Annotated in this window: 113 protein-coding genes, 1 pseudogene and 1 riboswitch (2 of these 115 cut by a window edge); of the genes and pseudogenes, 53 read left to right on the top strand and 61 right to left on the bottom strand. The window is 48.2% G+C overall.

Annotated features, from left to right (window positions below; all coding sequences use genetic code 11):
• The 19 genes and pseudogenes from rplN to ACNI29_RS01435 all read left to right on the top strand — a co-directional run.
• Positions 1 to 325, top strand: the 3' portion of a protein-coding gene (gene rplN / locus ACNI29_RS01525) for a 50S ribosomal protein L14 (RefSeq protein WP_419780436.1). Its footprint begins 44 nt before the window's first position; 325 of the gene's 369 nt are visible here — the last part of the coding sequence; its start codon lies off the left edge, out of view; its stop codon occupies positions 323 to 325.
• Positions 326 to 350: 25 nt separating this feature from the next.
• Positions 351 to 668, top strand: a complete 318-nt coding sequence (rplX, locus tag ACNI29_RS01520) for a 50S ribosomal protein L24 (protein ID WP_419780435.1) — start codon at positions 351 to 353, stop codon at positions 666 to 668.
• 9 nt (positions 669 to 677) lie between these two features.
• The gene (gene rplE / locus ACNI29_RS01515; RefSeq protein ID WP_419780434.1) at positions 678 to 1217 is read left to right on the top strand and encodes a 50S ribosomal protein L5; all 540 of its coding nucleotides are present in this window, start codon (positions 678 to 680) and stop codon (positions 1215 to 1217) included.
• A gap of 12 nt (positions 1218 to 1229) precedes the next feature.
• The gene (locus tag ACNI29_RS01510; protein ID WP_015337847.1) at positions 1230 to 1415 is read left to right on the top strand and encodes a type Z 30S ribosomal protein S14; all 186 of its coding nucleotides are present in this window, start codon (positions 1230 to 1232) and stop codon (positions 1413 to 1415) included.
• Between the two features lie 15 nt (positions 1416 to 1430).
• The gene (gene rpsH / locus ACNI29_RS01505; protein ID WP_419780433.1) at positions 1431 to 1814 is read left to right on the top strand and encodes a 30S ribosomal protein S8; all 384 of its coding nucleotides are present in this window, start codon (positions 1431 to 1433) and stop codon (positions 1812 to 1814) included.
• Positions 1815 to 1826: 12 nt separating this feature from the next.
• Positions 1827 to 2363, top strand: coding sequence for a 50S ribosomal protein L6 (rplF, locus tag ACNI29_RS01500; protein WP_419780432.1), 537 nt, complete (start codon positions 1827 to 1829; stop codon positions 2361 to 2363).
• A 12-nt stretch (positions 2364 to 2375) separates the two neighbouring features.
• Positions 2376 to 2735 (top strand): 50S ribosomal protein L18, encoded by a 360-nt coding sequence (gene rplR, locus ACNI29_RS01495; RefSeq protein WP_163352562.1) that lies wholly within the window; start codon positions 2376 to 2378, stop codon positions 2733 to 2735.
• A 16-nt stretch (positions 2736 to 2751) separates the two neighbouring features.
• Positions 2752 to 3243 carry a 30S ribosomal protein S5 gene (gene rpsE / locus ACNI29_RS01490; RefSeq protein ID WP_320009121.1) on the top strand — a complete coding sequence of 164 codons (492 nt, stop codon included), beginning with the start codon at positions 2752 to 2754 and terminating at the stop codon, positions 3241 to 3243.
• Between the two features lie 12 nt (positions 3244 to 3255).
• Entirely contained in the window at positions 3256 to 3429 is a 174-nt protein-coding gene (rpmD, locus tag ACNI29_RS01485) for a 50S ribosomal protein L30 (protein ID WP_419780431.1), read from the top strand.
• A complete protein-coding gene (gene rplO, locus ACNI29_RS01480) occupies positions 3426 to 3872 on the top strand; it encodes a 50S ribosomal protein L15 (RefSeq protein ID WP_419780430.1) in 447 nt (148 codons plus the stop codon). The genes rpmD and rplO overlap by 4 nt, the downstream gene beginning before the upstream one ends.
• Before the next feature lie 3 nt (positions 3873 to 3875).
• Positions 3876 to 5186, top strand: coding sequence for a preprotein translocase subunit SecY (secY, locus tag ACNI29_RS01475; RefSeq protein WP_419780428.1), 1311 nt, complete (start codon positions 3876 to 3878; stop codon positions 5184 to 5186).
• A gap of 5 nt (positions 5187 to 5191) precedes the next feature.
• On the top strand, positions 5192 to 5959 hold the full coding sequence (map, locus tag ACNI29_RS01470; protein WP_419780427.1) for a type I methionyl aminopeptidase: 768 nt from the start codon (positions 5192 to 5194) through the stop codon (positions 5957 to 5959).
• A 191-nt stretch (positions 5960 to 6150) separates the two neighbouring features.
• Positions 6151 to 6264, top strand: a complete 114-nt coding sequence (rpmJ, locus tag ACNI29_RS01465; RefSeq protein WP_005027799.1) for a 50S ribosomal protein L36 — start codon at positions 6151 to 6153, stop codon at positions 6262 to 6264.
• 12 nt (positions 6265 to 6276) lie between these two features.
• On the top strand, positions 6277 to 6648 hold the full coding sequence (rpsM, locus tag ACNI29_RS01460) for a 30S ribosomal protein S13 (RefSeq protein ID WP_015851089.1): 372 nt from the start codon (positions 6277 to 6279) through the stop codon (positions 6646 to 6648).
• Between the two features lie 73 nt (positions 6649 to 6721).
• Positions 6722 to 7110, top strand: a pseudogene (gene rpsK, locus ACNI29_RS01455) (30S ribosomal protein S11).
• Between the two features lie 18 nt (positions 7111 to 7128).
• Positions 7129 to 7755 carry a 30S ribosomal protein S4 gene (gene rpsD, locus ACNI29_RS01450; protein WP_419780426.1) on the top strand — a complete coding sequence of 209 codons (627 nt, stop codon included), beginning with the start codon at positions 7129 to 7131 and terminating at the stop codon, positions 7753 to 7755.
• Between the two features lie 13 nt (positions 7756 to 7768).
• Positions 7769 to 8809, top strand: a complete 1041-nt coding sequence (locus tag ACNI29_RS01445; RefSeq protein WP_419780425.1) for a DNA-directed RNA polymerase subunit alpha — start codon at positions 7769 to 7771, stop codon at positions 8807 to 8809.
• Positions 8799 to 9215: a 50S ribosomal protein L17 gene (gene rplQ, locus ACNI29_RS01440; RefSeq protein ID WP_419780424.1), complete on the top strand. Its 417-nt coding sequence runs from the start codon at positions 8799 to 8801 to the stop codon at positions 9213 to 9215. Before ACNI29_RS01445 ends, rplQ begins: the two co-directional genes overlap by 11 nt.
• A gap of 85 nt (positions 9216 to 9300) precedes the next feature.
• Positions 9301 to 10194: a selenium metabolism-associated LysR family transcriptional regulator gene (locus tag ACNI29_RS01435; RefSeq protein WP_419780423.1), complete on the top strand. Its 894-nt coding sequence runs from the start codon at positions 9301 to 9303 to the stop codon at positions 10192 to 10194.
• A 199-nt stretch (positions 10195 to 10393) separates the two neighbouring features.
• On the opposite strand, the gene ACNI29_RS01430 is transcribed toward ACNI29_RS01435, so the two are convergent.
• The 3 genes from ACNI29_RS01430 to mqnE are packed head-to-tail and all read right to left on the bottom strand — an operon-like array spanning position 10394 to position 13403.
• Positions 10394 to 11218: a menaquinone biosynthesis protein gene (locus tag ACNI29_RS01430; RefSeq protein ID WP_419780422.1), complete on the bottom strand. Its 825-nt coding sequence runs from the start codon at positions 11216 to 11218 to the stop codon at positions 10394 to 10396.
• Entirely contained in the window at positions 11211 to 12308 is a 1098-nt protein-coding gene (gene mqnC, locus ACNI29_RS01425; RefSeq protein ID WP_419780421.1) for a cyclic dehypoxanthinyl futalosine synthase, read from the bottom strand. Before mqnC ends, ACNI29_RS01430 begins: the two co-directional genes overlap by 8 nt.
• 6 nt (positions 12309 to 12314) lie before the next feature.
• Positions 12315 to 13403, bottom strand: a complete 1089-nt coding sequence (mqnE, locus tag ACNI29_RS01420) for an aminofutalosine synthase MqnE (protein ID WP_419780420.1) — start codon at positions 13401 to 13403, stop codon at positions 12315 to 12317.
• Positions 13404 to 13494: 91 nt separating this feature from the next.
• On the opposite strand from mqnE, the gene ACNI29_RS01415 reads away from it, so the two are divergent.
• Positions 13495 to 14343, top strand: coding sequence for a 1,4-dihydroxy-6-naphtoate synthase (locus tag ACNI29_RS01415; protein ID WP_419780419.1), 849 nt, complete (start codon positions 13495 to 13497; stop codon positions 14341 to 14343).
• 253 nt (positions 14344 to 14596) lie between these two features.
• On the opposite strand, the gene ACNI29_RS01410 is transcribed toward ACNI29_RS01415, so the two are convergent.
• The 4 genes from ACNI29_RS01410 to ACNI29_RS01395 all read right to left on the bottom strand — a co-directional run bounded on the left by ACNI29_RS01410 (position 14597) and on the right by ACNI29_RS01395 (position 17758).
• On the bottom strand, positions 14597 to 15484 hold the full coding sequence (locus ACNI29_RS01410; protein WP_419780418.1) for a DMT family transporter: 888 nt from the start codon (positions 15482 to 15484) through the stop codon (positions 14597 to 14599).
• 174 nt (positions 15485 to 15658) lie between these two features.
• Positions 15659 to 15916 carry a hypothetical protein gene (locus ACNI29_RS01405; protein ID WP_419780417.1) on the bottom strand — a complete coding sequence of 86 codons (258 nt, stop codon included), beginning with the start codon at positions 15914 to 15916 and terminating at the stop codon, positions 15659 to 15661.
• Positions 15917 to 16010: 94 nt separating this feature from the next.
• The gene (gene yjgA / locus ACNI29_RS01400) at positions 16011 to 16526 is read right to left on the bottom strand and encodes a ribosome biogenesis factor YjgA (RefSeq protein ID WP_419780416.1); all 516 of its coding nucleotides are present in this window, start codon (positions 16524 to 16526) and stop codon (positions 16011 to 16013) included.
• 350 nt (positions 16527 to 16876) lie between these two features.
• Positions 16877 to 17758, bottom strand: a complete 882-nt coding sequence (locus ACNI29_RS01395; protein ID WP_419780415.1) for a DMT family transporter — start codon at positions 17756 to 17758, stop codon at positions 16877 to 16879.
• 649 nt (positions 17759 to 18407) lie between these two features.
• On the opposite strand from ACNI29_RS01395, the gene ACNI29_RS01390 reads away from it, so the two are divergent.
• From ACNI29_RS01390 to ACNI29_RS01365, 6 genes are all read left to right on the top strand, one after another.
• The gene (locus tag ACNI29_RS01390; RefSeq protein ID WP_419780414.1) at positions 18408 to 18890 is read left to right on the top strand and encodes an Lrp/AsnC family transcriptional regulator; all 483 of its coding nucleotides are present in this window, start codon (positions 18408 to 18410) and stop codon (positions 18888 to 18890) included.
• Positions 18891 to 19026: 136 nt separating this feature from the next.
• Positions 19027 to 22047 (top strand): proline dehydrogenase family protein, encoded by a 3021-nt coding sequence (locus ACNI29_RS01385; protein ID WP_419780413.1) that lies wholly within the window; start codon positions 19027 to 19029, stop codon positions 22045 to 22047.
• Between the two features lie 135 nt (positions 22048 to 22182).
• Positions 22183 to 23298 carry an ABC transporter permease gene (locus ACNI29_RS01380; protein ID WP_419780412.1) on the top strand — a complete coding sequence of 372 codons (1116 nt, stop codon included), beginning with the start codon at positions 22183 to 22185 and terminating at the stop codon, positions 23296 to 23298.
• Entirely contained in the window at positions 23299 to 24096 is a 798-nt protein-coding gene (locus ACNI29_RS01375; RefSeq protein WP_419780411.1) for an ABC transporter ATP-binding protein, read from the top strand. It begins immediately after the preceding gene.
• Positions 24093 to 25241: an MlaD family protein gene (locus tag ACNI29_RS01370; protein WP_419780410.1), complete on the top strand. Its 1149-nt coding sequence runs from the start codon at positions 24093 to 24095 to the stop codon at positions 25239 to 25241. The genes ACNI29_RS01375 and ACNI29_RS01370 overlap by 4 nt, the downstream gene beginning before the upstream one ends.
• Before the next feature lies 1 nt (position 25242).
• Positions 25243 to 25899, top strand: coding sequence for an ABC-type transport auxiliary lipoprotein family protein (locus ACNI29_RS01365; protein ID WP_419780409.1), 657 nt, complete (start codon positions 25243 to 25245; stop codon positions 25897 to 25899).
• A gap of 2 nt (positions 25900 to 25901) precedes the next feature.
• Here ACNI29_RS01365 and ACNI29_RS01360 read toward each other — a convergent pair whose 3' ends face one another.
• Positions 25902 to 27056 (bottom strand): sensor domain-containing diguanylate cyclase, encoded by a 1155-nt coding sequence (locus ACNI29_RS01360; protein ID WP_419780408.1) that lies wholly within the window; start codon positions 27054 to 27056, stop codon positions 25902 to 25904.
• Between the two features lie 188 nt (positions 27057 to 27244).
• Between ACNI29_RS01360 and ACNI29_RS01355 the strand changes: the two genes are divergently transcribed.
• From ACNI29_RS01355 to ACNI29_RS01345, 3 genes are all read left to right on the top strand, one after another.
• Positions 27245 to 27847, top strand: a complete 603-nt coding sequence (locus tag ACNI29_RS01355; protein WP_419780407.1) for a DUF445 domain-containing protein — start codon at positions 27245 to 27247, stop codon at positions 27845 to 27847.
• 196 nt (positions 27848 to 28043) lie between these two features.
• Positions 28044 to 29015, top strand: coding sequence for a tetratricopeptide repeat protein (locus tag ACNI29_RS01350; protein ID WP_419780406.1), 972 nt, complete (start codon positions 28044 to 28046; stop codon positions 29013 to 29015).
• A complete protein-coding gene (locus ACNI29_RS01345; RefSeq protein WP_419780405.1) occupies positions 29012 to 29860 on the top strand; it encodes a hypothetical protein in 849 nt (282 codons plus the stop codon). The genes ACNI29_RS01350 and ACNI29_RS01345 overlap by 4 nt, the downstream gene beginning before the upstream one ends.
• Before the next feature lie 194 nt (positions 29861 to 30054).
• Here the strand turns inward: ACNI29_RS01345 and rpe are convergent, their stop codons facing one another.
• From rpe to ACNI29_RS01315, 6 genes are all read right to left on the bottom strand, one after another.
• Positions 30055 to 30726: a ribulose-phosphate 3-epimerase gene (gene rpe / locus ACNI29_RS01340; protein WP_419780404.1), complete on the bottom strand. Its 672-nt coding sequence runs from the start codon at positions 30724 to 30726 to the stop codon at positions 30055 to 30057.
• Entirely contained in the window at positions 30726 to 31190 is a 465-nt protein-coding gene (ahbA, locus tag ACNI29_RS01335) for a siroheme decarboxylase subunit alpha (protein WP_419780403.1), read from the bottom strand. The genes rpe and ahbA overlap by 1 nt, the downstream gene beginning before the upstream one ends.
• Positions 31191 to 31312: 122 nt before the next feature.
• Complete coding sequence (gene ahbD, locus ACNI29_RS01330) at positions 31313 to 32494, bottom strand: heme b synthase (RefSeq protein ID WP_419780402.1); 1182 nt, start codon at positions 32492 to 32494, stop codon at positions 31313 to 31315.
• Between the two features lies 1 nt (position 32495).
• A complete protein-coding gene (hemB, locus tag ACNI29_RS01325; protein WP_419780401.1) occupies positions 32496 to 33479 on the bottom strand; it encodes a porphobilinogen synthase in 984 nt (327 codons plus the stop codon).
• A gap of 254 nt (positions 33480 to 33733) precedes the next feature.
• Positions 33734 to 34918: a 12,18-didecarboxysiroheme deacetylase gene (ahbC, locus tag ACNI29_RS01320; protein WP_419780400.1), complete on the bottom strand. Its 1185-nt coding sequence runs from the start codon at positions 34916 to 34918 to the stop codon at positions 33734 to 33736.
• Positions 34919 to 35292: 374 nt separating this feature from the next.
• Complete coding sequence (locus tag ACNI29_RS01315; protein ID WP_419780399.1) at positions 35293 to 36447, bottom strand: OmpA family protein; 1155 nt, start codon at positions 36445 to 36447, stop codon at positions 35293 to 35295.
• A gap of 215 nt (positions 36448 to 36662) precedes the next feature.
• Between ACNI29_RS01315 and ACNI29_RS01310 the strand changes: the two genes are divergently transcribed.
• Positions 36663 to 37541 carry a substrate-binding periplasmic protein gene (locus ACNI29_RS01310; RefSeq protein WP_419780398.1) on the top strand — a complete coding sequence of 293 codons (879 nt, stop codon included), beginning with the start codon at positions 36663 to 36665 and terminating at the stop codon, positions 37539 to 37541.
• A gap of 36 nt (positions 37542 to 37577) precedes the next feature.
• Here the strand turns inward: ACNI29_RS01310 and ACNI29_RS01305 are convergent, their stop codons facing one another.
• The 11 genes from ACNI29_RS01305 to ACNI29_RS01255 all read right to left on the bottom strand — a co-directional run bounded on the left by ACNI29_RS01305 (position 37578) and on the right by ACNI29_RS01255 (position 49071).
• Entirely contained in the window at positions 37578 to 37913 is a 336-nt protein-coding gene (locus ACNI29_RS01305) for a hypothetical protein (protein ID WP_419780397.1), read from the bottom strand.
• 15 nt (positions 37914 to 37928) lie between these two features.
• Entirely contained in the window at positions 37929 to 38999 is a 1071-nt protein-coding gene (locus ACNI29_RS01300; RefSeq protein WP_419780396.1) for a zinc-ribbon domain-containing protein, read from the bottom strand.
• 87 nt (positions 39000 to 39086) lie between these two features.
• Positions 39087 to 40274: a glycosyltransferase gene (locus ACNI29_RS01295; RefSeq protein ID WP_419780395.1), complete on the bottom strand. Its 1188-nt coding sequence runs from the start codon at positions 40272 to 40274 to the stop codon at positions 39087 to 39089.
• A 4-nt stretch (positions 40275 to 40278) separates the two neighbouring features.
• Entirely contained in the window at positions 40279 to 41364 is a 1086-nt protein-coding gene (locus ACNI29_RS01290; RefSeq protein WP_419780394.1) for a glycosyltransferase family 4 protein, read from the bottom strand.
• A gap of 106 nt (positions 41365 to 41470) precedes the next feature.
• Positions 41471 to 42019 carry a flagellar export chaperone FliS gene (gene fliS / locus ACNI29_RS01285; protein WP_419780393.1) on the bottom strand — a complete coding sequence of 183 codons (549 nt, stop codon included), beginning with the start codon at positions 42017 to 42019 and terminating at the stop codon, positions 41471 to 41473.
• 80 nt (positions 42020 to 42099) lie between these two features.
• On the bottom strand, positions 42100 to 43836 hold the full coding sequence (gene fliD / locus ACNI29_RS01280; protein ID WP_419780392.1) for a flagellar filament capping protein FliD: 1737 nt from the start codon (positions 43834 to 43836) through the stop codon (positions 42100 to 42102).
• A gap of 210 nt (positions 43837 to 44046) precedes the next feature.
• Positions 44047 to 44928 (bottom strand): flagellin N-terminal helical domain-containing protein, encoded by an 882-nt coding sequence (locus ACNI29_RS01275; protein WP_419780391.1) that lies wholly within the window; start codon positions 44926 to 44928, stop codon positions 44047 to 44049.
• 214 nt (positions 44929 to 45142) lie between these two features.
• Positions 45143 to 45949 carry a tRNA (adenosine(37)-N6)-threonylcarbamoyltransferase complex dimerization subunit type 1 TsaB gene (gene tsaB / locus ACNI29_RS01270; RefSeq protein ID WP_419780390.1) on the bottom strand — a complete coding sequence of 269 codons (807 nt, stop codon included), beginning with the start codon at positions 45947 to 45949 and terminating at the stop codon, positions 45143 to 45145.
• A complete protein-coding gene (rseP, locus tag ACNI29_RS01265; protein WP_419780389.1) occupies positions 45946 to 47016 on the bottom strand; it encodes an RIP metalloprotease RseP in 1071 nt (356 codons plus the stop codon). The genes tsaB and rseP overlap by 4 nt, the downstream gene beginning before the upstream one ends.
• A gap of 9 nt (positions 47017 to 47025) precedes the next feature.
• Complete coding sequence (locus tag ACNI29_RS01260) at positions 47026 to 48228, bottom strand: 1-deoxy-D-xylulose-5-phosphate reductoisomerase (protein ID WP_419780388.1); 1203 nt, start codon at positions 48226 to 48228, stop codon at positions 47026 to 47028.
• A gap of 39 nt (positions 48229 to 48267) precedes the next feature.
• Positions 48268 to 49071: a phosphatidate cytidylyltransferase gene (locus ACNI29_RS01255; protein WP_419780387.1), complete on the bottom strand. Its 804-nt coding sequence runs from the start codon at positions 49069 to 49071 to the stop codon at positions 48268 to 48270.
• 455 nt (positions 49072 to 49526) lie between these two features.
• Here ACNI29_RS01255 and ACNI29_RS01250 point away from each other — a divergent pair, with 455 nt between their 5' ends.
• Positions 49527 to 51257: an HD domain-containing phosphohydrolase gene (locus ACNI29_RS01250; RefSeq protein ID WP_419780386.1), complete on the top strand. Its 1731-nt coding sequence runs from the start codon at positions 49527 to 49529 to the stop codon at positions 51255 to 51257.
• Positions 51258 to 51317: 60 nt separating this feature from the next.
• Here ACNI29_RS01250 and ACNI29_RS01245 read toward each other — a convergent pair whose 3' ends face one another.
• The 14 genes from ACNI29_RS01245 to fusA all read right to left on the bottom strand — a co-directional run bounded on the left by ACNI29_RS01245 (position 51318) and on the right by fusA (position 67404).
• On the bottom strand, positions 51318 to 51953 hold the full coding sequence (locus tag ACNI29_RS01245) for a hypothetical protein (protein WP_419780385.1): 636 nt from the start codon (positions 51951 to 51953) through the stop codon (positions 51318 to 51320).
• A 31-nt stretch (positions 51954 to 51984) separates the two neighbouring features.
• A complete protein-coding gene (locus tag ACNI29_RS01240; protein ID WP_419780384.1) occupies positions 51985 to 53100 on the bottom strand; it encodes a hypothetical protein in 1116 nt (371 codons plus the stop codon).
• A gap of 4 nt (positions 53101 to 53104) precedes the next feature.
• Complete coding sequence (locus ACNI29_RS01235; RefSeq protein ID WP_419780383.1) at positions 53105 to 53323, bottom strand: hypothetical protein; 219 nt, start codon at positions 53321 to 53323, stop codon at positions 53105 to 53107.
• 23 nt (positions 53324 to 53346) lie between these two features.
• Positions 53347 to 55089 carry an SH3 domain-containing protein gene (locus ACNI29_RS01230; protein ID WP_419780382.1) on the bottom strand — a complete coding sequence of 581 codons (1743 nt, stop codon included), beginning with the start codon at positions 55087 to 55089 and terminating at the stop codon, positions 53347 to 53349.
• 224 nt (positions 55090 to 55313) lie between these two features.
• Complete coding sequence (gene uppS, locus ACNI29_RS01225) at positions 55314 to 56009, bottom strand: undecaprenyl pyrophosphate synthase (RefSeq protein WP_419780381.1); 696 nt, start codon at positions 56007 to 56009, stop codon at positions 55314 to 55316.
• A gap of 4 nt (positions 56010 to 56013) precedes the next feature.
• The gene (frr, locus tag ACNI29_RS01220; RefSeq protein WP_419780380.1) at positions 56014 to 56571 is read right to left on the bottom strand and encodes a ribosome recycling factor; all 558 of its coding nucleotides are present in this window, start codon (positions 56569 to 56571) and stop codon (positions 56014 to 56016) included.
• 2 nt (positions 56572 to 56573) lie between these two features.
• Positions 56574 to 57293: a UMP kinase gene (gene pyrH, locus ACNI29_RS01215; RefSeq protein ID WP_419780379.1), complete on the bottom strand. Its 720-nt coding sequence runs from the start codon at positions 57291 to 57293 to the stop codon at positions 56574 to 56576.
• A gap of 418 nt (positions 57294 to 57711) precedes the next feature.
• Positions 57712 to 58332 (bottom strand): translation elongation factor Ts, encoded by a 621-nt coding sequence (gene tsf / locus ACNI29_RS01210; RefSeq protein WP_419780378.1) that lies wholly within the window; start codon positions 58330 to 58332, stop codon positions 57712 to 57714.
• Between the two features lie 2 nt (positions 58333 to 58334).
• The gene (rpsB, locus tag ACNI29_RS01205) at positions 58335 to 59117 is read right to left on the bottom strand and encodes a 30S ribosomal protein S2 (protein WP_419780377.1); all 783 of its coding nucleotides are present in this window, start codon (positions 59115 to 59117) and stop codon (positions 58335 to 58337) included.
• A gap of 307 nt (positions 59118 to 59424) precedes the next feature.
• On the bottom strand, positions 59425 to 60192 hold the full coding sequence (locus ACNI29_RS01200) for a fumarylacetoacetate hydrolase family protein (RefSeq protein WP_419780376.1): 768 nt from the start codon (positions 60190 to 60192) through the stop codon (positions 59425 to 59427).
• Positions 60193 to 60270: 78 nt separating this feature from the next.
• Positions 60271 to 61974: a ribonuclease J gene (locus ACNI29_RS01195; RefSeq protein ID WP_419780375.1), complete on the bottom strand. Its 1704-nt coding sequence runs from the start codon at positions 61972 to 61974 to the stop codon at positions 60271 to 60273.
• Positions 61967 to 62686 carry a lysophospholipid acyltransferase family protein gene (locus ACNI29_RS01190; protein WP_419780374.1) on the bottom strand — a complete coding sequence of 240 codons (720 nt, stop codon included), beginning with the start codon at positions 62684 to 62686 and terminating at the stop codon, positions 61967 to 61969. The genes ACNI29_RS01195 and ACNI29_RS01190 overlap by 8 nt, the downstream gene beginning before the upstream one ends.
• 286 nt (positions 62687 to 62972) lie before the next feature.
• Positions 62973 to 65165, bottom strand: coding sequence for a catalase/peroxidase HPI (gene katG, locus ACNI29_RS01185; protein ID WP_419780373.1), 2193 nt, complete (start codon positions 65163 to 65165; stop codon positions 62973 to 62975).
• 175 nt (positions 65166 to 65340) lie between these two features.
• The gene (gene fusA, locus ACNI29_RS01180) at positions 65341 to 67404 is read right to left on the bottom strand and encodes an elongation factor G (protein ID WP_419780372.1); all 2064 of its coding nucleotides are present in this window, start codon (positions 67402 to 67404) and stop codon (positions 65341 to 65343) included.
• A 202-nt stretch (positions 67405 to 67606) separates the two neighbouring features.
• On the opposite strand from fusA, the gene ACNI29_RS01175 reads away from it, so the two are divergent.
• The 6 genes from ACNI29_RS01175 to ACNI29_RS01150 all read left to right on the top strand — a co-directional run bounded on the left by ACNI29_RS01175 (position 67607) and on the right by ACNI29_RS01150 (position 72109).
• Positions 67607 to 68560 carry a ParB N-terminal domain-containing protein gene (locus ACNI29_RS01175; protein WP_419780371.1) on the top strand — a complete coding sequence of 318 codons (954 nt, stop codon included), beginning with the start codon at positions 67607 to 67609 and terminating at the stop codon, positions 68558 to 68560.
• A gap of 1 nt (position 68561) precedes the next feature.
• Entirely contained in the window at positions 68562 to 69662 is a 1101-nt protein-coding gene (locus ACNI29_RS01170; protein ID WP_419780370.1) for an SPL family radical SAM protein, read from the top strand.
• A 264-nt stretch (positions 69663 to 69926) separates the two neighbouring features.
• The gene (locus ACNI29_RS01165) at positions 69927 to 70169 is read left to right on the top strand and encodes a hypothetical protein (protein WP_419780369.1); all 243 of its coding nucleotides are present in this window, start codon (positions 69927 to 69929) and stop codon (positions 70167 to 70169) included.
• Positions 70170 to 70421: 252 nt separating this feature from the next.
• Positions 70422 to 70694, top strand: a complete 273-nt coding sequence (locus ACNI29_RS01160) for an SHOCT domain-containing protein (RefSeq protein ID WP_419780368.1) — start codon at positions 70422 to 70424, stop codon at positions 70692 to 70694.
• Between the two features lie 66 nt (positions 70695 to 70760).
• The gene (locus ACNI29_RS01155; RefSeq protein WP_419780367.1) at positions 70761 to 71231 is read left to right on the top strand and encodes a hypothetical protein; all 471 of its coding nucleotides are present in this window, start codon (positions 70761 to 70763) and stop codon (positions 71229 to 71231) included.
• A 131-nt stretch (positions 71232 to 71362) separates the two neighbouring features.
• Positions 71363 to 72109: a substrate-binding periplasmic protein gene (locus ACNI29_RS01150; RefSeq protein ID WP_419780366.1), complete on the top strand. Its 747-nt coding sequence runs from the start codon at positions 71363 to 71365 to the stop codon at positions 72107 to 72109.
• Positions 72110 to 72204: 95 nt separating this feature from the next.
• On the opposite strand, the gene ACNI29_RS01145 is transcribed toward ACNI29_RS01150, so the two are convergent.
• The 4 genes from ACNI29_RS01145 to ACNI29_RS01130 form a co-directional block, all read right to left on the bottom strand.
• On the bottom strand, positions 72205 to 72726 hold the full coding sequence (locus tag ACNI29_RS01145) for a hypothetical protein (protein WP_419780365.1): 522 nt from the start codon (positions 72724 to 72726) through the stop codon (positions 72205 to 72207).
• A 280-nt stretch (positions 72727 to 73006) separates the two neighbouring features.
• Positions 73007 to 74176: a methionine adenosyltransferase gene (gene metK, locus ACNI29_RS01140; RefSeq protein WP_419780364.1), complete on the bottom strand. Its 1170-nt coding sequence runs from the start codon at positions 74174 to 74176 to the stop codon at positions 73007 to 73009.
• A 126-nt stretch (positions 74177 to 74302) separates the two neighbouring features.
• Positions 74303 to 75151: a pantoate--beta-alanine ligase gene (panC, locus tag ACNI29_RS01135; protein WP_419780363.1), complete on the bottom strand. Its 849-nt coding sequence runs from the start codon at positions 75149 to 75151 to the stop codon at positions 74303 to 74305.
• Between the two features lie 114 nt (positions 75152 to 75265).
• Entirely contained in the window at positions 75266 to 77314 is a 2049-nt protein-coding gene (locus tag ACNI29_RS01130) for a cache domain-containing protein (RefSeq protein WP_419780362.1), read from the bottom strand.
• Between the two features lie 379 nt (positions 77315 to 77693).
• Between ACNI29_RS01130 and ACNI29_RS01125 the strand changes: the two genes are divergently transcribed.
• The 8 genes from ACNI29_RS01125 (at position 77694) to ACNI29_RS01090 (ending at position 89372) form a co-directional block, all read left to right on the top strand.
• A complete protein-coding gene (locus ACNI29_RS01125; RefSeq protein WP_419780361.1) occupies positions 77694 to 80108 on the top strand; it encodes a tetratricopeptide repeat-containing diguanylate cyclase in 2415 nt (804 codons plus the stop codon).
• Positions 80109 to 80122: 14 nt separating this feature from the next.
• The gene (locus tag ACNI29_RS01120) at positions 80123 to 80725 is read left to right on the top strand and encodes a lytic transglycosylase domain-containing protein (protein WP_419780360.1); all 603 of its coding nucleotides are present in this window, start codon (positions 80123 to 80125) and stop codon (positions 80723 to 80725) included.
• A gap of 6 nt (positions 80726 to 80731) precedes the next feature.
• Positions 80732 to 81211, top strand: a complete 480-nt coding sequence (locus tag ACNI29_RS01115) for a chemotaxis protein CheW (protein WP_419780359.1) — start codon at positions 80732 to 80734, stop codon at positions 81209 to 81211.
• Positions 81204 to 82736 (top strand): CheR family methyltransferase, encoded by a 1533-nt coding sequence (locus ACNI29_RS01110; RefSeq protein ID WP_419780358.1) that lies wholly within the window; start codon positions 81204 to 81206, stop codon positions 82734 to 82736. Before ACNI29_RS01115 ends, ACNI29_RS01110 begins: the two co-directional genes overlap by 8 nt.
• Positions 82737 to 82759: 23 nt before the next feature.
• Positions 82760 to 83326: a chemotaxis protein CheW gene (locus ACNI29_RS01105; protein ID WP_419780357.1), complete on the top strand. Its 567-nt coding sequence runs from the start codon at positions 82760 to 82762 to the stop codon at positions 83324 to 83326.
• A gap of 33 nt (positions 83327 to 83359) precedes the next feature.
• Positions 83360 to 85711 carry a hybrid sensor histidine kinase/response regulator gene (locus ACNI29_RS01100; protein WP_419780356.1) on the top strand — a complete coding sequence of 784 codons (2352 nt, stop codon included), beginning with the start codon at positions 83360 to 83362 and terminating at the stop codon, positions 85709 to 85711.
• A gap of 134 nt (positions 85712 to 85845) precedes the next feature.
• Positions 85846 to 86913, top strand: coding sequence for a chemotaxis-specific protein-glutamate methyltransferase CheB (gene cheB / locus ACNI29_RS01095; RefSeq protein ID WP_419780355.1), 1068 nt, complete (start codon positions 85846 to 85848; stop codon positions 86911 to 86913).
• Positions 86913 to 89372, top strand: a complete 2460-nt coding sequence (locus ACNI29_RS01090) for a response regulator (protein ID WP_419780354.1) — start codon at positions 86913 to 86915, stop codon at positions 89370 to 89372. The genes cheB and ACNI29_RS01090 overlap by 1 nt, the downstream gene beginning before the upstream one ends.
• A gap of 76 nt (positions 89373 to 89448) precedes the next feature.
• On the opposite strand, the gene pgm is transcribed toward ACNI29_RS01090, so the two are convergent.
• The 6 genes from pgm to ACNI29_RS01060 form a co-directional block, all read right to left on the bottom strand.
• Positions 89449 to 91098 carry a phosphoglucomutase (alpha-D-glucose-1,6-bisphosphate-dependent) gene (gene pgm / locus ACNI29_RS01085; protein ID WP_419780353.1) on the bottom strand — a complete coding sequence of 550 codons (1650 nt, stop codon included), beginning with the start codon at positions 91096 to 91098 and terminating at the stop codon, positions 89449 to 89451.
• Positions 91099 to 91324: 226 nt separating this feature from the next.
• Complete coding sequence (locus ACNI29_RS01080; RefSeq protein WP_419780352.1) at positions 91325 to 91771, bottom strand: hypothetical protein; 447 nt, start codon at positions 91769 to 91771, stop codon at positions 91325 to 91327.
• Between the two features lie 209 nt (positions 91772 to 91980).
• Positions 91981 to 92601, bottom strand: a complete 621-nt coding sequence (locus ACNI29_RS01075; RefSeq protein WP_419780351.1) for a tetratricopeptide repeat protein — start codon at positions 92599 to 92601, stop codon at positions 91981 to 91983.
• 65 nt (positions 92602 to 92666) lie between these two features.
• Positions 92667 to 93014: a hypothetical protein gene (locus ACNI29_RS01070; protein WP_419780350.1), complete on the bottom strand. Its 348-nt coding sequence runs from the start codon at positions 93012 to 93014 to the stop codon at positions 92667 to 92669.
• A gap of 18 nt (positions 93015 to 93032) precedes the next feature.
• The gene (locus ACNI29_RS01065) at positions 93033 to 93803 is read right to left on the bottom strand and encodes a YkgJ family cysteine cluster protein (protein WP_419780349.1); all 771 of its coding nucleotides are present in this window, start codon (positions 93801 to 93803) and stop codon (positions 93033 to 93035) included.
• Positions 93804 to 94144: 341 nt separating this feature from the next.
• The gene (locus ACNI29_RS01060; RefSeq protein WP_136675049.1) at positions 94145 to 94333 is read right to left on the bottom strand and encodes a ferredoxin; all 189 of its coding nucleotides are present in this window, start codon (positions 94331 to 94333) and stop codon (positions 94145 to 94147) included.
• Between the two features lie 346 nt (positions 94334 to 94679).
• Here ACNI29_RS01060 and ACNI29_RS01055 point away from each other — a divergent pair, with 346 nt between their 5' ends.
• From ACNI29_RS01055 to ACNI29_RS01045, 3 genes are all read left to right on the top strand, one after another.
• A complete protein-coding gene (locus ACNI29_RS01055) occupies positions 94680 to 95879 on the top strand; it encodes an aminopeptidase (protein WP_419780348.1) in 1200 nt (399 codons plus the stop codon).
• Positions 95880 to 96182: 303 nt separating this feature from the next.
• Positions 96183 to 96773 carry a VPLPA-CTERM sorting domain-containing protein gene (locus tag ACNI29_RS01050; protein ID WP_419780347.1) on the top strand — a complete coding sequence of 197 codons (591 nt, stop codon included), beginning with the start codon at positions 96183 to 96185 and terminating at the stop codon, positions 96771 to 96773.
• 145 nt (positions 96774 to 96918) lie between these two features.
• The gene (locus ACNI29_RS01045) at positions 96919 to 97509 is read left to right on the top strand and encodes a hypothetical protein (protein WP_419780346.1); all 591 of its coding nucleotides are present in this window, start codon (positions 96919 to 96921) and stop codon (positions 97507 to 97509) included.
• Between the two features lie 57 nt (positions 97510 to 97566).
• On the opposite strand, the gene ACNI29_RS01040 is transcribed toward ACNI29_RS01045, so the two are convergent.
• Positions 97567 to 98808: an APC family permease gene (locus ACNI29_RS01040; RefSeq protein WP_419780345.1), complete on the bottom strand. Its 1242-nt coding sequence runs from the start codon at positions 98806 to 98808 to the stop codon at positions 97567 to 97569.
• Positions 98809 to 98926: 118 nt separating this feature from the next.
• Here ACNI29_RS01040 and ACNI29_RS01035 point away from each other — a divergent pair, with 118 nt between their 5' ends.
• The 3 genes from ACNI29_RS01035 to glyA all read left to right on the top strand — a co-directional run bounded on the left by ACNI29_RS01035 (position 98927) and on the right by glyA (position 101794).
• Complete coding sequence (locus tag ACNI29_RS01035) at positions 98927 to 99802, top strand: LysR family transcriptional regulator (protein ID WP_419780344.1); 876 nt, start codon at positions 98927 to 98929, stop codon at positions 99800 to 99802.
• Positions 99803 to 99883: 81 nt separating this feature from the next.
• Positions 99884 to 100327 (top strand): alanyl-tRNA editing protein, encoded by a 444-nt coding sequence (locus tag ACNI29_RS01030; protein ID WP_419780343.1) that lies wholly within the window; start codon positions 99884 to 99886, stop codon positions 100325 to 100327.
• Between the two features lie 67 nt (positions 100328 to 100394).
• A riboswitch (ZMP/ZTP riboswitch) is annotated at positions 100395 to 100483 on the top strand.
• 54 nt (positions 100484 to 100537) lie between these two features.
• Entirely contained in the window at positions 100538 to 101794 is a 1257-nt protein-coding gene (gene glyA, locus ACNI29_RS01025) for a serine hydroxymethyltransferase (protein ID WP_419780342.1), read from the top strand.
• 290 nt (positions 101795 to 102084) lie between these two features.
• Here the strand turns inward: glyA and ACNI29_RS01020 are convergent, their stop codons facing one another.
• Positions 102085 to 102684, bottom strand: a complete 600-nt coding sequence (locus tag ACNI29_RS01020) for a phosphatase PAP2 family protein (protein WP_419780341.1) — start codon at positions 102682 to 102684, stop codon at positions 102085 to 102087.
• A 185-nt stretch (positions 102685 to 102869) separates the two neighbouring features.
• On the opposite strand from ACNI29_RS01020, the gene ACNI29_RS01015 reads away from it, so the two are divergent.
• A complete protein-coding gene (locus tag ACNI29_RS01015) occupies positions 102870 to 103982 on the top strand; it encodes a glycosyltransferase family 4 protein (protein ID WP_419780340.1) in 1113 nt (370 codons plus the stop codon).
• A 171-nt stretch (positions 103983 to 104153) separates the two neighbouring features.
• Here ACNI29_RS01015 and hisF read toward each other — a convergent pair whose 3' ends face one another.
• The 5 genes from hisF to ACNI29_RS00990 all read right to left on the bottom strand — a co-directional run bounded on the left by hisF (position 104154) and on the right by ACNI29_RS00990 (position 107471).
• Positions 104154 to 104933 carry an imidazole glycerol phosphate synthase subunit HisF gene (gene hisF / locus ACNI29_RS01010; protein WP_419780339.1) on the bottom strand — a complete coding sequence of 260 codons (780 nt, stop codon included), beginning with the start codon at positions 104931 to 104933 and terminating at the stop codon, positions 104154 to 104156.
• A complete protein-coding gene (gene hisH, locus ACNI29_RS01005; protein ID WP_419780338.1) occupies positions 104926 to 105564 on the bottom strand; it encodes an imidazole glycerol phosphate synthase subunit HisH in 639 nt (212 codons plus the stop codon). The genes hisF and hisH overlap by 8 nt, the downstream gene beginning before the upstream one ends.
• Before the next feature lie 235 nt (positions 105565 to 105799).
• The gene (locus ACNI29_RS01000) at positions 105800 to 106606 is read right to left on the bottom strand and encodes a DnaJ domain-containing protein (protein ID WP_419780337.1); all 807 of its coding nucleotides are present in this window, start codon (positions 106604 to 106606) and stop codon (positions 105800 to 105802) included.
• Positions 106607 to 106614: 8 nt separating this feature from the next.
• A complete protein-coding gene (locus ACNI29_RS00995) occupies positions 106615 to 107049 on the bottom strand; it encodes a YkgJ family cysteine cluster protein (RefSeq protein WP_419780336.1) in 435 nt (144 codons plus the stop codon).
• 2 nt (positions 107050 to 107051) lie between these two features.
• Complete coding sequence (locus ACNI29_RS00990; RefSeq protein ID WP_419780335.1) at positions 107052 to 107471, bottom strand: CoA-binding protein; 420 nt, start codon at positions 107469 to 107471, stop codon at positions 107052 to 107054.
• 108 nt (positions 107472 to 107579) lie between these two features.
• On the opposite strand from ACNI29_RS00990, the gene ACNI29_RS00985 reads away from it, so the two are divergent.
• Entirely contained in the window at positions 107580 to 108809 is a 1230-nt protein-coding gene (locus ACNI29_RS00985) for a M24 family metallopeptidase (protein WP_419780334.1), read from the top strand.
• A 66-nt stretch (positions 108810 to 108875) separates the two neighbouring features.
• On the opposite strand, the gene ACNI29_RS00980 is transcribed toward ACNI29_RS00985, so the two are convergent.
• From ACNI29_RS00980 to ACNI29_RS00960, 5 genes are all read right to left on the bottom strand, one after another.
• On the bottom strand, positions 108876 to 109787 hold the full coding sequence (locus ACNI29_RS00980; protein WP_419780333.1) for an AMIN domain-containing protein: 912 nt from the start codon (positions 109785 to 109787) through the stop codon (positions 108876 to 108878).
• Positions 109788 to 110014: 227 nt separating this feature from the next.
• A complete protein-coding gene (locus ACNI29_RS00975) occupies positions 110015 to 111202 on the bottom strand; it encodes an iron-containing alcohol dehydrogenase (RefSeq protein ID WP_419780332.1) in 1188 nt (395 codons plus the stop codon).
• A gap of 86 nt (positions 111203 to 111288) precedes the next feature.
• Positions 111289 to 111810, bottom strand: a complete 522-nt coding sequence (locus ACNI29_RS00970) for a P-loop nucleotide/nucleoside kinase family protein (RefSeq protein ID WP_419780331.1) — start codon at positions 111808 to 111810, stop codon at positions 111289 to 111291.
• A 19-nt stretch (positions 111811 to 111829) separates the two neighbouring features.
• Positions 111830 to 112222, bottom strand: coding sequence for a VOC family protein (locus ACNI29_RS00965; protein ID WP_419780330.1), 393 nt, complete (start codon positions 112220 to 112222; stop codon positions 111830 to 111832).
• Positions 112223 to 112231: 9 nt separating this feature from the next.
• A protein-coding gene (locus tag ACNI29_RS00960) for a protein-disulfide reductase DsbD family protein (RefSeq protein ID WP_419780329.1) crosses the window boundary here: on the bottom strand, positions 112232 to 113759 show its 3' portion. 410 nt of this gene lie beyond the right edge of the window; 1528 of the gene's 1938 nt are visible here — the last part of the coding sequence; the start codon falls outside the window, past its right edge; its stop codon occupies positions 112232 to 112234.

Below are 113759 nucleotides of genomic sequence, written 5' to 3'. Positions count from 1 at the left end.
TGCCAAGAAAGTATCTTGTATTAAGGTACTGGGCGGTTCCAAGAGACGCTACGCCAGTGTCGGAGACATTATTGTGGTTTCCGTTAAGGAAGCGATGCCCCATTCCAAAGTGAAGAAGGGCGCTGTGATGAAAGCTGTCGTTGTTCGGACCAAGAAAGAAATTGGTCGTCCTGACGGTTCTTACATCAAGTTCGACAATAACTCTGCCGTTCTTCTTAATAACTCAAGTGACCCGGTTGGGACCCGTATTTTCGGGCCCGTAGCTAGAGAACTCAGAAGCGCAGGCTTCATGAAGATTGTTTCTCTGGCTCCCGAGGTACTGTAATCCTTATCACAAGAAGGTAAACGGCATGAACAAAATACATGTTGATGACAAAGTAATGGTCATCGCCGGCAAGGATAAGGGGAAGATCGGCAAGGTCCTTAAGATCAACCGCAAAAAGGACATCGTCCTTGTAGAGCAGGTTAATATGGTTTCCAGGCACACCAAGCCTAATCCGTATGCAAACCAGCCCGGCGGAATTGTTGAGAAAGAAGCCCCTGTTCACATCTCCAACATTCAGGTTGTGTGCCCCGCTTGCACAAAAGCAACCCGTGTTGGCGTACGTGAGACCGAAGACGGAAAGAACATCCGTTTTTGTAAAAAATGTAACGAAATCATCGACTAGGGTTTTGCGATGACACGTCTCGAACAAATATATACGGACAAGGTCGCCCCGGCTCTCAACAAAGAGTTCGGGTACAAGAGTACGATGGAGATTCCCGGTATCAAGGCAATCTCTCTTAACATCGGACTCGGTGAAGCAAGCCAGAACGCTAAGCTCATCGACGGTGCTGTTGAAGAACTGACTGCAATTGCAGGTCAGCGCGCAGTGGTCACCAGAGCGAAAAAGTCAATTGCAGCTTTTAAGCTGCGCGAAGGAATGCCTGTAGGTTCCCGTGTTACTCTTCGTAGAGATCACATGTGGGACTTTCTGGACAAGCTGATTAGCTTTGCACTTCCTCGTGTACGCGACTTTCGCGGTATTCCTGACAAAGGCTTCGATGGACGCGGTAACTTCACCCTCGGAATCAAGGAACTGACTATCTTTCCTGAGATTCAGCTCGATAAAATCGAGATCACCAAAGGGATGAACGTGACTATCGTCACCTCCGCTAAAACTGATAAAGAAGGCAAGATGCTCCTCGAGCTTCTTGGTATGCCCTTCAAGAAATAGGAGGATATCGTTTTGGCCAGGACAGCTTTAAAAGTTAAGGCGAAACGTAAGCCTAAGTTCAAAGTGCGCGAATATAACAGATGCCCCATCTGCGGTCGTCCTCGTGCATTCCTGCGTAAATATGGCATCTGCCGTATCTGCTTCAGGGAAAAGGCCCTTGCGGGTGAACTTCCCGGCGTGCGTAAAGCCAGCTGGTAATATAAGGAGTTTAAAATGCCTGTTGTCGATCCTATCGCCGATATGCTGACCCGCATTCGCAATGCACACGGTGCTTATCACAAGACCGTGTCCATTCCCGGGTCCAAGATCAAAACAGCTATCGCTGGGATTCTTAAGGATGAAGGTTACATCATTGACTTCACTGCTGAAGACAATGAGATTAACGTCACCCTTAAGTATGTTGATGGAAAAGCCCTCATTAGTGGCATGAAGAAAATCAGCACACCCGGTCGTCGCGTGTTTGTAGGCGTTGAAGATATTCCCTCTGTCCTTAATGGACTCGGGATTTGCATACTTTCCACTTCAAAGGGCGTAGTTGACGGCGTTAAAGCGAAAGAGCTTAACGTTGGCGGCGAACTCTTGTGCGAAATCTGGTAGAGAGGTTTTATTATGTCCAGAATTGGAAAAAAACCTGTTGAGATACCTTCCGGAGTGGAAGTAACTGTTGGTGCTGACGTGGTTTCCGTAAAGGGCCCCAAAGGCACCATCACCACCCCGGTACACCCCATGGTCAGCTTCACCATTGCTGATAATGCGGTCGAGGTGAAGAGGTCTGGCGATTCCCGTCAGGAACGTGCTCAGCACGGCCTGCACCGTTCCCTGCTTGCCAACTGCATTGAAGGAGTCTCCAAAGGCTTCTCCAAGACTTTGGAAGTGGTCGGTGTTGGTTACAAGGTTAACGTACAGGGTAAAATGATCGTTTTGAACGTCGGTTTTTCCCATCCCGTTAACTACGAACTGCCTGCTGGAATCGAAGCTAACGCAGAAGGCAACACCAAACTCACCATCAGCGGCGTTGATAAGCAGTTGGTTGGTGAAGTTGCTGCGCAGCTTCGTCGTGTACGTCCGCCGGAGCCTTACAAAGGCAAAGGCATCAAGTACATTGATGAACAGATCAGACGTAAAGCCGGTAAGTCCGGTAAATAGTAGGGTAAAGCCATGAAAATGACTAAAGAACAGGCAAGACAGCGTAAAAAGATCCGCATCCGCAAAAAAATCAGCGGTACTGCAGCTCGCCCGCGTCTTGTTGTATTCCGTTCAAATAAGCACATCTACGCTCAGCTCGTGGATGATCTGATTGGCAAAACCGTTACCGCTTCTTCTTCCAAAGCACTTGCAAAAGACGGTGAAGCTCTTAAGCTCACTTGCGAGACTGCAGCTCAGGTCGGTAAAGACATCGCTGCAAAAGCTAAGGAACTTAAAATCGAAACAGTTGTTTTCGACCGTAGCGGCTATATCTATCACGGCAGGGTTAAGGCCCTGGCAGACGGCGCTCGTGAGGGTGGCCTGAAATTCTAAACTTATGGGAATATCCATGGAACAGAATGATCTGGGTCTGATTGAAAAAATCGTTTACCTCAACCGAGTTGCAAAAGTTGTAAAGGGCGGTAGAAGGTTTTCCTTCAGTGCTCTGGTTGTGGTAGGTGACGGTAAAGGTCAGGTCGGTTTCGGACTTGGTAAGGCAAACGAGGTTCCTGAAGCTATTAGAAAAGCTTCTGAGAAAGCTCGCAAAGAAATGATCACCGTTCCTCTGTTGGACGGAACTCTTCCTTACGAAGTTCTCGGCCGTTACGGTGCAGGACGCGTAATGCTCAAGCCCGCTTCCAAGGGTACCGGTATTATTGCCGGTGGTCCGGTGCGCGCGGTACTTGAAGTTGTAGGCGTACACGATATCCTTACTAAGGCTATCGGCACCAACAACCCGCATAACGTCCTTCGCGCGACTATCGCCGGACTTGCTTCCCTGCGCAGTGCTGACGAGGTCGGCCAGCTTCGCGGGAAGAAAGTTGTGACTCCCAGAAAGTAGGAGGACATAGTTATGCTTAAGGTAAAACTCGTTCGCAGCATGATCGGCTGCAATCCCAAACAGCGTGCCACTGTTAAGGCACTGGGACTGCGCAAGATCAGACAGGAAAAAAGCTTTGAAGATACTCCCGTCGTAAGAGGGATGATCAAAAAAGTTGAGCACCTTGTGGAGGTAACTGAATCATGAGGCTGCACGAAATATATCCGTTCCAAGAGGAACGTAAGAATCGCAAGCGCGTAGGTCGCGGCGGCGGCTCCGGCTGGGGTGGAACCTCCGGCAAGGGTCACAAAGGTCAGAACGCCCGCTCCGGCGGCGGTGTTCCCGCCTGGTTTGAAGGTGGTCAGATGCCTCTGGCTCGTCGTCTGCCTAAGCGCGGTTTCAAGAATCCTTTCCGCGAAGAGTACGTAGCACTCAACGTTGGTCAGATTCTTGGTGCCTTCGAAGGCAAAACTGAAATCTCCCTCGAAGACTTTTACGAAAGAGGCCTTTGCAAAAAAGGTGCTCTCGTTAAAGTCCTCGGCATGGGCGAAGTAAGTGCTGCTGTTACCATCGAAGCACACCGCTTCAGCGCATCTGCGACTGAAAAGATCACAAAGGCAGGTGGTACTGCCAAAGCCCTGGAAGGATAAAACGTGGCATTGTCTGGAGTTGATAATCTTTCCCGACTGCCGGAACTGAAGAGTAAGCTCTTTTGGACTTTTCTTCTTCTGGCTGTCTACCGGATCGGGATTCACATCCCGGTCCCGGGCGTAGACAGCGCAGCATTGGCCGATTTTTTTGAGAGTGTTTCCAACACTCTCTTCGGCCTTTTTGACATGTTCTCAGGCGGCGGGTTGCGTAACTTGTCCATATTCGCGTTAGGGATTATGCCCTATATCTCCGCGTCTATTATCGTTCAACTTCTAGGTGTGGTTAGTCCCACCATTAAGCGACTTCAGGATGAAGGGGCTCAGGGACGCAAGAAGATTACGCAGTACACCAGATACGGCACTGTACTGATTACATTAGTTCAGGGTTTCGGCATCGCTGTGGGACTGGAAAGTATGACCAGTCCTACTGGTGCTCCCGTAGTACTGCATGCAGGATGGGCCTTCCGAGGAATCACCATTCTGACTCTGACAGCTGGTACTGTTTTCCTGATGTGGCTCGGTGAGCAAATGACCGAGAAAGGCATCGGCAACGGTATCTCAATGATCATTTTTGCCGGTATTGTTGCAGGTCTCCCGGCCGCAATCTTTAATACCGTCAGACTTATGCAGGCTGGAGAAATTACTCTCTTCCTGCTGTTGTTTGTTATGGCATTCATGGTCGCCATTCTCGCTTTTATCGTCTATATGGAGCGCGGACAGCGCAGGATACCAATACATTATGCCAAGCGCATGATGGGACGCAAAATGATGGGTGGACAGACCACTCATCTGCCGTTGCGAATCAACACCGCCGGTGTTATTCCTCCGATTTTTGCTTCTTCTATCCTGATGTTCCCTGCGACCTTGGCCAGCTTCTCCAACAACGAGATTCTGTCTAAGTTCTCTGCGTACTTCGCTCCGTCTTCCATAATATACAACGTAGTATACATCGCTCTGATTATCTTTTTCTGCTATTTCTACACTGCGATCATGTTTGATCCCAAAGGAATTGCAGAGAACATTAAAAAGCAGGGCGGTTTTATCCCCGGTATTCGTCCCGGTACCAAAACTCGTGAATACATTGACCGTGTTTTGACCAGGATCACTCTCTGGGGATCTCTGTACGTAGCTGCTATCTGCGTACTGCCTATGATTCTTATTGCCCAGTTCAATGTGCCATTTTACTTCGGTGGAACCGCACTGCTCATCGTTGTCGGTGTAGCAATGGACTTCATGGGTAAGATAGAATCCTACATGATTTCCCGTCAGTACGAGGGACTCATGGGTAAGGGTAGTAAAGTAAAGGGCAGGTAATTGCTTTGAAAAAGTACAGAGGTATCTACCTCAAGAATGACAAGGAGATTGGCCTCATGCGTGAGGCCAATCGTCTTGTTTCTACCATTTTGGATATGTTGGGTGAAACTATCAAGCCTGGTATCACAACCATGAGTCTTGAAAATATCGCCTGCAAAGCTTGTGATGATTTTGGGGTTAAACCCGCATTCAAAGGCTATCATGGGTTTCCATATGCCCTTTGCTGTTCCGTGAATGAGGAAATTGTTCACGGATTTCCTTCTGAGAAGAGAATTCTTAAAGACGGAGATATTGTCAGCATCGATATGGGAGTCATCTATCAGGGGTTTTACGGGGATTCAGCCCGCACGTACCCGGTAGGTGCAATTGCTGGAAGTACCAGCAAGTTGCTTGATGTAACACGTGAATCTTTGATGCGTGGGATAAAACAAGCATTGCCTGGCAACAGTCTTTATGATATCTCCCGGGCTGTTCAGGAATATGCTGAAGGGTTTGGCTACGGAATTGTCCGTCGTTTTGTAGGTCATGGTATTGGCCGCAACCTTCATGAAAAGCCTGAAGTACCTAATTTTGTTCCCTCTGGTCTTCCCGGTGTTCAGCTAAGAACGGGAATGGTCTTGGCCATCGAACCGATGGTGACAGAAGGTTCGCATGACATCGAAATTCTCGATGACAAATGGACCGCAGTGACCAAGGACAGGAAGCTGTCCGCCCACTTCGAGCACACCGTTGCCATTACTTCTGAAGGGCCTATAATTTTGAGCCTTTCTTGATTTTATTTTTTAGTGTACTGCAGGGGTTGATTTTATTGAAATCGTTCTGTAGAGTACACGTCTTGAATTTCGCGGCAACGAAAGACTGGCATGGATCGGCTACCCTTTAGCCGGGTGGCTGAGGCATTAAGGCCACAATCGGCTAGCTCCCGATTGTTAAAACTGTTTAACTGCATTATTTGGAGACGGTCATGAAAGTAAGACCATCTGTTAAGAAGATTTGTCCCAAATGCAAAGTAATCAGACGCAAGGGTGTTCTGCGGGTTATTTGTGAAAACCCCAGACACAAACAGCGTCAAGGATAGAGAGGTATAACTGTGGCTCGTATCGCTGGAGTAGACCTTCCGAAAAATAAGCGTTTGGATATTGCACTGACTTACATCTACGGAGTAGGTCGGACTACCGCTCTCAAGATTCTTGATACTGTTGGTATCGACTGGACCCTCAAAACTGACGATCTCAGTGGCGAGCAGGTGAACACCATCCGTAAGGAACTTGAAGATAATTACAAAGTTGAAGGTGACCTTCGCCGTGATCAGATTGCTGACATTAAGCGTCTGATGGATATCGGCTGTTACCGTGGACTGCGTCACCGCCGCGGACTGCCCGTGCGTGGTCAGAGCTCCAAGACTAATGCGAGAACTCGCAAAGGTCCCCGTCGCTCTGTGATGAGCAGAAAGAAGAAATAATTCAATCCGCAGTTGTCAGACCATGTAAAGGTCTTCGGTGCTGCTGATGTAAATTCATTCTGGAGAGAATGGTATGGCTAGACCTCGCCGTTCCGGCAAGAAAAAGAGAAAAAGAATGTTCCCGTGGGCATCGCCCACGTTAAAGCAACATTCAATAATACCATCATTACCTTCACTGACCTGAAAGGTAACGTGATCAGCTGGGCTACTTCCGGTGCATCCGGTTTCAAGGGATCAAGAAAATCTACTCCCTTTGCCGCACAGGTTGCTGCTGAAACTGCTGCCAGGAAAGCTCAGGATCAAGGTATGCGTACCGTTGGTATTTTCGTCAAAGGCCCCGGCTCCGGTCGTGAAGCAGCGATGCGCGCAATCGGTAACGTCGGTATGAAGGTTAACTTCATTCGCGATATCACACCCATCCCGCACAACGGCTGTCGTCCGCCGAAACGTCGCAGGGTCTAATTTCGAAGGAGTAAAACCTTGGCCAGATATACTAAAGCAAAGTGCAGACTGTGCCGCCGTGAAGGTGAAAAGCTTTTCATCAAAGGCGACCGCTGCTTTACTGATAAGTGCTCTTATGAACGTCGTCCTTATGCTCCCGGTATTGCCGGTCGCATGAGAAAGAAAATGAGTGACTACGCAATTCAGCTTCGTGAGAAGCAGAAAGTGCGTCGTATGTACGGTGTCCTCGAAGGCCAGTTCCGCAGCTATTTCAAGCGCGCAGACGGCATGAAAGGTGTTACCGGTGCAAACCTGCTCATGCTTCTTGAGACCCGCCTTGACAACACTGTTTACCGTCTCGGTTTCGCTAACTCTCGCGATCAGGCTCGCCAGCTCGTGAGACACGGCATCTTCACCAAAAACGGCAGACGTGTTAACGTACCTTCCATGCAGGTAAAACCCGGTGATGTAATCGAGGTTCGTGAAGATTCTCGCAAAATCCCCGTGATTACTGAAGCACAGGAAGTTATTGCCCGTCGTGGCTGCCCTGAGTGGCTCGAAGCCGACGGTGCAAATTTCAAAGGTGAAGTTAAAGCGATGCCGACTAGGGAAGATATCCAGTTCCCTATCAACGAACAGCTGATTGTCGAGCTGTACTCCAAATAAGAAGGATTAGTGCATGCTTATTCAAGACGGTGACAAACTCATCAACACCCGCAACTGGGCCGAGCTGGTTAAGCCGGAACAGCTTGTGCGTGACCCCAAGTCTAACGAGCTTTATGGTAAGTTCATTTGTGAACCCCTGGAGCGCGGATTTGGAACAACCATCGGTAACTCTCTCCGTAGAGTTCTGCTCTCCTCAATGCAGGGGGCTGCCGCGGTTGCTGTAAAGATCGAAGGAGTTCAGCACGAATTCACCACTATTGAAGGTGTGATGGAAGATGTGACTGAGATTGTTCTGAACATCAAGCAGATCAGATTCGCAATGACTACAGATGAACCCCAGTTTCTTACCCTCCGGGTAAACAAGCAGGGTGTCGTCACCGCAGCTGATATTCAGGAAAACCAGAACGTCAAAGTCCTCAATCCTGAGCAGATTATTGCGACTCTCTCCGAGAAGATGGACCTGGAGATGACTTTCGAAATCCGCATGGGCAAGGGCTATGTTCCTGCTGACATGCACGAAGGCCTTGTCAACGAAATCGGTCATATCGTACTCGACTCCAGCTTCTCTCCCATTCGTAAGGTTGCTTACAGTGTGGAGCAGGCTCGAGTCGGTCAGATGACCAACTACGACAAGCTTATTCTCGAAGTTTTCACTGACGGTTCCGTTACCCCTGAGGATGCAATTGCCTACAGTGCAAAGATCCTCAAGGAACAGCTCTCCGTATTCATCAACTTTGATGAAATGGGTTCCGAGCAGGAAGAGTCCAAAGAAAGCGACCTCGATCTCAACCCGAATCTGTTCAAGAGCATTGACGAACTCGAACTGTCCGTTCGTGCTACTAACTGCCTTAAGGCTGCCAACATTCGCATTGTTGGTGAACTTGTGCAGCGCACTGAACAGACCATGCTTAAAACCAAGAATTTCGGACGTAAGTCTCTCGACGAAATCCGTCGTGTTCTTGACAGCATGGAACTCAAGTTCGGTATGGTCCTCGAGGATTTCGATAAAAAGCATCAGGAATGGCTGAAGAGGAAAGAGAAAAATGAGGCATAAAAAGTCCGGAAGAAAGTTCAACAGGAGCAATTCCCACAGGAAAGCCATGCTGAGAAACATGGTTCGCTCTCTGCTGACCTACGAACATATCCGTACCACCGAGCCTAAGGCAAAAGAACTGAGAAGCTCCTGTGAGAAGCTGATCACTCTTGCCCTTCGCAACGACCTCCACTCCAGACGTCTTGCATACAAGACTCTCGAGAACCATGGTCTTGTTAAGAAGCTCTTCGATGAGATCGGCCCCCGCTATGAAGGCGGCGGCGGTGGTTACACCCGCATCATCAAGCTCGCTGAACCCCGTAAGGGCGATTGCGCTCCTATGTGCATCATTGAGCTGACAAAACGTGCTGAAGCTGAAGAGGCTGCAGCGACTGAAGCTCCCGCTGAGGAAGCTCAGGAAGCATAAATCAATGCTTACTCAAGGGGGCGGAATACTTTCCGCCCCTTTTTTTATAATTATACATATAGATATTTTCGATACGAGAGATTAAATGGACTTACGTCGACTTGAAGCATTCTGTAAAGTTTATGAGCTGAAAAGTTTTTCCAAAGCAGGCAAAGACCTTTTTCTTTCCCAGCCCACTATCAGTGCCCACATTTCAACCCTTGAAGAAGAGCTTGGGGTTCATCTGTTTGATCGATTGGGTCGTTCCATCATGGCGACCCAAGCTGGGGAAGTGCTTTACCGTAATGCAAAGGATATTTACAACCTGATCGGTAAGGCTGAGAATGAGATCAACATCCTTCGTGATAAAGTCGTAGGTGATCTTGAAATCGGTGGCAGTACCATTCCTTCTCATTACCTGCTTCCGGATCTGCTTTATAACTATTGTAAAAAATACCCTGACGTCAGTGTTCATCTTTCGGTTGGTGATACATCCGAGATTCTGGAGAAAGTTCGTTCAGGTGAGCTTATTCTCGGCGTTGTTGGTGCGACTTCAGATGTACCCAATATTGAGTTTGTCCCTATTATGCGCGATGAACTGGTGATTGTCGCTCCTCCGGTGCTCGTGCGTAACTACGACGGTATTGATGATATTCAGCATCTGGCTGAGTTGCCTTGGGTTATGCGCGAAGGTGGTTCCGGTACTCGGAAGGCGCTTGAAGCTGGTCTCTCTGAAATGGGAACCAGTGTGCGCGAGTTGAACGTTACAGTTTGGGTTGAGTCTACTCAGGCTGTCGTGCAGTGCGTTAAAGCCGGTCTTGGTGTTAGCGTAACTTCTAGGTTGGCAGCACAGTCACTGATCGATTCCGGTGAGCTGGTACACATCAAAGACCTGCCCCTTAATCTCGAAAGAAGCTTTTACCTTGCACACCTTCAGGGCCGTGAGTTCTTCCCTGCAGTTCGCTATTTCATCGAGCATGTAAAGCAACTTGCAGGATAGCCTTCGGCGACCCTGACGTTGGTCTATAATGGTTAAATAATTCCAAACTTTTCTGTAAGGTTCGCATGTAGCTTACCCACATTTTTTTACAAAAAAGCCTGCAATATCTTGAAAGATATTGCAGGCTTTTTTTTTGCTCAGCTATTTAATGCGTAGCAGCGAAACCTTAATTAGGGTTTCTCTGGTTCCGGTGAAAGACCTAAATCTCAATAAACTCCAGATCAGGAATATGGGTGATCTGACCGGTCTTGAGCAGATACTTAGCGAAAACTTTCAAGCCTTCAATTTCTTTGCTATCCAGATTGTAAACGAGACCGTCATAGTATGAACGGCTCTCATCGAGATTAAGCATGGTCTTGTCTGCGGTCATCTCACATATCTTTTCGATATTTTCCTGCCCCCATTGCTTTGCTCTTATCAGATCGCGAACTGCCTGTTTTACATCTTCACGATGGGCAACATCACGGCGTACAGTCCAGATTCCGAAAATGAAAGGCAACCCGGTCCATCTGATCCATTCTTCTCCTAGGTCGAAGATGTAAGGATAGTCCCTATGCTTGCGCAGATTCAACGCTTCATCACCAATACAGAGGATTGCTTCAGGCTGTTCCCCGGCTTCTAGTCGCTCAGTAGCGTTTCCGGTTTCGTAGGTCGCGCCTAGCGGAATGTATTCAGTAAGCAGGATTTTCAGCAGTGCCGCTGATGTATGGGTCTGGGCACTGACAAGAACTTTGCAGCCTTTAAGTTGCTCAAGCGGCTTGCGGCTGATCATGATCACGGATTGCACCGGGCCACGGCTGCCGATAGCCAGATCGGGCAGCAGCATGTACTGCTCGGAATGGCGCAGGTACTCAATGCTGGAGTTGGATGCAATATGCATCAAGCCTTCAGACATCATTTTGTTCAGCTGCGCCGGAGGGCCGTAAACGAATTCAAAATCATTTGGAATCAACCCGACTTCAAGCGGATGATAAATGGGCAGGACGTTCAAATACGAAATACGCCCGACTTTTACCTTATCCATTAGCTTTCTCCGCCAGAGTATAGTCCATAAGCCTCTGTTTGGGGACGAAGCCAGCTTTCTTGATCAGGTTATGAATCTCTGCCTCGGAAAGTCTGAAGCTAACACCAGCAGCTTTTACGACGTTTTCCTCAATCATGGTCGAACCGAAATCGTTACCGCCATAAAAAAGAGCCAGCTGGGAAATCTTCGGACCCATGGTTACCCATGAAACCTGCACGTTATCGAAGTTGTCGAGGACGATGCGCGAAACTGCGAGCATGCGCAGGTATTCAACGCTGGTCATCTTGCGGGCATCGGGGATGTTTGTGTGATCCGGTTGGAAGGTCCAGGGTATGAAAGCGGTGAAGCCGCCTGTGCGGTCCTGAACTTCGCGCAGAGCAAAAAGGTGCTTGATGCGGTCAATGGGCTGTTCTTCGTGACCGAACATCATTGTCGCAGTGGTGCGCAGGCCGAGATTGTGGGCAGTCTCCATGACTTCAAGCCACTTGGCAGTGTTGCATTTTTTAGGTGCAATATGGCTGCGAACTTCATCCACAAGAATTTCAGCACCACCACCGGGGATGGAAGCCAGCCCGGCATCAATCAGCCGTTCAAGGACTTCTTTGATGGAAATTCCATTCAGTTCACTCCAGTAAACAACTTCCGGCGGGGAAAAAGCATGGATGTGGACCGGGTAATTATCTTTGATGAAGCGCAGCATGTCTTCGTAAAAAGAAAGAGGCAGGTCAGGATGGTGTCCGCCCTGCATAAGAATCTGGGTTCCACCAAGATCAATGGTTTCCTGAATCTTCTGGCCCAGCTCCTCTCGGCTGATTACGAACCCGCCATCTTTACCGGGAGCCACGAAAAATGCGCAGAAACGGCAGCCGCAATCACAGATGTTGGAATAGTTGATGTTGCGGTCGACAACGTAGGTAACATTCGGCTCAGGGTGTTTTTGCATCCTGATGGAATGGGCAAGGCTACCCAGATCAAAAAGATCGGCTTTTTCCATTAGGGTAACGGCATCATCAAAATTTATGCGTTCTCCGGCTTCAACTTTCGCGCCGATTTCAAGAACTTCAGCAGGGCTTTGAGTAAGATTATTCATTATAAATTAAACCTCATTAAAAGCAGCATCGCGTTCAACGGGTCTGAAACCGCAACCGATGATCATTTCTTCCAGCTCAGTACGGCTGAGACCTTGTTCGGACTTTGCTCCGGCCATGTGTCCGATTTTTTCTTCGACCACGGTTCCGTCGAAATCATCAGCTCCAAAGTGGAGAGCTGTCTGGGCCTGTTTAACTCCGAGCATCACCCAGTAGGATTTGATGTGCGGGATGTTGTCGAGCATTAGTCGGCAGACGGCCATGTTGCGTAGTTCGTCAACACCGGTCAGTGGGTTTTCGACTTTGAGTCTGCTGTTTTCGGTCAGGAAGGGCAGGGGAATCAAGCAGTTGAATCCGCCTGAAATATCTTGCTGGCGGCGCAACTGGTCAAGATGGTCGACACGATCTGCGTATGATTCAACATGTCCGTAGAGCATGGTGCAATTTGTTGTGTAGCCCAACTCGTGAGCTTCACCGTGGATGCGCAGCCATTCTTTGCCGGGAAGTTTTTCCGGGCAGATCTTGGCGCGCACTTCCGGATTGAAAATTTCTGCACCGCCTCCGGTCAGCATTTCTGATCCGGCGCTTTTTAAGCGTTCGAGAACTTCGATGGTGGAGATACCTTCAAAAGAGGCAATGTGAGCGATTTCCACAGCAGTAAAGGATTTGATTACTGCCTGCGGAAGAAGTTTTTTAATTTCAACGAAGGTCTCTTCGAAAAAAGAAAGAGGAATATCGTGATGGCAACCACCTACCACATGAACCTCGCGGGGCGGAATCGGTGCATTTTCAAGCTTTTCAAGAATATCTTCTTTGCTGAGCTTGAAGGAACCTTTTTCTTCCGGTTTGCGGGCATAGGCGCAGAACAGGCAACCGTTTACACAGATGTTTGTGTAGTTGATGTGGCGGTTGATGACGTAAAAAGTTTTGTCGCCGTGCAGCTGGCGTCTGCGGATGGAAGCGAGCGCGCCGAGCGCGTTAAGGTCAGGACAGTTGTAAAGTGTAAGCCCGTCCTCGGTGGAAATTCGTTCCTCTGCAAGTACCTTGTCGAGGATGGAGCCGAGTCCGGCATTTTGGAAGTAATTTTTTGAGATCATTTATATTCACCTTTGTTCAGCCGTAAATAAAAGTCGCTTCCAGCCATGTCAACACTGGATTTCCGGCTCTTAAAAATATAAACCATTGTGCATGAGCAAAATATTGAAATTGGGCTATTCGCCCTGTCCGAATGATACATTTATTTTTCATGCCCTCGCCAGCGGGGCCGTAAGCATAGACCCTTTCAAACTGGACGTCACCCTCGCTGATGTGGAAGAACTTAATTCCATGGCCTGTGCTGGGCAGATGGATATTTGCAAGGTTTCCGTCCATGCAGCCGCGCATATAATGGATGATTACATCCTGCTGCGTGCCGGGGGTGCCATGGGTCGCGGGGTAGGGCCTTTGCTGCTCACCGGAGCACCTTGCACCATAGGTGACCTCGATGGCAAGCGTATTGCCATTCCCGGACGTAACACTACTGCGAATTTATTGTTCAGCCTGATGTGTCGTGAGGCCGGAATCAATGTCGAGCTGCTAGAAATGGTTTTTGATCAGGTTATGCCTGCTATTAAAAATGGTGAAGTGGATGCCGGGGTTGTTATCCACGAAGGACGTTTCACCTATGAAGAGCTTGGTCTTTCCAGACTCGCCGATCTGGGCCAGTGGTGGGAGGATTTTTCCGGATTGCCCATCCCCCTCGGTTCCATCGCCATCAAGCGCTCTCTCGGCACAGAAACAGCAGCCATGGTTAACGCAGCTATTCGTAAATCCATGACTCTTTCCTATATAGATGAAGAAGCCGCATGGCCCTACATTAAAAAGCATGCTCAGGAAATGGATGATGATGTCATTCATCAACATATCAAGACTTTCGTGACCGATTATTCTGATGATGTCGGCGAGGAAGGTGAGCAGGCCGTTTCAAGGCTGTTGCAGGAAGCTGCCCGAATGGACGGCATCAAATTGCCTGCAAAGGATATTTTTATTGAAATATAGATGGTTCCGGCGGCCCTGTGTGGAGTCTACCGACGGTCCCTGGCCGGGGGCCAGAGAAACTTTTTATTAAGGCATCGCCGCTTTGTTTTAAAAGTTGTGCAAAATAAAATCGCAATAGCTTTTTGGGCTATTGCGATTTTATTTTTGAAAGTCGGTTTTAAAAGCTAAATGGGAAGCTTATCGAAAAGTTTTGGGTTTTTTAAATCCTTTTGTAAAAGGGGTAAGGAATCCGGAAGGGCCGTCGGAGACATTCTTAACCGCTCTTTTTGTCCTGACTCAGGATAACTCCGCCCATGACCAGTGCTGCAGCCACGAACTGCATTGAGGTGAATGTTTCGTCGAGGATCAGCCAGCCGAGGAAGAGTGTAAAGACCGGGATCAGGTTTACGTATGCGGTGGTTTGGTTGGCCGGGAGTTTGGACATACCGAAGTTGTATAGCCCGTATGCACCGATGGTGATGCAGATACCTAGATAGATGATGCTGCCTGCTGCCAGCGGATCGAAAACGGTGGGCATGTTTGTGGAAGGCAGGGCGAGCAGCGGCAGATAGAAAATAGCACCCATGAATGCCTGAAAAGCGGTCAGGAACAGGGTGGAGTAGTGCGCGGTCATTTTCTTGAGCACAGTCATGTACCCGACAGCACAGCACATTGCCAAAAATTCTAAAAAATTTCCTAGAATGGGGTTTGGAGCGCTTTCTGATGATTCGGAAGATAAGGAAAGCCAGACGCCACCGCAGACAGCCAATGCGAATCCGGTCAGGGTCCGGCGGCTCAGTTCTTCATTCAGTATGAACCGTGCAGCTACAGCCATGAGCAACGGTAGGGTTGCGCAGATCATCCCCGCCTGTGAAGCCGAAGTCATGGTCAGGGCCTGACTTTCGAAAACGAAGTACATGCATGGTTCGCAGAAAGCCATGAAGACCAGCCATTTTAAGTCTCCTGCGCGGATTGGCTGTTTCTTGAAATTGGGAATGAAGAACAAAAAGCAGAGTGATGCCAGCATCATCCTGCCAAAGATCACAAAGGTCGGATCATAAACGGCCATGGCTATTTTAAGCGCAATGAATGAGCTGGACCAGAGTAGTACCGCAGTGAGCAGGGCAAAGACCGCAATTGATTGAGACTTAAGAAAAGACATGTAAGTCCTCACGGGAAAAGATTTCAGATTTTTGGAACCCTGAAATAGAAGCTGTGATTTACTTTGTCAATGTAATGTATGACTGCTGTGAAACGCAGTACAGGTGTTTTAAAGCAAGAATCCCCGCAGGCCGGAGCTTGCGGGGATTTTGATTACTGTGATTAGGGCAGATTATTATCTGGTCCATGCAAGGAGGTTAAACGGAGTGTATTTGTTATCGGGGTTTTCCGCATAGCGGCAGCCGAGGTTGGAATCGTCACGTTTGTTGACAATGTCGCAGTCGGACCCAACGTAATGCGGGCATTCATTGTTGTTACATACAACGATAACTCCCCAGCCTGATTCCGGCGGTGCGATCCAAGGGCTGAGTTCTTCGCCGCAATGCGGGCAGGTCCTTTCTTCCAGTTCAACACCACTATAAGTATAAGTCACGGTATCTCTCCTTGATTGTTTTCATTGGAATGTGAGTGTGAATTAATTCACAACACAAGTAAAGTAAGAATGTTCTTCGTAGAGTCAAGCCCGTTTATTCAGATAATTCACGTAAGGTCTTGAATAAGGCTCGTGCGGATTTTGGAGGCTTGGATTTGTCTTTCTCTTTTCTGGCATTGCGGGCTAATTGGGAAATGCGCTGGCGGTCGGCCTGCGGGTGTTTTTCCAGAATTTCATCGAGTACGGAAAAGTCTCCTTCAACCAGCCTGTCGCGCCATTGTTCAAGGCTGTGAAATTTCAGATTGTCGGCCCTGTTGCCGGTTTCGATATCTTCCAGAAAGTCAATAAGAGGCTGAGGATCAACATCGCGTATGAGTTTACCGATGTACTGGACTTTGCGGCGTTTGGCTTCATGGGATTTGATAGCCATGGCATCCAGCACTTCTTCAATAAAGTAATCCGGCAGCCCGCATTTTTTGACCAGCTCAGGTCCTAAGGTCATGAGTTTCTCGGCCAGTTTCTGCAATGCGATCATATCGCGTTTTTTTTGCGATCTACTGGGACCGGAATATTCCTCTTCTTCATTATATAAATCATCTGAGTCGTACATATTTTATGCCTCCGGCAGCCCCTTCGGAGACCAAAGAAACTTTTTTATTGCGCCCCTTCAGGGATGGTGTTTTTGAATCACCGGTCAAATCCGCTTTCCTGTGGATTTGTGAAAAAGTTTCTCTGGACTCGTCAAAAACTTTAATCGGGGTTTTGCCGAGTTGTTTGGTGAATTGTTTAAATTTAAGTAATCCCTAAAATCAATACGGCGTTTTCGATAGATAAGCTCGATTAAAAACTAATAAAAGTTTTTGGAATTCTTAAACCCTTTTTCCAAAAATGGTTTAAGCTCCCGGAGGGATCGCCGTTAGGCCCGCCGGGGGCAAATCTTCCATGTTTTTTAAAACAAGTCTAGTTGCGGTTGGTCAGCCAAACCCCGAAGATGGTCAGTGCTCCTCCGGTAATCAGGAAGAGGTCCACTGGTTCGCCGAGCATAATTGCACCGAGCGCGACAGCGGTTACCGGGACAAGGTTGATGAAAATTCCGGTTTTAGATGGGCCGATTTCTTGTATAGCTTCGAAATACCAGCTGAAACCAAGGCTTGTGCCGAGCAGGGCCAGATAAATTATGCAGGTGTAATCAACGAATGATGCATTGATTATCTCAGAGAGCAGTCCGTTGAAAATGGCCGGGATGAGAAGCATGATGGAACCGAACAGACAGGACCAGAATACTGTCTCGATGGGATTTATCCTTTTCATGACCGGTTTTGCAGCCAAAGAATACGCAGCCCAGCTTATTACGCAGCCGATGATGCATAAATCTCCGTAACTCGTCCCCTCTGTAATTATGGATATGGGGTTACCGTGTCCGATAATGGTGCTGACCCCTGTCAGGGCCAGTATGAACCCGGCGGTTTTCCATAAATTGAATTTTTCCTTGAAAATCAATGCCGACCCCAGAGCAATGAAAGTAGGCGTCGCTGCGATGATAAGGGCAGCGCGCCCTGCTGTTACGGTCTGCAGTCCGTTGAAAAAAAGAATATTGTACATGAAAACCCCGGTCAGCCCGAGGAATGCTAGCGGGAGAATATCTTCTCTGCTGCAGCTTGGCTTTTTACCTGTGGATCGGCAGGCAATGAAAAACATGAAAATTGTCGCAAAGAAAAAGCGAAGGAAAGCGGCAGAGTATGGAGTCATGTCTCCGGCCAGAATGCGACCGGCGATCCAGGTGCCGCCCCAGAAGATTACAGAGCCGATGAGTTTTAGGTAAAGCATTGCTGGTGCTGACATGTTGTTTCCTGTTCATGTAGTGAATTGATAATATACAGAGTCGGGCAATGTTTACGACTATTGGTCTTTGGCGTCAAATGGGAACGCTATTAGAACAATATTCGGATTCCGAATATTCAACTCAGTTGTTCTTTATTGCGAATTCAAGATTATCAGAGAGATTTAATTGATGTTTACAGCGAAAAAGATGTTTCGAATTGAGGAATCCGAAGAATGTTCTGTTTGCTTGATTTGTTCTGTGATATTGCGTATTATGCGAACTTAATTCGTTAAGCTCCATTTAAACACAAGCCTCTATTCAACTCTTGCATTACATATTTTGCACTTCCTAGCCGGTCTTCTGTATTGTTTGGTTTCAGCCTATCTGTATTATATTGTTGTACTCTCTTGTTCTTTGAGGTTGTTTACTACAAAAATGTATGCAGCATAATGCTTTGTGATAATTTTGACTGATTGATTGATCAATGAGGTTGTGTTCTAAGTGCATGTTTTGGTGTGCAGTAGTTGAAAATTCGGGTATTATGGGAGATGTGCAGAAATAAATTCTTTTACTTGGCTGTTTTGCTTAACTTTTGATGTTTATATGCGCGTCGTAAGGTGATTTCTTCTTGACAAAACCTTTAAAATTGAATTTTATTCTAAAAAACAGATGAACAAAAGAAAAATTGACGAAACTGATCGTAGAATTCTGACAATACTTCAGAATAGTGGCCGGGTTTCCAATGCAGACATCGCAAGAAAAGTCGGTATGGCTCCTTCAGCAGTACTGGAGCGTGTCCGTAAACTGGAACGCAAAGGGGTGCTTACCGGATATGAAGCCATTGTTGATCCCAAAGCCGTCGGGCGTTCCCTTACCGCCTTTATCTTTGTGAACGTGAATGAAGGTGTGGGAGCCACCTCAACGGGTGATGAGCTTTCCCGTGTTCCGGGGGTTCTGGAAGTGCATTACTGCGCAGGGCGGGACAGTTATCTTATCAAGGTTCGTTGCGAGGATACTGACGGACTGGCCATCATGCTGGGGCAGATCGGAAGAATCGAGACCGTCAGAGACACCAACTCAACCATCGTATTGAACACCATCAAGGAGTCTCGGGCAATACCTCTCGAAGAGGATGAAGATTACGAAACATAGCAGACTGCAAAATCTCCTGCGTACAGGCTCGGCAGTGTGGGCCTGTGATTTCCTGCGAAGTCGGGTTCGGAGTGATTTTTATCGGTCTGCAAAGATGATTTTGAAGAACCATTAAAAATCTCAAGGAGAATCAGGTATGAATGTAGAAATCTCCACTTTGGATGACAAAGTAATCGCACGCGGAAAACAGTTTTTTGATTCCATATCCGGCGAAGCACCTTCAGTCTTCAATAAGGGCTGGTGGACAGGTAAGGTTATGGACTGGTCCATGAAAAACGAAGATTTCAAGGTCCAGATGTTCCGTTTTGTTGATGTTCTGCCATACCTGAACACCTCTGAATCCCTTTCAAGGCATATCGAAGAATATTTTGCAGGTGAAGACAGCAATATTCCTGATGTTCTTAAATGGGGTGCCACAAAAACAGGTTTCGGCGGCGGTCTCGTTGCCAAGGTGCTCAACAAGACCATCCGTACCAATATTGAAGGCATGGCCCGCCAGTTCATTATCGGGCAGAAATCCAAGGAAGCGGTTAAGGGCATTCGTAAGCTGCGTAAGGACGGATTCGCCTTCGTTCTTGACCTGCTTGGTGAGGCTACCGTTTCCCATGAAGAAGCAGCAGCATACCGTGATGGTTATCTTGAAGTCCTTGATGCAATTGAAAAGGAATATAAGAAATGGGACGCTCTTGATGCTTCAGGTGATCTTGACTGGGGACACGCTCCTAAGATCAACGTAGCGGTCAAGCCTTCCGCATTCTACTCCCAGTCCAAGCCTGTAGATCTCGAAGGTACTGTACAGGGCATGATGGACGCCATTGAGCCTGTCTATAAGAAAATTATGGGTATGGGCGGCTTCATGTGCATTGATATGGAAGCTCTCAAGTACAAAGAACCTACCGTTGAAATGTTCAAGCGTTTCCGGAAAAAATATCCTGATTACCCCCATCTCGGAATCGTCTTTCAGGCCTACCTGCGCAGCGTCGATGATGATGTTTCCGGTCTTCTCGGTTGGGCGCGCGAAGAAAATCTGCCTATTTCCATCCGTCTGGTAAAAGGTGCTTACTGGGATTATGAAACCGTACTTGCCAAGCAGAATGACTGGCCTGTCCCGGTTTGGACCCATAAGCCTGAATCAGATATGGCTTTTGAGCGTGTGTCCAAGATGATTCTTGAAAACCACGATATCTGCCACTATGCCTGTGCATCTCACAATATTCGCTCCATTTCTTCTGTGATGGAAGTTGCCAACGAACTTAATGTTCCTGACGAAAAATATGAATTTCAGGTTCTTTACGGCATGGCTGAGCCGGTACGTAAGGGACTGCGCAATGTTGCCAAGCGCGTACGTCTGTACTGCCCTTACGGTGACTTGATTCCGGGTATGGCCTATCTCGTTCGCCGACTGCTGGAAAACACCGCCAACGAATCTTTCCTCAAACAGACTTTTGCTGATGAAGCTGATGTCAGCCGTCTGCTGGAAAATCCGGAAATAACCCTCAAGCGTGAACTCGAAAATAAGCCGCCCAAGAAGGATGCAGAGCTTCCCGAAGGCCAGTTGCCCAAGTTCATCAACTATCCGCCTGCCGATTTTACTGTCAAAGAAGAACGTGACGGTTTTCCGGCTTCCATGGCTAAAATCAGACAGGATTTCGGTAAGCGTTACCCGCTTTACATAGGTGGTCAGGAAGTTGTCACTGACGACACTCTTGATTCCTATAACCCGGCAGATCCTTCCGAGATCATCGGTTCTGTTTGTCAGGCCGGGACTGCTGAAGTTGACACTGCAGTTGCTTCCGCCAAGGATGCATATCAGCAGTGGCGAGATGTTGAGCCTAAAGACCGAGCCCAGTATCTGCTCAAGGCTTCCCAGTACCTGAAAGATAACATGTATGACCTCTGCGCTCTGCAGGTTCTCGAAGTAGGTAAGCAGTGGGATCAGGCACAGGCTGATGTTGCCGAGGCCATTGATTTTCTCGAATACTACGCCCGCGAAATGATCCGCCTCGGTGATCCCAGACGCATGGGTAACGCACCGGGTGAATACGCACAGTATTTTTATCAGGGCAAAGGCGTCGCTGCAGTTATCGCTCCCTGGAACTTCCCGCTGGCGATTAGCGTGGGTATGGTTTCTGCAGCAATTGTTGCCGGTTGTCCGGTTGTTTACAAACCCGCAGGAATTTCATCCGCAGTTGGCTACGGCCTTGTAGAAATGTTCAAGGCTGCCGGACTGCCTGAAGGCGTCTTTAACTACTGCCCCGGTCGCGGCTCTGTAATGGGTGACCACCTTGTCGACCATCCCGATGTTTCGGTCATCGCTTTCACCGGATCAATGGAAGTCGGCCTGCGTATCCAGGAACGAGCCGCCAAGGTTCAGCCCGGTCAGCAGCAATGCAAGAAGGTTATCGCTGAAATGGGTGGCAAGAACGGTATCATCATTGATGATGACGCCGACCTCGATGAAGCAGTACTTGGTGTGCTTTACGCAGCTTTCGGTTTTCAGGGTCAGAAATGCTCGGCTTGTTCCCGCGCAATTGTCCTTGATTCCATCTATGACCGCTTCATCCACCGTTTGAAGGAAGCAGCAGCATCCATCAAGCTTGGACCAGCTGAAGATCCTACTAATTACATGGGACCGGTTGTCGATAAGGCAGCCCAGAAGAACGTGCTTGAGTACTGCAAAATTGCTGAAGAAGAGGGCAGTGTGGTTATCAAGCATGAAGCCCCTGCCGAGTACCGCGATAAGGGGTGCTATACCCCGCTGCTGGTTGTGGACGGCATCACCAAGGAAGACCGCATTGCTCAGGAAGAAGTCTTTGGACCTGTCCTTTCTATCATGCGCGCCAAGGACTTCGACGAAGCTCTGGACATTGCCAACTCCACAAAGTTCGCTCTTACTGGTGCGGTTTACTCCAGAAGTCCCAAGCATCTTGAAAGGGCCTCCCGCGAATTCCGTGTCGGTAACCTTTACTTGAACAAGCCCAGCGTAGGTGCTTTGGTTGAACGCCACGCATTCGGCGGATTCAAGATGTCCGGCGTAGGCTCCAAGGCCGGTGGTCCCGACTACCTGCTGCAGTTCATGGACCCGCGTCTGGTCTGCGAAAACACTATGCGTCGCGGCTTCGCTCCCATCTCCGAAGATGATGATTGGGTAGCATAGCTATCAAAAGATTAGATTAAAATTAAGGCCGTCATACCCAATGGGTGTGACGGCCTTTGTTTTGTGGATTTCATGCTTTCCATTCTTGGGCGCACCTGCTAATTATTTCAATATATCAATGTAAAAGAGTAAATCATGGCAGCAGGTAAAATTAAATTTCATAAATCGGGGCCGACTATGACCGTTTCCGGGCATCTTGATGCCGAGGGAGCAGGTAAAGTCTGGGAGGTTGCGCGGTCTGCGGTGTCTTCCGGTTGTGCGACTGTGGATTGTTCCGGGGTGGACTATCTTGACGGTGGCGGTGCTTCCCTGTTTATGATGATGAAAGTTGTCTGCCGGGATCAGGGTAAGAATTTGGAAGTTAAGGGATTAAGTCCCGAGTTTGCAGGCTTTCTAGATTTGTTTGACATGGAAAAAGCCGCGCCTCCTAAAAAGAAATCAGCAGGAGAAGGCGGCATCCGGGGCTGGATAACCTCGGTTGGGATTTCCGGTCAGGCCGTGGCTGCTGATATGCGCGAGCAGATTGAGTTTACCGGCAATTGTGTTATTGCTTCGCTCAGTACCGCAACTTTTAAAAATAAATTACGCTGGCCTGATTTCTGGCTGACCTGTGAAAAGGTCGGCGCAGACGGTCTACCTATTATTCTGCTGATCGGTTTCTTGATGGGGCTGATCATGTCTTTCCAGTCCGCAGTATCCCTGATGCGCTTCGGGGCGGAGATATTTGTTCCCAATATGCTCGGTCTGGTTATGTTTCGCGAGCTTGGCCCAATGGTTACCGCAATTCTGCTGGCGGGGCGTACCGGCTCAGCATTTGCCGCCGAGATAGGAACCATGAAAGTCAACGAGGAACTGGACGCCCTGAATACTATGGGGCTTAATCCGGTCAGCTTTCTGGTCCTGCCCAGAGTTCTGGCGACTGTCTGCATGACACCTTTGCTGACTCTTTTTTTCAATTTCATGAGCCTTGTGGGCGGTGCTTTGGTTATGCTTTCCATGGGCTACCCTTTATCTACATTTACCGGACGGGTGTTCGAAAATGTGCACTGGATGGACTTTTCCGGTGGTATGCTCAAAGCTGTGGTTTTCAGCTTTCTTGTGGCCGGGATAGGCTGCCAGCGAGGGCTGGTGACCAAATCAGGAGCCAGTGCGGTCGGGGATTCCACAACCAGTGCCGTGGTCAGCGGGATCATTCTCATTGCGGTTTTTGACGGTCTTTTTGCGGTGATCTTTTTTCTGGCGGGGATTTAAATGGCCCATACGGCGGAAAATATAATTAAAGTGCGCGACCTGACCTGCGCTTATGGTGATTCCGTAATCATCGACAACATTTCTTTTGATGTCAGTCTGGGGGAAATTTTCGTCATTCTGGGTGGGTCCGGTTGCGGTAAAAGTACTGTGCTTAAGCATATGATCGGGCTTTATCCTCCGGCTACAGGACAGATTTATATTGATGGAGACGATATCGGTTCCGCATATGGGGCAAAGCGTCTTGATATTTTGCAGCGTATCGGTGTCATGTATCAGATGGGGGCCTTGTTCGGCTCCATGACTTTGCTGGAGAATGTGCGTTTGCCGTTGGAGGAATTTACTTCCATGCCCCGCGAAGCTATGGATTATACGGCGCGCATGAAGCTTTCCCTTGTCGGACTGGAAGCTTCTGCAGATAAGATGCCTTCGGAGTTGTCCGGTGGTATGTTGAAAAGGGGAGCAATCGCACGGGCCATGGCACTTGATCCCAAGATTTTATTTCTGGATGAGCCGTCAGCAGGACTTGACCCGATTACCTCGGCTGAGCTTGATGAGCTTATTCGCAGTCTTTCCCGCTCCTTGGGAGTGACTTTTGTGATTGTAACCCATGAGTTACAGTCTATTTTTTCCATCGCGGACCGGGTAATCATGCTTGATAAAAACACCCGGGGCATAATTGCCGAAGGTGATCCGCGAATATTGCGTGATGAATCTGAACATCCGTTGGTGCGTAGGTTTTTTCACCGTGAAGTAGAAGGTAAAACCACGGAACAACCGTTGGTTACGGAGAATATATGAGCCGGAAAATAAATCCGTTCAGACTGGGACTTTTTATAATTATCGGTACGCTGCTCTTTGTGGCGGTTCTGGCAATCCTTGGCGCGGGGAAAATTTTTGAGCATAGCGTCAAGATGGAAACCTATCTTAATGAGTCTGTGAACGGCCTTGAAGTGGGATCACCGATTAAATTCAGGGGCGTTAAAATCGGTTCAGTTGCAAGCATTGAGTTTGTTACGGATCATTATGTGGATATTGATCAGAGCGCGTTGCGTTATGTTTATATCCTCGGTGATCTGAATCATTCTATGTTTGAAACAAAGGAAGGTAAGGATATAACCCACTCCCTTCGTAAGGAAGTTCAGCGGGGATTACGTGCACGTCCGGTCTCACTGGGGTTGACCGGGCAGCTTTTCCTTGAAATTGACTATGTTGATCCGGCAAAGAATCCACCTCTTAAAATAACATGGAAGCCCAAATACTTATACGTGCCTTCAGCACCCTCCATGATGAGTAAGGTGGAAAGTGCGGTGGCCTCTATCAGTGATACTTTGGAAGATATTAACAAAGCCAATATTGCCGATGCAATTGAGGACGTCCGTGTGGTGGCCCAGAATTTGAGTACTTTTCTTAAAAATGCCGATACCGGGGAGATCAGTAAACATCTGACCGGGACTCTTTCAGAAGCAGAAAAGTTCATCGCCCGCATCAATCAGCTGCTGGCTGATCCGCAGGTAGATAATCTTATGCCTGATGTTGCTGTTGCGGCCCGTAATTTACGAGTGGTCATGGAAAGTTCATCGGGTGATATTGTGGCTGCGATGAAGGATATCCGTGAAGCTTCAGCAAGCGCAAAGAATGTGACGGGCGGTATGGAGCAGTATCTTTCCGGTCCCGAAGGAAAACAGACTCTGGCTGACCTTTCTAAAACCCTTAATAATATAAGTGAAGCTTCCGACAGGATCAAAGGGGCGGCTTCGCGTTTTGAATCAACTCTGTCCCGCGTCAATATGACTGTGGCCGGGCAGCAGGGTAATATTGAGGCTATTCTCGATAACGTACGCAGGCTGATGGAAAATCTTAGAGAGCTGAGCAGCGAAGCAAGACAGTACCCTGCCGGGGTCCTGTTTGGTGATCCGCCCAAGAAAGGGGAAAGGGGAGAGTAATATGATGAAAACCAGTTCAAATAAAATGTATGGGCCAGTTCGTTTAACCATGCTGGTGCTGCTTTTAGTCTGTCTTTTAGGTGCATGCGTTAAGCTTGAGCGTCCTACTCTTGATCGCAAGTACTTCACTCTGGATGCAGTCCGTCCTGCAGCTGTAGAAAAAAAAGTACTTATCGATAAGAACCTGATTGTGCGCCGGGTGAAAATTTCTCCGCGTTACGAGGATCGCGATCTTGTCTATAAAATTGGCGCAAACGTTTTTGAATCTGATTACTACAACGCTTTTTTCGTGCCGCCGTCAGCGATGATTACTCAGGAATTGCGTGTCTGGATGGGGGATTCCGGGGTTTTTGCCAATGTGCTTGGCCCGGAAAGTATGGGAACCGGGGACTATCTGCTGGAAGGTCTGGTGAATTCCATTTATGGAGACTATTCCACGCCGGACCACAAGGCTGTGCTAAAGATGCAGTTTATACTTATCAATAATGGTGATCCTGATCTTCCTATTTTGTATTCTCAGGATTTCAGTCGCGAGATAAATATTAAGGGAGCTGGTCCGGAAGCTTTGGTACAAGCCTTTAACAAAGGACTTGAATCTATTTTTGTTGAGTTGGAAAAAGGTTTGGCTGAAGTCGTCCAGCAAAAGAAAGCAGAGTAGGTTTATTCGCAGGAAAAGTAGACCCTGTTCTTACCTTTTATCTTACAGCGGTACATGTTGTCGTCTGCACGTTTTATGGCCTTCTCAAGGCTTTCGTTGCGGGTGAATTCGGCAACACCGATACTGATGGTCTTGTGTACCGGGTTGCCCTGGTGGGGGCGGTATTCATGAGCTTCAAGTGTATTCCGGATGGACTCTGCTACTTGCATAGCCTGCTGCCCGTTTGTTTCGGGAAGGATAACCATAAATTCTTCTCCACCGTATCGGAAAGCCTTGTCTTTTTCCCGGATGGTTTCTTTTATGATTGTTCCAATTGATTGCAGAACAACATCTCCAGCAGCATGTCCGTATGTGTCGTTGAAAATTTTGAAATCATCTACATCCATGAGCAAAATACTCAGAGGAAGTCCGGTCTTCCGGCTCATGTGGATTTCTTTTTCGGCAACGTCCAGCATGTGACGGCGGTTATAAAGTCCGGTCAGCTGGTCAGTGATGCTCATGTATTTGAAGCGTTCCTCGCTCTCTTTCAGCTTTTGTTCTGCTCTTTTTCTTTCAGCGATTTCCTGTTCGAGTGCGTAATTCTTTTCATCGAGTTCATGAAGCAGGGTGGCAAGTTGTGCTGCGTTATCTTCCTGAAGTTCTTTTACTTCCATCAACTCTTCGATGAGCTCTTCGCGTCGTACTTCCGCTTCTTTTTCAGCTGTTACGTCATGAAGAATACAGATGCATTTTTCAGGGCAATTCTGGCCGGAAGCGATGGTGGCAACAGACATATCGACAAAATGGACATGACCATGTTTGTCGATAATCGAAAGGCTCTGCCCGTTTTTGCAGGTTGGCCCCTGAAACATATTTTGGAGGTAGTCCCGTCCGTCATTATCATAGTCAGGGGTAATCAGTGTATGCAGGGAATTGTTCAGTGATTCATCCGGTCCATATCCTGTTAAAATAGAAAATGCTTTATTGGAAAATAATATGCCGCCGTCCTTATCCAGAATAGTGATGGCGGAAGCGGCACACGCGAATAATTCCTTTAGCCGTGACTGATCACAGCCGGAATAAATTGAATCCAATGATTCTTCCAGACTTTTGTTTTTGTCCCTGAGTTCAGTCAATTCAGTATAAATTGATCGGGAAATACCTGAATTTTTCATCATAAAATTACCCTCGACTTTACTCCACCCCATTAGGGTGAAGACTGTACGTTGATATGAAAACTAATCAAGTCTTTTTTATGAAAAGTTGATCTATAGGGCTTAATCACTTGCGCTTTGTCTGAATTTAGACAAAGATGTGCGCGCACTTCTTTTGTGAGCAAATATATAAATTATTCAGGAAAAGTATAATGATAACAATGAAACTTCTTCTTTCGCCCGTCATCTGTGCTCTTATCGGCTGGTTTACAAATTTCCTTGCGGTGAAAATGCTATTTCACCCACATAAACCGATAAAGCTCGGGCCTTTTACTATTCAAGGTATTTTTCCTAAGCGTCAGAAAGAACTGGCTTTGCGTCTTGGTGAAATGATTGAGCGTGAACTTATTTCGCATACCGATATCAAAAAAGTCATAAATGATCCGGAATTTATCGATAAGCACAAAGAAGTTGTTCTGGAATATCTGGATGTCTTTTTTCGCGAAAAATTGACCACGCTGCATCCGATGGTTGGCATGTTTCTTAATGATGAAACTATGAAAACTGTAAAGGGTATGCTTTCGCAGGAACTCGATACCATGTTGCCTAAGCTTATCGAAACAACTTCTTCCCAGCTTGAGTGCTCACTTGATTTCAAATGCCTTGTTCAGGATAAAGTTGAATGTTTTTCCATGGAACAGCTCGAATCAATTCTTTTTGCCATCATGAAGAAAGAGTTCAAGTTCATCGAAATCATTGGTGGTGTACTCGGTTTCATCATCGGTTTGATTCAGGTTGGTATTTTTCTTCTGTAGAATTTTCTTTTGGAAATTGATTCTCTGGAGTTTGCAGTCCCGCCCCAATTTTTTTGGAGGCGGGACTTTTTTTGGGCGATGGATTCATAATATTTGAGAGTTCTTATTAAGAATTGTTTAGTTTCACCAATGAATCAATACTTGTGGTAAAGTCTAGGGAAATTGGGAGTCTGTTGTTACGCATTGGGAGGTTTGATTGCGTATAATTATTGCTTTTGCTCAGCTGTTTTGTTTGTTGTTCCTGTTTGGTTGCGCGCATCTTGCCGGACCATATTATTTAAACCACGGGGAGTTTGAGGACGGTCTTAAGGTTCTCGGCCAAGAACTCCGTGATAATCCGCAAGATGCTCTCGCCGCTTATTATCTTGGTCGCTATTATCTAGCCCTTGAGGAACCGGAGCTTGCTGTCGGACTGTTGAAGCAGGCTGCGAAGCTTGAACCTGATAATGCCGATTACCTTTTCTGGGTTGGTGTTGCCAACTGGGCGCTTGACGATTTTAAAGAGGAACAGCAAAGTTACCGGCTGGCTCTTTCTATTGATAAGGATAATGTTTCTGCAAAACTTTATCTGGCACATACTTATCTTGATGAAGGAAAGCTTGATCAAGCTCTTACTCTTTATGACAAAGTAATCCTGAGGGATAAATATAATCCGCAGGCTGTTTACAACCGGGCGGATATCCTGACCCGCCAGAGCAAGAATACTCAGGCAGTCAAGGAATGGAAAAAATTTTTGGAATATTACCCAGACGGTAGTTTGGCTGTGTGCGGAACAGATAAGCTGAACAGCCTTGGTGATTTTACTTACCGTAATTTTATTCTCGGCAAGCGTAATGTTACCTTGCGGACCCTTAAGTTCAAGTCTGGCAGCGCAAAGTCTGAGCTTGAGGGAAATCTTTCATTGCGGCTTCTTGCAGCCATCATGACGTCTGATATGGGTGCTGCTTTTCATATTGTCGCCTACTGCAAAGATAATCCCGAGCTTGCAAAGGAACGGGCTGCTAAAATAAAGAAACATATTCTTAATGCCCATCCCGGTATCGCATCCGAACGTCTTCCACTTAGCTGGTTCGGAGTGCCGGAGGTCATAAAGCGCGGTGGCAAGATTTATAAACTGGATGACTCCATCCGTTTTATCACGGTCCTCAAACAGGAAAAGGCGTCATGAAAAATATCTCAAAATTTTTAAGCTGCTTCTGTTTTCTGAGTACATGCATTCTTGCTGTTTCCTTTAATTCGTTTGCAGCAGATCAGGATACAAAGTCCTATTTTTCAAACCCGGCAGAAGCTGATGCTGCGGCTGCCAGAGCTTACTTAAGAGCTGTCTCTGAGTCTAAAAAGGCTGGTATTGAGCTTGCCGTAATTGAGGAGGAAATTAAATCAGCCAAGAAAGAAGTGCGTAACGCAGCCAGTTCACTTGCCGCTGCTAGACGTGGTGGGTCCGAGGACGGCGTTAATGAGGCAACAAGCCGTTTGCGGTCAGTTCGCGATGAACTGAATGAGATAGAAATCCGTGCTTCAAAAGCAGTGGTGTCGGTGACAGCAGTAAAGAAATCTACAATTTCATCCATGCGCAGTCAGCGTATGGGATGGAGTGAGATTGCTCGTGAATTGGGAGCCACCAAAGATTCCCTTTCGCCGAGAAGTCTTGGAAACATGAATTCACGGCAAGAAAGGACTGGTGTGATGTCCTATAGTAGAGGATCTGTACATGGCAACAGATCCGGAACTATTCGTGATTTGAAAGGCGGGGTGTCAAGAGTCTCTGGCGTAATCGGCGCCATAGGTGATAAGGCTATAGGGCTCAGCCGTATTTCATCAAAAGCCCGCAGTAGCGTTAAAGCAGGCTCTACGGTTGCCATTGAAGGACGTGGGAATCTGATCACGGTGCACGTCGGTAGCTCAAATTTTGAGGTCAAGGGTACACCTACTTCGATTCAAGGAAATGGTGTCTTTTCAGAGACAAATGGCGGGATTTCCCAATCAAAGACTGGAGATGTTTCTATCCGTTGAATAGCCAGTAAAGATTGAAATATAAAATAAACCAAGACATAAAAATCCCGCAACATCTTTTGATATTGCGGGATTTTTTTCTGAGTAGTCATTAAACCAAAGCGGCGAAGCCCTAATAAAAGTTTTTTGGAGAGTCCAGAGAACTTTGTTTTCAAAAAAAGTTCTTTGGTCCCCGAAGAGCTGCCAGAGGCTTTCTAGTTACCGGCGCAGGTTTCCAAAAAGAGTTTATGGCGTTCTGCGTAGGGCGGATATTTGAAGAATGCGGAACCGGAGACAAGCACATCAGCACCTGCTTCAACCAGTTCGCGGCAGTTATCCATGGTTACTCCGCCATCAAGCTGGATAAGGGTATCAGCACCCATTTCGTCGATCATGTCACGCAGGTCGCGCACTTTCTGGGTGCAGAAGGGGATGTACTTCTGGCCGCCGAAACCGGGGTTAACGGACATGATCAGCACCATGTGCAGCTGCGGAATCAGGTACTTGATTGATTCCAGCGAGGTAGCCGGGTTCAGTGCGACTGCGGGCTTAACGCCCCGTTCCGCAATGGCAGCCACTGCACGTTCAAGGTGTACGGTGGATTCTGCGTGGATGCAGAGCAGGTCTGCACCGGCATCGCAGAATTCGTCAATGTATCGCTCGGGCTGCTCAATCATGAGATGGCAGTCGAAGAACAGGTTGCATTCCTTGCGCATGGATTTGATTACCGGAGGACCGAATGTGATGTTGGGTACGAATCTACCGTCCATAACATCAAGATGGGCCCACTTGAGGCCCGCTTCTTCCAACGCTTTCAGCTCATCTGCCAGACGGCTGAAATCGCAGGAAAGCAGTGACGGGGAAATGATGGTTTCCTTGGCTGCCATTATTTTTTCTCCTTGTCTTCCTTCATGTCAAAATCAACCTTGATTTTGAACATTTTGGTTGCGGGCAGGTAGAGAACGCGAACGCCGGTTTTCTCGGTGATTGCAGCGAGAGTGGCTTTGACGGTCTCTTTGTCCGGGCCAATGAAGGTAAACCAGATGTTGAAGTCGTTTTCACGCAGGTAGTTGTGGGTTACGCCGCTGTGGCGGTTAACCTCGGCTACGAATTCATCCATTTTTTCTTCAGGAACCTTTGCTGCGCAAAGGGTTGAGTGCCAGCCTAGTTCACGGGAACCGAAGTTCGCGCCCACACGGCGGATTACCCCGTCTTCACGCAGAGCATTTACGCGTGAGAGTGCTTCATCTTCGGATACGCCGACCATTTTTCCGATCTCCTCGTAAGGGCGGGAAGCAATGGGGAATCCGGACTGTATAATGCCGAGAATGTCTTTATCTACTGCGTCCATTCTTTATCCTTTGGAATTTTGATGCGCTTCGCGCTTTTGACGATTTGATTTCGCCTCCGGCGGCCAAAGGGGATAATCCCCTTTGGAGTTCCTATTAGTTAAATAGGGCGGTTCTTATATTTTTAAGCTTTGGGCTTTTTCTTCGGCTCGTAAGAGCAGAGCGGTTCCGGTCCAAGGTAGTTGTTTTCCATGGTTTCGGCACGCGCACGGCAACCGCCGCAGACTTTTTCGTATTCGCAATGACCGCATTTTCCGTCATAGGTGTCGGGATTGCGCAGGTTAAGGAACTGCGGTGACTTGGCCCAGATTTCCGGGAAAGGGATCTCGCGCACGTTACCGCAATCCAGATCAAGGTAACCGCAGGGCTGAACCTGACCGCGATGGGAAATGAAACAGAATCCAACACCGCCGAGACAGCCACGGCTCACTGCATCAAGACCGAAGTTTTCAAAGTTAACCGGGATACCTTCTTCCTTTGCGCGCTGGCGCAGGATGCGGTGGTAGTGCGGAGCACAGGTCGCCTTGAGCTGCATGTCGGTGGTTTTCTGGAAATCGTAGAACCAGTTGAGGACCTCTTCGTATTCTTCTGCACTGATAATTTCTGCGCCGAGCTCTGCTGCACGTCCGGTGGGAACCAGCAGGAAAATGTGCCATGCGGATGCACCAAGATCTTTAGCTAGCTTGAAAATATCCTTGAACATGTGCAGGTTGTTGCGGGTCACAGTGGTGTTGATCTGGAATTCGATTCCGGCATCTTTAAGATACTGGATACCTTGCATAGCCTTGTCGAATGCACCCTGTTCGCCACGGAATTCGTCATGGTATTTTGCTTCGGCTGCATCAATGGAGATGGAGCAACGCTGGATACCGACTTCTTTCAGCTGTACGGAATTTTCTGCTGTGAGCAGGGTTCCGTTGGGAGCCATTACGCAGCGCAGCCCTTTGTCGTTGGCGTAGGAAACCAGTTCGAAAACATCGTGGCGCAGCAGCGGTTCACCACCGGTGAAGATGATGATCGGGTCCCCGGTTTCGGGAAAGGTATCGATAAGTGCTTTTGCTTCCTCGGTGGAAAGTTCGCCCGGATAAGGTTCCGGGTGTGCTTCAGCCCTGCAATGCTTGCAGGCAAGGTTGCAGGAGCGGGTTATTTCCCATGCGATGAGACGCAGCGGCGGGGAACCGTCAGCGTTCTTCTGGGGAATGGGATGTACTCCCGGATGACCACCGGGATGTCCGCCGCCGGGATGGCCCGGTTTGCCGCCCGGATGTCCTCCGGGATGTCCGCCTGTCATTTTTTTATCGCTCATATTATTTCTCTTTCAGTCTTTTAAGTACGTCTTCGGTAAAGTAGGTCAGGATCAGGTCCGCTCCGGCACGTTTCAGGCCGATCAGGGATTCCCAGACCACGGATTCTTCATCCACCCAGCCGTTCAAGGCCGCAGCTTTGATCATGGAGTATTCGCCGCTGACCTGATAGGCCGCTACGGGCAGGTCGAAGTTGTCGCGGGTCTGGCGGATGATGTCCATGTACGGTCCGGCAGGTTTTACCATGAGGATGTCCGCGCCTTCGATAACGTCCGCTGCTGCTTCACGCAGGCCTTCGCGGGCGTTGGCAGGGTCCATCTGGTAGGTCTTGCGGTCACCGAACTGGGGTGCGCCTTCTGCTGCTTCGCGGAAAGGACCGTAGTAGCCGGATGCATATTTTACGGAATAGGACATGAGCGGCAGGTCGGCGAAGCCGTTTTCATCAAGAATTTCACGAATGGCGGCAACACGTCCGTCCATCATGTCTGAGGGAGCAACCATGTCTGCACCGGCATTGGCGTGAGAAAGGGCAGTTTTAGCCAGCAGGTCGAGGGTTGCATCGTTGAGGATGATTTCATCTTTAGCCAGGCCGCAGTGACCGTGAGATGTGAATTCACATAAACACACGTCAGTGCAGACCAGTACTTCAGGGAAACGCTTCTTCAGCAGACGCACAGCCTGCTGCACGATTCCTTCATCAGCGTATGCCTGAGTTCCCGCAGGGTCCTTCTCGGCGGGAATGCCGAAGAGGATCAGGCTCTTCAGGCCGTTTGCAACAGCTTTTTCCACGGTTATTTCCAGCTGTTTCAGGCTGAGCTGATACTGGCCGGGCATGGAAGAAACTTCTTTCTTGTAGTTCTCGTCGTCTGTTTCGTAGACGAAGTAGGGCATCATCAGATCATTGGCGGAAAGGGTGGTTTCCCTAACCAGATCACGAATAACCGGGGTGCGCCTGAGTCTGCGTCCCCTATGAAAATCAAATACCATATTTGCCTCCGGCGGCGCTACCGCGGGTCCCTCCGGGGGCTTAAACCCTTTGAAAAGGGTTTAAGAATCCCAAACTTTTTTAGTAGGGCTTCGCCGCGTTATCGATAAAATGTTTGTTGATGCTCGCAGATTTCCCTAGCGCGAAGTGCATCAAAACAAATAAATCCCGGCAGACCTGATGGCCCGCCGGGATTTAATAATATCTATCGTCGACAGGACGACTGTCTTGAAGCTTTTTTCAAAAACAGACGGGCCTAGTCCTTCTTGATTTCCTCATCGGTGAGGTAACAAGCCGGGTCCTGAGCCCAGATGTCGTCGTAGTATGCTTCAGCGCGGGCACGGAAGTTACCGCCACAGATGTTCAGGTAGCGACATTCTGCGCAGCGTCCGCCAACGTGCTGTTTCTTATCTTTCAGTTTGTGCAGCAGCTCGATCTTCTCGTCCATCCAGATTTCGGAGAAGGGACGTTCCAGAACGTTACCGAAGGTGTGGTTGCGCCAGAACTGGTCAGCATGAACCTGACCGTCCCAGGAGATACAACCGATACCGCGACCGGAGTTGTTGCCTTCGTTGAACTGGAGCAGTTCAAGAACTTCCTTGGCACGTTCGGGATCTTCTTTGAGAAGGCGCTGGTAAACGTAAACACCATCGGCATGGTTATCAACGGTGAGGATTTCTTTGGGCATGCCTGCATCGTAGAGAGCTTTGGTCTCGTCCATGATCAGGTCGAGCAGCTGGCGGGTTTCCGCGTGGCTCAGATCTTCTTTGATCAGTTCGGAACCACGGCCGGAGTATACCAGATGGTAAAAACATGCTCTGGGTACTTCAAGATCACGGAGAACCTGAAAGATGGAAGGAACTTCAGTCCAGTTGCGTTTGTTGATGGTGAAACGCAGACCTACTTTTAGACCTTCGGCTTTACAGTTTTCAACACCCTGAAGTGCTTTTTTGTAAGAACCGGGAACGCCGCGGAATTTGTCGTGGGTTTCTTCGGTACCGTCAAGGGAAATACCTACGTAGGAAAGGCCGACGTCTTTGAGTTCGCGGGCCTTTTCTTTGGTGATCAGGGTTCCGTTGGTGGAGATAACAGCACGCATGCCTTTGCCGGTGGCGTAGCTTGCCAGTTCGACGAGGTCTTTACGTACCAGAGGTTCTCCGCCGGAGAAAAGCATTACGGGAGCGCCGAATGCTGCGAGATCGTCAATGATCTCTTTAGCTTTTGCTGTGCTGATTTCATCCTGCCCATCAGGATCAACAGCCTGTGCGTAACAGTGGACACACTTGAGGTTGCAGCGTCTGGTCATGTTCCAGACAACAACAGGCTTTTTATCTTTAGAGAACTGCAAAAGATGGGAAGGCAGTTTTCCGGATTCACGGCCGTAGCGCAGGGCATCGGAAGATTCTACCGCGCCACAGTAAAGTTTAGAAATACCAATCATTTATAAAAATCCTCCCTAGCAGCGATTAACGCGCCAGGCTATCAGTTTTAACGATATTTTCCCTGATCATGCTAAAGATAATAATTACTGTTCCTTTGTCGTCAACAGGGAAAATAATCGGTTATGCGTAACGAGAGAGCGAGTTTTGGAGTAACATAAATGAAGGCGGGGGAAAAGGGCAAATTAGGAGGTTTTGATGTGTGATGTAAGTTGTTGAAAAACCATAAAAAATAAATGAAATGGTTTATCAATTAGACATGATATAAATATAATTACCTCCTCATTCGGTCGGTATTTGGATGAGGAGGTAATTATATTTAGTTCGGTATAGTTAAAGCGGCAATGAACCAATTGATGATGTTCAAGAATAAAAATTAAGGGGCAATAGAAACCTGCACCCTTCTGTTAAGCAGTTTGTTGTACTTGGTGGTATTGGGCACCAGCGGGTTTGCTTCACCGAATCCGGTTGTCCCTATGCGTTGCGGCGCAATGGGGAAATTGGATGTCAGGTATTTTTTTACTGCTTCCGCACGTGCTTTGCTTAGTTTGAGGTTATATTCCGGCGAGGCATCGGAGTCGGTATGCCCACCGATAATTACTCGTTTATCTTTGAGATTGTCCCCGATAAGGGCTTTACCCAGTTCGTTCAGCAAAGGGTAGGATTCAGGTTTGATTTCCGAAGAGTCTACGTCAAATTGTACAGCAAGGTTGATGGATCTTGGCTTGGATTTAGCCTTGGAACTCATTGGCTGGGCGATTTGCTGATCTGCGGCTTGCGTGGTTGCAGGGGAATTCTCTTGCTGGCTCATGTTCTGCTGCGTTTCCTGATGCAGGGATTGTCCGGTTTGCGGCGGAGCCTGCATCTGGATCATGTTTGGCATCAGTGCGGCACTCATACCCTGGTTGGTGGTCTCGTAGCGAGCCCATGAGGTTAGGGGGACGGCCATGTCTGTGGCGATGGCTTGGATGATGTTGTAGAAGGCTGAGTCCGGCATGCGGTGTTCACGCTTAACAAAGATGAAATCATCGTCCATTTTCTTTTCAATACGACCGCTTTGTTCAAAAGAGCAGACCATTTGTCCGCGTTTGGTTTCATAAATTTTAACCTGAACAGTCAGGGCGGAATCGTCCATGGTGTGACCGAGGTAAAGGTAAGGCACGAATCCTACCACCAGCAGGTCGTAGCCTTTGGAGCGGGCTACAAAAAGAGCTTCATCCAAACCGCGATATGTCAGGTTCTCGTCATAAACCATGGAAGGGAAAATCTGCAGACTGGTCCAGTTTTGCCAGATACCTTTGGCAACTCTTTTTCCCCAGTCGCTGCCTTTGTGCATGGTCTGGGTTACATGAAAAGGATAGAATAGAGCTGAAAGTGGACCGTAATGAGGTTTATCCGGTCTGGAATATACCATGAGTTGCGATAGCTGAACCTCAGCATCCTGATAGTAGACAGATTGGGTGGCAATTTGGGGTTCAAAATGTGTGCAGGCCGAAAGTGCTAACAAAATTATAAGAAATATTTTTTTCATATCAGCAACCGATGGGTTAGGTTTGTATTTATTTGTCCATAATTTGACTATAACAGTGTTCTCTGTGGAGTTAAGCAATAAGCATGCCGCATTAAAGGTTTTTGTGTGATGTCGGGTTCAGTTGGATTTAGCATGCATTGGTTTAATGTTTTTTTTGTTTTTTTCCTTTAATATACACAGGAAATTTATATTTGCCATTCATTACAGGAGGGGCCATGCATAGATTGCTGCAGGCTTCATTCATATTCATCTTGCTAGGGATAATACATATCTTGCCGGGATCTATTGTCTTCGCTGAAACAAAAGTTGTTTATCCCGGACCCGAATATTGGGCTGATGAAAGACATAGGGACATCATTGAGATTCTGCGTACTGCGTTGGCTAAGACTGAAAGGGATTATGGACCATACAGTCTTATCGAAGCTTCAGCTGTTATGAATACCGGCAGGGCGGATAACAGTCTTATACAGCAAAAGTATATTAACATAGCTTGGGGATCCACATCGATTGAGAAGGAGAGAAAGCTGCTGCCGATCAGGATTCCGCTGCGTAAAGGTATCCTTGGCTACCGATTGATGCTGACGACTCTATCCGGGCAGAAAAAGACGGCCGAAATTCAGGATATTGAAGGTCTTAAGAAAGTTGTTTTGGCGCAAGGACTCGGCTGGGGTGATGTAGAAGTCTTAAGCAGGGCTGGGTTGAATGTTGTGACCGCAAACTACGAAAATATTTTTAAAATGCTCAATAAGCACAGAGTGGATCTGTTTCCCCGAGGGGTTAATGAAGTTTTTGATGAACTTGAACTTAACTGGGAGGATTATCCGAATATCATTATCGGACAGAATCTGCTGCTGAAATATGCCTGGCCGTATTATTTTTTCTTCAACAAAAGGGACACGGAGTTGGCTGCGAGGATAGAGACCGGACTATGGAGAATGATTGAAGATGGTAGTTTTGATGCTATTTTTGAAAAATACAACCGGGCGGACATAGAACAGGGCGATCTCAGGAGCAGGAAAATGATTGAGCTGGATAATCCAATATTACCCGAGGAAACGCCGCTTGAAGATGAACGGTTATGGTTCAATCCATAAAAAAAGCGGTCCTCATTTTGAAGGACCGCTTTTTTTTTATTGAATAAGTTTTGTTGGGGATGGTGTTGCCTGCATGGAATCCAGAATCTGTTCACGTGATTGGATCAGGCTTTGGCGAAGTTCCATTTTACGTTGCACTGAAAGTTTCTTGAATTCGGGCTGGTGGGTCAGTTCTGTCAGTTGCTCCATTTCGCCTTTGATTCTTTCAACTCGTTGTAACAGCTCACTTTCAGGTGAACAGACCTGCGAGCAGGCATCGGCAAGATCTGTGATCTCACGAGCCATACTCCGGAAACTTCTAGGGTTGATTTCTTTGGCAATGCGGATACGTTCCTTGGCATTGTCCATTTTCCCTTTAAACCATCCAAACATAAATATCCCCGGCAGCTAGATTGTGGGCTGGTTGAACTGCATGTAAAAGCCCAGAATGACCAATAGTAACACAAGAGGCATTACCATTGAAAGAACAACCCGCATGTATGTCGTATTGTGGATGTTTTTATAAGCTATGATGGATATGGCCACACTTATCAACGCACCGATCATATCACCGACAATCGGGATTACGCAGAGAATTATGGGGGCGTAGGAGTATGTTGCGGCCCTGAATGTTGCTTGATAGCCGCGTTCCGCCGCTCCGAAAATCATGAGCATGATGTGGGTCATACCGATAACCGGAAAGCTGATCCCCGCCAGCATCAAAGGATAGAACAGCAGGGAAAGCAGTGCCGGTCCTGTTCCGTCCTGTAAGGATTCGGCGATGACAGAATCATCGATAATTCTGCCGACATCACTGGTCATGGATGTGTCTACCCCGGTCATAGCCCAGATGAAATTACAGATCTCCTGAAATTCAGCCATAAGGATGAAGAAAAACAGGGGCATCAAAAAACCTTTAAGCGGCATGTTGCTGAAAAATGCAGCAGGTGAGAGAATTATCTGTTTGATAGTCAGGAACAAGGCAGGAAAAAAACCGTGTTTTTCCATGCTTTCAAAAGGAATTTCGCCTTCTGGACTATGCGCAAATGCCATGTTCTCATCATCTTCATGAACATTTTCCGGGTTCATGGAATCAAGACGCTGCCAGATGTCGGATTTTTCATCCTGTTCAGGCTCTGCGTGTATGGTTTCTTCCTGCGCATAAGGTTGCTGCTTTGATCGTGCATCATCCTGTTCGGGCTGTTCAGCGTACTGGGCGTGTTGCTCGTAACCATGGTCGACATGGGATTGTTCTTCCTGAGCATGCTGGTTTACATAGGCCGCAGCATCGCCGTACTCTTCATCCGGATCAGGGGAACTGTGTTGTTCGGGCTGAACCCCTGAAACTGATTCTTCATCCAGATCTCTGAATTTGAATTTAGCCTGACATTTAGGACAGGTTGCAAGCTGGGCAGTGGCCGGGATTTTATCTACCGGTATTTCACTGCTGAAATCGCACTCGGGACAAGTAACTTTCATATTATATCCTTGAAGCTGTTTGTCTGAATATTTTGGTCAGACCTAATAAATTTTATACTGTTAGGCAATGCCAATTGTGCATGATCATCATGTCAGATTGATGTCAGGAAGCAGCAGCGCCCCGATTTCTCTGTCTTTTTCGGGACTGATAAATTCATTTAAAATATGGGGAAAATCTTTTCCCAGACGATGGTTGAGGCCTCCACCTGCAGCCTGATCAAAATTTTTGAGCTTGCTCTCAATTTTTTCTCTGCTTTTCAAAATGTGGGTCAAGTGCTCGATAGGACAGTCCGTTAAAATTCCGGATTTACCTTTGTGTCCTATTAGCTGTTCGTGGATTTTATTGATGAATTTTAGTCCTGCTGTATTTTTAAAAAGCCGTAGCTGTAGGTCCGGCCATAAACCATATCCAATGCGGCAATTTTTACTGTCGGGGTAAAATGTCATGCGCGGCAGATACCAGCAGTCACAGTAGTCTGATGCCGCTGCAAGTCTGATTCTTTCCCAGCTGTCACTATCAAGTCTTTCATCTGCATCCAGATAAATTACCCAGTCACCGGAGCAATGCCGAAGCATGCGGTTGCGCTGGGCAGAGAAGTCAGCATTTAACTGTTGGCAGATGTGGGTGATCTTTTCATTTTGAAACTCTTCCTTTTTATGTATGCTGGGTATTTCCGTTGCATCCCAGACCAGCACAATTTCATCAATCCATTCAGGAAAGTTGCTGATAAAATCTTTAAGATCCGGTTCATCCGGGCTGAGTATTGCGGCAGCGGAAATTTTGCCGGAGCCGTATTTTGCCGGAAGCGGAATTTTTTTAGTCCCGGAGAAAAGTTTTTGCAGATTCTGATGCATCTTTTTGCTGTCTCCGGCTAAAGCGGGATTGAGGATCAGATGAGAATCTATTGCGTTGTATCCATTCTGGATGAGCAAGAGTAACTGTGCCCACATTGAAGAATCGGTCAGAATAACGCAGTTTTCCTTGATGATGCTGTCCAAACCGTCAGATTTGAGCTGTCTGATCTGTTGGGGAAAAAGATCGCAGATTAAAAGAAGCTGCCGGGCTTCTTTCTGTTTAGCAAGCTCTTGGGCTAGCCGACCGTCACCGGCACCGAAAAGGATGATCGTTTCCGCATTGCGTCTAGCAGCAAAGCGAATATGTTTTGCTGCGGTTTCAGTATCACTTGTGGAAGGCGGGGCTGTTTCTTCCTCTGGCAGTCCATCAAGAAGGTAGCTCAGAATTTGGTTTGAGTAGAGGGTGAAAGTATGCTGCATGTGTTTAGAGTTTGGTCTTCATTTTGAGCAGTTCCACATAAATAGAGCCTAATTTTTCGGCGATATCCTGCGCCCGGAAAAGTTTTGCTGCTTTGGCCCGCCCTCTTTCCCCCATCTCCCGTGCTTTGTGGGGATGTGTAAGCAGGAAAATTACCGCCTGTGCGAATTCATAGGCATCGTTAGCGATAATTCCGGTCTCGCCATGATCGACCAGCTCCAGCTGCGCATTGTCACGCAGGTCTTTGCTTGGGTGGGTTATGACCGGCAAGCCCGCTGCCATTGCTTCTGCAATGACCAGTCCGAAGGATTCACCTGTGTCGTTGGCGTGGACCAGAAATCCTATGGAATTGAGAAAGTCTGCAATTTCAGCATCTGTAAGTACCGGAGGCAGAAAATTTACATATTTTTGCAAACCATTATCGGCAACGAATTGCTCTGCTTCAGGAATGCCGCCGATTATGTTGTAAAGGAAAGGATGGAGCTTGCCCCTTTCGACTTGCTTCTCGATAAGTGGCAGGAAATTTAAAGCAAGGTCAGACCATTTACCCTTGTCCGCACGGGAAATTCTTCCGAATGAATTCTGGGGTATTTCCCGGTCGGCAGGGCAGTGGGCGGCAAAAAAGTCCGTATCAACCGGGTTGTAGAGAACAGAGTACTTGGGTTTAATCGCAGGAATGGAATTTACTATTTCAAAACGCTCAGCGCAGAATTGTGAGACAAACAAATGACGGTCAATAAGCCCTGCTTCGGGGCTGGGGTCATGGTGACCAAATACATTTGTTTCTACCAAGACAGGTATCTCAGCCAGCTTAAAGGGCCTCAGTGATCCAGGCTCTGTCCAGCCTGCTCGGTGGATGTGGACAACGTCTGGTCGGAATTTTAGAAGAACGGAAAATAAATCCGTGCCGATGAATGTCGCCACCCCATGTTCGCGGAGAATTTTACCCCTTGGCCCGTCGCTGGAAGAGTATACTGCGGTATTGAATTGGGTCTCATCCAGATTGACGGCAAAAGACTGCATTACTTTTTCCGTGCCGCCCAGTCCGAGTGAAGGTGCAACCTGAAGTACTCTTATTCTGTTATTATCCATGATTGAAATAGATGACAGATAGGGCGGGCTAAGTAAATAAGAAAAGCCCCTGCCTAAGCAGGGGCTTGATATTTAACAAATAGCCGGAGCAAATTATTCTGGGAATTTACATCCCGCCTCCATATGCATTCGCAGCCTTCTTAAGGCGCAGGGCATTTGGTGAAGGTATGTTTTGAGCCGTGGGTGTCTGCATCCCGTATCCGGCGTCGTTAACAAAGCTGCGGTTTACGTTTGTGGAACCGCTATTTGCGCTGGCAGTCGTCTGCAGGGGAACTGCGGCCTGTGCTTCTTCGGTGGGAATAATTTCCCGGTAGGCGGAAGCAATACCGTCGATAATCTTGATAACTTCATCAATCTTCTGGGTATCCATCTTCAGGTTCGCCTGCAGCAGTCTTGTGTTGCAGAAAATGTAGAGTCTGCTGAGGTTTTCAGCAAGTTCTCCACCTTTTTCCTTATTAAGGCTGGCGGTAAGCTCGGAGATAACTTCGATGGCCTTGGAGATCAGGATTCCCTTTGCAGCGTAATCCTTTTCGTCGATCTTTACTTTGGCCTGCTTCATGAACTTGATTGCAGCATCATAAAGCATGAGGAGAAGTTCTCCCTTTGAAGTGGTATGGACCTGAGTTGAAAGATAAGCTTGAGCGGCTTTGTGCATATTTGCTCCTCCTGACTAACTGATCGGCAGCCTTTTCAGAAACATTAGAGTTTTTTTCAGAAAAATTTAACCGATTCGAGTTAGCCCTTCATCATTGAGGTTATGCTGGCTGTCAACGATGCGGATTGTCCCTGATAGTTACCGAGAAGTTCATCAAGTCTTGCGTACTTCTGGGTCAGCATTCTCTTCTTCATGGCAATACGGTCTTCTTCATATTCGATCTTTTTATCGATGTTGTTCATGATCGTATTGTAGTTGTCCTGAAGAATTTCAAGAGGACCGTTATCACTGGTGATGTCACCTAGAATTTCAACCGTTTCTCCGATTTTCCCGAGCTTCAGGTTGATGTTCATGGCATCTGCAGCATCGCTGTCAGAATTTCCGTACGTTCCGTCAGCCCTGTTTTCAACTCGGATAGCCATACCTGAAGCATCGGTTCCGGAGGGACCGGTGATCTGCCATGTGTCGGAATCAACGGAAGCTGTAACACCATTTATACTTGCGGAGATCAGCTTGCCGCCGGCAACTTCATACTGGACATTGTACTGGCCCGGCTTTGTCACGCCGCTAATGTGGGACAGGTAGGTCAGGTTCGGGGACTCTGATTCACCTAGATAGTTCGCAGAGAAAAGCTTTGCGACCGCCATAGGATCGTCATTCAAAGCCTTGGTCAGCTCTTCTGTATCAAGTTCCAGCAAGCCCATGTTGGCCCCGCCGGAATCAGCGTTGGTCTTGATGCCCAACTGTGAAAGAGCTGAATAGCGGTCACCGCTGGTATTACCGGTGGCAGCGTCCTCAACAAACCATGAAAAACCGATCCCCCTACTGGCAACAACTTCCTTCAATCTCTGGCCGACTAACAGTTCAACACCGTAGTTACCGGTCAGGATTGAGCCCTTGGCCGAGTCTGAAGAAGTTGTAACAGACGTCAAGTCCTTGATCATTTGCCGGACCTTGTTCGTCTGGTCGACATATTTCTGGACGTTCTCGACCATCCCTTCCTTATCAGTGGTGATACCGATATTGATGGGCGAGCCTGCGGGGGTCGTTTTCTTTAAATTCAAAGTGACGCCCGGAATAACATCATCAATAGTGTTCGTGTCTCGCTCGATCCACTGAGCTGCCAGAAACGGGTAACCATCGACTTTTATTTGGGAATTTTGTGCATTCTGGGAACGGAAGAAATCTGTTTCATCAAAAACAGCACCGGAAATGTTTGACAGGATAATCTGGTTGTCTGCACCCAGATCAAGGCCGTAAATCTGTAAGTGAACCTTATCACCATCATTAATAGTAGCGGCTCTGATCTTATCCCGTGTGTCAGCATGGTTGTTAATCATGTTGACGAATCCCTGCATGGTGGTTCCTGAGGGGATATTGCTGAGGGTAACCGATTGTCCGGCGTAAGAAAAAGAGAATGTTCCGGTGGACGTGAAGTACGGGTCAGATTCTTTGTCGAGACCATTAAAGCCTACGACAATATCATTTTTCGCCAACTGATTGATTTCAACAGTATGGCTGGTTATGTCTGCTTCACTTGTGGCAGTGGCTGTAGCTGTATCTGCATCGGTTGTTGAGACTGCCTTAGTCATGAATTCATCAAGTGTATCCATGGACTTAAGTGTAGTCTGAAGACTGAGCAGTTCAGTGTTCAGTTCCTGAAATTTCTCAACCTTATCGCTCCACGTGCTTTTCCAGCTCTCGAGTCTATTAATGTGGACTCGTTCAAGCTTGATCAGCCCGTCGATAAGCGACTGGAAGTCGGTTCCGGAGCCGAGTCCGGTAAAGTTGATATTTCCTGAGGTGTAATCAGACATAATTCTCTCCGGGAATTTTTTTCCCTGGTTCTATTCTCACCTCTGATGATGCAATCTGGATGCCAAATGTTAATGGCTGGTTAAGGTTATATTAATGAGGGTTTGTTTCTGCTCGTTCTTTAGAGAAAAAGCCGGGCCGTTTGGACCGGACCCGGCTTTATCCACTAATCTGACTTAATCAGAATGCTTTATGCTGCGTGTTCGATTTTATTAACCGATGAGCTGCATTGCCATTCTGGGCATGCTGTTAGCCTGCGAGAGCATAGCTACTGCGGACTGGGTCAGAATCTGGTTACGGGTGAACTCAGTCATTTCGGTAGCGACATCAACGTCGGAGATACGGGATTCCGCAGCCTGAACGTTTTCTGCCTGGATGGACAGGTTGGTAATGGTGTTTTCCAGCCTGTTCTGCATGGCACCGAGGTTAGCGCGGATCTTATCCTTTGAGATAATAGCATCATTCAGCTTATCCAAAGACTTCTGCGCCAGTTCCTGGGTAGAAATGGAGTTGTCCGCTGCAATACCGACACCGAGTGCGGAAGCAGTAGAGGTGTTAATGGAAACATAGTAGTAGTCTTCCGAGCAGTCGTTACCGGACCCGAAGTGAACCTTGATCGGACCAGAAGACTTGAGCGCGGTACCGCTGTGATCGGAGTTAGCACCGGAAATGTTACCATTAAGCAGGTGAATACCGTTAAAGTCAGTTGCACTAGCAATACGAGTGATTTCTGAAGCCATGGCCTGATATTCGGAGTCGATGATCAGACGCTGGTCAGAGTTGTAGGTACCGGTTGATGCCTGAGTTGCAAGTTCCTTCATACGAATGAGCTTTTCATCAATAACACCGAGAGCGCCGTCAGCGGTCTGGATCATTGAAATTGCATCGTTGGCGTTACGGATACCCTGGTTGAGTGACTTAATGTCCGCACGCATCAGTTCGCGAATTGCGAGACCTGCAGCATCGTCGGCCGCGGTTCCAACACGAAGACCTGAAGACAGGCGACGGGTTGATACACCGAGGTTACCATACGAATCTGCCAAGTTGCGGTTGGCATTCATAGCCATCAAGTTGTGGTTAATTACTAAAGACATGTTTTCCTCCTTGAAAAGTGATCTTTGGCTTCCTTGCCAAAAACATTGCCTTGGAACGAAAGGTTCACAAAGCTATACTGGTCCTTCGTGCTTACCTGATCGTCTGAAACTTAGATAACTTTAGGGTCATTACAATGTTTTGTTTTTTTAATAAAAAAAGGGACCTCCGTTTATGGAGATCCCTTTGTGGAATATTTATTTTTATTAAAAAGGACTAACGAGGGGTAATATCTTTCAGCCGTTCCCGTGCTGTTTCAAGGGTGATGCCCCGTTTGCGGGTGATGGCTTCGAGGTTTTCCTCGGCATCAGAGCCGCGCAGATACATAGGTATAGGCATTTCGTCCAGATAATCAGCTTGTCCGGCTGCATCCAGTACATCGTGCACTTCTGGTACATTGAATCTTTGAGGCATGGCTGAATACTGGCTGTGGCCAGCTATAAATTCATCAAAGAAAGCTTTATTCTTTACTAGTCCTGTACCGGCAAGCACAGCCTTTTCCTGTTTGTATGAAAGGATCACTTCTACAGCTTCCTGAACTTTGAGGGGAAGTGGCGGGGTAATGGATGTCAGTTCTCCGTTTTCTCCCACGGCTTCAAATCCCTGTAAGTAAACCTGCATCCGGCGTGAATGGGTGACAGCCCAGACAGGAAGTCCGCTCACAAGGGCGGCACCTTTTGCGATAATCGGCAGATATTCCATTGCAGCTACCGGGCAGCCGTTTCCGGCTGAAATTCCGGCGGCTCCGGCAAAAGTCAGCCGTAGTCCGGTAAAACTCCCCGGTCCCGCAAAAAGGGCGATACGTGAAATATCCGCTGCTTTGTATCCGAAAAGTTTCAGTGAATCGTGTATGGACGGAACCATGAAGTTCACTGAACGGCCCGGTACAACGAGCGTCTTGGCTTCCAGCAGGGAATATGGTTCATCTACGTCATCTCGTTTGGCGAGTATGATCTGCAAAGTTTCTTCCGTCCCGTTGATGACGAGCAGAAGTTCTACATTTTCTTCTAAGGGTATGCTCATTTGCTGCTTATTGTTCTTACTATGTCGTTGAAAATTGCAAAAGCCATCAGGCAGAGCAGCAGAAGAAGTCCCATACGGGTTGCTGCGGCCTGAAGTCTTTCGTTGAGCGGCTTGCGCAGAACTGTTTCAAGACTGAAAAAGAGTAAGTGTCCACCATCAAGCACAGGAATGGGCAAAAGGTTAAGCAGGCCGAGGTTGATGCTGATAAAGGCGGTGAAGTGGAGCAGTTCCAGCAGACCGCGTTCGGATTGCTGTTTGATGGCCTGCGCGATCATGATCGGGCCGCCGATGGAATCCATTGGCACGACACGTTCGACCATTTTGACAATGCTGGTGCAAATCAGTTTGGTTACGTCCCAGGTCTGTTCTGCGGCGGCAACAGCTCCGTCAATCCCGCTCATTTCGATTGTCTTGGAATCGCCGGACGCGACAATGCCGACAACAGGTCTGCGGATTGTTTCGCCGAAAATATTTTTAAGTTCCTGAACCTGCGGTTTGATTGAGATTTCTTTGGTCTGTCCGTCTCTTTCCACCACAAAGTCAAGGGTGTCGGACTGGCTGGTCTGGATAGTTTCCGCAAGATCGGCCCAGAAGATTATTTTCTGGCCTTCGATGGAGAGTACATTGTCTCCTGCTTCCAGACCTGCGTGCATAGCGGGGCTGTTCGGCTGTAACTGTCCGACAATCGGAGCAAGGCCCATCTGGCCGTTGCTGATGATAATACCCCAGAAAATGATCCACGCGAGCAGGAAGTTGAACAGGGGACCGGCGGCAACAACAATCATGCGATGCCACGGCGGACGGTTCATGAATAGTTCTTCTTTGCTGAATCCGCCGTCTTCTGTCATGTCCCGCTCTTCGCCGGCCAGACTTACATATCCGCCGAGGGGAACAAGGGATAGGCGGTAGTTGGTGGCCCCCCAGCTAAATCCGGCAAGTTTAGGCCCGAAACCGAGTGAAAATGTTTTCACACCGATACCGAGCATGCGTGCCGCAAGAAAATGTCCCAGCTCGTGGAAGAAAATCAGCCCGCCGAGGACCAAGATAAAATCAACTATCCAAGTCATAATAGTCCCTTAGACGATGGAGTCCATGACGTCCCGTCTGGTTTTGATGTCCAGTTCAAGAACAGCTTCCGCTTCACTTACGTCACATCCTGCGTGAGCATCAAGTGCTTTGCCGATGATGGCTGGAATGTCCAGAAATTTGATTTTTTCCTTCAGAAAAAGGTCAACAGCCACTTCGTTGGCTGCGTTGAGTACAATGGGATGGCTCTGTCCGGCCGCAAAGGAATCAGCAGCATGTTTCAGGCAGGGAAAGACCTCAAGGTTCGGCTTTTCGAAGGTCAGTGTACCGACTTCTGCAAGGTTGAGCTGTTTCAGTTCCAGCGGAACACGTTTCGGGAAGCACATGCAGAATGCAATTGGGATCTGCATATCAGGAACACCGAGATGTGCAAGCTGGGAGCCGTCCACGTATTCAACCAGTGAGTGGATGATGGACTGCGGATGGACTACTACATCCACCTGTTCCGGAGGCAGGCCGTAGAGGTGACAGGCTTCAATAAATTCCAGACCTTTGTTCATGAGGGTTGCGGAATCAATGCTGATTTTGGCTCCCATGTCCCAGTTGGGATGGGCCAGAGCCTGCTCACGGGTTACGGTTTCTAGAAAATCATTTGTTTTGCCTCGGAACGGTCCCCCGGAGGCGGTCAGGATCAGTCTGCTGACTTCGTCTCCTCCGTGTCCGGCGAGACCCTGAAAAAGAGCATTGTGTTCAGAATCAACAGGAAGAATGGTTGCTCCGGTGCGATGGCAGGCATCACGGATAATATGTCCGCCAAGAACAAGTGATTCCTTGTTGGCAAGGGCGATCATTTTTCCCTTTTCGGCAGCGGCGAGGGTCGGTTCAAAACCAGCGGCCCCGACTATGGAAGAGAGTACAAGGGATACTTCGTCCAGTTCGGAAAGAGTGATGTAAGCGGCTGGTCCGGTCAGGATTTCCGGTTTATAGTCAGCGGGGAGCAGACTTTTTAGTTCTGCCGCTGCATCCTCATTCAGCACAGCAAGGTATTGTGGACGGTGTTTTCTAGCCTGTTCTGCCAGAAGTTTGGCATTTCTGGCTCCGGCAAGAGCGGTAACCTTGAAAAGGTCCGGGTGCTGCTCAATAACTTTGAGAGTACTGGTACCGATGGAACCGGTGCTGCCCAGAATTGAAACCGATCTGGGGAATTCGGGGAGTTTTGCATCTGCCGGCCAGGGTGAAATATATGTTTGCAAGTCTGGTTATCCGTCTTGTTTGTGGGTTTAAGACCCGGTTTAAAAGAATGCGTGAATTTCTCTAGCCAGAACGTAAATGGGCAGGGCAAGCACTAGGCTGTCAATGCGGTCCAGCACCCCGCCGTGGCCGGGAAGGATTTTGCCTGAATCTTTGATCTGGAGTTTACGTTTCAGTGCAGATTCGAAGAAATCACCCATCTGGGACCCGATGTTGAGTAGTGCTGCCAATGCCATCCAGTAGAGGACCGGGGCATGTCCGAAAAAGTGTCCGTACACAGTGCAGCAGAGGATGCAGCCAGTAAATCCGCCGATAGAACCGGCCCATGATTTTTTTGGGCTGATCTGGGGCCATATTTTCTTTTTACCGAAAAATGTTCCGGCATAAAAAGCTGCGGTGTCTGAGGAAGATGCCGCCAGAAGTACAAAAAGAATTTCCCAGCTGTTCATGGAGGTCATGAACTGCATGGTTACCGGTATGTAGACCAGACCGGCAAAGAGGACCAGGCTGTCAAGATAGGTAGCGTTGTCCGGTTTCGCGCTGAATGAAAACAGGAAGCGGAAGTTAAACAGCCAGAAAGCTCCCAGCATGATAAGCAGCATCCATACCGGGGAAACCATAGCGGAAGTGAGTATGATACCCGCTCCGGCAGCCATACCTACTAAGCGTGAGGCAAGGTGGGATTTGTCCTGCCAGAACATGGAATAAAATTCATGCAGGGCTATAGTGCAGAATATAGCAAGTCCGCCGGTTAATACGTGACCGCCCATAATCAGGGCTGTGGCAAGTGCTGCAACAAGAAGCAGTGAGGTGATGATTCGTTTTTGAAGGCTGCTTAAGGGCATGAAGTCCTCGGTTAAAATTTCCACAAAAAATGCTATTAAAATGAATATATACGTACTGTATATGGACGCTGTTTCAGACTGAGGTGAGAAATCATGTTCCTTAAACAGTAAAATATCAGTACCGATAGTGGGTGACTTTTACATTTTCACGCAAAAAACTCCATTTTTATAATTCATTAATGGGTATCGGGCAAGCTGTTGACAGTTATTTTTCCATATTAATTCTGTCATCAGCTATTGCTTTAGGGCCGTAGTAACAATCTTTTCCTGCTAATGTCATGATAATGTTTTATGCTCGTCGTCTTTATGTTATGTCTTTAGCCATGCAATTATGTTTATCGGTGAATTTACAAGACTTGATAATAATAAGTTTGCCAAGTTTGTCTTATACTTGTATTGATGATTTATGATCTATTTGTGGTGTTAATTGTGTCATTTGATTTGTGGAGGGGATGGTGTCTCAGAGCGGTGTAACAGATTCTGGAGTACGTGAGCTTAAAAAAATTATTGATGATGCCTATAGGCGTTCTCAAGGTACTGAGTATCAGGATGTTGTAGGGCAGCTGTGTCGGGATGTGGAAGATGTTCTAAAGTATGATCGTGATTCCAAGGATGACCTTGTTGAAAGTCTCACTGAGATCGGACTGGCTCTTTCCGGGGAAACCCGTCTTGAACGGCTGCTTGAGATGATCGTAGATGAGGCTAGAGTGCTGACCCGTGCTGATGCGGGCACTTTATATATTGTCGATCAGGAAAAACGGAAGCTTGAGTTTTCCATCCTTCAGAATGATACCATGGAAGTTCGAATGGGCGGGACCAGCGGTAATGAAATAACCCTGCCACCTGTACCCCTGTATAACTCCGGTAAAAGTCCGAACAAATCCAACGTCTCTTCATATTGCGCCTTGACAGGCGAGACAATTAATATCGCTGATGTTTATGAAGCCGAAGGTTTTGATTTCACTGGGCCGCGCAAGTATGACGCTGCGACAGGATACCGTTCGAAATCAATGCTCGTACTGGCTCTCAAGAACCATGAGCAGGACATCATCGGGGTTTTGCAGCTTCTTAATGCCCTTGATGATGACGGTAAAATAATCGAATTTTCTCCGGATGTTGTGGATATCGTAGGTTCGCTTGCTTCACAGGCTGCCATTGCTTTGACAAATGCTCAGCTTATTCAGGGACTGAAAGATCTGTTGTATTCAGTTATCCAGAGTATCGCCGCTGCAATTGATGCGAAATCTCCTTACACAAACGGCCATATTGAGCGTGTGGTGACTATCACCATGATGATTGCCGAGAAGGTAAATTCCCTTCAGGAGGGCAAGTATGCCGATGTGCATTTCACTGTTGATGAGCTTGAAGAATTGAAGCTCGCGGCATGGATGCATGATGTGGGCAAGATTTCCATTCCTGAACATGTGGTGGATAAATCCACAAAACTGGAAACCATCTTTGACCGTGCAGATCTGGTTGATGCCCGGTTCAGGCTCATTGCTGAAATCATTAAAAACAAGCAGCTCGAAGAGACTGTGGCAGCACTTTCAAATGGTGCCGACCAGTCGAAGCTGGTTGAGATTGAAATGCGTTATGCCGTAGAGCTGGAGCAGCTTGAAGATGACCGTTTGTACGTAACTTCCTGCAACATCCCCAAGGAATTCATGTCGGATGAGCGTATTGCGAGGGTGGAGGAGATTGCTTCCCGGACTTACGAAAGTAACGGGGAAACTTTTAATTGGCTTACTGAAGATGAGGTGAGGAATCTTTGCATACGCAAAGGGACACTTACCGATAATGAGCGGAAAGTTATTGAAAGCCATGCCGCAATCACCCATGAGATGCTCTCGCGTTTGCCGTTTCCCAAGCGTCTTGCTCGTGTTCCCGAATATGCGGCTGGACACCATGAAAAGCTCGACGGTTCAGGGTATCCCAATGGTCTTGGAGGTGAGGAGCTTCCATTACAGGCCCGGATTATGGCTGTTGCGGATATCTTTGAGGCACTGACAGCTAAAGACAGACCCTACAAAAAGCCTATGAAGCTTTCACAGGCTATTAAAATTCTTGGATTCATGATCAAGGACAGGCATATTGATGAAGATGTTTGTAACCTGTTCATAAATTCAGGTCTTTATATGGACTATGCCAAGGCAGAGCTTGATCCGTCCCAAATTGAGGATGAATAGTAAATTTTCTTTAATCAGAGTATTAAAAAGGGGGAGTAACTCGGTTACTCCCCCTTTTGTTTATTTTTTGTTATTTTCTTTCCAGTGGGTAAGTACTGTATCAATTGTGCGCAATCTGGCAATTTTGCGTGCGATGTCTATTACAGCCAGCTTGATCAGACGGTCCTTTTTAGGGTGCATGTATTCCCCGGTAAGGTTCAGGGCGTATGAGGTCGGCGGTTCAGCCTGCACACCGAGAAAATCCCCGTTGATATCAACCAGCGCAGAGTATTGCTCGTAATCTTCATCAAATTCGATGTCGACTTCGGATGCACCGATAACCACATAGTCAATGTAATTATCTCGGGCAATGCTGATGATTTCGTCTTCTGTTACTGTCTGCTGTGATGTGGCATATGATCTTTTGCAGGAGTCGAGCAGGAATCCGGTAATCATCCGGTCTCGGTGGGTTTCAAATCCGGCCTCGTTGAATTCCTGCTGCAAGGCTTTATTCAGGTTGCGGATCAGGTTTTCACATTCCTGCGGGGAAAGATTTTCACCGACGATGCGTGGAACCAGCGAAAATACAATGGTCGGTTTTCCTGATTTTTTATAAATTTTGTATCCGTCCTTGCTTCCGCAAAGCCCTGTGGCGGCAAAAGAGAGTATCAACAGGGAACTGAGCAGTGCGCTAAGAATGAATCTTGGTATTTTCATTTCGCCTCCGTGAGGACTATGATGTCCCGGCTTACCTTTTACATTGATCCAGATCACTCAAAGAGTTGATCAGGCTGTTATACAAGTTTACGTCGGAAACTTTGGTGTGTCGCTTGGCAATAGTCGCGCTTACGCCTTTGATGCATTTTATGACCTGACCGCCGCCTTGCAGGATGGCTGCAGTGGTGTAGTTGCGCTCGATGAATGCGCCTAGGTCGTTATCTTTGGTTCCGGTTTTAATGACCAGTTTATAGACAACCTGTGGCTTGGGCAGGCGCATGGTCGTCTGGTAGACGTTGTCGCGTTCAGAAAATCCTGAGTTTTCCGCTCCCTGCTGAAACGAAACTCCGAACATGGACACCGCAGCATGCAGTCCGCGCCTGAAAGCGGGACCACGTGATTTAGCTGGCAGTACAAGGCTTTCCTCGGATAAAGCCTGCGAAGCCAGCATCTGGGCCAGCGATTTGTACTTGGCGTGATTCTCGATGCGCTTTTGCGTTCCTTTGGAAAGTTCGACCTGTTTAATTTCGCAAGTCTTGGTGGAAAATAGATATTCGAGATCGGCAAGACATTTTCCTAGCTCGTTCTGCGCATCCGGTTTGAGCCGTTTCTTGTCGGTGAAAAAGGCCACGATGGAAGCCCTGATTTGTCCTGCCAACGGTTCAAGGCTGAAGCTCGGAGTCTTGTCCAGATATGGGACCGAGATCAGCATTGGCGCGGAATAGACTAATGATTCAGATCTAGCCTGAAATAACAGGAAATTCAGCCCGACATAGACACGTCCCTTGTATAGCTTTTGCTCCGCTGAACCGTATTCATCCACAAATGAGATAACGTTATCTACAAAAAGCAGGGGCACAAGAATTGAATCCGGATCAAATTTGGTGTTGAATCCGGCTCGTTTGATGTTCACGCCCTCGTTTTTGGCGGCAGCGCGTTTAAGAAATCCAAGTACGGCTTTACGCAGCGATTTCTTGAATTGCTTGTCTTTGAGTATCTTTGCCAGTTCTGTCTTATGGCGGTCTTTTTCCTTGTTGCGCACCTTTCCGATGGCGGAAGGGATTATATAAAGCTCCTTCGCACCGGACCATGCAGGCGTGAGCAGCATTCCCAGCAGAATTGGAATTATACATAAAAGGCGGATCATGCCGTTACCACTTATGACCTTCGATACTGTCCTGAGATTCCTTGTCTTTGATTTCTTCTGTTTTATGCTTGGAGGTTTCCGTCTCATCCTTCAGGTCTCCGGCAGATTCGCCTACATCGTGCATGGAAGTCTTGGCGGACTGGGCATGTTCGAATTTCTTTGCGCAACCGGTAAACCCAAGCAGCAGCATAGAACAGATTATCAACATCAACATTTTTTTCATGGGTAAGCTCCTTAAGTTAAAATTTAGTCTAACATGTCTTCTGCCAGAGCAACAGATGCTGCTTTTTCTTCAACCTGTTTGAATCCGGACGCCGCCTGATCGACGAGCTTTCTCTTTAGTTTGTTGCTTAACTCCATTTTCTGCCGATAATATGATTCAAGCATGGTAGTGATTTGCGTGTTTTTTCGCCGTGCGGTCATGATGGTTCCGGCAATGTTTTTACCCTGTCTGGCGATCAATACTGAATTTTGTTCAATATAATTAAAATCCTGTTCAAAATCATTGAACAGACTTTGCATGGTTTCAAACTGCTCCATTGTCTCCACGAGCCTCGGAAGGGCTGCAATTGCAGCCACGGGATTGTTCTGGGCATTGCCTATCTGTTCGACCAGTTCAGCAATGGAAAGGCCGATGATTGTTAATTGTCTGGCGACCTCATCGCTCATTTGCTGTCCTTTTTCTGCGTATGACCCCAAAGCCCGGTCAATGCTCAGAATGATATTACCGGATTTATCCATGCTCATGTCGTATAGTGCGTTGGAAGCGTGCAGATTGGTGGAAAAAGAACCGATGATGGAATCAAGGTTCTGGAGTTGTTGCGAATTGAGATTGGAGAAGTCGTCAGCTTCAGTTTTGATACGAGTTTCAAGTGCTTTCAGAGCTTTGCCGTTCTCGGCAATTTTTACCGCCGCACCTTCAATTGAATCGGTAGGTTCGTATGAAAGGTCTTTGATAAAGGCTTTAATGGATATTTTCTTCATTCCGGTAGAAGTTACGCCGCGAGCCGTATCAACAGCTGCTTTGTAATTCTGGTTCATGGCAGAAACTGTTGCCCCAACCAAAGATTGCAGGGCGCGGGTTTCATTGAGCGCGCTAAGCATTTCTTCACGTATTTCGACTGTTTTTCTGGCTAACTCTTTACTGTTGTCCAGATTTTTCATGATATCGATAATGTTGTCGTTAGTACTTTTCTGGGGCTGCGACTGCATATTCTGCTGCCCACCGCTACCACCTGTGAGCAGGGCTTGTGCGAAAGCTCCGAATATTGCCATTGCAGCCTGATTGTCGGCACTGTTTCTTTTTTTGACCGTGGTTTTCTTTTTGGTGGTGGTATTGAGTCTGGGTTGAATTTTTTTCTTTTTAGGTCTGGCGGCAGCGACTTTTTGTTCTACAGGGGCGCAAGGCACCTGGTCTGTGAAGATTCTTGTTTCGGTTCTGGCAATAGGGCTGAGCGGGTCCGCTACGCATGCTTTGGTATAAGCGTATCCTTCGAAGCCTGCACCTCTGATATGGTAGAAGTCATTTTCTATACCGATGATATCAAAATTTGTCTGGGGCCGGAGAACCCTAACTGTAACAGACTTTGCGCTTGGTTCAGCGTAGACAACTGTTTTTTCTTTGTTGCGGCCCTGAGTTCCGAGGTAGTTGCCAAAATCAAGATTGATCAGTTTGTGGTAAACGAAACCAGGTTTGGCACTTCCGTCCAAGCGTTTGATCTTGTACCAGTTTCCGTTCTTGCCAATCAGCTCAACCTGCATATTTTGGGGGATGATGTCGACTATATCAGCTTTTGATGAAGAGACTTCCCGTACGTTGCTTTTCATGAGGGCGGTTCCGGTCACAACAGGTGTGATCACAATAGTTTCTTCTCGCTGAACTGTTTTGACCAAGGCGTTTTGCTGAGAAGTCTTTTTGGGAACGCATGCTGCCACAAGCAGACAGACTGTAAAGCAGACTATCAGGTTGCCAACCATTTTTAATGACATGAAATACCTCCCTATATTCATGTGTATGAGCCTGTTAATTCTCATTCTGCGGAATAGGATTATCTCAATAATTCTAGTGCCCGCTAATAGGTATATTTTTATAATAGAATAAAGCAGTTTACCTGATTTTGTCGATAAAAAAGTGAATTTCTTAAAAGAAAAGCTAAAGAGAGAGGTTTTGGAATTGAAAAATCCCGCTAAGCATAAGCCTTGCGGGATTTATTTTAAATTTGTTCGCCGGTCTTTCCGAATCTTCGCTGCCTTCCGGCAAAGTCTGCGAGAGCTTTATCCAGCTCTTCGGGAGTAAAGTCCGGCCAATAGACATCGGTGAAGTACAGTTCCGAGTACGCAGCCTGATAGAGCAGGTAATTTGAGAGGCGCTGCTCTCCGCTGGTGCGGATAATCAGGTCCGGGTCGGGCTGTCCTGCTGTGTATAAGTAATCGGACAGCGATTCCTCGGTAATTTTGTCTTCACTGATTCCTTCAGAAATCATTTTTCTGCAGGCCCGAACCAGTTCATCCCGGCCTGAATAATTCAGGGCGAGGTTAAGGGTCATGGACTTGCAGCTTTCTGTCTTTTTAATGGTGTGGGCCACAACCTGTCTTACGCCGAAGGGGAACTCAGAGAGTTCCCCCAATATTTTCAGGCGTATGCCCTGCTCACGCAGGCTGGACAGTTCTTTTTTCAGGAAGACTTGCAGAAGGTCAAAGAGCGTAGCTACTTCATCTTTCGGTCTGGCCCAGTTTTCCTTGGAAAAAGTATACAGGGTCAGATGCTCGACACCTAGTTCGCGGCATCGGGTAACTATGTTTTTCGCTGCTTCGGTCCCGGCCTTGTGGCCTTCACTGCGGTTAAGCCCCCTTGACTTTGCCCATCTCCCATTACCGTCCATTATGACGGCTATATGTCGGGGCATCATGGTATTAGATTTCCAGAATTTCCTTCTCTTTATCTACGCATGCTGCGTCACATTTCTTGACGTAGTCATCTGTCATCTTCTGGACATCGTCCTGAGCTTTACGCTGCTCGTCTTCGGAGATTTCCTTATCTTTTTCCATTTTTTTCATGGAATCGTTCATGTCACGGCGAACGTTACGCAGTGCAATCTTGGAATCTTCGGTGTATTTTTTAGCAATCTTTACCAGCTCCTTACGACGATCTTCAGTAAGGGGGGGAATGCTGATGCGCAGCAGTTTACCGTCGTTAACGGGGTTCAAGCCGAGGTCGGACTGGAGCAGTGCTTTCTCAATGAGGGGGAAAGCTCCTTTGTCCCAGGGCTGGATCGCGATGGTACGGGAGTCAGGTATGGAAACGGAAGCCACCTGGTTGATTGGGGTGGGGGTACCGTAGTAATCAACGGTAATATTATCCACCAGCGAGGTGGCTGCACGACCGGTGCGCAGCTTTGCGAAATCGTTTTCAAGTGCGGTCAGAGCGCCTTCCATTCTCTTTTTGCCGTCGGCAAGAACTTCATTGATCATTATTATCCTCCGTGAACAATTGTTCCGATCTTCTCACCTTTAACAACCCGTTCGATATTTCCTTGCTCGAAAAGGTTGAAAACAATGATGGGCATGTTGTTGTCCATAGCCAGTGAAGTGGCTGTGGAGTCCATAACGCCCAGTCTCTTCTCCAGAGTCTCAAGGTAGGTGATAGATTCAAATTTTACAGCATCATCGTACTTCATCGGGTCTTTATCATAGACACCGTCTACTTTGGTAGCCTTGATGATAGCTTCGGTCTTAAGTTCCATGGCCCTGAGTGCTGCTGCGGTATCGGTAGTGAAGTAAGGGTTACCGGTACCAGCGGCACAAATTACCACCCTGCCTTTTTCAAGGTGGCGTACGGCCCTGCGGCGAATATAAGGCTCAGCTACGGCCTGCATGGGGATGGCGGACATGACTCGTGTATCACATCCCAGCTTTTCAAGGGCATCCTGAACAGCAAGCGCGTTCATGATGGTAGCGAGCATACCCATGTAGTCGGCGGAAGCGCGGTCCATGCCTTTTGCAGAATCAGACATGCCGCGGAAAATATTACCGCCGCCGATGACCAGTGCGACCTGAAGTCCTTTTTTGGCAACCTCTGCAATTTCGCCAGCAAACTGGCTGATTGCTGAAGGCTGGATACCGAACTGCTGGTCGCCTGCCAATGCCTCACCGCTGAGTTTGATCATTACCCGTGAATAGCGCAACTTGTCCATAGTTTCTCCCGTTTTTCCGCGGATCTTATCCGGTTATGAGTAGATTATTGTGCCGGCAGTTAAATTTCTGGCGCGGGAGGGGAGTTCCCCCCTGGTGCCGGCTGTAAAATAATGTCGATTATCCGTTACCTTTCACTCGCCTGATACTACCAGAAATTCTCGCTTCCAGTAATCATCAGGCTGAAATTACCCCTTTAAAAAGCTCAAACCCATACGGACGTGTCCGTATCGATTTGAGCTTAGAAAAATATCCACCGCTGAACTTCCTGTATATCTTGCAGGTGAGTTCGTTTTCGCGGTTTTCCGGCGCTGTAGGGAGTAACTTGTATCTGTTTCAATTGAGACCTTGGTAGGAGTTCGTCACCTTGTTAAAAAAGGGACAAAAAAAACGGGCCTTGCGGCCCGTTTTAATGAAGTCTTATTTAGCTTCGCTTTCGTCGGCTGCTGCTTCCGCGAGGTTGATGCGGGCGAAGCGACCGATCTGCATGTTCTCGCCGAGAACAGCAATGGTGTCGTTGAGGAGGTCTTTAATGGTCTTCTTGTCGTCCTTGATGAAAGGCTGTTCAAGAAGGCATACTTCTTTGTAGTATTTGTTTACACGGCCTTCAACGATCTTTTCAGCGATGTTTTCAGGTTTGCCTTCGGCAATTGCCTGCTGCTTGTAGATTTCTTTTTCTTTCTCAAGCATTTCCTGAGGCAGATCTTCGGGCTTTACGCAAACAGGGCTGGTTGCTGCAACCTGCATAGCGAGGTCTTTGGAAAGCTGGATGAACTGTTCAGCTTTAGCAACGAAGTCGGTTTCACACTGAAGTTCAACCATAGCAACGAGTTTGCCGTTGCTGTGGGTGTAAGTGCCAACCAGGCCTTCACTGGTTGCGCGGCCTGCTTTCTTGGCAGCCTTGGCGAGACCTTTTTCACGCAGGTATTTGATTGCTTTTTCTTCGTTGCCATCGCATTCTGCGAGAGCTTTTTTGCAATCCATCATTCCTACGCCGGTTTTTTCGCGCAGGGCCTTAACCATCTGTGCGGTAATAGCCATGATTATTTTGCCTCCTGAGGAGTTTCTTCAGCTTTTTCTTCAGTTTCTACAGCTTTCTCAGCAGCTTTGGTTTCTTCAGCTTCCATAGCTTTGTCTTCCTTGCGGCGAGCAGCGCCTTCAAGGCATGCATCAGCCATGTGGGAAGCGAAGAGCTTGATAGCGCGGATAGCGTCATCGTTACCGGGAATGATGTAGTCAACCATATCGGGATCGCAGTTGGAGTCTACTACTGCAACTACGGGGATACCGAGTTTGCGGCATTCCTGAATAGCAATCTGTTCACGCTTGGGATCAATGACGAAAGCAACTGCGGGTGCACCGTTGAGATCCTTGATACCGCCGAGTGCGAGGTTGAGTTTTTTAACCTCACGACCCATCATTACGATTTCCTTTTTGGGGAAACGGTTGATAGTGCCGTCTTCGAACATTTCTTCAAGTTTCTTGAGGCGATCGATGCTTTTTTTGATGGTCTGGAAGTTGGTAAGAGTTCCGCCCATCCAGCGGTGAGTCACGTGGAACATGCCTGCACGGCTTGCTTCAGCAGCGATAGCTTCCTGAGCCTGACGTTTGGTACCGATGAAAAGGACTTTGCCGCCTTTTGCTACGTTGTCAGCGATGAAATCGTGAGCTTTGCGGAAAAGTTTTACAGTCTGCTGCAGATCCATGATGTGGATACCGTTACGTGCGCCGAAAATGTAAGGACGCATTTTGGGGTTCCATCTGCGGGTCTGGTGACCGAAGTGAACACCGGTCTCAAGCATCTGCTTCATAGTTACGTATGCCATAATTTCCTCCTGGGTTTTTCCTCCATTCCGGCGGTAAGAACCTGCAACCGTTGCAAGCACCCAAATTGAGGCCGGAATGTGTGATTTGGCTACGCACCATTACAGGTATTTACCTCAAAAGGCAACCTTTGGTGCGGGGTTTTTTGAAAAAATTGTATTCGCTAGAACGTATCCAACCAAATAGAAGACGAATTAAAAATATGGACGAGAAGCGAATTAAAAGGTTTTGGGCTTCTTAAGACCTTTGCAAAAGGCTTTAAGCCGCCGGAGGCGAAATTTTACCCAAAAAGTGCGAAGCGCATCAAATCTATTGAACCGGAGTCTTCAAAGAATCATCATCAACGACCGGGTTGCTGAGTTTGCCGACTCCTTCGATTTCCACTTCGACCCGGTCGCCCGCTTTCAGGGGGCCGATTCCCGGAGGCGTCCCGGTCAGGATTACGTCGCCGGGATTGAGGGTCATGTGGTGCGAGATATAGCTGACCAGCTCTGTCGGGCTGTGCTGCATATCGGCGATCGTTCCTTCCTGCCGCACTTTATCATTAACTATAGTTCGTATTCCAAGTCCGCTGACGTCGATATCAGTTTCAATGCAGGGGCCGATAGGGGCGAAAGTGTCGAAACCTTTGGCACGGGTAAAGAGGGTGTCCTTGCGCTGAAAGTCCCTTGCGGTAACATCATTGGCACAGGCATAGCCGAATATGAGCGGTGCGATGTCCTGCGGAAGTACGTTCTTTATTGTCTGGCCGATAACTACAGCCAGTTCCCCTTCATAGTCCACCTGTTGTGATGCGGAAGGGATGACAATTGCATCATTGTTGCCGATCACTGCAGATGGCGGCTTAAGGAAAATCATTGGTTCATCGGGTATCTTCATGTCCAGTTCGGCCGCATGGGCCTTGTAATTCAGGCCTACACAGACAATCTTCGACGGAACCACGATGGGCAGGATCACGCATTCCGAAGCCGGGATAGGTACAGAACCGGGCTGCCCGGTAACCAGACTTTTAAAATAGCCGTCTTGCAAAGTGGCGTAAAAAACTGTTTTGCCATGGCTGATCCTGTAAACTTTCATTTATTCTCCCGGTCAGAAGTTAGTGGCAGAAAGAAGAATAGCACAAAATTGAATTTCATTGAACAGTGGCTGCAATATTTAGAGTACGCACTTGTCGCAGTTGGCGTCGATGTCTTTTTCTTCATCTCCGGTCAGGGAAATTACCAGCGGGATAACAACTGGATCACGTCCCAGAACCTTGCGGAAAAAACGGCGCAGTGCGGACCTGATACGTTCTTTGAGCTTATTGGTGTGCCCTGGAGGGATGTTTTCAAAAACATCAAGAACAATACATTTTGCGTCTTCCAGCAGATGGGAATATTGCTGTTCGAAAACAAAACCCTTAGATGTGACTTTCGGTCCCTTAAGGATTTCACCGGTATTCACATCGACTACAAGAGCAACGATGACCAGTCCTTCTCCAGCGAGTAGCTGGCGTTCCTTGAGTACTGTCTGTCCAACATCGCCAACGCCTTTGCCGTCAACAAGGGTGCACTGCACGGGGACGTTTTCTTCAAAGCGGATGCCGTGCAGCAGGAAAGTTACCGGTTCGCCGTCTTCAATGACCAGCGAACGTTCCGGGGCAACCCCGGTCTCTACTGCAAGGCGTGAATGTTTGATCAGATGTCTGTATTCGCCATGGACAGGGATGAAATATTTGGGTCGTACCGTTTCCAGCATGGTACGCAGTTCTTCTCTATGCGCGTGGCCGGACGCATGGATGCCCTGTACTTTTTCATATAGGACTTCCGCACCCAGTTTGTAGAGTCTATTGATTACCCGGGTGATGGCTTTGGTGTTGCCGGGAATGAAACGCGAGGACATGAGTACCAGATCGCCTTCCTTGATGGAAAGCTGGCGGTGGTCTCCAGTGGAAAGGCGCGACAGGGAGGCCAGAGACTCGCCCTGTGATCCGGTCACCAGTAGAACTATTTCGTCGTCGCAGTAATCGGGCAGATCCGCAAGGTCGATGAGGGTTCCGCCGGGAAAGCGCAGCTTGCCCAGATCGCGGGCAAGGTCAATGTTGCGGGCAAGTGATTTGCCGCTGACTCCGACTTTTCTCCCGGTTTCCCCTGCAAGGTCGAAAATCTCCTGCATGCGCTGGATGTGGCTTGAGAACAGAGTCACCAGAATACGCCCTTCTGCTTCGATGAAAAGGTCGCGCATGGTGTTTTTGATTTCCTGCTCGGTCAGTGCATAGCCGTCCTGTTCCACGTTGGTGGAATCGGAGAAGAGCAGGGTAACTCCCGGTTCGGAAAATTTGCCGATAGCTTCGAGGTCGGTGGCATGTCCGTCCAGCGGATTGCGGTCTATCTTGAAATCGCCGGTATGGATTACCCTTCCGACTGGAGTCTCAATGCCCAGCGCGTACCCTTCAATTATTGAATGGCAGACCGGGAAAAAATTAAAATGCATATCGCCGAGTTTGATGCGGTCGTATGGTTTTACTTCGCGCAGATCGACGTAATCTTCGAGATTATGCTCGCGGAGTTTATTCTCAACCAATCCGAGGGTGAACTTGGAGCCGTAGACCGGAACATCAATGTAGGGGAGCAGCCAGGGCAGAGCACCGATGTGGTCTTCATGTCCATGGGTGAGTATGATTCCCTTGAGAATATTTTTTTGGGTCAGGATGTGGTCGAACCGGGGAATTGCGATGTCCACCCCGAAAAGGGCATCGTCTGGGAAAATCAGTCCGCAGTCGATGACCACCGCGCTTTCAGCGGTGTTAAGTATCATACAGTTGAGGCCGATTTCACCCAGTCCGCCCAGCGGGCATACAGTTAGCTGCGGATCATTCATCTTTCAGCTCCGCGTAGGCTGCGCCCATAACTTCTTCAAGCTGGTCTTTGAGCTTGTTTCGGTCACGGACTTTGTAGCCGGAAATATCGATCGGCGCGAGGGCCTTGATTTTAACTTCCTGAAAAGGATTCATCCATAAACTGTGTTTTTTGCATACCCGGTTTACACCGTACATGACCACAGGAGCGATGGGCTTTTGACATTTAAGGGCCAGAACCAGGCCGCCGGTTTTGAAGTCCATCAGGCCGTCTTTCTCGGGGGAAGGGTTGCGGGTTCCTTCCGGGAAGATAAGCGGGGAAAGGCCGCTGTTGGCAACGTTGATTGCGTTCTGGATGTCGCGCATTCCCTGTCTGCGGTTGTGTCGGTCGATTGAAATATGGTTTCCGGCGCTCATTGCGTGTCCGAAGACCGGAAAATCAAACAGGGATTTTTTGGCTACGAATTTGAATTCCCACGGAGCCAGATATTTGAATAACAGGGGAATATCGTAAAAGCTTTGGTGGTTGACCACGAATACGTATGTTTCATCTTCATCGAGTGCGCTAAGATCAACGCGGTTTGTGCTGGCACATAGCCAGACGACTACTCGGCCCCAGTTGCGTTCGCACCAGTGGCTGGAGGTCTGGTCGCGACCAATAATAGCAACGATGGAAAAGAATATCGTGGCCGGAAAAAATACAAGGTAGAAAAATAAAGTTCTTAGTAAGCTCACTGTGGTACTGGCGGTTAGACTGTTCAAGTAAAAAATATGTTTAAGGCCTGCGGTTTGTCCGTCCAGCCTGACAATCATTAATTAATATCAGATAAGCAACCCATTAAGTAGTTTAATTTTCCCCGCTGGACAAGGGGGCGAGGGAAAATAATGAAAATAGGCGTAAAGGCAGTTGTTCGGTAAGCCGAATGTTTTTTTGTTCATTGTGCGGTTATTTTAGATTTAGAAATAGAATAGCGGCGTATCGATTGTTACAGATACGCCGCTTTCTAGGTCAATGCAGTTGTTAGGCTAGATCAAAGCGGTCCAGATTCATGACTTTATTCCATGCAGAAATAAAGTCAGTCACGAATTTTTCCTGTCCGTCTTCGCAGCCGTATACTTCGGCAATTGCCCGGAGTTGGGAATTTGCTCCTAAGATCAGGTCAATACGGGTGGCTGTCCACTTGAGTTCGCCATTCTTCCGGTCACGTCCTTCGAACAATCCGGCCTCTTCGGATGTTGGTGTCCAAATTGTGCCGATATCAAGCAGGTTGCTGAAGAAATCATTGCTCAGGCACTCATGCTTGTCGGTGAAGACACCATGTTTTGAGCCGTCGAAGTTTGCACCTAGTACTCGCATGCCGCCGATTAGTACGGTCATTTCCGGCGCGGTCAGGGTCATGAGCTGAGCCTTGTCCACCAGCATTTCTTCAGGTGTTACCGAATATTTTGTTTTCTGGTAGTTCCTGAATCCGTCGGCAGCAGGTTCAAGCACTGCAAATGAATGTATATCTGTCTGCTCCTTTGTGGCATCGGTACGTCCCGGAGTGAAAGGCACAGTTACGCCGAAACCGGCATTCTTCGCGGCATGCTCCACTGCAGCGCAACCGCCCAGCACGATGAGATCGGCAAGGGATACTTTTTTGTTTCCGGAATTGCTGTTGAATTCCTGCTGTATTGCTTCAAACTTATCCAGTAATTCAGGCAGTCGCAGAGGCTGGTTTACATACCATTCCTTCTGGGGGGCGAGGCGGATACGTGCCCCGTTTGCGCCGCCGCGTTTGTCGGAATCGCGGTAGGTGGATGCTGAAGCCCATGCACAGCCTACCAGCTTGGAGACCGGCATGCCGGAGGACATTATTCTGGTCTTCAATTCCGTTATGTCCTGATCATCAATAAGCTCATGGTCCACAGTCGGGACCGGGTCCTGCCAGATGAGTTCTTCATCGGGAACCATTGAACCCAGATAGCGTACACGAGGCCCCATATCGCGGTGGGTCAGTTTGAACCAGGCCCGTGCAAAAGCATCGGCGAATTCTTCCGGGTTTTCATGGAATTTTTTGGCAATTGGTGCGTAGATCGGGTCCATGCGCAGTGATAAATCTGCGGTGGTCATCATCGGAGGGTGTGTTTTTTCAGGGTTATGCGCATCCGGCACGGTTTTTTTGGCTTCCGGATCGGTCGGATGCCACTGCCATGCTCCGGCCGGGCTTTTTTCCAGATTCCATTCGTAGCCGAAAAGGGTATCGAAATAGCTGTTGTCCCATTTAATGGGCGTGGGAGTCCATGCGCCTTCGATTCCACTGGAGATGGTGTCTTCGCCTTTTCCGCTTCCGTGACTACTTTTCCAGCCCAGTCCCTGATCTTCAATGGGAGCACCTTCCGGCTCCGGTCCCACAAGTGATGCGTCTCCGGCTCCATGGCATTTACCGAAGGTGTGACCTCCGGCAACAAGGGCTACGGTCTCTTCATCGTTCATTGCCATGCGTGCAAATGTGTCGCGTACATCATTGCCCGATGCCACTGCATTGGGTTCACCGTTCGGGCCTTCCGGGTTCACGTAGATCAAACCCATTTGCACTGCAGCCAGAGGGTTGTCCAGCTTGCGCTCGCCTTGATAGCGGTTGTCGCCGAGCCATGTGTCTTCATCGCCCCAGTAGATATCTTCTTCCGGTTCCCAGATGTCTTCGCGGCCCCCAGCAAAGCCGAAAGGCTTGAGGCCCATGGATTCGATGGCGCAGTTTCCGGCAAAGACCATAAGGTCGGCCCATGAAATTTTGCGTCCATACTTTTTCTTGATCGGCCAGAGGAGCCTGCGGGCTTTGTCGAGGTTTACGTTGTCAGGCCAGCTGTTCAGCGGTGCTAACCGCTGGCTGCCTGATCCGGCGCCACCGCGTCCATCGCCGATGCGGTAGGTCCCGGCACTATGCCATGCCATGCGGATAAATAAAGGTCCGTAATGTCCGTAGTCTGCGGGCCACCATTCCTGAGACGTGGTCATCAGTTCGAAAATATCCTTTTTGAGTGCTTCAAGGTCAAGCTTTTTGAATTCTTTTGCGTAGTTGAATTCATTGCCCATTGGATCTGACTTAGCGGAATGCTGATGGAGGATGTTCAGGTTGAGCTGATTGGGCCACCAATCTTTGTTCGTGGTTCCGCTTCCTGCAGTTTGACTAGCCTTATGTCCGGTCACCGGACATCTTTTTTCGTCGCTCATAATTTCGACTCCCGCTGCTAATAAGTTCACGATTTTTATATTGCTGTCACAATATCACTTATTTTCAGCTTAAGCCACGAGAGAAATGTTAATTTACAATATGTCTACAATAAAAAAGGCCGGAACATGAGTTCCGACCTTGGTAGATCAATCTTTATGGAGGTTCAGGTCTGTACTATTCTTCCTTACCTGCGTTGAATTCTTCTATTACTTTCTCAGCGATGGGCGGCGGGCACTCTTCGTAGTGGGAGAGTTCCATAGTGAAGGTTCCCTGACCACCGGTCATGGAGCGCAGGTCCGGTGCGTACTTGAGGATTTCGGACATGGGTACATGCGCCTTGACCTCGGTTACACCGGCCGTGGAGTCGGAACCGAGCACTTTACCGCGACGGGAGGAAAGGTCACCGATAATATCGCCCATGAACTCATCAGGAACTTCAACAACAACGTTCATCAGCGGTTCAAGCAGAGCAACGCCGGCTTTTTCGCAGGCTTTCTTGAAAGCCATTGATCCGGCAACCTTGAAGGCCATTTCCGAGGAGTCAACGGAATGGTAGGAGCCGTCATACAGAGTGACTTTGAAGTCAATGATCTGTGAACCGGAAAGGATACCTTTCTGTGCTGCTTCCTGCACACCTTTATCAACAGCGGGAATGTACTGCTTTGGAATTACACCACCTACTATGTTGTTGACGAATTCATAACCGTCACCTTTGGTTTGGGGCTCAAGCTTGATCCAGCAGTCGCCGAACTGTCCGCGTCCTCCGGACTGTTTCTTGAAACGGCCGTTGACTTCGGCGGAACCTTTGATGGTTTCGCGGTAGGGAACTTTGGGCGCGTTGAGCACGATTTCAGCTTTGTAGCGACGTTTTGCTTTTTCAACGGAGATTTCAATATGGTTCTGGCCCATACCGGAAAGCAGGATGTCGCCGGATTCTTCATCACGTGAAAGGCTGAGGTTGATGTCTTCTGCAAGAAGTTTCTGAATGGCTTGGAAAACCTTATCTTCGTCGCCTTTTTCCGCCGGGGAAAGAGCGAAGGTGATCAACTGCGGAGCAAGTTGCGGTTTTTCCATAGTGAATTTGTTTGCGTCATCGCAGAGGGTGTCGCCGGTGAAAGTTTCCTTGAGTTTGGCAAGGGTGATAATTGCACCGGGACCAGCGGCGGTCTTAAGCGGTTTCTGTTCCTTGCCGACCATAAGCTGGATGTTACCCATTCTTTCTTTAGCACCGGTATTGGTGTTGGTCAGGGTCAGGTCGCCGCTGACGGTTCCGGAAAGAACGCGGCAGACGGTAAGCTGTCCGGCAAAGGGGTCAGCGAGGGTTTTGAAAACAAAGCAGGCAGCAGGACCATCCGCTTTGGATTCGCGGGTTTCACCGTCTTCTCCCTGCCATGGAGCATGGACAAGCGGAGAAGGCAGATAGGTCTGGATCATATCCAACAGGAAAGATCCGCCCTTGTTTTCCAGTGCTGCACCAACGCAAACCGGGAACAGGCTGCGGTTCACAACACCGGCGGTAAGTCCTTTTGCGATTTCTTCAGGAGCGAGTTCGCCTTCTTCAAGATATTTTTCCATGAGATCTTCATCACTTTCAGCGATGTTTTCAATCATGGTTTCACGCAGAATTTCAACTTCATCTGCGATATCGGCGGGGATATCTCCCTTGGCAACTTTTCCGTCCTCTTCGAACAGATAAGCCTGACCGGAAAGCATATCTACAACGCCTTTGAAATTTTCCTTGATTCCGATGGGATAATACAGCAGTACGGGGCTGATGCCGAGTGAAGAGTTCAAGCTGTCGAAAGCAGAGTCGAAGTCTGCGCGATCTCGGTCCATCTTGTTGATGTAAATAACAGTGGGGAGGTTTGCTTTTTCTACTGCTGCCCATGCTTTGCGCGAAAGGGGCTTGACTCCGTCCACGGCGTCAATGGTAAAGACAACGCCGTCGGACGCGGCTAGAGAGTAGGGCAGGTCACCGCAGAAGTTTGCATCGCCCGGAGTGTCGATAAGATAATGGTCGTTTTTGTCCCACTTGTATCCGGCGAAACCGGACTGGATGGAACCGCGGCGCTTAATTTCTTCAGGTTCGGTATCAAGGGCGGTAGTACCTTCCTCAATTTTACCGAGTCTGTCGATGACGCCAGCATTAAAAAGAATCATCTCGGCGGTAGAGGTTTTGCCACAACCGCCGTGGCCCACAAGTGCAAAAGTCCTTTGGTTTTGTAAAGCTTCAGACATTCAACAACTCCGTTTCTCTGAATGTTCACAGCCGGGACCGATGACCCGGCTTGTACAGGTCTAAAGGTGCAACTTATAATTCTTCCTAATAATCCCTATAGGTACAGCCCCGCTAACATGTCAAGCGTAGATAAATAATTAAATCTCGTGCATAAACAGTAGTTGAGCACGACCTGATTCCGTTTTACGGAGGTTATACAAATTGAGTAATCCCAGTATTTGCAGTGTTTCCCCGGTGGAAATAGATTGTTCCGGGTCATGGCTTCTTCACCCGGAATCCCCGGCAGAAAACCTGATTCTTTCGTTCAAAAAGCACGGACAGCTTATTCCGGTACTTGCAGTACAGGAATCCGGTAAAACCTTGTTAATCGCAGGCAGGGCGCGGGTTTCGGCAGCTTCCAAGCTCGGAATGGACGTATTGGTCCGTTATATAGATGCTTCTGATGATATTTCAAAAGCGGTGTTACATCTTGAAGAAAATAGCGCACGTTCGACAGATGAATCATTAAAGCTGGCGACTATGCGTTATTTAAGCTCCCGCCTCGATGCTTCCGAATTAGTAAAAACTGTCGCTCCGTTACTCTCTATCAAGCCCAAATCCCGTGATATGAAATTCTGGATTGATTGGATGGAGCTTGAGCCGGAGTATGATGAATTTTTGAGGCTCGGTCATATCCCTTTGGCCGCTGTTTCTGTACTTTCCAAATTGGATGAAGTTGACCGTGCTGCGCTTTGCAGGTTTTTCGAGAAGCTGAGCTGGTCCCGGTCCAATGCGGTTAACTTTCTGACTTGGCTCTATGAGACTTCACGTCGTGAGAACAAGACCGTCAGTGAGTTGATTTCCGCACCTGAATTTGAATCTGCAGGTGAAAGTGAATCCCCCAAAGATGCAGTGGGCCGTTTCTGCAAAGCGGCAAAAGAACTGCGCTATCCCAAGCTCAGCGAGCTGGAGAAGATGCACAACAAGATCGTTTCCGAGATCTGTGCCGGAACCAAGTGGCGGGTAGAGCCTGTGGGCAGCTTCGAGACCGGTGAAGTGATGATTCAGACCCGTTTCAAGAATCGCGAGATGATGCAGAAAGCCATGGCTGATCTGGAATCAATCGCTAAATTCAACGGCTGGGAAGATTTATTTGAGCTTGGTAGGGATAAGTAGAATGAGTAATGAATTCATACTTCCTGCCCATCTTAAGGGAATAGAAAAAATATACATAGACCGGTCCATGCAGGATGTCCCGCTTACCGGGCGCGTGCTTTCGCGTATGCCGGATCTCCCGGTGGCGATCGTGGACCCGGATAATTTTCCGCATGGCGAGCTGGGCGGCAAGCAGTCCCTGTACCTCAAAGAGTATAAAGGCAAATTCCTGCGCTTCTGCCCCGGAACCCGCTACTACCATTGTTGCGGATACCGGATCATCCATATCGGTGAAGGCTGCCCCATGGCCTGCTCTTACTGTATTCTGCAGGCTTACTTTCAGGACAATGTGCTTAAGGTCTGGGCCAACCAGAATGACCTTTTTGATGAGCTGGGCAAGGCTTTCTCTGCCGACATCTCCACCCGCTATCGTGTTGGAACCGGAGAGTTCACCGACTCCCTCGCACTTGAAGCTGTTACCGGATACAGTCGTGATCTGGTGGAATTTTTAGGCGACTATTCCAATGTCTGCCTTGAGCTTAAGTCAAAGATTATCGACCTTTCCTGGATGGACGTGGTCAAACGTACCGATCGTCTGCTTCCGGCATGGTCGCTCAATGCTCCGTTTGTAAATGAACATGAAGAGTTTGGGGTTTCTACGCTTAAAGAACGTCTTGAAGCTGCCCGCATCTGTGCAGAAGCAGGGTTCCGGGTCTGTCTCCATTTTGATCCCATCATTCGCTTCGACGGTTGGCGTGAGGGCTACGCGGAAATCATCGATATGATTTTTGATTATGTAAAGCCGGAGCAGATAGCCTATTTCAGCCTCGGGTCATTCAGACATATGCCTCACCTCAAGCCGATCATCGAGCAGAATTTTCCGGAAACTACTTACATCTATGATGAATTTATTACCGGCAATGATAACAAGATGCGTTTACTGCGTCCTCTGCGTTTGCGCCAGTTCAAATTTATCGTCGACCGTCTGCGCAAGCACGGCATGGATAAGCAACTCTACTTTTGCATGGAATCTACCGAGAACTGGCAGGACGTCTTCGGCTACACCCCTAAAGATCTGGGTGGGCTCGGTAAGCATCTCATGCGGCAGGCCTTCAACGATTAATGTGGTTTGGCGATTTGGTTATGACGTTAAAGTCCCGCAGCATTGAAAAATGCTGCGGGACTTTTTTATGTGCGGCGGCGAACAGTTTGCACAAGAAAATAAATGGATGCACATATTGTCTTAATTGGTGCAGATAATTGCATATATAAATATTTAGTCAATATTAACGATATGTTAAGTGTTTTGCTAATCGTCGCTAATTAAACATTTTTTCCGCTCTGGCATGTCGCGTGTAATTCTATTTTGAAAACTGTGAGGTACAAAATGGAATTATACAATATGACTGTCGATGTGTTTCAAACCCTGCTTTCCAACGAAATGATGGAAACCCTTCTCTGGATTTTGTTTGTGCAACTGGCTTTTGCTGTAGCTGTAATCTGGTCCGCTATACGTCTTTTTCGTAAGTCTGCAGACGAATCCGAATTCTCATCTGCATTTTATATCCAAAAAAAGCATTACGGATTAAGTGTGATGGATGATCGGCCTTACGATTACCTGAAGCATTAGTGGGTGGGTTATGATTACTATGAATGAAGTTTTTGCGTTAATGTGTTTTCTGTTTTTCGCTTACCACGCACTGTTTTCAGGGGTATAGATTTTTGTGCAGAACAATTTTTTGTGCAAATTTTAGTATTCGGTTGTAAAACTATTTGCACGTTAGTTTTCTGTCTTTTATTTAACTTGTTGATATTGTAGCTTAAGTTGCATGGCATGAGATATGCTTTGATACATGTAACTTTAAATATACGAGGTAAAGAGATGGAATTTATCAGTGCAATGAGCAATTGGTGTAGCGGACCAGGATTCGGTTACGGTGCAGGGTATGGAATGGGCAGCTGGATGCCTTTTCATTTCGGCGGCATACTACAGTTGATTGTGATCGGTCTGATCATTTATTTCACTGTGCGCATGTTTCGCAGGCCTGATACCTGGCCGGGGACTCCGTCCGCTTATGATACCCTGAAAAAGCGTTATGCAGCAGGTGAAATTGACGAGGAAACATACATTCGCATGAAGGATGAATTGAAGTAAGGCATAATCTGGTTTGATTCGTTGTTAAACTTGGTGTAATAACTCGATTAAAGGGGGATTATACCAATGTCCTTACAAGATTATAAAGTCCGAATTGACCGCCTGCAAGAAGGGCTGGGCAAGGCTTTTGTTGAAAATCCGTTTATCCTGAACATTCCGGGCAAATCCATCGCGCTTAAGGTGGACCCCTATTACTACGTGGCGTTTGAACCTGCATTTTCTGAGAATTTAAGTCGGTTTGCTGTCATGCTGCCCAAGAATGTACGCGAAACACTTGTGCGCACAGGTAATCTGGTTACTGAGCAGGAGAGCAGAAATCCCATTATCAAAATTCGAATGAAGTGGAATGAACGTTCATACGCTATGAATGTCTGCTTTGTGGAATCCGGCTTTATTGATCAGGCTTTGAAAATATATGCCGGGGTTAAAGAAGAAGTGGGCCTTTCTGAAATTCGTATCCTTGAGTCCGAGCGAGAAAGGCTGGAGAATTTTTTCGGCGAGCGTACACTGCTGAAAAGTGTCGCTTTTGTTGATTAGTCCTGCGTGTTGTCGTGGGGATTGATAATTTTTTGAAATATAATAATAGATAAAATAAATCTCTATTTAAGAGGTCGTATCGAAGCATTGTTTAGTTAAAGCATGGCTTACTCTTGGATTCGGAGCAAAAGATGAAATTTATACAGGTTTTGTTTGCTGTTTTCATTTTTGTTTTCCTTCCTGTTTTTGTTTTGGATAGTGAAGCCGATACCTATCGGGTTATGCGCTATGCCGAATCTTTCCCGCCTTACTATTTTTCAGAAGACCATCTCCAGAAAGGTATTGTTCAGGATATCTTTTCCGCTATTGCCCGTGAAACCGGGGATACTTTCGAGTATGTTCGGGTTCCGTATAAACGCGCGCTTTATAAATTTGATTCAGGGGCCATTGATATTGAACCCATGGCTAATCCCGAGTGGAGGAAAAATGCCGCAGTCCTAGGATGTTACAGTCTCCCGTTTGCTGTCTCTGAACAGGTCGTTGTGTACAACGCAAAGCATTCGCTCTCCACGGGGTCTCCCGAAGCTCTGCTTGGGCAAATAGTGGGAGCCGTTATGGGCTATACTTATCCTGTCTACGGGCCCTATTTCGCTGACGGGCGCATCAAAAAGTATGAACTGCACAATGAAGCCAAGTTGATTGAGATGGTGCTTGCTGACCGTTTGCATCAGGCGGTTATGAATAAAGATTTTGCATTGTATATGCTTAAGATACACGACGCTAAGGGGGAGCTGGTTGTGAGTGATCCCTGCAATACCGTGGATATGATGATCCGGGTTCATCCCAGCAAGAAGGACGCACTGCCCAAATTCAACAAGGCGATTAAGAAGCTGTTGGCAGACGGTACAATTGAGAGAATCTATGACCAGTACCGTTAAGGGCAGCCGTAAAGCTTAAGTCCATACAAATCAAAAAGCCTGTCAGAGTTTAAACTCTGACAGGCTTTTTGATTTTATATCGCGAAAAATTAGTTCTAGCGGGTCTGACTCTTGGGACAGGTGTCTTCGAGGTAACAGACTTCACAGCCGCCGGAGTACGGGAATGGGGTGAATACTGCGTACTGGCGGTTTACAGTACCTTCTGCGTTCCATGTCAGGCCGAGGGATTCGAATGCTTTGAGCACTTCTTCGCCGGGCTTGGGTAGCGGAGCACATTTACCTTCTTCCAGTTCAGGAATCAGGGACTGTGCAGCGGACATGACCAGAGTGATGGCAAGGTTGTGGTGAGCAAGGCCTTCGGTGGGTGTTTCCTGCCATACTTCTTCAACTGAATCTTCTACTTCTTTTTCGAGGTAGAGCAGCAGGAAGTCGGTGCCTTTGGCGTCTTCGGGCTGTTTCAGAGTGTAAGCCTTAAGGTGAGGTTCCCACTTGTTCCAATGTTTTTCGAGGCTTTCCATGAGGGAATGCTCGATGCGGTTGGAGCCGTGCAGTTCGGCAAAATAGAAAATATTGAATTCCGGCTGCGCCTTTGCTTCAACGATTTTAAAAGCACTCATATTGTATATCTCCTGACTTGCGTTCTGGGTTGGTGAACAGTTTCTTTACCCGCTAAAACGTAATGTCTCAAGTCTAAAAGTCCACCTGCAAAAGTATATTTTCTAGAATCATGCGGTGAAAGATGATAAAAGGTTTTGGGATTCTTAAACCCTTTTGCAAAAGGGCTTAAGTCGCCGGAGATAAAATTTAATGACTAAAAAGCGCAAAGCGCATCAACTAATAAGAAAGCCCCGGAAACCTTCTGGTTTCCGGGGCTGAGTGTACTTGATTCAGATCTGCTTAGATTTTGCAAGCAGTTCTGAGATCGTCTACAGCGTCGGTTTTTTCCCAAGTGAAGTCGGGGTTGTTGCGACCGAAGTGACCGTAACAAGCGGAAGGCTTGTAGATGGGGCGACGGAGGTCAAGACGCTCGGAGATGTAGTAGGGGCGCAGGTCGAATACTTCCTTGACAGCTTTGGTCAGGGTTTCATCGGATACTTCGCCGGTACCGTGGGAGGTTGCCAGAATGGAAACAGGCTCTGCAACACCGATTGCGTACGCAACCTGAACTTCTGCGCGCTCGGCAAGGCCGGCAGCTACGATGTTCTTAGCGATGTAACGGGCCATGTATGCGCCGGAACGGTCCACTTTGGACGGGTCCTTACCGGAGAAGGCACCACCACCGTGGTTACCCATACCGCCGTATGTGTCGTTGATGATCTTACGACCGGTCAGGCCGCAGTCACCCATAGGTCCGCCGATTACGAAACGGCCGGTGGTGTTGATGTAGATTTTGGTTGCATCGTCAACCATATGTTCAGGCAGAGTCGCCAGAACAACTTCGCGCTTGATGTCTTCGTAAATCTGTTCCTGCTCGATGCCGTCATCGTGCTGTGCAGCGATAACAACGTCTGCGATGCGGATGGGCTTGCCATCGAGGTATTCGAAAGCAACTTCAGTTTTTCCGTCAGGACGGAGGTAATCGAGAGTTGCGTTTTTGCGGACTTCGGTCAGTTTGCGGGAAAGCTTGTGGGACCAGTAAATAGGAGCAGGCATGAGAGTGTCGGTTTCTTTGCATGCGAAGCCGAACATCATACCCTGGTCACCAGCACCCTGGCTTTCAGGGCTGTTACGGTCAACACCCTGTGCGATGTCAACGGACTGTTTATCGATAGAAGAAATAACAGCACAAGTGTCAGCGTCGAAGCCCATGTCGGAGTGAACGTAGCCGATTTCACGGATGGTATCACGAACGATAGCGGGGAAGTCGGCGTATCCGGCAGTGGAGATCTCACCGGCGATGAATGCCATACCGGTTGTTACCAGAGTTTCACAAGCGACGCGGGAGTTAGGGTCCTGCTCGAGAAGGCAGTCGAGAATTGCGTCGGAAATCTGGTCAGCCACTTTATCTGGGTGACCTTCGGTTACTGATTCAGAGGTAAAAAAGTACTTGCCTTTGCTGCTGATCATTTAAAAGTTCCTCCTGGAATTAATTAGCGGGGTAAATGTAGTCCGAAACCGTTTTTCGGTAACCCCCCGAAATATATAGTTCGAGATCACTATATAAATAAATTTGCATATAAGAATGAAGTCACCTTACACTTTTATGAGCAGATTGTCTATCAATCTTGCCTTGCCAACCTGCACAGCTACCGCACAAAGTGCAGAATCTCCCACATTCTTGAGGATATTGATATTTTCCGGGTGTACAATTTCGATATAATCAATACTGCTGCCGGGAATGGTTTCAGCGTAGAAGTCAGCTAGATCCTGTTTCAGTCTTGCTGTGTCGGATTCTCCGGAGGCAACTTGGGCGCGCATTTTCTGCAACCCTTTCTGGATATTGGGGGCTGAGGCCTTTTCTGTCTCGGTCAGGTAGACATTGCGGGAGCTGAGTGCCAGACCTGATTTTTCACGCACAATTTCATGCGCTTGTACATCGACAGGAATATTCAGGTCGCGGACCATCCTTTTAATAACAGCCAGTTGCTGCCAGTCCTTCTGTCCGAAAATAGCAACATGAGGCAGGGCGGTCATGAAAAGCTTGGTGACTACGGTAGCCACTCCCCGGAAATGAACGGGCCGTGATTTTCCGCACAGGTTTGTTGCAAGGTCGGGAACTTCCACCCACGTGCTGTGGTCGTCGAAGTACATGTCATCACGAACCGGGGTAAAAAGAATGTCTACGCCGTGTTCTTCTGCGAGTCTGGAATCGCGCTCCAGATCGTGGGGATAGGCGTCGAGGTCCTCATTTTCCCCGAACTGCGTCGGGTTTACAAAGAGGCTGACAATAAGCACGTCACACTGTTTACGGGCTGCATCCATAAGGCTCAAATGCCCTTCATGGAAATATCCCATGGTCGGCACCAGACCGATTTTTTTACCCTCACTGCGAAGCATGAGACAAAGATTCTGAAGTTCCTGCGGATTGCTGATTGTTTCCATTTTTCAAACCCTGATAATCGGTTTTGCCAGCCGAAGCGTGGAATCCGGCTGCTATTAATTGATGGAAGACCGGGAAATCCGTTTACGCTGATCAGTAATCTCTGTCTATAGCAATTAAACCCGCACCCGCACAACACAAAGCACATCATTTTTGTAGCTTCCGTCACGTTTGTATTCACGGTATCCGGCAGAGTGGGCGCAGCCGACAGCATAGAGCACCCCCTCGTCTTCAAGAAGTTTTACTGTGGATTCACCCTCGTTCAGGTTTTTGAAATCGGGATCAAGTTTGATTACGTCTCCTGCTTTATGTTCCGGGTTTGTGCTGGAGATTAATTTGCCCTGCGGTTCTAGAAACATCCCTTCGGCGCCTTCCAGAATCTCGCCCTGTGCGTCGCGGGGGAGCACGTCGCTGAGCATGGCTTCGAATTCCGGTTCGGAATCAAAGACGATTCCGATACCGCCCAGCACGTGTGATGAATCTTCGTGTTCGGTGATGGATGTATTATATATGTATGTGTAGCGATCGCGACCTTCTGTGGCGTAGAGGTCGGTCTTGAAGAAGTCGGACACGCAATAGAGCTGTGAATCAGTGATGCGCAGTGCTTCGTTGACGTATCCGGCATTCAGGGTGCGGCCTTCCTTGGAGTATTCTCCAGTACTGGAGCAGGCGATGATTTTGCCGGACCGGTCATAGATGAACAGGTTGGTGTAAACCGTATAAAGACTGTTGATGTAGCCCAGAATTTTACGCATCTTTTCTCGGTCTGCGTTTTCTATTTCTCCTTTGGCGAGGATGCTTTTGAAATCAGAAGTCAGTGCCCACCAGCGGCAGTCGTTGGCCCGCTCGTAGAGGTTGCGGTCCATGATGTCGATGGCCAGCCGGGCCAGAAACTGGGTTTCGTGCAGTCGGGAAGCAGTTACAAGTTTCAGCAGACCGTTGGTGGAACGCTGAAAAACATTCTGGACCTGATCACCAATCTTTTTGATCTCATTAAGTATATGCGGCAGGGCACGTCCTTCCATCTGTTCAACCTGGTTAGGTTCGATACATTTTTTGGCGGCCATGATTTCGCCGTTCTGAACCACCAGTTCAAGGTCGGAAAGGACATTCTCGGATGATTCTTCCACATGGGTAAGTCGTGCCGAAAAGTGAGCTTTGTCCCGGATGGTGTTGGCATCAAGTGAACTGTCACTGCTGCTGTCGAATGCTGTCTCCAGCTTCTTTAAGACGTGTCCGTACCATGTTAGCCCTAAAAACCCCTGATATCCTTTAGTTCTAACTGTTTTGGAAAGGTAGGTTGTTCCGTCGATGTTTACCAGCTGAAAGTCTTCATCCAGTGCCATTGAATAAATTCTGCCTGCAGGGGCATTGTTGCTGTCACTGGAGGCAATGGCATATCCTTTCTCATCCATAACCATAAGAATGGTATCATTGGAGAATTCCGCAAGGTTGTTGAAGATCCCTTCCATTTCCCCGGCAAAGTCGAAAATAAGGCAGAGAATGCCAAGTATCTCTCCTGTTTCTGGGGACTTGATGGCCTGCGAATAGATCAGTACTTTTCCCGCACCGGGAGCCAGATCGCTTTCACGGTATGTTTCCACATAATCTTCAGCTGAGAAAGTCTCTTCGATTAAAGGGTCTCTTGAAACGTTGATCTTGTTGTTCTGGTCAAGATGGGCGCAGACCCTGCCTTCAGTGTCCAGTACGATTATTTCATTGTATACGGTGTACTTTGCCCGATATTCCCGCAGTCTTTCTTCAATTTCAGATACTTCGTGCGCTGTCCGTTCGTAGTTTTCCAGAAAACGTACCAGATCGTCGTCCGTGGCGAGGAATCCGACATCGGCAGTTCGTTCAAAGAGGTTTCTTTTAAGTATGTCGATAACAACCTGCGCAACAGAGGAAACTTCCTGTACGACTTTATGGGTGTTCTCTTTGATGAGAATTTCGATCAGGGTCTGCTTCAAACCGGAGAAATTATCCTGAGTCTTGATAATGAAATCAATGAGGGTCTGGGCTATGCGGCTACAGTTAATTTTACCTGTCATGGTCGCCATGGTCCACTGACGGTCCAGCCTGGTAAGTCTTTTCAGATAGTTGGAGGTGTCCGGCATGGCCTGCAGGAGGGACTTCTCATGTTTCTCTATTAACTCGGGATTCATTTTTTCTCTCGCTAAATAACAATAAAGTTTAAAATTAAACTACAATTTTGAATTCTTGTGTAGTCAATTGCAAAAAATGTGCAATATGTCTGGATTTGTCTTGGCAATAATGCTGTGAGAGATCTTTATTGTCGTAAATTGTTGTTGCAAGACGCAGTTTTGGGTTTGATTTACATCTGTTTTTAGAGTTGAGAAAAAAATATTTATAATGCTTTGAGATTAGACACGTAATTTCATTTAGGTAGAAGAATACAAATTGTATTTGCTAAAATTGTAAAACAATGTCTTTGAGGATTTGGATGCCTTTTTTGGCGAATTGTGATGCTTGCCCGTAACTCCTCGCTTGTCTTGAGTCATCATGCGGGTTATGTCCCTGCCTATGAATAAGGATAATCTCTTCACCGCCGGAATATGTCTTTCACCGCAGGATTTGATCCTCTACGAGCACACTCTTAAGGACCTCATTCAGGAATTCCTGCCATTTGAATCATACAGCCTCTATTTTCCAAAGCCCCCCAAAGGTAAATTCAGGTCCAAGCTTGAAGCACGCTACAGTGAGGAAGAAGGACAGCTGATGCTCCCTTTGCGCTTGCGTGGGCGTGATCTTTGTTACTTTATTGCCAGAGGTGTGGAACTGGATGCACCAGAATCTTTGCCGCCTTATCTCGAAGCATTGGCTTCCTGTTCGCTGGAGAAAATTTTACTTTATAAAAGCTCCATTACCGATCAGCTGACCGGGATGGCTACCCGCGATTATTTTATGGCCAAGCTTAATAGAGAATTGGACCTTATTCAAAATTGCATGATGCCCACCACGGGAGGGTGTAAGGATCCCGGTATCCCCACCTTTAGTGGCTCAGTTGGGGTGGTTGTTCTTGATATGGATTATTTCCAGCGCATCAATGACCGCTATGGCTACGGTCTGGGGGATTCAATCATTTCCGATCTTGCCGCACGGATAAATGAAGTGGTGGTCGAATCTGTAATCTGCGCCCGTATTTTTGATGACAAGTTCGCATTTTTGATCCCGGACGGAAGGCCGAAAGCATGCGCCAAGTTGGCGGAAGAGTTGCGTGCTTTGGTGGAGGGTTTCTCCGTTAAGGATCCGGTCACCGGGGATGTGATCAAGGTCAGTGTCAGTGCAGGATATGCCAACTATCCGCAGTCCCTTTCCGGCCCGCACTTCAAACGTTCAGCTGATGAACAGGCCCGTATTCTCATGCGTAAAGCGGCTAAGGCTGTTGCAACAGCCAAGGATTTCGGGCGTAATTGCGTTTTTGCCTATTCCGATATTCTCCAGAAGGGTGCTAAGGTTCTTGAGGTTCTGCCCCTGCAGCGTCTGGCTTTGTCCATCGGACAGAGTGTTGATGCTCGTGAGGGTGCTCGTTTTCTGGTCTGGTCTCCTGATTACCAGTCCAGAACACAGGCCCGACTCACCGAGGATGAACGTATTTCCGGGACATATCCGACCATGTACAAGGCCGAGGTGGTCATTATAGAAGTGCAGGAAGAAATCGCATTTGCGGAAATTTTGCATTTGAGTGATCCGGCATGGCCGGTTACCGAGGGCGACCGTTTGACCCTGCTTAATGAGAAGGACAGCTTCTTTGATGCGCAGGCCGGACCGGAAGCCAATGTCTCCCCGCAGCGTGATATGGTTACCGGGTTGTATAGCTATAAAGAATTTATCGGACGTTACGGCCGCATGCGCCAGAATCTGGATAAATTTTCCGTGGCTGTTCTGCGGCTGGCAACAAACCCGGCAGAGCAGGGCGGCAATTTCCAGAAATTGACTGACGCACAGGTCCAGAAAGTGGCCTCAAGAGCAGAGACTTTTTTCGAAAAAACCTGCATGGGCGGGCGGTACAGTCTGAACAGCCTGATTTACTTTTTCCCGCATGGCGAATCCGACGGGGTCATGGAAGATGTTTTACGTCTGGTGCGTGAATGTTCGGAGGATTTTGAAATCGAACTTGCCGCCGGTGTGGCCTCATTTCCGTTCCTTAATTACCGGCGTAGTGAAATTCTTGAGAACTGCCGCAAGGGACTTGACCATTCTCTTATGCTTGAAAAGCCCATGGTCGCCCAGTTTGATTCGGTTTCGCTGAATATTTCTGCCGACCGCCTCTACGTGGATGGGGATATTTATGGCGCAATCGAGGAGTTTCGCCTCGCTCTGCTGGCTGACTCCGATAATATCCTTGCCCGTAACTCACTCGGGATCTGCTACGCTCAGGTCGGCAAACCCGAGCAGGCCCGCAAGCAGTTCGAGGAAGTTCTAGATATCACTCCCAAGAACATTATGGCCCTGTACAACCTCGGTTGGACCTGCCAGATGCTGGGCAGTATGGGTAAAGCCCGCGAAGCCTACGAAAAGTGTCTTGAGCTGGAGCCGGAAAATGTCTTTTCCCTCGTGCGGATCGGTGTGCTTTCCGAACAGGATAAGGGACTTGATGAAGCAGAGCAGTACTATCTCAAGGCTGCCAAGCTTAAGGGCGGAGATGCTCTGACTATGCGCCATCTGGCCCGCATATCTTATGTGCGCGGTGATATGGACAAGGCCCGTGAGTATCTGCATCAGGCCTTGAATGCCAACCATAACGATGCTTCAGCAATGAACATGCTGGCCCGCATCTATCTTGAACGCGGTGAAGATCCTCAGGTCGCAGAAGTCCTTGCCCGCCAGAGTGCTGCGCTCAAGCCCGGCAAACAGCAGTTTTGGGAAACGCTTGCCAAGGCTCTTGAGGTTCAGGAAAAATTCGAAGAGGCCAAGCAGGTTAGGTCCAGAATTTAGGAAAAAGAACTTCCATGTCCAGATTTATAATCGCACTTTATGTAATCCTTTGCGGGGCCATCCTGTTTCGTGCGATGATTCCGGCTGAGATGGGACGTGAATTTTCTCCTGCAGAGCGACATGAAGTTCAGCAACGCATGAGAGTCGCTGAGCGCGAGCGGATTCCGGTGCGACCTCTTTTTGCACAGGTTGCTGAGGAGTTTTCACTGCACCCTGAGATCCTGAATGCCATTGCGGATCATGAAAGCGGGTACAATCCTTGGGCCTTGAATATTCAAGGGAAAAGCGTGTACCCTGATTCCCGCGAGGAAGCTCTTGCAATAATAGAAAAAAACAGGGGCAAGAGCTATGATATTGGATTGATGCAGGTGAATTCTTACTGGATCAGGAAATTTGAACTTAGCCCTGCCGAGGCACTGGAGCCGGAAGAAAATCTACGTCTGGGAGCTTGGATACTGCGCTACTGTCTTGACCGGTACGGCTATAATTGGCGGGCAATCGGTGCTTACCATACCGGTTCACCGAAGAATCTGCCGGGAAGGGCAAGGGCCTATGCCGTTAAGGTGATGAAAAAATATAATGCGCTGATGAGAAAATCCGCAAGGTCCGGGAAGTAATATTTTATGAATAGCAATGATTACATTGTCTTTGAGGTTGATGACGTAAAGTTTGGCCTGCCCTCTGTCTTAGTGGACCGGGTTGAACGGGCAGTCATGCTGACCCCGGTTCCGGAAGCTCCGGACCCTGTGCTTGGGGTCGTCAATGACGGAGGTGAAGTTGTTCCCGTACTGGGGTTGCGCGGCAGGCTCGGGCTTGAGGAGCGCGAGGTCATTCCCAGTGACCGTCTGGTTTTCAGCTCAGCGAATGGCAGGCGAATTGCTTTGCTCGCGGACAGTATTAGCGATGTATTCGAGATTGCTCCCGACACCCTCCGTGAAGCGAGGGAGATTTGGCCCGGTGTCTCTTTTCTTAAGTCATTTGCCGGGGTGGGAGTTGATGTGGTGCTGGTGCAGGACATGGGGGCATTGCTGGATCCCGAACAGGAACGTAGTCTGCTTAACGCTCTGGCTGCAATGTCAGAGGAGTCTCCTTTAAATGAATAATATCCTGACAGATGACAGGATCAGCAAGCTGGCAGACATGGTCCGGCGGAGCTACGGGCTGGATTTTTCCATGGAAAGGTGGAACGATCTGCGTAGCGCCGTTGTCCGTTTTCATAAGGATAATAAGTTTTTCAGTACTGCAGCAGAAAGCCTTGAGTATATAATTTCACCGGAAGCCCGCAGTCATGATATTGAGCAGTTTATTAACAGCCTGACCATTGGCGAGACATTTTTTTTCCGCGACACCAAGGCGTTGAAGGTTCTCGAATATGAAATTCTGCGCAATTTGAACGGGAAGGGCAGCGGCAAAAACGGAGCCGTAAGAATGTGGTCCACAGCCTGCGCCACCGGGGAAGAACCTTATACTCTGGCCATGATCTGCCGTCGTTCCGGGATAAAGGTAGAGATCTTCGGAACCGACATAGATAGCCGGGCCTTGATTAAGGCTCGTGAGGGTTGTTATCGCAAATGGTCATTTCGGTCGGAAGATACCGGATTCCGTGATGTCTTTTTCAGGAAGGTCGGGGCGAATTCATATTTTATTGATTCCACAATTAAAAATATGGTCAATCTTTCGCGGTTGAATCTCATGGATACTGCTGTTCCGGCATCTTTGGCGGATATGGACGTCGTACTATGCCGTAATGTGCTGATGTATTTTTCCAGAAAAGGGGTGCATGGAGTACTGGATAAGCTCTGGGATTGTATCAGCTCCAGAGGCTGGCTTATTGCTACACCCAGTGAATCCGCATTGCTGACTACACATGGCAGGTTTGAGCCGGTCAATGTCGCAGGTGTCCTTCTATTCAGGAAAAATGAACAGTACGTGCCTTATACTCTGGAAACTATTGCTGATCCGGTTCAGGATAGCTTCGATTCCCAACAACCGTTCTCCGGAGATTTAACGGGTGCTGATTCGCGTGACGATAATACGTTTTCAACAGAGGAATATTTTGTTTTTGAAGAGCCTGACCCGATGTCGATGGATAATACACAGGAGTGTGTCCCGGTTGAATGCGGGGAAGACCTTTTGGAGCAGGCGCGGATGCTGCGGGTACAGGGTGATTTGTCCGGGGCACTAGATGTTTACAAAAAGATTATTGATCATGATTATGACCGTAAAATCTGCTTGTCAGCTCTTCTGGGGATTGCCGGGTTAAAAGTTGACTCCGGGTTCACTAATGAGGCCTGCATGTGGTGCGAAAGGGCGGTTGAATTGGACCGGGTTGATCCTCGCGCTCATTTTTTACTGGGGCAGATTTGCTTGCAGCAGGGGGATCGGGAGCGAGCCGTTTCCGAAATGCGTAATGCGGTGTTTCTGGATAGCGGTTTTATCATGGCACATGTGCTTCTCGGTAACATATATTTTGAAAACAGTGATAAGAACGCAGCCCTTAGACATTTCAGGATTGCCTTGCAGGAACTGGAAAAAAAGGATCTGGACGAACTGGTCCCTTTTTCCGATAGCACTACAGCCGGAAGGCTGCAGGAGATGGTTCTCTTGGTCCGGGATAACATTGGCTAGATATTTTTTTCAGAGGTGGAAATATGGAAGGAAACACACTGGATTATATTAGAAATGAAAATGATAAGGAGCTTTTGCGCAAAAGGGCGGAAAAGCTGGCTTTGCAGGTTTCTGATCTAGATTCCGTAGAAGGGAAGAGTGAAAATGACCGGGACTATGTTTTTTTTCGCTTGGGACCGGAGGTGTTCGGTTTGGAGACTTCTATAGTAAAAGAGGTCCTGATCCCGGAAGATATTGTAGCTGTTCCCTGTACTCCTGATTTTCATCTCGGGGTCATCAGTGTGCGTGGTCATCTCTGGGCTGTCGTTGACCTATGCAAATTTTTAGGAATGCGGGACGGTCTGGAAGCGGAAAATCCCGGTGTAGTTCTGCTTTCCGGTGATGACGCAGAGTTTTGTCTTGCCGTTGATGAAATTGTTGGAGTCAGCCGTATTCCTAATACAGAACTAAAATCCCTCCCCTCGGGGGATGACCGGATTTCTGAATACTGTCTGGGTGTTACAGAGGATAGAAGGACTGTCTTGGATGGGGCAGCTCTTTTGCAGGATGAAGCATTGATCGTGAATGATTTTGTGGGCAGCATCAGTTAGCTGTTTTTTTAAGGATAGTTCTGGGGGGTGGGTATGTCCAAAATCGGCGGAGATCTAAAGCAAAGGCTGCTTAATGCGTTCAGAGGGGAAAGCTCTGACCGGATGCGCGTGCTTTCTACTGATTTTATGCGTTTGGAGAAAGGATGCGCCAAGGAAGATCTGGCATTGGTTGTGGAGTCTTCTTACCGTGAACTGCATAGTCTCAAGGGAGCGGCAAGGGCTGTCGGCTTAATCTCGGTGGAAGATTTCTGTCAGACATTTGAATCTTTTTTTTCTGTGCTCAAAAAACAGGGACTGACTCCTTCTTCTAAAACTTGCGCATTGATGCTTGGCTGGCTGGATATTTTGGAAGACCTGCTGCGGGCGGAGGATGATTCCGCAGATGCATCTGCTTCTCCACAGATGCTGCTTGCTATTTCAAGAATGAAGGAACTGGCAGAATCCCCTGCGCAGATTGAGGGTGACGGCCCTTCTGTGTATGTATCTGACACAGTCCCAAAGAGTGAATTTTCCCCTGAAGAAAGTGTTGTTGCCGGGAAGGAAAATATGACTCCTCCCAAACCGGTTTCACCGGCAGCGAGCAATGATGAAATAGAGTTGCATCAGGAGCAGGGACTTGAGCCCCGTAAAAATGATAATGCCCATGTTTCAGCTGGCATGGATGACACTGTAAGGGTCAGTTCTTCTTCGCTTACGGGATTGCTTTTACAGACTGAAGAATTGATTTCGTCCCGCAATTCCCAGAAGAACAGGGCTAGGGAACTATCTGAACTGGATCATTCTTTCAGGAATTTCTTAAAGCTTTTTCATAGCAATAGCGAAGGGCGTGTGTCCGGTTTGTCTGAGGAAGACGTTAAGCAGCAGGCTCAGATGACCGAGGCTTTGGAAGGTTTTTCCAAAAAGATCGAGGCATTGAATTTATCCGCCCGTAAAGCAGAATGGGATCTTACTTCCAAAGTTGATGCCTTGCTTAATGATTTCAAGGATTCCATGCTGCTGCCTTTTTCTTCTTTGCTGGAAGTATTTCCACGCATGGTCCGCAATTTGAGTATGGAGCAAGGCAAGGAGTGCCGGCTAGAAACCAGCGGAGAAAATGTACGTATTGACCGCCGTATTCTTGAAATGCTTCATGACCCGCTTATGCACATGATCAGAAACTCAATTGATCATGGAATAGAGTCTAAAGAAGAGCGTCTCAGACGGAGTAAGTCTCCGGTAGGCATAATAAATTTTTCTATCACCAAGACTGACCGGGATGTGGTCAAAATAGTTTATAGTGATAATGGCCGGGGAATAGATCAGGAACGGCTTAAAGCTGTTGCGGTCAGCCGGGGGCTTATTTCGGCTGAAGAAGCGGAAAAAATGGATCGCCGTGCTGCGTTGGAGCTGATTTATATTTCCGGTATGTCTACCAGTGAAATTATCACCGACATTTCCGGTCGTGGTTTGGGAATGGCTATTGTCCGTGATAAAATCGAATCCTTCGGCGGGAGCATTATTCTTGCCAGCCCGGAGGGCAAAGGGATCAGGATTGTGATGAATATCCCGGTAGCGCTGACTTCATTCCGGGGGATTGTTGTGGAGTCCGGGAGCAGGCTGGCCGTGGTTCCCAAATCCGGTATACGCAAAGTTATGCTTGTACGTCAGAATGATATTATTACTGCCGGTGGCAAGGAGACGGTATTTGTCTTCGGCAGACCCATTCCGCTGGTGGCTCTGGCAGATATTTTGGAACTGGAACAGGGGGAGACAAAAGCTGATGCTATTGCGGTTCTGGTTGTGGGTAAAGGCAGCAAAGCTGTGGCGATCAGCGTTGATGATCTGCATGGCGAGCAGGAAGTTATGGCCAAGGGAATGGGACCGCTGTTGAAAAGGGTCCGCAATGTCTCAGGATTTTCCATGCTCGGCTCAGGAGAACTTGCCCCTATCCTGCATACCCCGGATATGGTTCGCAGTGCTTTGACAATTCATACTCGTGGCCGTGTTCGTTCTGTGATACATAAACAGGAAGGGCAGGTTATCAAAAACGTACTTGTGGCTGAGGACTCCATTACTTCACGCATGCTGCTTAAGAATGTTCTTGAAGCTGCCGGATATCATGTTGTTACTGCTATGAACGGTCTTGATGCTTTGCAGAAGATTGAGGAATCCATTCCTGATGTTCTTGTCTCTGATGTTGAGATGCCGCATATGGACGGTTTCACCTTGACTTCAAAGGTCAGACAAATGGATAGCTGCTCAAGCCTCCCTATTATTCTGGTAACGTCTTTGGGACCACCTGAAGACCGTGAGCGTGGAGTTGAAGCCGGAGCAGATGCCTATATTATTAAATCTGATTTCGATCAGGGTAATTTGTTGGAGGTAATAGCCCGTCTGGCTGGATAATGTAAAATCTATTTTTATAATTTTATTGTTGTGTGATGTATAATAGCTATAGATTTGCAGCTGGGCTAATTAGAGTGTAGGTGATACGTCCCTTTATGTAGTTTTTGAATTTTCCCGATAGGAGCAATGGGTAAGTGATCAAGGTTTTGATAGTTGATGACTCGGCAACTGTCCGCACCATGTTTGCAGATTTGTTTAAGCGCGAGGATGATTTTGAAGTGGTCGGCTGTGCTGAAGACGGCTACTCTGCTTTGCGCATGGTGCAGGAGTTGAAGCCGGACGTCGTCACTATGGATGTTAACCTTCCTGATTGTGACGGTTTCAGGGTTACCCGCATGATTATGGAAGATAATCCTGTTCCTATCGTAATCGTAAGTGCTGTATACAGTGCTTCTGATGCTGAGATCGGATTCAGGCTGATTGATACCGGAGCCCTTGCCTTCCACGATAAACCGGGCCTGAAGAATGATAATTTTGAAGAACAGATGCAGGAAATCATCATCTCTGCACGCCTGATGTCTGAAGTTAAGGTTGTTCGCCGCAAGAGCAGGTTCAGGACCGATAATATTATGGATAGATCGCTGCCTGCTGCCTGTGAATACAAACCTGCACCTTCTTCAGTCAAAGAGAAGGTTATCTGCATCGGGGCTTCCACCGGTGGGCCGCAGGCTATTAAAGAAATACTCATGTCTGTCCCTCATAAATTCCCGGCTCCCATCTTGATTGTGCAGCATATGTCTGCCGGTTTCACCGAGGGGATGGTTAGCTGGTTGAAAAATAATACCGGGCATGATGTAAGAGTTGCTGACCATGGTGATGTCCTGCGATCCGGTGTGGTTTACTTTGCGCCGGAAGGGTCGCATACAGAAATTTCATCTGATAAGCGTGTTTTGTTGAGCGATGCTCCAAATGTAAACGAGATCAGACCTTCAGTTTCCGTTCTTTTTCACTCTGCCGCCCGGAATCTGGGTTCTTCTGTGGTCGGAGTCCTACTTACCGGAATGGGGCGCGACGGGGCTGACGGACTGCTTGAGATTAAGCGCAGTGGCGGGTATACCATTGCTCAGGACGAAGATAGTTCAATCGTGTTTGGAATGCCGGGGGAGGCAGTTAAATTGGGGGCTGCCTTGGCTGTATTATCTATCGGAAATATCGGGAGGCATCTCTGCAAGCTTTTCTTGGAGTTGTCGGAGGGTAAGTAGTGGAAAGTCATCATATTCTGGTTGTCGAAGACAGTCTGACGCAAGCGGTTAAGCTGGAATATATTCTATTGGAAAGAGGATTTCAGGTTTCTCTGGTTTCCAGCGGTGAAAATGCTCTTGGTATACTGGCGGAAAAGGATATTGATCTGGTTATCAGCGATGTAGTTATGCCTGGTATGGATGGCTACGAGCTTTGCGAGAAGATACGGGATAATGATCACTACAAAAATGTCCCGGTTATCTTGCTGACCAGTCTTTCCGAACCGGGAGATATCATTAAGGGTTTGAAAAGCGGGGCCACAAACTTTGTGACCAAGCCCTATGACGAAGATTTTCTGATTTCCCGTATTGAGTCCGTTCTAAAAAATAAATATTTCGAGTCAGACAATTCCGCCACACAAGATGTGGATTTTGAATTTCAGGGTGAGAAACACGTCCTGAAGGCTGATTTCAGTCAGGTGTTTCACCTTTTGCTGGCAACTTATGAGAACACCCTCCTGCAATCCCGTCAGCTTGATGTTGCCAACCGCAAATTAGTCGACCGCGAGGAACAGCTCAGCTCTGTTCTGGCTTCCATGTCTGCTAAAATAGCGGTGCTTGATCCCCGGATGAAAATTATAGCAGCCAATGACTCATGGCGTGATATCTTTGTGCCGGGCATAAGCGAAGAAGGACTTGGTGGTCTTGATTTCGAAGAGGCTATTTATTCTTCCGGCTGCCTGCGCGGTTCGATGCGTGAGTTAATGGGGGGGGTGCGTTCCGTTGTAGAAGGCAAGCGCAAGATGTTTTCTTGTGAGTACTCTTTTGAAAGTAAAGACAAACCTTGCTGGTATATGCTGGAAGTTACTCCTATGCAGGGTGATTCCGGCGGTGCTGTAGCTTCTTTTATTGAGATAACTGAACGTAAGGCAATGGAACGTGAGATTATCAAGGCGCGTGATGTGGCTGAGAAAGCCAACCGTTTTAAATCCCGTTTTCTCGCATCAATGAGCCATGAAATCCGCACCCCGCTTAATGCTATTATCGGGATGACCGATCTTACCTTGCGCTCTGATCTTTCCGCGAAACAGACTGAGGATCTTGAGCTTGTAAAAGTTTCTGCCGACCAGCTGCTCACTCTGATTAATGACATTCTCGATTTATCAAAAGTCGAGGCCCGCATGCTTACCCTTGAAGAAAGTGATTTTTGTTTGGGAGAGGCGTTGCACGATGTTGTAAAAAGCATGGAGCAACAGGCGCGGGATAAAGGGTTGGTTCTTAGTATTGATATTGATGATGGTGTTCCCAAAGCCGTTTGCGGTGATCAGGTTCGTTTGAAACAGATTTTGTTCAACCTGATCGGTAATTCCATTAAATTTACTTCACACGGCGGTGTATTTGTACAGGTCAGCAGGTTGGAGAGAGACTCTCAAACTGGAAAAGAGATTGTGCAGGTTGCGGTCCGTGATACAGGTATAGGTGTCCCGGAAGACAAGCAGGCTTTGATTTTTGAGAGTTTCCGTCAGGCAGATGATTCCACTACCCGAAAGTTCGGTGGAACAGGGCTTGGATTGGCTATTTCACGTGAGCTGGTCGAGATGATGGGCGGCAAAATCAGGGTTAACAGCTCTGAAGGATGCGGTAGCGTTTTTTCTTTTTCAGTTGCCCTGAAGAGTGGAGATCCCTCTAAACTTGTTGTCGGTAAGGAGACCTCTGTAGATGTCCCGGGCGAAGCCTCGGAATACTCAATCCTGTTGGTAGAGGACAATCCTATCAATGTGTTGGTGGCTACAAGTCTGCTGGAAAAAATGGGACACGCTGTGCAGGTCGCATCCAACGGCCTTGAAGCGGTCAGCATGCTTTCCGGTATTGATGCGGATCTGGTGCTCATGGACCTTGAAATGCCGGAAATGGATGGATTTAGTGCCGCAAAAGCTATCCGTGACGGAAAGTCCGGGGCGGCTGCACGGAATATCCCCATTATCGCAATGTCTGCGCATGCCATGGCCGGAGTTAAGGATCGGTGTTCCAAGGCCGGAATGGATAGCTATATCGCCAAACCTGTGCAGTATCTCGCCCTGCAGGAAGCAATCTTCCGTGTCATGAGTGAAGGTGGCAGCGAGGCCCGCAAAGCTGATGATCCTGTCCCGTGCGAAGAAAAAGTCGTCGATAGGGCGAAAGCAGAGGTCATGTATCAGGGCGACACGGAGCTGTATACCGAGCTTTGCTCTATGTTTCTAAGTGATGTGCAGGACGAGATTGTTACTTTTAAGGAAGCACTTGGAAAGGATGACAGTGTGGCACGTAGGGTTGTGCACACTATGAAAAGCAGCTGTGCTGCGATTTGTGCACCCCGCGCCCGTGATGCAGCTATGCTGCTGGAGAAAAATCTGATTAATGAAGATTTTGACGGGGTGAATGAGCAGCTGGCTTTCTTTGAAGCTGAGGCAGCAAGAGTCTGTGATGAGTTGGGAAAATAGTTTTTATTTATAGGCAAAAAAAAGAGCAGCTCGCATCACGCAGGCTGCTCTTTTTTATTGTTCTCTTTTCAGTCGGCTACTTCAGAGCCTCTTCAAAAGCCGCATTGACAATTTTTGCCGCTTCTTCCTGAATTGCTACCAGATGCGCAAGACCTTTAAAGGATTCCGCATAGATCTTGTAAATAGATTCAGTGCCGGAAGGACGTGCTGCAAACCAGCCGTGTTCGGTGACAACCTTCAGACCGCCAATGGCTTCGCCGTTGCCGGGAGCTGCTGTAAGGCGTTCCTCAATAGTTTCTCCGGCAAGGGTTTTTGCCTTGACCATGTCCGGGGTAAGAATGCTGAAAGCTTTTTTCTGCTCTTCGGTAGCCGGGGTATCAATGCGTTTGTACACCGGGTGACCGAATTGCTTTTCAAGTGCGGTGTAGTGCTCTCCGGGATCTTTTCCAGTGATTGCAGTGATTTCTGCTGCCAGCAGGTTCATGATGATACCATCTTTGTCGGTAGTCCATACAGTACCGTCTTTGCGCAGGAAGGATGCACCGGCACTTTCTTCTCCACCAAAGCCACAGGTCCCGCTCAGAAGCGGGTCTACGAACCATTTAAAGCCGACCGGAACTTCCATAAGCGGACGGTTGATGGAGTCCGCCACACGGTTGATCATGGAGCTGGAAACGAGGGTTTTACCCACGGTCAGCTTCTCGCTCCATTGGGGTCTGTGCTTGTAAAGATATTCAATCGCTACAGCCAGATAGTGGTTCGGGTTCATCAGACCACGGCTTTTGGTCACGATACCGTGTCTGTCGGTGTCCGGGTCGTTGGCAAAAGAAATATCGTACTTGTCTTTAAGTTCGATGAGTCCGGCCATGGCATAAGGGGATGAGCAATCCATGCGGATTTTTCCGTCCTTGTCCACGTGCATAAAAGAATAGGCCGGGTCGATTTTCTTGTTCACAACGCTCATGTTCAGGCCGTACTTTTCAGCGATAGGTTCCCAGTAATCTATAGCTGCGCCGCCGAGAGGATCGACACCTATGCTGAGTCCCGCAGAAGCAATCGCTTCCATGTCCAGAATGTTTTCAAGATCATTTACGTACGGGGTAATGAAATCGAATTCCTTGCTGGTGTCAGCAGCAAGAGCACGGCTGAAGGGGATGCGTTTTACATCTTTAAGCCCGTTTTTAAGGATTTCATTAGCGCGGTCCTGAATTGTGCGGGTGATTGCTGTACCTGCCGGTCCGGCACTGGGCGGATTGTACTTGAAGCCGCCGTCACGCGGGGGGTTGTGGGACGGGGTAATGACTACACCGTCGGCGAAACCGTCCTTGCGACCTTTGTTGTAGGCAAGGATTGCATGGGAGATTGCCGGGGTAGGGGTGTAGCCTTTGTCGTTCAGCAGCACGGTTACGTCATTTGCTGCAAAAACTTCAAGAGCGGAAATCTGTGCAGGCTCAGAGAGCGCGTGGGGGTCCTTACCCATGAACAAGGGACCGCTGTAGCCCATGGATTTTCTGTATTCGCAGATGGCCTGTGCAATGGCGAAGATATGGTCTTCGTTAAAGGAGCCGTCAAGAGAAGAGCCCCTGTGGCCGGAGGTTCCGAATGCTACCAGATGGGAATCAACGGAAGGATCAGGTTTTTCTGTGTAGTATGCTGATACGAGTCTAGGTATGTTTTCAAGGATTTCCGCCGGTGCGGGTTGTCCTGCTAATTTGCTGAGTGCCATTTAATCCTCCGAATTAATTTGTACCGATAAAGAATATCAAAGAAATATAAAAATACAACAGTTAACAGTTATTTTCAGCTGATTGTAACCTGCATACCGGCAGGATATCTTGTGTTACAATTTACAGACTGCTGATAGCTTTGTCCATAATTCTCGGCAGATATGAACTTTTTTTGTGCTTGTCGCGATGTCTATCGGTTTGGAAAAGTTTATTATAGTGCTTTATTCAGCTGTGAAAAATAAAATCCCAGTTCAGGTTGGTTCCGTACAGAATGCAGGCTCCGGTAATTAAAGCTATCAGCGAAAAGAATATTTCTTTTATGTCCGCCTTGTGGGGATTCTTGAGCAATCCGAATAATTGCACCGGCAGGGCCAGTCCGCGGAAGCTGAATAATGAGCCAATGATTACCAACACCGGGCCGAGCAGGGGGAGACGCATGAATTTACCTGCACCGGAAAATGCGTACAGACCAAAGAGCGCAATTACTGTAGCGATGAAGGCGGTAACTAATGTTGGAATTGGTGAATGTTTTTCGGCAAGTGTACTTAAGTCTTCTCCAGCCCCGAAATATCGGTAAGCCTTGGGTCCGACAACAATTATTACGATGTGCAGAATGGCTATCAGAAAGCAGACGATGCCGCCGAAGGTGAGTAAGTCAACTGCGTTGTGCATATGAATCCGGTTGTGCCGTTATGGAGTGGGTCGCGGGGCAGGCGCGATCAGCGTGCCGTATTTTTTCATTAAATTACTTGTACGGCACATTAGCATAATTCGTTTTTATTTACGAGGGGGGTGTGGTGCTGTTTTTTGCATCCAAAATAAAAAAACTCTCCGGCCATGGAGACCGGAGAGCTTTTCTAAGTACAATTTAAATTGCGATTCTAGCGGTGGCTTTCGAGTTCTTTGAGGAAGTCAGCAGAAACGTTGAAGCCGGTTTCGATGGCTTTGTCTACGCACTCGATAGCTTTTTTGTAGTCTTCTTTTTCGGTGTAGCAGAGAGCAAGGTTGTTCCATGCGGGACCGAAGTTGTCAGCAAGCTTGAGGGCTTTTTCGCAGACTTCGATGCAGTCGTCGAGCTCGCCTTCGTTGAAGTATGCTGCTCCGAGGGTGGAGAGAGCCTGTACGAAGTTAGGATCGTATTTGATGGCGCGTTTCAGAGCTTTGACAGCCTTATCTGTTTCGCCCTGCTCCATGTATACGTAGCCGATGTTACCCCAGGGAACAGCGAAGAAAGGACGCTGCTGGGTAGCAGTGATGTTGTAACGCAGACAGCCTTCAAGGTCGCCGCGCTGCATGGCGATACCGCCAAGCTGTACATATGCTTCCGCCATTTTGGGGGATTCATCAATTGCTACGAGGAATTCACGCTCAGCTTCCATGAAGTCCCTTTTGGACAGGTAGGCAACACCGAGGTTGTAGCGGGTGTTACTGCAGGTGGGGCTGGCTTCCTTTTTCTTTTTAAGATCCGCGATATAGTCGTCAATATTATCAAATTTCTGCATGGGAAAACCTCATATATTTATAAAAGTTTCAGTCTTTATCGGTCGGCTGCGGCAATCAGGAAGACTTAAATCTTTCTGCCTTCATTCTTGAGCAGTTCGTCATACCAGACACAAAAGTCATAAATGGGGCGTACCTTTTCGAAGTTCATGACCAGCATAACTCCGAATTCTGCAGCTGCCTGCGCGTACTCTGAGTTTCTGCTTACGTGGACTTCGCGTATGAATTCTTCACAGAGCTGCTGCGAAGTTCTTCCGGTGATGTCCTGACGCAGGTCAATGGGATCGAAAGGTTTCGCAAAAGGGTCCCATTCATCATAACCGATTTTGTCGACAAACCTGCGCCTGCGCGGCGAAAGTTTTTCGTACATGTATTGTTTTTGTTCTTCTATTTCTTCCGGGGTAAGTGTGCCCATTAGATTCTCCTGTACAGGTTACTTAGGGGCAGCACCCAGTTCTATAGAGTAGTTGCAGCTGGCGCATGCAGACTTGTCTTTGTCACAAGTTCCGCAGGCTTCCGAAGGTTCAGCGGCCGGGGCCGGAGCTTCTTCTACTTTGTCGCCGGTGTTGGCGCCCAGATATTCCGGTGTGTAGTCGGTTACCAGAGCCATGGAGAGGGGAACCAGAACTTCCGGCAGCTCCTTAAGGGAGGAGTTGATGGAAGCAGCCAGTTCTTCGCTCAGCTGCATCAGCTTGGATTGCAGAGTGTCCATGTTGATGGTGGGGTAGGCTTTACCGGGGGTGAAGCCTGATTTCTGACAGGAGTGAGCCTGACCGCTGATATTCATGGGAACACCGTAGATGCGGCAGGTCAAAGGTCTGAAATCGTAGAGAGCGCAAAGGTTGTCTTCTTTCAGGCAAGGGCATTTAACCCGTGCCATGGATACTTCTTTGAGGATTTCTGCTGTGGAGGCACCGGACTGGCTGGCCTTGAAAGCCCTTCTTTTGACTTTATGGATCAGTCTGTCCGCCTTATCCGCTTCCTGCATGATGATGGAGCGTTCCATACCGCTGTATATTTCGTTGAACTTGCGGTTGATGTAGATAGCTTCCACAAGGGTCAGATCGAAGAGGGCGTGGCAGCATTCACTGCAGCCTTTGGCACATTTGATGCCATCTTCAGTCTGTTCGGATATTTTATTAAAAGTCTTGTCTACTTCAGCGACAAGAGCTTCATATTTTTGAAAAATTTCTTTGAACTCCAAAGCAAAACCTCCGTGAAAAAATATGTTCAGAGCTTTGACGGAAAGTTCCGCCTAAACTCGTATAAGCTAAGTCTTATTGTTCAGCAGTCAATCGCCTGCATGAAAATAATTAATGATTTTATTGAACCATGTCCCGCGTGGCGGTCCAATCGCGCAGCGCAGCGGTGTTCCGGGGGGCGCATAAAAAATGGGGAAGGAGAGAGAGAGGAGAAAAGGGAATCCGGCTCCGGCAGGCTGGTCCGCTGAATATTTTAAATTCGTTGACCGTTAATTAAAGAGCAGGCGGGAATCTGGGCTAGACCCTGATTCCCGCCTTTAAAACTTCACTGATGAAGAACTTTCTACTGCTCTTCGATGGTGATAGCGTCCTGTTCGCAAACTTCGATACAGGATTCACAACCGAGGCATTCGTCTTCGTTAACAGCTACTGCTTTGCCGTCCTGAAGTTCGTAAACTTCGGTAGGACATACATCAACGCATTCGCCGTCGCCGTTACACTTGTCGTTATCAATGGTGATAATGTAGCTCATAGAGTTACCCTCCAAAAAGATTGATTTTTTTAGCCTCTGGTAGCCTGCGTACAAAAGCCGACAGGCTACGCAGTCTTCAACAATTAGGATTGGGCCGAAATTGTCCGGCTTTGACCCCGACTCAGGGCTATTGAAATGTGGATAGCCACAAGCCTTCCACATGTCAAGAAGCCAAGTACTAAAAAGTACAAGAAACATCTTAATTATATAGATTATGATTTTCAAGAAAGGATTATGATTTTCAATTCACGACAATATTTTTTTAATCCGGGTGATGACATTATACGGACATTGAATTATTAAGTGCCTTTAACTAAATGCAGATATGACATTTTAGGAGATACTTATGCTGACAAAAGAACAGCTTGATAAATACGTTGATGCTCTGTGGTGGGGGCTGACTACTGCGCGCACCAAGCCTTATGAAAAAGGCGACCTGATCATGGTCCGGTACGAAGCGGAAGCTCTGCCTCTTGCAGAAGCCGTATTTAAACGTCTTATTGATGAAGGGCTTAACCCTGTTCCGAGGATGACCCTGACTCCCGAGATGGAAAAAAGTTTCTACGGTGACGGCAACGATGACCAGCTTAAATACATTGCCCCCGGTGAACAAGAATTCACCAAGGGCCTTAACGGTCTTATCGTGCTGCTGGCTCCCTCTTCCCTGACCCATCTGGCGGGGGTTGACCCATCCCGCATGGGTAAATGTGCAGTGGCCCGTAAATTTCTGCGTGATATGATGGAAAAACGTGAGCAGTGCGGCGAATTGGGCTGGACCCTTTGTTCCTATCCCACTAAAGCTCTGGCTGAATCTGCCGGACTTTCACTGGAAGAATTTACCGCCCAGATCGTCAAAGCCTGCTACCTTGATGAAGAAGACCCTGCAGCCTGCTGGAAGGGTGTTTTCGATAAGGCTTCAGAAGTTAAGGATTGGTTGAACGGTCTGGGCATCGAATCCTACCGTGTGGTTTCCAAGGATATGGACCTGACTGTTAAGCATGGCGACCTTCGCCAGTGGATCGGTGTTTCCGGTCATAGCATTCCCAGTTTTGAGCTGTTTATTTCCCCTGATTGGCGCGGTACTTCCGGTGTTTATTATGCTGACCAGCCTTCGTACCGTTCCGGTAACTATGTTGAAGGGGTACGTATTGTATTCGAAGACGGCGTAGCCAAGGAAATCACCGCCAAGGAAGGCGAAGAGTTCGTTAAAAAGCAGCTTGCAATGGACGAAGGGGCTTCCAAGCTTGGTGAGTTTTCCCTGACCGACCGCCGTTTTTCGCGCATTGATAAATTCATGGCAAATACTCTTTATGATGAAAACTACGGCGGAGAATTCGGTAACTGCCATGTTGCCGTCGGCTCTTCCTATGCCGACACTTATGCCGGGGATCAGGCTGAGCTTAACGAGCAGATGAAGGAAGAACTCGGATACAACACTTCTGCATTGCACTGGGACCTGGTCAATACTCAGGATAAGGAAGTTTATGCTACCCTCAAGGACGGCAGCGAAGTCCTTATTTACAAGTCCGGTGAATTCCAGATTTAACTGATTCAACGGTAAATCAGATTATAAACTCCCGGTGAATTCAATTTGCCGGGAGTTTATTTGTTGTTTTGGCAGTAAGTTTGCATGAAGGGGCGGGTAGGGTCATTTTTTCCGACATTCATGGTTGTTTTTTGGGAAACAGTGCATATATTAATAATATGCCTTTTTGTGCATGATTTGCATGTCTTTAAACAAATTGGATTTATTTAGGGCCATCACTGTTTTTCCAAGAATTCTAATCGTTGACTGTTATTTGTGTTCAGGTTATTTACATTCTAGGGAAAATAGGTGGAGGTAAACACTATGAAGAGAATTTATACAATACTTGCCCTGCTGGTTATTTTGGCTGTTCCGGCACAGGCTTCAGCGTCATATTTTTATACTCTTGAGGGGACCGTTGGGTCCATCAGTGACGGTGGCGGACTGGCCAGAGCTTCCGGAATTTCGATCGGGGATACCGTTCGTTATGTGATCGAAGTAGATACTGATAGACTCGGTTACCGTACTATCGGTAATGGTAAGACCAAGACAGTGAATAAGTCCTACTACACTTCTTTGTTTTCCGGTAACCTGAACGGCTACTCATCCAATAGCAATAGCTATTTGAAGGATGGAAATTACAACTATCATGCCTACTCCGGGAATGATAACTCTGCTGTGTATATGAACGGCTGGGGTTACAGCTTTGAAGGTCTCGCTGTAGGGGATACCGTGCAGCAGATTTATGAAGCGGCGTACAACTCGGAGAGCAACTGGACCTACAGTCAGATTAATGCCATTAATTTGAAGGTAACAAATATCTCAAACGTTGCACCTACCCCGATTCCGGGAGCAGCACTCCTGATGCTTGGTGGGCTTGGCGTTGTAGGATTTGTAAGGCGTAAGCTGTCTTAATAAAAAATAAGACTTTTACTAAAAAAAGAACCGCTTCCGGTATTCGGGAGCGGTTCTTTTTTTTTGTGGTATGGGCATAGACTTCCGACTTTTCTTGACTGCAGTTGTCTTGCAAGGTATTTGCTTTATAAGGAGATGGTTGTTCATGAAAAATATTTTAAGCATTGTGGCTTTGCTGGTATTGTTAACTGTTCCGTCGTTTGCCTCAGCCTCAGCATATTACACCCTTGAAGGCACAGTAGGAGCCATACAGGATCGAGGCGGTCTAGCTAGTGCTGCCGGGATTTCTGTTGGTGATACTGTTCGCTATGTGGTTGAAATTGACACTGAACGGACCGGTTTTTATACTGGGTGGAATGGACAGGATCATGAAGTAAGAGGTTCCTATTATGCCTCATTATTTTCGGGTAATTTGAACGGAGTAACTTCAAAAAACCATAACTATTTCAGTTCCGGCAAGATTGGTTATCTTGTCAGTGCCGGGAATGAAAAATCTTACCTGTCCTTCGGTGATCTCTTTAGCTCTGGAGAACTTACGCTGGGGTCAAATGTCGGCTTGCTTTATGAATCTTCTTTTTCCGGAGGGTCGTCATTTTCCAAGTCCACTCAGTTGCTGGCAACCAATTTAAAGGTCACCAATATCTCCAATGTTGCACCCACCCCGATTCCGGGAGCAGTACTCTTGATGCTCGGCGGGCTTGGAGTTGTAGGATTTGTAAGACGCAAGCTGTCTTAAATTATAAAAATATATTTGCCAAAGAGCCGTGGCCGGATAACCGTTCACGGCTTCTTTTTATTTTTCAGCGTATGCGATGTCTTTCCGGTTAGTATATCCCAGAGTGAGGATCGTTACCCCGATCATAATGCCGAGCGGCCAGATGGAAGAAAATGCCAGCAGACATATGAAGCCGCCGCAGAGAATCAGGCAGGCAAGGCGCATGGCTGCTGATTTGAATATTTTCAGGGCCGCTCCGACTGCGATCAGTGAATTGGAGATAAAAAAAACGTTTGCAAAAGATACAATATCTTCAAGGCTGAGAATTCCGGCCTGTAGCAGGAGCAGATTCAGCAGATGCAGACAGAAAAAGAGTGCTATGGCTATGTGCGGCGTTCCACTGCAGTTGGTCCGTTCCAGGATTTGCGGCAACTTTTTCTGCCCGGCAAGGCTTGCCAGCAGTCTGGAAATCCCCCCGACAATCATCAGATAGGTGCAGATGCAGAGGGCGCAGGTCACAATCATGACCGTGAAATTAGCGTAATCACCCAGTAGCGGGGCAACGATTCGGGCCACAGTAACCGGCTCCGCATGGCCGTTGCTGACGCTGTGTACGGCCCAGCCCGCAAGCAGGTATATGACGCTGATCACGCAGACTGCAATGATGGTCGCTAACGGTATTGTGCGTTTGGGGGTGCGTACTTCCATTGAGTAGTTGCCGATAATTTCCCAGCCGATGATGGCCCAGAATATGAGCAGCAATGTTGAACCCAACGCCGGAATATCCGGTGCTGTGTAGGGGCTCGGGCTTACTGGGGCCATGCTGATGCTGGTGATACTGCCGCTGATCAGGATAATCCCTATGATAACGCTGGCCATAAGGGAAATGTTGCTCACGAATGTGACCCTGCGCATGAGCAGTGCGCAGCATAAGAGCATTAAAACCGCTGCAAATGCCGGGGTTTGGGTTGCAGGCAGGGAGAATGTGGAAGTGATGGCTTCTGCAGCTGTCATCAGAACTGCAACCGGACCGACGCAGACCGCACAGATTATATAGTTGGTTGCCAGCTGTCCGGCTTTTTGACCGAATGCTTCCCTGATGGCGATGGGGACGCCTTCCGATCCGGGATAGGCCACAGCCAGCCTCGCGAAAAGCGAGGCGAATATCGCACCCAGCATCAAAATTATTGCCCATGCGGCAACCGCCCAATCTCCAAGCCGTGCCTCCGCAATAGGCGGAAGCAGGATTATACCCGACCCTAGAAGTGCTCCGGCCAGCAGGCCGCCTAATTGGAGCGGACCCATTTGCTTATTCGTCATTTTTACCTTCCTGAAATTTTGTAGCTTGAGCCTAGCAGTCTTTGTGTTATCTGAAAAACTGAATATTTAGATTGAAATGTTCAGTTAAATTGATAAGGGTCCTTGGCAGGAGGCATATATGGAAATCCGCCAGTTGGTTTCATTCAAGGAAATTGTGGAGCAGGGCAGTTTTAACAAGGCCGCGCAGGTTCTTAATTATGCCCAGTCCTCGGTTACTTCGCATGTCCGGGCTATCGAAGAATTTTACGGGCGTCCGGTTTTTGACCGGCTGGGTAAGCGGGTGGTTCTGAATTCATTCGGGGAACGGCTGTACCGCAGGGTTCTGCCGCTTCTGGCCGGGTATGATGATCTTTGCGCGTTAAAGCATGAAGTTGGCGAACCTGCCGGGCAGCTGCGTATCGGTGTTCCCGAATCAACCATGCTGTACCGCCTTTCTCCGGTGTTGCGGGAATATAAAGCCCTTTATCCCGGTGTGGATATCATTATGCAGAATTCCATCTGTCCGTTAATGCGCGGTCTGCTGCGCGAAGGCAGTCTTGATATGGCTGTCCTGCTGGACCGGGTGGTGGAAGAGGATGAGTTGCTTAGCAGACCTGTTTTTGATGAACCCATGTGTGTTGTCCTGCCTCAGCAGTATCCGGCAGAGAGGTTGATAAACTCACCGGTCCATGCGGTTTTATACACCGAAGCAGGGTGCAGCTACCGGGCGATATTTGAAGATATGCTGGCTAAGCAGGGCATCGAAACGGGTAATATAATCGAGACCGCCAGCGTTGAAGTCATCAAGCAATATCTGCTTTGTAATCTTGGGGTTTCGTTCCTGCCGGAAGTGGTTGTCCGCAAAGAGCTGGCAGACGGAAAATTACGGGCAATTCCTTGGGAATCAATTGATCCGGTACGGGTCCAGATTGTTCACCACAAGGACAAGTGGATTTCCCCGGCAATGGCGGAATTCATCCGCTTGCTGGAAGAAGCTTCGCTGGGTTGGGAGTAGTCGAGGCTGCAACGGACGCTTGAGCTATGTTGTGATTTGGCATAGAGTTTCTGCGAGTAAAAACAAAAGGACATCTTCAATATGGCGAAACAATACCAGCCCCGCATGCATTCGGCGGAGCACATTCTGAATCAGGTGATGGTGCGTAAGTTTGACTGTGACCGCTGCTTCAGCGCACACATCAACAAGAAGAAATCCAAGTGTGATTATAAATTCGAACGCGGGCTGACCGACGCTGAAGCCGTCGAAATTGAGAATGGTGTTAACGAAGCCATTTCTTCCGCTCTCGAAGTTACTGAACAGATGATCAGTCTTCAGGAGGCTGCCGAGCGTTTTAATCTGACACGTCTGCCTGAAGGAGTTTCCGAGGTTCGGGTGGTAAATATCGGCGATTTTGATCTTTGTCCATGTATCGGTGAGCACGTTGAAAACACTAATGAAATAGGTGAGTTCAAGGTTGCATCACACAGCTTTGATGATGGTGTTCTGCGCATTCGTTACAAGCTTGGTGAACCGGAAATTTAATATAAATTTGAAAAAGTTGTTTACAGAGCATAAATCTGTTGCTAGTCATTAACCAGCTTTTTGAATACATATTCCGTGCAACTGGCGATGTAATGTGGAATTAACCACAGGGAAACACGGAATTTATATTACCAGCCGCTCGCCTGGGCCTCGTCTTTTTTCAAGACGTGCATCCTTACCTCTCCATGAGGTGAATCATAAGGAGTGCCCATGCAGCAATATCGAAATCTTCTCCAGCAAAACGACTCAGAAATTTTCAATGCACTTTCCGGCGAGGAATCCCGCCAGAGAGTCGGTATTGAATTAATTCCTTCTGAAAATTACACCTACCCCGAAGTACTCTGTACCCTCGGAAGTGTTTTTACAAACAAATACTCCGAAGGTTACCCCGGCAGACGTTATTACGGCGGTCAGGAATTCACCGATACCATCGAAGACATTGCCCGTGAACGGGCAAAACAGGTCTTCCGTTGCGAACATGCCAATGTGCAGCCTCTTTCCGGTTCTCCCATGAACCAGGCTGTATATCTCGGCCTCCTTGAACCCGGCGACACCATTCTGGCTATGGATCTCTCCCATGGCGGGCATCTTACTCACGGTGCTCCGGTTTCCTTCATGGGCAAGCTTTTCAATTTCATCCGCTATAAAACCGACCCTGTTGACGGTAGCATTGATTTTGACGAGCTGCGCAAGACCGCCCTTGAACACAAACCGAAAATGATTCTTTGCGGATACACTTCCTATCCCCGCGATCTGGATTATGCCGCTTTCAAGAAGATAGCAGATGAAGTAGGGGCCATCACCATGACCGATGCCTCCCACTACGGCGGGCTCATTGCCGCCGATGTTCTCCGCAATCCCTTTGATTTTGGTTTCGATGTAGTCACTTCCACCTCACACAAATCCCTGCGCGGTCCCCGTGGCGGTATGATCTTTTGTAAAAAAGAATTCGCCGCCAGGATCGATAAGGCCGTCTTCCCCGGTCTGCAGGGCGGACCGCACATGAATACCATTGCAGGTATCGCGGTTACTCTAAAAAAAGCGCTCGAACCTGAATTTAAAGAGTACGGAAAGCAGGTATTGCTTAATGCAAAAACTCTGGCGGATGAACTGCTGAAATCCGGTGCTTCCCTTGTCACCGGCGGTACAGACAACCACATGATGGTTCTCGATACCGAGAAGAGCTACGGTATCAACGGTAAAATTGCTGAAGAGCTTCTTGATGAAGTGTCCATCACTACCAACAAGCAGATTATCCCCGATGATCCCAATCCTCCCCTGAAACCCAGCGGAATCAGGATCGGTACCCCTGCTGCCACTTCCCGTGGCATGAAGGAAGCCGATATGGTCAAGCTGGCGGGCTGGATTACCACCATCCTCCAAAATTCTGAAGATAAGAATCTGGCCGCCACCACCCGGTCGGAAATTGAATCTTTCTGCTCAAGGTTTCCGGTTCCGGGAATCTAGTTGAAAACTCCTTCCTTCCCATGTGTCCGGGATTCTTTGTATCCCCTTGGGTCCCGGACAAAAATTTCTAACCGGTGCTGGCTGAAAATTATTGTAAATTGTCTTGTGGGTAACATTTTTTAGCCAGCCCGGTAATTTTTTATCACACCCCATCCTTCAATAAAAAATCGACTTGAATCTTACGGTTCAAGTCGATTTTTTGTTTATAGAATATGTTGCGCTTCGTGCTTTTTATGAAATAATCAGCCTCCGGCGGCGAATCCCAAAAAATTTTAATAAGTATAGCTGTTTTATGGACGATATTTTTCAGGCAATTTGTATTTTAGCCAGTAACTCCAGAGCAACCAGACCGAAATCGCTACACATGCGCCCAAAGTCCATCCGGCCATAACATCAGTGGGGAAATGTTTTCCCAGATAGAGGCGGGAATAGCCGACCCCGATGGGTAGGAAGAGCATCCACGGCCTAAGCGTACGGAAAAAGAACATGAGCATGACTGCAAAGGCCATTGAGTTCGCAGCGTGTGCGGAAGGGTAGGAGTTCCCGCGTTCTTTGGTCTGCTGGTAATCAAGCGGTCTGCGCTGCAATCGGCCGTCTTCTTTGAAATAGGTCAGGGCTATGGAATTGAGCGGTCTGACCCTGCCGATGGATTTTTTGATAAGGTTGGTGGAAAAGTCGGCCAGCCCCATAGTGGCGGAGATGAGCAGGATTATGACCAGAAATTTCGGTCCCTTTTTCCAGACTCCGAAGATTGTCACCAGCGCAATGATGGCCCAGAGCAGGGCGGCAGAGGAAAGCAGGGGCATGGCAATATCCAGCCAATGCTTGCGCATTATCTGGTTGACCAGAATGAATATCTGCATATCCAGAGGTTGGGTAAGAAAGGGCACTAATTTCTCCTTGATGAGCGTTTTCCTTGGCAAGACGGTTGTTTCCGAATAACATCCCCGTCCGTTGAAATGAATTTAAGCTCGTAATGTTGGATTTGGGGCGACTTAATAGCTGCCATACATGTTTTGCGAGTATCAATATAAATAAAAGCCCGCAAGGGGCTATACATTACATACAGACTACAATGAAAAGAATCGGATTGATCCTTCCCCGCTTCAGCCGTTACGGCGGAGTGGAACGTTTCGGCTACAACTTGAGCGCGGCACTCGCCGATGCCGGGTACAGTGTTGATTTCATCTGTGCCCGTTCCGAGGATACACCTCCGCAGGGTGTGAATATCGTTAAAGTAGGCCGTTATGGATTTTGCCGGGCCGGGAAGCTGCTCTGGTTTGTGCTGGCAGCGGAGAAAGCCCGTAAAAAAGGGAATTACGATTTGACTATCAGTCTCGGAAAATCCTTGAATCAGGATATTCTTCGTATCGGTGGAGGACCGCTGGAATCATTCTGGGCGCTTTCACAAAGAGCATGGCCTGAAGGTTTTGCCCGAAGCTTCAAGATGTTTCGCCGCCGTACTGCGTTGGTTAATATGCTGATTAAATACATTGAGCGTAAACAGGCTGCTTCCGATTGCCGCATGGTTTGTGTTTCGCACCGGGTCCGGGATTGGATGCTTGATTCCCACCCCTCTCTTGCAGGGCGCGGGATTGATGTCATTTACAACAAACCAGACCTCTCATTATTCACTCCGTTGTCCCCGGAAGCAAGGGATGCGGCGCGTGCAGAATACTCGCTTTCCGATGATGATTATCTTATCAGCACGGCTACAACCAACTTCGCGCTCAAGGGTGTGTCTTTCCTGATCAAAGCCCTTGCAGAACTTCCGGCCAATTATCATTTGCAGGTTGCCGGGGGCCGCAATCCAGCAAAGTATATTCAGCTTGCCAAAGAGTTAGGAGTTTCAGAAAGATTATGTTTTCTCGGCAGGGTAGAAGACATGCCTACACTTTACGGACGGTCCGATATTTTTGTACTTCCTTCTTTCTACGATGCCTGCTCCAATTCCGTGCTGGAGGCGTTGGCCTGTGGATGCCCGGTGATCAGTTCCCGCGATAACGGAAGCAGCTATTTTCTCCCTGACGAACATATTCTAGATGATCCTGCTGATTATATGAAGATGGCAGACATGATCAAAAACACAGCGGTAAAAGATAAAGTTCATCCTTTTCAATGGCCGGAAGATGTGCCTTGCGGCATTGATCCATATCTGGAATTGGTAAAAGAAATCCTGAATAAATAAAAAAAGGCGAAGTTGAAATTTCAACTTCGCCTTTAAATTTAATCTAGTATGATCTGCCAAGCTAGCGACTCGCCAAACTATTAAAAGTTTCAGGAGAGTCCAGAGAACCCTTTTTCAAAAGGGCTCTTTGGTCCCCGAAGGGCTCTCGGAGAGTCACCGGAGTCAAAAAAACTACCAGCTACCGCGAACACGGACGCCTTTGGAGGCCATGTGTTCTTTCAGTTGCGGGATGGTGTAGTCGCCGTAGTGCACGATGGAAGCGATGAGTGCTGCAGTTGCGCGGCCTTCGGTCACGGCCTCGACCATGTGTTGCGGGTTACCTGCACCGCCGGAAGCGATTACCGGAATGCGCACGCTTTCAGCAACAAGGCGGGTCAGCTCAAGGTCGTATCCGGTTTTAACACCGTCGGCGTCGATGGAGTTGAGGCAGATTTCGCCCGCTCCGAGAGACTCGCCGGTTTTTGCCCATTCGAGGGCGTCGATACCCATGTACTTGCGTCCGCCGTTGATGACGATTTCGAACCCGGAAGGAATGTTCTCGGACTTTTCAACGCGTTTGACGTCCATGCCGAGCACCACGCACTGGGAACCGAATGCTGCGGCCCCTTCACTGATGATGTCGGGATTCTTGACCGCACCGGAGTTCACGGAAACCTTTTCCGCTCCGGCGAGGAGTACATCACGCATATCCTGAACGGAGTTGATGCCGCCGCCTACGGAGAAGGGGATGAAGATTTCGGAAGCAACGCGCTCAACAACATCGAGAAAGATTCCACGGCCTTCGGAAGAAGCGGTGATGTCGTAGAAGACGATTTCGTCCGCGCCCTGTTCGTAGTACAGGCGTGCAGTCTCAACGGGATCACCGATATCGACATTGCCTTTGAATTTGATGCCCTTGGTGAGGATTCCGTTCCTGACATCGAGGCAGGGGATGATTCTTTTACTAAGCATCGGTTGCCTCCTTGCAGTATTCGTAAAAGTTGGAAAGCAGTTTCAGGCCGGGATTACCACTCTTTTCCGGGTGGAACTGAACGGCCCAAAGACCTTCGCGTCCGTGCAGGGAACAGAAGGGACGGCCATAGGTGGTTTCACCGATGATGTATTTTTCTTCGGGAGCCGGGTAGTAGCTGTGTACGAAATAAAAATGTGCTTCAGGATCGATGCCTTCGAAGAGAACGCAATCCTGCTTAAGCTCGATCTGGTTCCAACCCATATGAGGTACACGGATGGGAACACCTTCGTAATCTTCCCATGAAGGGTTGAAAAGACGGCATTCGCCGGGAATTACGGAAAGTGCCTGAGTGTCGTTTTCCTCGCTGTAGTCGAGCAGGATCTGGCAGCCGACACAGATGCCGAGCAGCGGTTTTTTCTGCTGCACGAGATCTTTGAGGAGTTCATCCAGACCGCCGGATGTGAGTTCATCCATGGCCTGTCCGGCAGCACCTACACCGGGGAAGATGATGCCTGTTGCCTTGGACAGCACTTCCTTGTCGTTGGTGATTTCGTTAGGAATGCCGAGTTTGTTCAGTGCGCGCTGCACACTGGTCTGGTTTCCGGCTTTGTAATCAAGAATAGCCAGCATTAGAGGGGCCCCCTTGTGTTTGTTAAATACTTATTGAACCGCAGAAGTCTGTAACTTTTAATGAGGGTATATTTCCCGGATGCAGAATTGAATCCGGAAGAACGGCTGCCGTAAGACGGCAGTATATAACGGTTCTGTTCTATATATAGGAGCTAGTCAAAAAACCGGAGGAAAACAAGTGAAAATGTCATCGGAGAAAAAAAATTTTAGAAAAAGCAGTGAAGAGAGCTAAAAATTATTTAGCCATAATGCGCAGATAAAGATCGCCTTTGAAGGGACCGAGCTTGCGGCCTTGTCCTTTAAGGCGGATGGGACGCCCGATTACGAAGTCCCGAGGCAGGGTTATCTCAAGGGTTTTACTTTTCTTGCGCAGTCCTTGCTGAAGGTTTATGCGCACCGTGCGGCCCGGATGCAGGGCGGAGGCAGGAAAATAAACGGTTTGTTCTTCATCCAGCTGGCCCTTGAACCATGCTTTTACACCGGAACCAATCCCGGTTGATACATCGACAGAAGCTGTTTTTTCACCCCAGCTGAGATTTATTTTACGTTCTTTAATGGGCGGGCCGGATTTCTGGAAAGGTTTGTCTTTGCTGATCTGGCTGTAGATGTCTTCAAAGACCTGCCGGGCAAAAGGATCGTTTAAAATATCCTTGAGCACATCTTCTTCCTTCTGGAAAAAGTAGCGGCTCTGCTGGGCGTTGGAGGTGTTGTTGCGTGCGTCGGTCTTGGCTTTGGACTGCTGCGCCCGGTAGGCACTTGCTCCGTCCCGGGCTGTTTTGCTGTCAGATTGAGACTTGAAGTCTTTTTTCGCGCGGGTGTATTTGCGTTTGTCTGCAGCGTTTTTTCCGGTTGCTGTATTGCCGGCTACATTTTTGAGGAAGACATATGCTTCGTTAAGTTCACGGAACTTCTTGGCGGCATCAGGGCTGGGGTTCAAATCCGGGTGCATGCTGAAGGCCAGCTTGCGGAAAGAACGTTTGATGTCCTCCTCGCTGGCATTGGGGCCGACTTTGAGAATGCTCTGTGCCTGTCTTGTGTTCATATCAGAAATTAGTCTTCGGTGATGAGTGCGTTGGGGGCTAGATCGGGATCGTGCTGGCGCAGACCTTCGGCGCGGATGTATTCCTTGCCTTCTTCCACAAACAGCGCGTGTCCTGCTTCCGGGTTAACACCGGGACAGTATTCCTGAATCATCTCCCAGCTTGTTTCATCGATAAGATTGCCGCGGAAAAATGGCCATGCCCGGCAGATATCCGGGCGGCCGGGATGAACCCCGCAACCTTCGTTGTAAAAAACACAGTATCCGTCTTCGCGAGACTGCAGACGGATTTTTCCGTTTACGGTTTCGCTGTGTTTTTCAATCAGTTCCTGTTCGGAAATTTCAAGGTGTCCGGCGAGTCGTTTACGATCTTTGGCGGTCATGATGATGCCGCCTTCGCCCTGACAGCAGTGGCCGCACATCCGGCATTCAAAAGCCTTGCTCATTATTATTTGCCTGCTAAATTTTTATGGTCAACCATTATACAACGGTCTTCAATTACGGTGATATTTTTGCTGGAAAGCAGCTCCCGTGCTTCGGGGCTGAATATATCCTGCTGCATCCAGAAACATTTGGGCAAGGTTTCCAGCTCGAGAACTTCGCGCGCATGGTCTGCGCAGAACTGGGAAGCCCGGAAAAGGTTAACCACGTCCACGGAAAAGGGGATGTCTTTTACTGACTGGTAGGTCTCGAGTCCCCAGACGTTTTCCCTTTTGGGATGTACCGGAACAATCTTGTACCCGGCGTCCATCATGTAGCGGCAGACCCGGTCAACAGGTCGTCCGGGCTTATCCACCGCGCCGATTACGGCTATGACCTTGACCTCGCCAAGAAGTGCGGCTAATTTTTTTTCGTCAACTATAAGCATATTTTGATCTCTCCGGGCAATTGATTTCCGCATGCTACAGTAAAGCCCGGCTACTTGCAAAGTTCTCTTTTATTTGTTGCCGGTTTTTTATCCAAAGGAGTTTTTCCCATGTCTGATCTGGAATCCAATATTGTTGTCCCACGCAGTGAGCTTGAAGCCCGCTGGGCAAAGTGTCGCCGTTTTCTGCCCGAAGTGGCTCCCCGAGCAGGGGGCATGCTTTGCTTTTCGCGTTTGCAGATTTATTACCTCTCCGGCTCATTTGTCAACGGTGCAGTGTGGTTGCCTCTGGAAGGTGAACCTGTCCTTTTTGTGCGCAAGTCATTTGATCGTGCATCTCTTGAAAGTCCTGTTAAAAACATAGTCCGTTTCAAGTCTTTCAAAGACCTTGCCCCGCTCGCCAAACAGGCCGGACAGCCTTTGACCGAGATCATGGGCGCAGAAACAGCAGGGTTGACCTGGCAGCTGGGTGAAATGCTTACTTCGCGTATGCCGGAGTACAGATTTGTTCCCGGCGATAAGGTCATGGCTATGGCCCGCGCGGTCAAGTCAGAGTGGGAACTGGAAATCATGCGCGAGGTCGGCCACCTGCATAATACCGCGCTGGCGGAAGTTCTGCCGGAACTGCTTGAGACCGGCATGAGCGAAATGGAGATCGCTAAATATCTCTGGAATGTCTTTTTCGAACTGGGCCATGAAGGGCATATGCGTATGCAGACTTTCAATGAGGAGATCTTTCTCGGACATGTTTCTGCAGGAGACTCCGGCATTTACCCCAGTTCATTCAACGGCCCGTTGGGGCTGCGCGGGGTGCATCCGGCGTCTCCGTTTATGGGCAGCGGGGATAAATTCTGGGATGAGAAAGCGCCTCTTTCCGTTGATTGCGGATTTGTAATGGAAGGCTACCACACCGACAAAACTCAGGTTTATTGGTCCGGTCCGAAAAGCTCCATCCCTGAAGAAGTGCTTGATGCCCAGCTTTTCTGTCAGGATATGCAGGCTCTTGCAGCTGAGAACCTCAAGCCCGGAACCATTGTCAGTGATGTCTATGCCATGGTTATGGCCGAGGCTGAGAAGCATGGTTATATGGATGGTTTCATGGGTATCGGTGAATGCAAAGTTCCTTTCATCGGGCATGGCATCGGCCTGACTGTGGACGGTTTCCCGCCAATTGCTAAAGGATTTGATATGCCAATTGAAGAGGGCATGGTCTTCGCTCTTGAGCCGAAGCAGGGCATTCCCGGCGTAGGTATGGTCGGGGTTGAAAATACCTTTGAAGTCACCCCATACGGAGGAAAATGCATCTCCGGCGATGAATTTGATATCATTTGTGTAGAGTAGCTTTAAACGTAGAAAAGCCCCGTAACCATCTGGTTTCGGGTCTTTTCTTATTCATATTGATTAAAATTATTTCACATCGATATCAAGTCCGGTCATGGTCTTGGTTATAACCGGAGCAGGGGTCTGACCTTTGAGGTCCATGACCATACGGATTTTGTCTTCGTAGACACCGATCCTGAATCTTGAGAAAATCGGGTTTTCCGGCTTGAGTACTGTGGGGCCGAAGTAATCCCATTTACCTTGAATATCCACAACAAGACGGTTTGGATCGCGCAGGAAAAATGATGTGTAGGAAAGCGGTGAACCTCCGAGATCAAGGCTGATTCTGGTTTTGCCGCTGACTTCCTTGAAGTAGATGGATTTCAGCTTGCCTTCCTGCAGTCCCTGCTTTCCTTCAACGGCTTCCTTGGATTTTTCAGCCGGAACAGTATCGTTAGCTACCTCTGTACTATTAAAAGCCAAAATAGTTTTGGAAGTAGCATTGGTCAGCGTAGCATTGGGCTGTGTTGCGTTGGCAGTGGTCTTAACCGCGTTCAACGTTACAGCCTTGGTGGAGTTGGTTATGGTGACAGTTCCGTTCTGCATCTGAAAACTGCTGTTGGTGGCATTGGCAATAGCCATGCTCAGCAGGGGAAGCTCGTTTTCCGGTTCTGATTCAGCAAGTTCCATCTCTGTATTTTCAGCTGGAGAGTTCTCCGCCTGTTTCGTTTCCTCCTGCAGAAGCCAGCTTTCCGGGAGCAGCAGTTGCGGATTTATTACCGCCAGAACCGCTAAAATTCCGAAAACGTGTATCAGGGCCTGCTTGCTGGTGAAGTAGTTACCATAGAGGCGGAAGCTGCGGCTGCATGAGCCACAGGTGTAAGACCTGACCGGGACGATCAGGGAAATCAGCACGTCAGAAATCAACCCCCGCCTGAAATACAGGCGGTTGCTGTCGCAAAACGGGCATTGAACAATTTTTTTCTGCTTTTTAGTCATTGTGCGGTATTTTCCTCCGATCCCCATCTACCTGCACTGTGAAGCTTGTCAAAATTCTTTAATTGTCTGTGGTTATACTTAAAAAGACCACACTAAAATGTCAATCAGCAGTTTGTTAGAACTTAAAGGGAACCCGCAGAGTGGGTTCCCTTTAATGCTTTTAACAAATTAAGTAGCGAAGCTTATTAAAAGTTTCTTTGGTCCCGCTGAAGGCGCCGCCGGAGGCATTAACCGGCAATAGCTTCGGACATGATGCATTCGAGATCTTCACGTTCCATTTTAGCGGGAGTGAACTCGAAAAGTTTGCCCATGGTCTGCTCGGCGATATCGACCAGTTCTGCTACGTCTTCTTCTTTTGCGCCGTAGTCTTTGAGGGACTCTTCGTTGAAGCCGGCACGTTCGAGCAGGGAACGCAGACCTTCAAGAAATACGGTTGCGCGCATGTTCTCGTCAAACTGCTGGGTGTCGTAACCCATAGCCATGGCGAGATCTTCAAAACGCTCCGGGCTTTCCGGGATTAAACGCTTGAAGTAGGGCACGGAAAGCTTGGCAAGGCCGAGGCCGTGCGGCAGTTCGGGATACTTGGCGCTCAGAGCATGCTCAAGGGAATGCTGGGAAATACAGCGGGAAAGGGTTTCACACATCCCTGCTGCGGTGCTGGACCATGCCATGACGGTGCGGGCTTCGATATTGTCGCCTTCGGCAATCGCCATAGGCAGGTAGTGGCTGCTCAGGTGAACAGCTTCAAGAGCCAGCATGTCGCTCATGGGCTGGTGCGCGGTGGAAAGGAAGGTCTCCACTGCATGGAAAAATGCATCGATCCCGGTGTAGGCAGTCATACGCGGGGGGACGCTGACCATAAGCTCTGGGTCAACGATGGAAATTGCGGGGAAGGTGGAATCGTTACCGAGGCTGATTTTTTCATTGCCGCCGGATTTGTTGATTACCGCCCACTGGTCCGCTTCGGTGCCTGTACCCGCAGTGGTTGGGATGGCGATAAGAGGAGCTGCGGGATTCTCGGGGTTAACACCTCCACCGGAACCGGCCTGCATGTAGTCCCAGCATTTGCCGACGTTGGTGGTCAGCAGGGCAATTGCTTTGGCGGCATCAATGGTGGAACCGCCGCCGAGGGCTACGATGAAATCAATATCCTTTTCGCGGGTGATTTTAGCAGCTTCGTCAACCTGATCTGATTTCGGGTTGGGAGAAATATTATCAAAAACAACAGTGGAAACATTCTGTTTGGCGAGCGCGGCCTGAACTTTATCGAGGTAGCCGTTCTTGATCATGGCGCCGGATTCACCGATTACGACCATGGCTTTTTTGCCTTTAGGCAGGGTCAGGGACTCCAGTTCTGCGAGCTTTCCGGGACCGAAAACAATACGGGTGGGAATGAATATTTGAAAATTAAGCATATGCTTCCTTAGTAGTGGTGTTTTAAAGTTGCTGTTGAGCCACGTGATAACTGACTGTGCTACAGTCGTAAAGGGGCGACGTGCAGCTAAATTATTTCATGCCATTTTTTAATCAACAGGATAAGTTCTTGAAGGCTTTCAGCCGTGCTTTTGCCTGCTGTATCAAGCACAATCCTGTTTGAATCCCAAGGGTGGTAGTCACGATTCATAACCTGCTCCCATGTAGGCAGCTTCAACCCCGGTACAGTTGAAGATCGTTTTTCAACTCTTGTTCTATGTTCGTCTTTGTCCGAACAAATGACCTCAATATCAATAAAAGATGCACCTGAATCAATGGCAACTTCACGCCATTCAGCGCGCGTCAATTCGATCGGATTGCATGAATCGGAAATAACACTGATGCCGGAATTCAAATTGTCGGCGGCAATACGGTAGGCAAGCCGGTATCCCTCGCCTTCGACCTTGAATCCGCAGAGGTCCCTGATTGCCTGCTCTATGGTGTCTATTCTTAGATAAGCACAATTGAGTTCAGTGCTTAAGGTTTGCGCTAAAGTGCTTTTTCCGGCTCCGGGCAGGCCGGAGAATATGTATAAGGTTGCTGATTTCATATGAGATATATTCGAATTTTCAGTCTTTGTTATCGTAGGTGATGAGATTCAGGTAAATTCCCTGCGGGTCCTGAATAACGCAGAATCGTCCTACATTTTCTATGCTGGTCGGGGCGAGTACTACTTTGCCTCCGAGTTCTTCGATCTCTACGACAGACTCATCAATATTATCCACAGCGATATACGGGTCCCAGCATCCTTTAATGTGCTCCGGCGTGTCGGCTGGCTTGAGCAGCATTCCTGCCGTCATCTGTCCATCCTTGAAGGCGGTCAGGTAGGTGTCGCCGTAGATTGTTTTTGACTCTTTAAATGTCCATCCGAGCAGCTTACCATAGAATCTTTTAGCTGATTCCAGATCTGTTGTCAGAAGTTCATTCCAGCTGAAAAAACCGTGTTCTGAGTTTTTATGCATTTGAATTCCTTATTTAAGGGTCTGACTCAAAGCTTCATCCATTTGTCCAGTGGTATAAAGGTCACGGATGACAGTCGGTGAGGAGGCATCTTCTCCGGGTTTAAATATGGCTGCCAGCGGAATAGACCTGCTGCCCAGCGCGCGCAGGAATTTGTCGGCGATTTTATCCGGTGCGGTGAGGTCTATTTTAATAAATGTAAGGCCGTATTTTTCCTGCCAACGGTTGAGGTTGGTCGGGGTCAGCACGGTTTGTTCCAGAACTTTGCAGGACGGGCACCAGTCAGCAGTGAATTCGACAAGCATTGCTTCGCGACCGAGGCGGGCAGTGAAGTCTTCCTGTTCGAATCCTATCCAGTGGGCAGTGCGTTCCTGCGGTGTTGCGGCCCAGAACCCGGCTGCAATGCAGAGAGCGAGTGCCCCGGCACGCATCAGATACATGGTGGATTTTTTGTCCGTTCCGGCGGAAAGACCCCACATCCATGCGCCCACAGCGGTGAACCACATGAAGATCAGGGTTGGGATGTACCTGTCTTCAGGCAGGATGCTGAACAGGTAGATGCAGGTTCCGGCAAGGAAAAATCCGGCAGCCCGTTCAATCCAGATGGTCCATGCTCCGGGCTTGGGAAAGCGGGTCGCCATTGCCGGGAATATAGCCATCAAAATATAAGGCATGGCCATACCAGCTCCAACACTGAGGAAAACCGAGCTGATCACGTAGTGCGGCTGTATCATGGCCCAGCCCAGCACGCCGCCAAGGAACGGCCCGCTGCAAGGGGTTGCAAGCAGGGTTGCGAGTATCCCGGTGAACAGTGCCTGTCTGCGCGGTCCGCTGTTTTCCGATCCGAGTTTCAGGTCGACAATGGGCAGGTTGAACAGTCCGAACAGACTCAGGCTCAGCGCAAAAACAACTCCGGTCAGCCCGATAACGACCGGGGGTTTCTGGAAAATCTGTCCCCAAGCCATGCCTGTGGCCCCGAGTATTGCGCTGAGCACTCCAAAATAAAGCAGGATGCCCAGCGCAAAAAATATGTTGTGTTCGCGGAATCCCCGTTTCTGCTCTTCAGCATTTCCATGCCCGGCTCCGGCCAGCAGGGTGGAAAGTTTCAGGCTGATCACCGGAAGTACGCAGGGCATGAAGTTAAGCAGGAATCCGGCCAGCAGTCCGAAAAGAATTGCGGTGCTCAGGTCGGTAACTTCAAGACCCGGAGTGAATGAGCGTGGTTTGAGTGAATCAAAGCTGAAAGCGGCTTCGGCTTCTTCTGTTTTTTCTGCTTGTACCGGCGGGGCGGTTTTTTGCGGCTGGTTTTTAACCGCTTTTGCAGTGCTTTTGCTTTCTACCGTGGCGATTTTTTTCAGGTTAATTTTAACGGGCTTTGCGTTTTTGCGCATCTCCACAAATTCCGTCCACCAAGGTTGAGCACTGGCTTGCGGCAGTTTGTCTGGAGAAACCGCCATGCCGAAAAAACTGAGATCAGTTTTAAAAGGCATACAGGCCGTTTTGGAGCACATAAGCAGGCTGAGCTTTGCCTTAAGCGTA

It is taken from the genome of Maridesulfovibrio spiralis (SeqCode), from assembly GCF_048571135.1.
GTDB classification, from domain to species: Bacteria; Desulfobacterota; Desulfovibrionia; order Desulfovibrionales; family Desulfovibrionaceae; genus Maridesulfovibrio; species Maridesulfovibrio spiralis.
This window is presented reverse-complemented; position numbering and strand designations above follow the sequence as displayed.

Excerpts from the sequence above, each read along its gene's own strand:
- rplX (WP_419780435.1), top strand. The coding sequence starts at position 351 with ATGAACAAAATACATGTTGATGACAAAGTAATGGTCATCGCCGGCAAG.
- rplE (WP_419780434.1), top strand. The coding sequence starts at position 678 with ATGACACGTCTCGAACAAATATATACGGACAAGGTCGCCCCGGCTCTC.
- rpsH (WP_419780433.1), top strand. The coding sequence starts at position 1,431 with ATGCCTGTTGTCGATCCTATCGCCGATATGCTGACCCGCATTCGCAAT.
- rplF (WP_419780432.1), top strand. The coding sequence starts at position 1,827 with ATGTCCAGAATTGGAAAAAAACCTGTTGAGATACCTTCCGGAGTGGAA.
- rplR (WP_163352562.1), top strand. The coding sequence starts at position 2,376 with ATGAAAATGACTAAAGAACAGGCAAGACAGCGTAAAAAGATCCGCATC.
- rpsE (WP_320009121.1), top strand. The coding sequence starts at position 2,752 with ATGGAACAGAATGATCTGGGTCTGATTGAAAAAATCGTTTACCTCAAC.
- rpmD (WP_419780431.1), top strand. The coding sequence starts at position 3,256 with ATGCTTAAGGTAAAACTCGTTCGCAGCATGATCGGCTGCAATCCCAAA.
- rplO (WP_419780430.1), top strand. The coding sequence starts at position 3,426 with ATGAGGCTGCACGAAATATATCCGTTCCAAGAGGAACGTAAGAATCGC.
- rpmJ (WP_005027799.1), top strand. The coding sequence starts at position 6,151 with ATGAAAGTAAGACCATCTGTTAAGAAGATTTGTCCCAAATGCAAAGTA.
- ACNI29_RS01445 (WP_419780425.1), top strand. The coding sequence starts at position 7,769 with ATGCTTATTCAAGACGGTGACAAACTCATCAACACCCGCAACTGGGCC.
- rplQ (WP_419780424.1), top strand. The coding sequence starts at position 8,799 with ATGAGGCATAAAAAGTCCGGAAGAAAGTTCAACAGGAGCAATTCCCAC.
- ACNI29_RS01435 (WP_419780423.1), top strand. The coding sequence starts at position 9,301 with ATGGACTTACGTCGACTTGAAGCATTCTGTAAAGTTTATGAGCTGAAA.
- ACNI29_RS01430 (WP_419780422.1), bottom strand. The coding sequence starts at position 11,218 with ATGGATAAGGTAAAAGTCGGGCGTATTTCGTATTTGAACGTCCTGCCC.
- mqnC (WP_419780421.1), bottom strand. The coding sequence starts at position 12,308 with ATGAATAATCTTACTCAAAGCCCTGCTGAAGTTCTTGAAATCGGCGCG.
- mqnE (WP_419780420.1), bottom strand. The coding sequence starts at position 13,403 with ATGATCTCAAAAAATTACTTCCAAAATGCCGGACTCGGCTCCATCCTC.
- ACNI29_RS01415 (WP_419780419.1), top strand. The coding sequence starts at position 13,495 with ATGAGCAAAATATTGAAATTGGGCTATTCGCCCTGTCCGAATGATACA.
- ACNI29_RS01410 (WP_419780418.1), bottom strand. The coding sequence starts at position 15,484 with ATGTCTTTTCTTAAGTCTCAATCAATTGCGGTCTTTGCCCTGCTCACT.
- yjgA (WP_419780416.1), bottom strand. The coding sequence starts at position 16,526 with ATGTACGACTCAGATGATTTATATAATGAAGAAGAGGAATATTCCGGT.
- ACNI29_RS01395 (WP_419780415.1), bottom strand. The coding sequence starts at position 17,758 with ATGTCAGCACCAGCAATGCTTTACCTAAAACTCATCGGCTCTGTAATC.
- ACNI29_RS01390 (WP_419780414.1), top strand. The coding sequence starts at position 18,408 with ATGAACAAAAGAAAAATTGACGAAACTGATCGTAGAATTCTGACAATA.
- ACNI29_RS01385 (WP_419780413.1), top strand. The coding sequence starts at position 19,027 with ATGAATGTAGAAATCTCCACTTTGGATGACAAAGTAATCGCACGCGGA.
- ACNI29_RS01380 (WP_419780412.1), top strand. The coding sequence starts at position 22,183 with ATGGCAGCAGGTAAAATTAAATTTCATAAATCGGGGCCGACTATGACC.
- ACNI29_RS01375 (WP_419780411.1), top strand. The coding sequence starts at position 23,299 with ATGGCCCATACGGCGGAAAATATAATTAAAGTGCGCGACCTGACCTGC.
- ACNI29_RS01370 (WP_419780410.1), top strand. The coding sequence starts at position 24,093 with ATGAGCCGGAAAATAAATCCGTTCAGACTGGGACTTTTTATAATTATC.
- ACNI29_RS01365 (WP_419780409.1), top strand. The coding sequence starts at position 25,243 with ATGATGAAAACCAGTTCAAATAAAATGTATGGGCCAGTTCGTTTAACC.
- ACNI29_RS01360 (WP_419780408.1), bottom strand. The coding sequence starts at position 27,056 with ATGATGAAAAATTCAGGTATTTCCCGATCAATTTATACTGAATTGACT.
- ACNI29_RS01355 (WP_419780407.1), top strand. The coding sequence starts at position 27,245 with ATGATAACAATGAAACTTCTTCTTTCGCCCGTCATCTGTGCTCTTATC.
- ACNI29_RS01345 (WP_419780405.1), top strand. The coding sequence starts at position 29,012 with ATGAAAAATATCTCAAAATTTTTAAGCTGCTTCTGTTTTCTGAGTACA.
- rpe (WP_419780404.1), bottom strand. The coding sequence starts at position 30,726 with ATGGCAGCCAAGGAAACCATCATTTCCCCGTCACTGCTTTCCTGCGAT.
- ahbA (WP_419780403.1), bottom strand. The coding sequence starts at position 31,190 with ATGGACGCAGTAGATAAAGACATTCTCGGCATTATACAGTCCGGATTC.
- ahbD (WP_419780402.1), bottom strand. The coding sequence starts at position 32,494 with ATGAGCGATAAAAAAATGACAGGCGGACATCCCGGAGGACATCCGGGC.
- hemB (WP_419780401.1), bottom strand. The coding sequence starts at position 33,479 with ATGGTATTTGATTTTCATAGGGGACGCAGACTCAGGCGCACCCCGGTT.
- ahbC (WP_419780400.1), bottom strand. The coding sequence starts at position 34,918 with ATGATTGGTATTTCTAAACTTTACTGTGGCGCGGTAGAATCTTCCGAT.
- ACNI29_RS01315 (WP_419780399.1), bottom strand. The coding sequence starts at position 36,447 with ATGAAAAAAATATTTCTTATAATTTTGTTAGCACTTTCGGCCTGCACA.
- ACNI29_RS01310 (WP_419780398.1), top strand. The coding sequence starts at position 36,663 with ATGCATAGATTGCTGCAGGCTTCATTCATATTCATCTTGCTAGGGATA.
- ACNI29_RS01305 (WP_419780397.1), bottom strand. The coding sequence starts at position 37,913 with ATGTTTGGATGGTTTAAAGGGAAAATGGACAATGCCAAGGAACGTATC.
- ACNI29_RS01300 (WP_419780396.1), bottom strand. The coding sequence starts at position 38,999 with ATGAAAGTTACTTGTCCCGAGTGCGATTTCAGCAGTGAAATACCGGTA.
- ACNI29_RS01295 (WP_419780395.1), bottom strand. The coding sequence starts at position 40,274 with ATGCAGCATACTTTCACCCTCTACTCAAACCAAATTCTGAGCTACCTT.
- ACNI29_RS01290 (WP_419780394.1), bottom strand. The coding sequence starts at position 41,364 with ATGGATAATAACAGAATAAGAGTACTTCAGGTTGCACCTTCACTCGGA.
- fliS (WP_419780393.1), bottom strand. The coding sequence starts at position 42,019 with ATGCACAAAGCCGCTCAAGCTTATCTTTCAACTCAGGTCCATACCACT.
- fliD (WP_419780392.1), bottom strand. The coding sequence starts at position 43,836 with ATGTCTGATTACACCTCAGGAAATATCAACTTTACCGGACTCGGCTCC.
- ACNI29_RS01275 (WP_419780391.1), bottom strand. The coding sequence starts at position 44,928 with ATGTCTTTAGTAATTAACCACAACTTGATGGCTATGAATGCCAACCGC.
- tsaB (WP_419780390.1), bottom strand. The coding sequence starts at position 45,949 with ATGAGCATACCCTTAGAAGAAAATGTAGAACTTCTGCTCGTCATCAAC.
- rseP (WP_419780389.1), bottom strand. The coding sequence starts at position 47,016 with ATGACTTGGATAGTTGATTTTATCTTGGTCCTCGGCGGGCTGATTTTC.
- ACNI29_RS01255 (WP_419780387.1), bottom strand. The coding sequence starts at position 49,071 with ATGCCCTTAAGCAGCCTTCAAAAACGAATCATCACCTCACTGCTTCTT.
- ACNI29_RS01245 (WP_419780385.1), bottom strand. The coding sequence starts at position 51,953 with ATGAAAATACCAAGATTCATTCTTAGCGCACTGCTCAGTTCCCTGTTG.
- ACNI29_RS01240 (WP_419780384.1), bottom strand. The coding sequence starts at position 53,100 with ATGATCCGCCTTTTATGTATAATTCCAATTCTGCTGGGAATGCTGCTC.
- ACNI29_RS01235 (WP_419780383.1), bottom strand. The coding sequence starts at position 53,323 with ATGAAAAAAATGTTGATGTTGATAATCTGTTCTATGCTGCTGCTTGGG.
- ACNI29_RS01230 (WP_419780382.1), bottom strand. The coding sequence starts at position 55,089 with ATGTCATTAAAAATGGTTGGCAACCTGATAGTCTGCTTTACAGTCTGT.
- uppS (WP_419780381.1), bottom strand. The coding sequence starts at position 56,009 with ATGATGCCCCGACATATAGCCGTCATAATGGACGGTAATGGGAGATGG.
- frr (WP_419780380.1), bottom strand. The coding sequence starts at position 56,571 with ATGATCAATGAAGTTCTTGCCGACGGCAAAAAGAGAATGGAAGGCGCT.
- pyrH (WP_419780379.1), bottom strand. The coding sequence starts at position 57,293 with ATGGACAAGTTGCGCTATTCACGGGTAATGATCAAACTCAGCGGTGAG.
- tsf (WP_419780378.1), bottom strand. The coding sequence starts at position 58,332 with ATGGCTATTACCGCACAGATGGTTAAGGCCCTGCGCGAAAAAACCGGC.
- rpsB (WP_419780377.1), bottom strand. The coding sequence starts at position 59,117 with ATGGCATACGTAACTATGAAGCAGATGCTTGAGACCGGTGTTCACTTC.
- ACNI29_RS01200 (WP_419780376.1), bottom strand. The coding sequence starts at position 60,192 with ATGAAAGTTTACAGGATCAGCCATGGCAAAACAGTTTTTTACGCCACT.
- ACNI29_RS01195 (WP_419780375.1), bottom strand. The coding sequence starts at position 61,974 with ATGAATGATCCGCAGCTAACTGTATGCCCGCTGGGCGGACTGGGTGAA.
- katG (WP_419780373.1), bottom strand. The coding sequence starts at position 65,165 with ATGAGCGACGAAAAAAGATGTCCGGTGACCGGACATAAGGCTAGTCAA.
- fusA (WP_419780372.1), bottom strand. The coding sequence starts at position 67,404 with ATGTCTGAAGCTTTACAAAACCAAAGGACTTTTGCACTTGTGGGCCAC.
- ACNI29_RS01170 (WP_419780370.1), top strand. The coding sequence starts at position 68,562 with ATGAGTAATGAATTCATACTTCCTGCCCATCTTAAGGGAATAGAAAAA.
- ACNI29_RS01165 (WP_419780369.1), top strand. The coding sequence starts at position 69,927 with ATGGAATTATACAATATGACTGTCGATGTGTTTCAAACCCTGCTTTCC.
- ACNI29_RS01160 (WP_419780368.1), top strand. The coding sequence starts at position 70,422 with ATGGAATTTATCAGTGCAATGAGCAATTGGTGTAGCGGACCAGGATTC.
- ACNI29_RS01155 (WP_419780367.1), top strand. The coding sequence starts at position 70,761 with ATGTCCTTACAAGATTATAAAGTCCGAATTGACCGCCTGCAAGAAGGG.
- ACNI29_RS01150 (WP_419780366.1), top strand. The coding sequence starts at position 71,363 with ATGAAATTTATACAGGTTTTGTTTGCTGTTTTCATTTTTGTTTTCCTT.
- ACNI29_RS01145 (WP_419780365.1), bottom strand. The coding sequence starts at position 72,726 with ATGAGTGCTTTTAAAATCGTTGAAGCAAAGGCGCAGCCGGAATTCAAT.
- metK (WP_419780364.1), bottom strand. The coding sequence starts at position 74,176 with ATGATCAGCAGCAAAGGCAAGTACTTTTTTACCTCTGAATCAGTAACC.
- panC (WP_419780363.1), bottom strand. The coding sequence starts at position 75,151 with ATGGAAACAATCAGCAATCCGCAGGAACTTCAGAATCTTTGTCTCATG.
- ACNI29_RS01130 (WP_419780362.1), bottom strand. The coding sequence starts at position 77,314 with ATGAATCCCGAGTTAATAGAGAAACATGAGAAGTCCCTCCTGCAGGCC.
- ACNI29_RS01125 (WP_419780361.1), top strand. The coding sequence starts at position 77,694 with ATGAATAAGGATAATCTCTTCACCGCCGGAATATGTCTTTCACCGCAG.
- ACNI29_RS01120 (WP_419780360.1), top strand. The coding sequence starts at position 80,123 with ATGTCCAGATTTATAATCGCACTTTATGTAATCCTTTGCGGGGCCATC.
- ACNI29_RS01115 (WP_419780359.1), top strand. The coding sequence starts at position 80,732 with ATGAATAGCAATGATTACATTGTCTTTGAGGTTGATGACGTAAAGTTT.
- ACNI29_RS01110 (WP_419780358.1), top strand. The coding sequence starts at position 81,204 with ATGAATAATATCCTGACAGATGACAGGATCAGCAAGCTGGCAGACATG.
- ACNI29_RS01105 (WP_419780357.1), top strand. The coding sequence starts at position 82,760 with ATGGAAGGAAACACACTGGATTATATTAGAAATGAAAATGATAAGGAG.
- ACNI29_RS01100 (WP_419780356.1), top strand. The coding sequence starts at position 83,360 with ATGTCCAAAATCGGCGGAGATCTAAAGCAAAGGCTGCTTAATGCGTTC.
- pgm (WP_419780353.1), bottom strand. The coding sequence starts at position 91,098 with ATGGCACTCAGCAAATTAGCAGGACAACCCGCACCGGCGGAAATCCTT.
- ACNI29_RS01080 (WP_419780352.1), bottom strand. The coding sequence starts at position 91,771 with ATGCACAACGCAGTTGACTTACTCACCTTCGGCGGCATCGTCTGCTTT.
- ACNI29_RS01075 (WP_419780351.1), bottom strand. The coding sequence starts at position 92,601 with ATGCAGAAATTTGATAATATTGACGACTATATCGCGGATCTTAAAAAG.
- ACNI29_RS01070 (WP_419780350.1), bottom strand. The coding sequence starts at position 93,014 with ATGGGCACACTTACCCCGGAAGAAATAGAAGAACAAAAACAATACATG.
- ACNI29_RS01060 (WP_136675049.1), bottom strand. The coding sequence starts at position 94,333 with ATGAGCTACATTATCACCATTGATAACGACAAGTGTAACGGCGACGGC.
- ACNI29_RS01055 (WP_419780348.1), top strand. The coding sequence starts at position 94,680 with ATGCTGACAAAAGAACAGCTTGATAAATACGTTGATGCTCTGTGGTGG.
- ACNI29_RS01050 (WP_419780347.1), top strand. The coding sequence starts at position 96,183 with ATGAAGAGAATTTATACAATACTTGCCCTGCTGGTTATTTTGGCTGTT.
- ACNI29_RS01045 (WP_419780346.1), top strand. The coding sequence starts at position 96,919 with ATGAAAAATATTTTAAGCATTGTGGCTTTGCTGGTATTGTTAACTGTT.
- ACNI29_RS01040 (WP_419780345.1), bottom strand. The coding sequence starts at position 98,808 with ATGACGAATAAGCAAATGGGTCCGCTCCAATTAGGCGGCCTGCTGGCC.
- ACNI29_RS01035 (WP_419780344.1), top strand. The coding sequence starts at position 98,927 with ATGGAAATCCGCCAGTTGGTTTCATTCAAGGAAATTGTGGAGCAGGGC.
- ACNI29_RS01030 (WP_419780343.1), top strand. The coding sequence starts at position 99,884 with ATGGCGAAACAATACCAGCCCCGCATGCATTCGGCGGAGCACATTCTG.
- glyA (WP_419780342.1), top strand. The coding sequence starts at position 100,538 with ATGCAGCAATATCGAAATCTTCTCCAGCAAAACGACTCAGAAATTTTC.
- ACNI29_RS01015 (WP_419780340.1), top strand. The coding sequence starts at position 102,870 with ATGAAAAGAATCGGATTGATCCTTCCCCGCTTCAGCCGTTACGGCGGA.
- hisF (WP_419780339.1), bottom strand. The coding sequence starts at position 104,933 with ATGCTTAGTAAAAGAATCATCCCCTGCCTCGATGTCAGGAACGGAATC.
- hisH (WP_419780338.1), bottom strand. The coding sequence starts at position 105,564 with ATGCTGGCTATTCTTGATTACAAAGCCGGAAACCAGACCAGTGTGCAG.
- ACNI29_RS01000 (WP_419780337.1), bottom strand. The coding sequence starts at position 106,606 with ATGAACACAAGACAGGCACAGAGCATTCTCAAAGTCGGCCCCAATGCC.
- ACNI29_RS00995 (WP_419780336.1), bottom strand. The coding sequence starts at position 107,049 with ATGAGCAAGGCTTTTGAATGCCGGATGTGCGGCCACTGCTGTCAGGGC.
- ACNI29_RS00990 (WP_419780335.1), bottom strand. The coding sequence starts at position 107,471 with ATGCTTATAGTTGACGAAAAAAAATTAGCCGCACTTCTTGGCGAGGTC.
- ACNI29_RS00985 (WP_419780334.1), top strand. The coding sequence starts at position 107,580 with ATGTCTGATCTGGAATCCAATATTGTTGTCCCACGCAGTGAGCTTGAA.
- ACNI29_RS00980 (WP_419780333.1), bottom strand. The coding sequence starts at position 109,787 with ATGACTAAAAAGCAGAAAAAAATTGTTCAATGCCCGTTTTGCGACAGC.
- ACNI29_RS00975 (WP_419780332.1), bottom strand. The coding sequence starts at position 111,202 with ATGCTTAATTTTCAAATATTCATTCCCACCCGTATTGTTTTCGGTCCC.
- ACNI29_RS00970 (WP_419780331.1), bottom strand. The coding sequence starts at position 111,810 with ATGAAATCAGCAACCTTATACATATTCTCCGGCCTGCCCGGAGCCGGA.
- ACNI29_RS00965 (WP_419780330.1), bottom strand. The coding sequence starts at position 112,222 with ATGCATAAAAACTCAGAACACGGTTTTTTCAGCTGGAATGAACTTCTG.